We start from the raw sequence: 92,616 nt of genomic DNA on the forward strand, positions 1-92,616 counted from the left end.
TGATTGGTTAAGCCAATCACTCTTTGAAGTACTTTCAGTACTCAAATTATTGGAATTAACGTTGACATATTGTCATTCAGTTTTCAATGTTCATTTTGCATCACAAGAAATAATTATACACGCTTCATTTGGTGAAGTCAACAACTTTTTAAAATTAATTTTTGAAGTGTTTTGATGTTTTCAATATCTCTCGCTCACAAGATATAACTATACAGGCTATACAACCCTTTCTCAAGCATCAAAATTACACCAAAACACTTAATGTACCCTAATATGATTATTTCTCTACATATTCTTTTAAATCTTTATAGATTTTTTCTGCATCTGCGTATCCTTCTCTATATAAAGCATCTAATTTCCTTGGATCTTTCTCTACTCTATCTACTGCTAGTGTGTTAGTTGGTCTTATTACAAAGATATTTCCTTTATCTTCTTCCTCTTCAATCCAATCTAATGTTTTGTTGTAATGTTTATATCTTAATTCCATTAAATGATTAACTTTAGGATAAGCCTTCATTCTAAATACTTTAGAAAACCTACTAGGTGTTTTTCTATATCCTTTTGGTCTTGTTAATATAAGAACGTTTTTAGTATATCCTTCTTCAATAGATTTCTTAATAGGAATAGGATCAACAATACCACCATCTAAAAGCGTGTGTCCTTTATATTGAACAGGGTTAGCCATCAATGGTAGAGAACTTGTTGCTTCTAATGCAGTTAATAAACTACCCTTTGTATCATTTTTATCAAAGTAAACTGCTTCACCCGTTTCGCAATCTGTTGTAACAACTACGAACTTCTCTTCAGCTTGATCAAACTTTTCAAAATCAAACGGTTCTAAATAAGTTGGAATATAGTGATAGACAAAATCCATCCCAAATAATTCTTTCCTCTTTATATAGTTAGATAAAGAAAGATATCTTTTATCTTTAATGTATTTAGCTGTCACACGATGATTACGCCTAAACTGTCTAGAAATATAACTAGCAGCCATAGAAGCACCAGCAGAAACGCCGATGTTATATTCAAAATATATATCTTCTTTTATAAAAAAGTCTAAGACACCAGCTGTATACATACTTCTCATGCCGCCGCCTTCTAAGATTAAACCTGTGTCTTTTATCATATTTACACTCTTTTCTAATCATATAATTGAACAAAAGCAACCTGCTACATATTTGTAAACAGGTTGCAAAATAATTCTTTAAATTTCAGTTCTGCCAGTAATAGCTTTAGAAAGTGTCACTTCATCTGCATATTCTAAATCACCGCCGACCGGTAAACCGTGAGCTAATCTCGTTGTCTTTATGCCTATTGGTTTAACAAGCCTAGAAATATACATTGCAGTGGACTCGCCTTCTATATTAGGGTTTGTCGCTAAAATGATTTCCTTTACTTCATCACTTTTCAGACGCTCTAGCAATGATGGTATATTAATGTCCTCTGGTCCAATTCCTTCCATTGGAGATATCGCACCGTGAAGTACATGGTACATACCATTATACTCGCGCATTTTTTCCATCGCGATAACATCTTTAGAATCTTGAACAACACATATAACTGAGTGATCTCTTTGTTTGTCTTGGCATATTTGGCAAGGCGAAACATCTGTTATATGGCCACATGTTTCACAATATGTTAATTCTCGTTTTACATCAACAAGTGCTTTTGCAAACGGAACAACGTCATCTTCTTTCATATCTAATACATGAAACGCTAATCGCTGTGCAGTCTTTGGACCAATACCTGGCAATTTCATGAAACTATCAATCAATTTCGATATAGGTTCTGGATAAAACATCATTACATCATTCCAGGGATGTTAAGACCTTTTGTATGTTTACCTAAACGATCAGCAGTTACTTCATCAGCTTTAGTCAAAGCATCATTTGTTGCAGCTAAAACTAAGTCTTGTAACATTTCGATATCTTCAGGATCTACTACATCCTCTTTAATAACAACATCTAAGATTTCTTTGTGTCCTGAAACAACAACTGTAACCATTCCGCCACCAGCTGTTCCTTCAATTTTTTCTTCTTTTAATTTTTCTTGTTCTTCAGCCATTTTCTTTTGCATTTTTTGCATTTGTTTCATCATTTGTTGCATATTTCCGCCACCGCGCATAATTTTGTCCTCCTAATATCTATTATAATTATTATAGAAAATTAATTTTTGTCATATTTATTATACATACCTTTGAAGTCTATGTCATGTATTACTCATCTGTTACATGAACAGTATCTTCGCCGAATAATTCTTGAGCTTTCTTAACAATATCCGCTTCTTCTTTGTTCTCTTGTTCTGGTTCATTTTTAGTTTCGGTTGAATTTGCTTTCTTTGATTGAATATATTGTTGCCTTACTTGTAGCCATTGAGAATTAGGAACACCCACTACTTTAACTGTCTTATTCACTATTTCACAGACTATAGATTCGATATGTTCTCTTTTCTCATCGTTCTTATTTACGATTTCGCAATGAATGTCTTCATCAAATTTAACAAGCACGTGATCTTCACTTGCAGCTACTGGTTCTGAATTTAATAACAAGCTGACTAACGCTCGTTGATCTTTCTGCTTAACTGATTCAATAACTGCTTGCCATTTTTCTTTTAATAAATTCAAATCATCTCTATTTGCATGATCTAATACACGTTCAATTTGACGTATTGAGAATACATGTTTCGATTGTTTCCTTGCAACACCTTGTTTGTTTTCAACAGGTTTCGCTTTTGGTTGTACACCGTTTTGAGAGAGTTGCGTGATTTGAGCTTCTAATTGTTTAATTTTATTCTCTACATCGCTAGAAATATTTTGGTTAGGTTGCTCTTGTTGTGTTTCTTGTTGACGATTACGTGTAACCAGTTCTGTTAATTTCACAATCAATATTTCAATATGAACTTGTTGATTAATCGCAAAACGCATAGAAACAAGTGTATCATTTATACAATCAATCATTTTGTACATTGTATTTAAATCGATTTGGTTTAAAGCATGTTCTTCATCTTCTCGGTCAGTAGTCTTTGCTACAATAGCATCTCTAATAAAGTAAATCATATCATTAACAAGTCTATTAACTTCTTTACCACTAGATATAAACTCATGATATCTCATAAATGCTTGCTTGATATCTTTAGCAACGATATCTTGAAACAGAGCATTTAAAGCTGCTTTGTCCACACTGCCCGTAACATTCAACGCGTGTTCATGTGATAAATGACCGTCTCCAAAGGCAATCGCTTGATCCATAATACTTAAAGCATCTCTCATGCCACCTTCAGACACTTGAGCAATAAATGCTAATGCTTCCTGTTCATAAGTAATCTCTTGTTGATCAGCTACGAATGCAAGTCTATCTTCAATTTCTCCAGAATTGATTGCTTTAAAATCAAACCTTTGACATCTTGAAATAATAGTTGGTGGAATTTTGTGAGGTTCTGTTGTTGCTAATATAAAAATAGCATGACTAGGTGGTTCTTCAAGTGTTTTTAAAAGCGCATTAAAAGCTCCAGTAGTTAACATATGAACTTCATCAATAATATATACTTTGAACTTAGATTCGCTAGGTGCATACTTAACTTTATCTCTAATGTTACGAATTTCATCTACGCCATTATTACTCGCTGCGTCTATCTCAATAACATCTGAGTTAGTCCCTTGTGTGATACCTTTACAAATTGCACACTCATTGCAAGGTTCACCATTTGTATTTACTGTGCAGTTAATTGCTTTAGCAAATATTTTAGCAATACTTGTCTTTCCTGTTCCACGTGGGCCATTAAATAAATAAGCATGCGATTGCTTTCCTTTTTGGATAGCATTTCTTAATGTTTTCGTTACATGCTTTTGACCAACAACATCTGAAAATGATTGTGGTCGGTACATCCGATACAAAGCTTGATAATTCAAAATGGCACCTCCAAGTTTAATTCTTCATAACAACTATTATATCACGAATCAATATTTCTTCTTAATATAAATCATCGAAATTCTTCTGGAAAATGAACTATACCTCGTACTTCTTTGTTAGGATGGTCCCATAAATATTTGAACATAAAATCTTCGTTCTTAATTTCAAATGAAGGATAAATGTCAAATTCCGCTGCATTTCTATAACCTAGTTCGCGATAATATGTTTCATCTCCCATGACGACAACACCAATATAACCATTTTCATAAGCTCGATACTCTAAAGCTTCAATTAAAGCTTTACCAATCCCTTTATTTTGGACTTCTGGTAAAACTGATACTGCCGCTAAAGTTAGAACTGTATTACTATCTTCTTCTGAATCGACTGTTACTTCTGTCATCATCGCATGCCCTAGTATTTTTCCGCCTTCTGTCTTGGCAACTACTTCTAACTCGGCATTATAATGTGGAGATTTTCTAATTCTACCTATTAATTCATGTTCTTTCGCATTTACATAATCAGTATTTAAAAAAGCTTTTTTCACTACTTCTTTCGCTAATTCATATTCAGATTCTATAATCGTTCCGATATATAATTGCGTCATATATACTATATCCTCCTGATATAAGAAAAAGGGTGACCGAGGTCACCCTTTTTTGATTTATATATAATATGTTTAGTTGAATAAAAAATATACCGTGCACCTTTGCTTGGAACAAACATCACAAGCGTTACCTCAGTCGTTAGCTAAACTTCGGCAACCCTACGGCACATACAATGATCCACTTAATGCTGCTTCCTTCCGGACCTGACATGATTCATGGGTTTGTATTGCATAGGACCGACGTCTTCAGACACCACGTGCTGAGGGCAGACCTCACAATAATATGTCCGCGGCAAAGGAATTCAGTCTTGCTAAAGCGGATTTCAAGTACAGGGAACCGCTACCTCCCCACTTAGCACGGCACTTTATATAGTACAACAAAACCATTATACTTGGCAAGAAAAAACTATTGATCTATTACAGGTTTATTCAAAACCCTTCTAGAAAAATCGACAAATTTGAATTCTGTCGCAATATGTCTAGAGATATTATATTGAAATCTTTCAGCATTACTCAAATGAACAATACCTCTAACTGTAGCTGTATATAAAGGATCTAAATGTCCAAAATATCGTTCTTCTTTCTCTGTCATTTTTTCAAAAGTAATAGATTTATTTGAATAGCTTATTTCTACATTCATTTCATTTTCAATATATTGATAAATCGAATGAGACGCTACTTCTTTTGAAAGTTTGGGTATCACTTTGCAAACAAAGTAATCCTCATCCATGATATGAACTTTATTATTTTTTTGTCTTGTTCGAATTACGTGCCATAGCTTATCGTGATTATTCAATTCTAAAGCGTGTTGAACAATTGGCTCGTCTTCAGCATTGATAACTTCAAATACTTCAACTACCGTTTCATAGTCAAGACCTAGTCTATTATTAATTTCTTGGAAACTGATCATTTCAGATATTGGAAATTGAATAATTCCTTCATATATAACAACTGAACCTTTTCCACGTAACTTTTGTATATAACCTTTTTCTTGTAGAAGATTTAATGCTTTTCTTACTGTTTCTCTCGAAGTTGAATATATCTTTGTTAATTCATTTTCTGAAGGTAATTGTTGTAAGTGTGCATATTCACCATTTATAATTTTTTTACAAATTGACTGATAGATTTTCATATACTTATTCATTGTTTCACCTCTATACCTTCAAAACTTCATAGTTAAATGCTTTTTAAATTAACAACAAATGCATCAAAAGGCTCTAGCATATTGCCATTTAAATCATTATTAGCCACTATCAATTCGCCTTCCATATCAATATCCTCAGGTATTTCAACCTTATCATTTGTATAGTTAGCTACAATCAACCACTCTTCATTATCTAACTTTCTTTTGTAAATAAACAAGTCTGGATGATCCATATATAGTGGTTCTACATCTCCATACGTTATAATATCATGTTTATGACGAATATCAATTAACCGCTGATAAGTGTAGAAGATTGAATTCTTATCTTTAATCGCCGCTTCCACATTAATTTCTCTATAGTTATCCGGTATGCCTATCCAAGGCGTGCCTGTTGTAAAACCGGCATTTTCCTCATCTGTCCATTGAACAGGTGTACGTGAATTATCACGAGATTTTTGTCCAATAACTTTCATAATCGTATCTTCATCCAAGCCTTGATTCCTTAGACTACGATATGCGTTTAATGTTTCAATATCTCGATATTGATCGATTGATGTAAACTTAGGATCAGTCATACCTATCTCTTCACCTTGATAGATATAAGGTGTTCCTTGCAACATATGAAGTGATATAGCAAGCATTTTAGCTGATTTAACTCTGTTAGCTTCTGTTTCATCATTACCAAACCTTGTCACAACTCTCGGTTGATCATGATTACACCAGAAAATAGCGTTCCATCCATTACCTTTAGCAATATTAACTTGCCAATCCATCAGAATACGTTTTAATTCTATAAAATCAAATTTCATATCAGACCATTTCTCACCATTTTTATAATCTACTTTTAAATGATGGAAATTAAATACACTATTTAATTCTTGTCTTTCAGGGTTGGTGTATTTTATACAGTTCTCTATTGTAGTAGAAGACATTTCTCCTACAGTCATAATATCTTTATTTCCAAAAGTTTTTCGGTTCAATTCATGTAAATATTCATGAACTTTTGGCCCGTCCGTATAAAATTCTTTACCGATTTCCTCTGAATCTTCAAAAGCACCTTTAGAAATTAAGTTAATAACATCAAATCTAAAACCATCTACGCCGAAATCAATCCAATAATTTATCATTTCATAGATTTCTTCTTTCAATTGGTCATTTTCCCAATTTAAATCAGCTTGAGAGACGTCGAATAATCTTAAATAATAACTTTCAGTTTGTTCATCGTACTCCCAAGCGTTACCACCAAATTTAGATTCCCAGTTTGTTGGCGGCTCATCTTTAGTACCTTCTTTCCAAATATAATAATCTCTATACGGATTATCTTTAGACTTTCTAGATTCAACAAACCAATGATGTGACGTAGACGTATGATTAATCACAATATCCAGCATTACTTTAATGCCAAGTTTATGTGCTTCAGTAAGTAACTTTTCAATATCTTCTTTCGTACCAAAATCAGGATTGATTGCATAATAATCACTAATATCATATCCGTTATCATTCATTGGCGATTCATAAATAGGTGTTAACCATACATAATCTACACCTAACTTTTGTAAATAAGGCAATTTTTCGATAACCCCGTTTATATCCCCTTGACCATTGCCAGTCGTGTCGTTAAATGATTTCGGATATATTTGGTATACTACTGATTTTTTCCAATCTGAAACCGCCATGTTTATGAACTCCTTTATTTAATAATATTATTCTTGCACCATTTCTTTCGCTTGTTCTTTAGCAAATCTTGAGAATACCACTGTTAAAATAGCTGGTAACACCATAGCTATTAATGTAGCGATAATATATACACCCCAATATTCACGTGTTATAGAAATAATTGCCGGCACACCACCAACACCAACTTTTCCTAATACGCCGTTTGCGCCAATAAACGCACCTAGTAAACAAGATGAAACGATAGAGGCTATAAACGGGTATTTCAATGGTAAATTGACACCAAACATAGCTGGTTCAGTAACACCTAAGAAAGATGATATTCCTGAAGTCATTGCTAAACCTTGTTCTTTTGCCATTTTACGCTTTCTATAAATCAACCAAGCACCAAATGCCGCTGAACCTTGACAGATATTAGATATAGCTAAGATTGGCCATAAATAAGTACCGCCTATACTACTTCCCATCAGTTGGAAGTCTACTGCTAAGAACATATGATGTAAACCTGTAATAACAAGCGGAGCATAGAACAGACCATATACTGCGCCACCTAACCAACCTGCGCTATCAAATATTCCTTTAATACCATTCGTAATAAGTGTACCAAGTTCTAATGCTAAAGGTCCTATAATAATAAATGATAAGAATCCAGTTATTAATAAAGCGACCGGACCAACGACTAACATTTTGATTGAATCATGCACGCGTTTAGCTAAGAATTTTTCAATTACAGATAGTACCCATGTTGCTATTAATACCGGCAACACTTGACCTTGATAGTTCAATTGTTTAATTTCTAAACCAAACATATGCCATACTGGAATTTCATCTGATTTACCGCCACCAAGATCATATTGAGAAGCTAACTGAGGATGAACAAGTACAAGTCCTAATACTAATCCTAATATTGGACTACCTCCAAACACTCTCATAGCTGACCAACCAATAAGGGCAGGTAAGAAGATAAATGCTGTACTCGCAATAACGTTAATCATGTTTGCAAAATCAGCTAACCATGAATACTGGTCTACTAAAGATTTAGGACCAAATAAATCTTCAGCTGTTAACACATTATTTAACCCCATCAATAAACCTGCAGTAACGATTGCAGGTAAAATAGGAATAAATACATCACCGAGCAATTTAATTAATCTTTGCAAAGGATTCATTTTTTGTTCCGAAACTTTCTTCACTTCATCTTTAGAGCTTTCTCCAATTCCCGTTTCTTCTTGGAAAATTTTATAAGCTTCGTCAACTGTGCCTTGACCAATAACGATTTGAAATTGATTATTTGCTGCAAAAGACCCTTTCACTAAATCGATGTTGTCTAAAGCTTCTTTATTAACTTTACTTTCATCATTTAACACTAATCTTAAGCGGGTAACACAATGTGTGGCTGCATCTACGTTGTCTTTACCACCTATAGCATCAATAATCTGTTTCACTTCTTCTCTATTTACAGACATTGAACTCACTCCCCCTGTTTTTTATTACTTGAATTATAACTTGTATATACAAGTATGTAAAGGCTTTCAATTAATATTACTTTTATTCTGTAGTATGATTGAATAAAGGAGGTATAAATTATGTCATTTTTAACACATGAATATATGGAACACGATAACGTTTCATTAGAATTTGCTTCCGAGAATGAGACATTTTTAACAAATCACAACGAAAAGAAAATATTCGAATCAGCAAGTTTAATCAAAATTCCGATTATGATTTATATTTTTTCGAAGTTAAATAAAGAAGAAAGACAAGAAAATTTAAAAATAGAACATAAAGTGAGTGGGAGCGGAGTATTACAAACATTGGATATCCCGTACTTAAGCGTTAACGACCTTATTCAATTAATGATTGTCGTATCTGATAATACAGCAACAAATATATTAATTAATTACTTCGGCCAACAACATATCAATTTGTTTATACAACAAACTTTGAATTGTAAAAACACTGAATTAAACCGATTAATGATGGATGCTGAGGCGATAGACCAAGGTAAACAAAATTATACAACTTCTGAAGATATGATTAACATGCTTCGATATATCACTCAACATGCAAATGGAGATGATATGTTAGAAATTATGCGTCATCAACACTTAAATGATAAAGTTTCTATCTTTAAATCATTTTATGAAGATCAATTGATTTATTATTCAAAAACTGGAGAATACGACCATGTAGCAAACGATGTAGGCATTATACAATTTAAAGAAAAGTATTATTATTATAGTTTTCTTTCTAACACAGAAAATCCCGAAAAAGCGATAAAATTCTCTCACGATTTCGGGTCTTATATGATTCAATCTATATTAAAATGTTGATAGCCTAGCTGCTTTTACTAAGATTTTTTGATAATAACTACCTGTTAGTTTAACAATTTCAATACTTCTAGGTGTATGCGGTGCATGAATCATCATATCTTCACCCATGTAAATACCTACATGGGAAAGAAAACCTTTATCTTCAGGCTTACTGAAAAATAGTAAGTCTCCTGGCTTTAAAGAATGTTCATCTAAAGGAATATCCGTCATAGCTTCATATTGTTCATCTGCATCTCGAGGTATATTGAAATTCTGGCTTTTATACATGTGGAAACATAATCCAGAGCAGTCATAACCATAACTAGACATACCTCCCCATAAATAAGGTAAATCAATAAATAATTTAGCATTATCTATAACGCCTTGCATTGAACCTTGTTTAAATGCGCCAAATTCATCACTCAGTTCAATATCTTTGCCATCAATAAGTCCGATACCTTCTGGTGTCTCTACTTCGATAAATTGTTGATCTAATTTTAAGACAGGCAATACTGTATTAAATGATAAAATTTGTTTAGTTGTGAAATCTGTATTGAACAATGTAGTTTTTGGCACTTTGACGCGCATGCGCTGATTGGATGCTTTGATATTCATATCGCCTAGTTGGCTAGAAGGTATAAATCCTAGATAACCTTTATCATGTTGTTTGGATGGTTGTTCTAAACAGATAACATAACTCCATCCGTCTTGCTCTTCCAATACTTCAACCGCTTCACCATACAGTACCTGTGTGTCTATTCGACTGTCTTCAGTAAATGATAGTTTTTCTTCTAAATTAAGTTCCAACAACCATCGTTGGATATCAGCTGGGTACATAATACCATCACGATCTATATCTCGTGCTTTATCTGTATCTCTCCAAATTGTGCCAACGTTTACTCTGCAATACTTGATCATACACTCACCTTCTTAAGTAAAGATTTTCTATCAATTCCTAAACCATAACCTTTTGGCGCCGTCACTTTCGAACCATTATAAGCTATACCACCTACTACTTCACGATTAGAAACCATAAGAGGCGCATCGAAATCCACTCGTGTTACTTTATTGGCAGCTAAACTAAAGTGTAACGCTGCAGTTACTGAAACATGCGTTTCCATCATACAACCGACCATACAAGTAATATCATATTCGTTAGCTATTTCATGTATTTTACGCGCTTGATGAATGCCACCTGTTTTCATAAGTTTAATATTCCAGAGATTAATCGCTCCAACCTCAACTAATCGTTTAGCATCATGGACACTAAATAAGCTTTCATCTACCATTAGTGGAATTTGATAATCTTTTGTTAATTTACCTAATACTGAAAATTCATTTCTATTAACCGGCTGTTCTATACTTTCAATATTTAATGACGCTTCATCAAAATGTTTTAAAGCTTGTTCTGCTCCCTTTTCATTCCAAGCCTGATTAGCATCTACACTAAGCGTTGTATCTTTAGGTAAGGCAGCTCTTAAAGCTTTTAATCTATTTAAGTCTGTTTCAACACTATCTTTTCCGACTTTTATTTTTAAGTGAGTATATCCTTCTTGTATGTATCTAAAAGCATCTTTAACCATTTCATCTGCTTCATTTAAACTTACTGTATAACAAGTTTCTAATGATTTATTTCCCGGGTCATTATTTAAGTATTCATACAGAGGAGACTTCGCTTCTTGTGCAAGCAAATCATATAGAGCGATATCTATTGCTGCCTTTGCACTAGAGTTTCCTACTAAGGCTTCGTCCATTTCATCCAATAAACCAATAGATAATGGCCTATTGATCAGCAATGGTTTAAAAACCTCTTCTATAGCTGCTTCTATTCCACCTTTTGTATCTCCCGTAATAACATACGTTGGTACTGCTTCACCAACACCAACCATCTCTTTATGATTCGTTTCAATAAATACATAAATACTTTCTATAACATCAACAGTTCTAAGAGCTGTCTTAAAAGGCTTTTTCAAAGGCGTTTTATATCTATAGTATTTAATATCAGTAATAAACATACCCATCCCCCTTTGCATTAATAAACACCAGACTCAATTTGCAAAACCTTTTTATCTACATTTAATATTGCTTTAGTCCCAAATGGAATGCCAAAATGTGGTGTGCAATGGCCTATATCCACTTCATTTACAGTAGGCTTATTTAAACTGCCTATAAAATGCTGTAATACTTCTTCCATTTTTAATGATTTCTCTGGCTTTTTAGGTTTACTATTAGTAAATGGACCAATTATAAATCCAATTGCATCGTCTAGCTTTCCAGCAGATTTTAATTGTTGTAAAAAACCATCTACTTTATATGGTTCTTCTCCTACATCTTCTAAGAAAAGTATTTTATCCTTTGTATCAATTTCATAAGGTGTACCTATACTAGATACTAAAAGCGATAAACATCCCCCTACTATCTCTCCTTCTACACGACCACTCACAAATGGTTTAAATCTTAACTGTTCTACAGGGTAATTTAAATCTTTACCTTCAAACAATTGTTCAAAGCTATTAATGGAAATATCATGATAATTCTCTCCAATATCAGAAGAGATCATTGGCCCTTGAAATGTTACTAACCCAGTTTCTTGTCTAATGGCATTATGTAAGCAAGTTATATCACTATAGCCCCATATAATTTTTGGGTGTTTTTTAACAAGATTAAAATCAATTTGTTCAACAATACGCGGTGTTCCATATCCTCCACATGCACATATGATGCCCTTTACTTCATCATCCATTAACATATCATGCAAACTTTTTAGTCTTACTTCATCTGTTCCCGCTAGATGACCATAAGTATCATGTATATTTTCCGCTAATTTAAAATGAATATCATATCGCTCTTCCAAACGTCCCAAGCCAATTTTTAAATGTTCTTGGTTCGGAGGGCTTGCTAAAGCAACAACACCGATTGTATCTCCCTTTTTTAATCTCTTCGCTTTCATTAAAACACCCCTTTTTGTCAGAATATTCTTATATTATAACAAAATTATAAAACATTTGTACAAAACAAAAAGCACTACCTACAAAAGTAGGTAGTGCTTGTTTATATAATAGTCTTGGATATTTAATAATAATGGCGGAGGAAGAGGGATTCGAACCCCCGCGAGCCGTTAAGCCCCTGTCGGTTTTCAAGACCGATCCCTTCAGCCGGACTTGGGTATTCCTCCAAATAAGACAATATTTATCTTATACCAAGCCAAGACTGATGTCAATAATATTTCAATAATTTATATTGTAATTTTTTCCTTTAACGCCTTATCTACTGCTTTTGCTACTGCACGTCCTTCTTTAATTGCCCAAACAACTAAACTTTGACCTTTTCTAGCATCTCCTGCAACAAATATTTTATCTTGATTTGTTTTAAAGTCTCTTTCATTAGCTACGATTTTATTACGATCAGTATTCAAGTTAAATGAATGAGGAACTAAATGTTCTGTACCTTCAAATCCTATTGAAAGTAATACTAAATCTGCGGGCCAATGACGTTCTGTACCTTCTACTATAACCATACCGTCATCTGTTTCTTTTAATACTTGTGTATATAGACCTCTAATATTACCGTTTTCGTCTACATCATACCTCATTGTTTGAATACCATAAGCTCTCGGTTCAAATCCAAATTTTTCACGATATTCTTTATGCGCATAATCTAGTTTAAATATAGGCATTGGTAATGGCCACGCAGTGTTTTGTTCCATTTTATCAGTTAATCGTACATATTTATTAAATTGGACTACTGATTTACAATCATCTCTTAGTGCAGTTGCCACACAATCTGCACCAGTATCTCCCGCGCCAATTACAATCACATTTTTCCCTTTTGCCGTTATTGTTGGTTCTTCAATTTCTCCCATTTGTAGTTGTGTTTGTTCAGTTAAATATTCCATTGCGAAATGAATACCAAAACTCATACGTCCTTCTAATTGTAAGTCTCTACCTTTTTGAGCCCCTGTACAAACGATAATAGCATCATATTGCTCATTAAGTTCTTCTTTCGTGATGTCTTTCCCTACATTAATGTCGGTCTTAAAAACAATACCTGCTTCTTCCATCAATTTAATACGGCGCTCAATAACTGATTTATCCAATTTCATACTTGGAATACCATACATTAATAGTCCTCCTGGTCTATGATTACGTTCATATACCGTGACTTGATACCCTAATAAATTTAACTCTTCTGCTGCAGTTAAGCCTGCAGGTCCACTTCCGATAATAGCGACTTTTTCTTCTAAACGTGTATTTGGAACTTTCGGTTTAACGATCCCCATATCGTATGCTTCATCTATAATTGTACGTTCTATACCTTTAATCGCTACTGAATCATTATTTATTGCTAACACACAAGATGACTCACAAGGCGCTGGACAAACACGTCCGGTAAATTCAGGAAAGTTATTAGTTTCAGACAATCTTTCAAAAGCTTCTTCGAAATCTTTTCTATATACTAAGTCATTCCATTCCGGAATATAATTACCTATTGGACAACCTATCGTATCTCTCCCAAATGATGAACCTGTTTGACAAAAAGGCGTTCCACAGTCCATACAACGTGCGCCTTGTGTCGAAGCATCTTCTGTAGTAAATCTTTGTTGGAACGGTTCATATCCATTAATTCTATCTTTTAAAGATAACTCATCCAATTGCTTTTTAGGATACTTCATAAAACCTTTAAATTCACCCATATTATGCCCTCCTTCTTAATAAACAGAAGCTAATTCTTCTTCATCACCTATAGATTTACGATCATCAAAGAACGCATTTAACAGTGCATCTTCTTCATTTTCTAGTTTATACTGTGAAATTTTCTGCATCATCAATTTATAGTCTTTGGGAATGACTTTTACAACTTTCTCCGCGATTAAATCAAAATCTTCTAACATGATTTTCGCCTTTTTACTATCTGTATATTTAACATGATCCTCTAGCATTAATTTCAAATTAGTAATTTCACTTTTATCTTTTAACGTTTCAAATTCTAGCGTGTCAAGTGCGTTTGTTCTTTTAAATGCATCTATGTCAGATGGAGCAACGTAACACACGCCACCACTCATACCTTGACCGAAGTTACGTCCAACATCACCTAAAATCACGACACGTCCACCAGTCATGTATTCTAGACCATGGTCACCCACGCCTTCTACAACCACATTTACACCACTATTTCTAACGCAAAAACGTTCACCAGCTCGTCCATTAATGTATGCTGTACCGCTCGTTGCACCATAAAAACATACATTACCAACAATAATATTATTTTCTCTTGCTTCGTTTGGAGCCTTTAAAATAAGTTTAGCGCCTGATAACCCTTTTCCGAAATAGTCATTCGCATCGCCAGTATGATGTAAAGTCATACCTTTAGGCGTGAATGCACCATAACTTTGTCCTGCATGTTTAAACGTTTTGACATAAATCGTATCTTCTGGGAGTCCAGGTTCTCCATGTACTTCCGTAATATAACTACCAGTTATCACACCAACATTACGCTCAATATTTCTAATATTATAGCTTCCAACAAATTTCTCACCATAATCAATAGAAGCTTTAGCATCATCATAAAGTTTAGACAAATCAAAACCTTTATCAAGTTGGTGATCTTGATCCATAATGCGATGTTTATCTCCTTCGATAACAAATAGTAATGCCTCTAAATCTAGCTCTTTCGCTTTAGGGTGTGTGTAGTAGCGTTCCGAAACTTCTAATAAATCTGTTCGACCTACTAACTCATCCATAGACTTAAGGCCTAATGAAGCTAAAATTTCTCTTATTTCCTCGGCAATAAAATACATAAAGTTTACTATATGGTCTGCTTTTCCAGTAAATAGTTTTCTTAATTCTCCATTTTGTGTAGCAATCCCTACTGGACACGTATCTTTATGACAAACTCTCATCATAATACAGCCAAGGACTACTAACGGTGCCGTGGCGAAAGCAAATTCTTCAGCGCCTAATGCACATGCTAATGCAACATCGCGGCCAGTCATTAATTTTCCGTCTGTTTCTAATGTGACACGGGAACGTAAACCATTTAACATAAGTGTTTGATGTGTTTCCGATAAACCGATTTCCCATGGTAGACCTGCATGTTGAATACTTGTCTTAGGTGAAGCACCAGTACCGCCGTCATAGCCACTAATAACAATTTTATCTGCATGAGCTTTTGCTACACCTGCAGCAATTGTTCCTACACCTGATTTTGAAACAAGTTTCACACTAATATCTGATTTGCGATTTGCATTTTTTAAATCATGGATTAGCTGTGCTAAATCTTCAATTGAATAAATATCATGATGTGGCGGCGGTGATATTAATCCTACACCAGGCGTTGAACCACGAACTTCAGCTACCCAAGGATAAACTTTAGTGCCTGGCAATTGTCCGCCTTCACCTGGTTTAGCACCTTGCGCTACCTTAATTTGAATTTCTTTAGAATGTTGCAAGTAATCGCTTGTAACACCAAACCTACCAGATGCAACTTGTTTAATAGCACTCATATAATTTGTACCATCCGGTTTCACGATGTAACGCTCTGGATTTTCTCCACCTTCACCACTGTTACTACGACCACCAATACGGTTCATTGCTTCTGCTAATGTTTGATGTGCTTCTTCAGATATTGAACCAAAACTCATTGCCCCTGTTTTAAATCTTGTTACAATTTGATCTGCTGATTCTACTTCTTTTAAATCGATTGCTTTTTTCTCTTTGAATTCAAGCAAGTTTCTTAAATGAGTCATTCTTTCACTATCAGCCGCTTCTGAATATTCTTTAAACATCTTGTAATCATTTTCTCTACACGCATGTTGTAATAAATGAATAGTTTTAGGGTTAAAGGCATGATAGTCACCTTGTAGTCTCCATTGGAACGTACTTCCAGAATTTAAATATTTAATATTTTCAGATTGTCTCGCTTTATTTTCTTGGTCTATCGTTTCAATTGAAATCCCAGATAGTTTAGACGGTGTACCTGTAAAGTACTTATCGATCACATCTTGGCCTAAACCTATCGCTTCAAATATTTGAGCGCCTTGGTAACTTTGAACAGTCGAGATACCCATCTTAGCCATTACTTTAATCAATCCTGCTGACAACGTTTGACTATACGCATCGATATTCTGCTCTACAGTACCTGTTAGTCTACCCGTTTCTGTTAAGTCTTCTATTGTATACTGTGCTAAATATGGAACAACTGCATTAGCGCCATATCCAATTAAAGTAGCTAAATGATGGACTTCTCGACATTCACCTGAATATGCAATGATACTTGTATCAAGTCGCTGACCAGTTCTAATTAAACTTTGATGAATATGACTAACTGCTAATAACATCGGCATAGCAAATTGGTTTTCTAAATCATTTACCGACTCATCTTCTAGTACTATTATTTCTGCACCATTTGCTACAGCTTGTGAAACTTTATGCGATAGTTCGTCTAAAGCATCTTCAAGCGATGTTTCATATACCGTAGAAATAAATTTTGTCTGATAAGTACTATTTTGGATTTTTTGAAGTTGTGCTTTAGACAATACAGGATGATTTAGCTGTATACGTTTCGTATTATCTTGATGGGGTTCTAATAGATTACCTTCTTTGCCTAAATAAACCATTTCACTCGTTACAATTTTTTCTCGATATGAATCAATTGGTGGATTGGTAACTTGTGCGAAGTGTTGTTTAAAATAATTAAATAATGATTCAGGTTGTGTACTCAATACTGCAACTGGTGTATCAAATCCCATAGCACCAATCGGGTCTTTTCGCTCACTAACTAACTCCGTCATATATTTATTGATTTCTTCTTTTGTATAACCAAACCTTCTTTGTAATTGGAATAATTGATCTTGACTTGTTCTTGATGGTGTCGCTATGACGTCGTTAATATTTAAATCTTGTTGACGTACCCATTCTTCATAAGGATATTCGCTTGCTATTCTTTGTTTCAATTCGTTATTTTCAATAACTTTATTTTCTTTAAAATCAACAAGTAATAATTTTCCTGGGTTTAATTGACCTTTATATAGAACATGCTCTTCATCAACATCAATTACTCCAACTTCAGATGAGAAAATAATTTCATTTGAGTCAGTAATTGTGTATCGACCTGGTCTTAATCCATTTCTATCTGTTAATGCTCCTAATTTATCACCGTCACAAAAACTAATCATCGTTGGTCCGTCCCATGGTTCCATCAAATAACTGTAATATTCGTAGAAAGCTCTAATTTTAGGGTCTTGTGTTTCGTTGTATAACCATGGTTCAGGTATAAGTAACATAGCCGCTTGCTCTGGTGGGATACTTAAACTTAAAAATTCAAGCGCATTATCTACAATAGAAGAATCACTACCAGATTCGTCTAAAACTTCTCCAATTTTATCTTTAACATCTCCAAAAATCGTTTCTATTAATTTATCTTGGCGCGCTCTCATCCAATTCACATTACCTTTAATCGTATTGATTTCACCATTATGCATCAATAATCTATTAGGGTGAGCTCTTTTCCAACTCGGAAATGTATTCGTACTAAATCTTGAATGAACTGAACCGAATTTTGATTCATATGCATCATCTAATAAATCGACATATAATCCTTTAATTTGATCCGATCGCAACCAACCTTTATATACAATCGTTCTTCTAGATAAACTTGCAAAGTATAAATCTAAATTTTGCTCTTCACCATAACGTTCAATTTGTTTACGAGCAATAAATAACGAACGATCAAAATGTTCGCTCGTTTTATTTTCAACAAAAACTTGTTGTATTGCTGGCATTGTTTCTGCAACATGATCAGTTAATACAGAAGTATCTACTGGTACGTCTCGATACGTTATAACTTTTAAGCCTTCTTCTTCAAAGAAAGCATTGAACTTTTTTTCGTGAATACTACCCGCAATCTTTTCATCTGTAAAAAACATCCCTACTGCATAATGTTCTTCAGATGGTAATTTTAACTTTAGCTTCTGTTTAAAATAGAGGTGAGGGACTTCTGTCATAATACCAGCACCATCGCCAGTAATACCATCAGCGCCAACTCCACCTCTATGATCTAATCTGCAAAGCATTTCAATTGATTTCAGTACAATATCATGTGACCTTTTATTATCCATATTGGCGTAAAAACCAATTCCACAAGCATCATGCTCATCTGCTGAATCATATAGGCCAAGTCGTCTTCTATCTTTTTTTAATGACATACTACATCACCTCGAATTTAAAATTTCAGAATCTTCTCTAATTTATAGTTAACATCATACTTTAATGTGACTTATCTTAACAATATATAAAATAGATGAAATATATCTAAAAATTAGATAATATAAATTTAAGAGGTGGAAAGCGTGGAAATTAAACAGTTAATATATTTTAGAGAAGTCGCACAACGGGAACACATTTCAGAAGCTGCATTAGAATTAGAAATTGCTCAATCAGCTATTAGCAGACAAATTGCAAATTTAGAAAAAGAACTCAATACAGTTTTATTTTTAAGAGAAGGTAGAAATGTAAAATTAACTGAACGTGGTGAATTACTACTATCTTACGCGAATCAAATTTTAGATTTAGTAGAAGAAACTACTGAATTATTTATTCATCAAGACCAGACTGATAAGAGAGCTATTAGACTAGCTTATACTGAAAGCTATGTTGCACAAGCCTTACCTGCAATTATTAAATCGTTTGAACAAGAACATAATATAGAAATAAGACCGATGCTTATGACACCTATAGAAATTGAAGAAGCTCTAAACGCTCATCAAATAGACATCGCACTTTGTGAACTAACACCTAAAATGATGAATAATAAAAACACTATTAAAAACACTTTGTTTGAAGAAACTTATAATTTATATGTTCATAACAACAATGATTTATCTATGAACCCGAAACCACCATTGTCTCAACTCAGTCATCAATATATTTATTATTACAACACACTGCCGGATCAAATCGCACAACTTATAAGGAAGCATGCTTCACAAAAAGTATATCGAATTTCAAATCCAACTTTATTAAAACAAACACTACTAGCTGAGAAAGGTGTTTTAATTATCGCTGATTATTTAAGTGGTGGTATAGAGGATGAACACCTTGTTAAAATACCTCTTACGCACACAGAACTGAAAAGAACAATTTATATCGTCTATCAACAGAACAACCAACATGCGCAATTAAATGCATTCGTCAATTTTGCTCAGACTTTACTTCATAGACAAACGACTTATCATTAGGAGGTAATTAAATCAATGGACTTTATTAATAGAACAACCGAAGAGATTGCTCAGGACTTACTAGGGGTAAGACTGATTCATGAAACTGAAGACTTAACTTACACAGGTTATATTGTAGAAACAGAGGCATATGTAGGTATTCACGATCAAGCTGCACATTCCTTTAACGGGAAAAATACAAAGAGTGTCAAATCGCTATATTGTGAAGGTGGCACAATTTATGCTCATAGTATGCACAAACAGTTGCTCATCAACTTCGTTACACAAACTGAAGGTGAACCTCAAGGTGTGTTATTAAGAGCTATAGAACCTGAAAATGGCATAGAACAAATGGAAATCAACCGTAATCACAAGACGGGTGTGGAACTTACAAATGGACCTGGGAAATTCACACAAGCTATGCAAATATCTAAATCACTAGATGGCACAAAAATTGGAGCGGGCAGTCTTAAAATCGATACGATGAATCGAAAGTACCCTAAAAACATCGATACATCTGCTCGCATTGGCGTACCTAACAAAGGTGAATGGACAGAAAAACATTTAAGATTTACTGTTGCGGGGCATCCTTATATTTCGAGAGCGAGAAAGCGTGATACATTACCAATAGAACAAACATGGAAATAGTTTGAATTCACATTTTTTCATACGTATACTATACGTTATTCAATACAAATTAAAAGTGATGGTGCAATGATATGAAACAGCAATTCAAAACGAGTTTAAAGAAACCTTTCAATATAGCGATATTAGCTTTCATCGTATTATTAATAGGGGCTTTAATCTTCACAAAATATAACGCGCAATTTTATAAGACACCTATTGGCCACATCACAAATATTACGGATCAAAAAAGTAAAAATACAGTTGACCAAAATAAAAACAAAGATATCGTACATACCGAAAACATAAAATTAAAAATTGTTAATGGAAAATATAAAGGCAAAACATTAACCGTACCTCATAAATACACAGACTCACTTACTGACTCTGAAAAGTACCGTAAAGGTGATGAAGTTCTCATCTCATACACTGGTGAAGAAAGCTCTGCAATTATTAAAGGCTTAAAACGAGATACGTCTGTCGTGTTTATGACCGGATTATTTTTATTCACTTTACTCATGGTTGGTAGAAAATCTGGCCTTTATTCAATTATCTCGTTGTTTATAAATGTATCTGTCATTTTAATAATGATTAATTATTTCATGAAAAATGATAATCAGCATTTCTTTATTTTAATGGCTATAACCGTTATTTTTTCTACTATCATTTCGTTACTTTTAGTCAGTGGTTTTTCAAAAAAGACATTCGTTGCAATTCTTTCAACATTGCTCGGCACTTTTATCAGTATAGGAATTTCTCAACTGATTATGACTTTAACAAACAGCAATGGCATCAAATATGAAACGATGAGCTTTTTAACAATTCAACCAACACAAATATTCTTAGCTTCCATCTTAATCGGTTCTTTAGGAGCCGTTATGGATGTTGCCATCACACTCACAAGTTCGTTATATGAAATAAAGGCGCAACATCCTACAATATCTATGAAGCGGTTAAAGCAATCTGGTATCAATATAGGTAAAGATATTATGGGTACAATGACCAACATACTATTCTTTGCATATTTATCCGGAAGTATCCCAATGGTTATACTTTATTTTAAAAACAACAATACTGTAACGTATACACTATCGATGAATTGGTCCCTTGAAATTTCAAGAGCTTTGATGGGCGGGATAGGTATTGTCATCACGATTCCTATTACGATTTTTATCGTGATGTTATTTATGCAGAGAGAGGAGGCTAAATAATGGATACTACTTTCATTTTAGCTGTTATCCTTCTCATTTTAATGATTTTAGTTGGAGGCAAAACAGGATTCCGTTCATTTATAACATTATTCTTAAACATATTCACATTATTTATCGCAATATTACTTATTATCTATAAAGCACCAATCTTTATCGTGCTTATCATCTTTTGTTTATTAATAGCATGCATCAATTTGTTCTATATCAATGAATATAATACAAAAACACAATCAGCATTTTTAGCTACAATAATAACAACGCTCATTCTCATAGGATTAATATACTTTATTGTAGATATATCTATGTTGCAAGGTTTCACAGAAGAAGAACAAGATGAAACTTATATCTTTTCGATGAATATCGGTATTAACTATGCACAATTAATGGTCTTTACCATCGTTTTAGCTGTAATTGCAGCTGTAATAGATTTAACAATTTCTATCAGTTCTCCTATGTACGAGCTATATGAAGCACAACCAAATATATCTTTAAAACAACTCTTTAAATCTGGACTTACTATAGGTAGAGATATATTATCAACAACAACAAACACAATATATTTTGCTTATATAGGCGGACAAATTACATTGTTCTTTTGGTTTGGAAAATTAAATTATACATTTGGAGAAATTATAAACGCTAAAATATTTGCAGCTGAAATCATTTCAATATTATTAGGTGGTATAGCAGTCAGTATCGCTATTCCTATAACGTCTATCATCACAGTACAATTAATAAAAAGACGCAATAAATTAAATGAACATTAGAGTATGTAAAAAAGTTCGAAAATAAACTCCTTACTCAAAATAATGGGAGTGGGACTAGGGTTGGAAAAAGCTTGATATAAGCGCATTTTCAATCCAGTCAGCTACTGCCATTATAATAAAAGAGGCTGAGACAAGTATTTATGTCCCAGCCTCATTTTTTATAAAACTTTCGATTTTGTTCGTTCTCAAGAACATTTATCTTCTGAATTCTTTTCTAATTAAATAGGCTCTAAATTTGATTCAATTTCTTCTCTCTTAGACTCTAAGAAATTTGGTAAATCTAATTTTTCTCCTAGTTGATCAATATCATCGTATGGGACACCCGGTCCTTCTGTAGCAAATTCAATTAATATATGTGAATGTCTGTAGTACAAGCTTTTGAAGAAATCTCTATCTATTATGCCGGAATGTACGACATTCTTACTATCTAATAGCTCTTTTACTTTCTTTAACTCTTCTTCATCCGCGACTGATAAAGCAAGGTGGTGAATACTACCTTTACCCGGTTTTCCTCTTTTTCCTTGTTCTTCAACTAGTACGATATCACTATACAATCCTTCTTGATCTCTTGTATAAAGCAATTCACTTTCGGAATCAGCGACATCAAAGTTTAAATCATTTTCCAAGAAGTTTTTCATATCAGTAACTTGGTCCATTTTAAATTCTATTGGCCCCATGCCCATAATCTGGTGTTCTTTCGGAACATCTGAATAACTATTATTACGCCAATCTTGAGGCGTCCTTCTATCACCGTTCGGTAACAATACCATTTCTAGACCTTCATGGTCACGAAAATGCAGTGCCATAAGCCCATTGTAAATGCCAATCGCATCATGGTCGACGTCCATTTCTTCAAAGCGCTCTTTCCAATAACTTAAACTTTCTTCACTAGGTACAAGCAATCCTATTCTAGATATACTATTCGTACCTTTGTAAGTTTGACCCATCGACTTTAACTCAAAAAATGTTAATGACGTTCCAGGTGTGCCAACTTCATCTCCATAAAATAAATGGTACATAGATGTATCATCTTGATTGACTGTCTTTAAATACAATCGTAAACCAAGTTTGTTTACATAGAAATCTTTATTTAACTTCGCATCTTTCGTTAACATTGAAATATGATGATGCCTTAATATTTCTACCATAATTGTACCTCCTATATATTTAAGTACATTATAACTGTTTCATTATCCATGCACAAAAATACAACTCACTTTATACACCGTTCGCAGTGGACTCAGTGAGAGGGTAGTCTTAATATGCATATTTTTCGAAAAATCATTTTTTTAAATGTATGATTAAAAAATAAGGAGAGATGCGTCATGACAAGTGAACAGAAAAAGAGATCAATTTCTTTGTTATTAGCTGGTTTTATTATTTTTTCCAGTTTATATGTAACTCAACCGATATTTAATGGCTTAAGTCACTATTTTGATGTTTCGTTATCTGATGTGAGCTTAACACTTTCTATTTCTACTTTTATGCTAGGTGTCGGATTAGTTATCGTTCCAATGTTAAACAACATTGAAAAAAAACGTATGATGTCTATCTCTGTATTATTAGTGAGTATACTTTCTTTGATTAGTGTATTTGTTAAGCAATTTGAAGTTTTCTTAGTGATTCGAGGATTAATGGGTTTAGTACTTAGTGGCGTTCCTTCTACTGCCATGGCATATATTGCTGATGAAGTTCATAAAGACCGTGTAAGTAAGGTTATGGGTTTATATGTTGCAGGCACAACGTTTGGTGGTATGTCTGGACGTGTCGTTGTCGGTATTTTAACTGATCTATTCAATTGGCAAATTGCAATTGGTGCATTAAGCGTAATTAATTTAATTTTTGCTATTTTGATGGTCTCTTTATTACCTGTATCAAAAGTCCAAACTCCGAACTGGATTTCCCCTAAACAACATTTGCTTAAATACATTAAATTATTAAAAATTCCAGCAGTTTTAAAAACAATGTCATTATCATTTTTATTAATGGGTACATTCGTGACAATTTACAGTTATATTACTGTTAGATTTGAACAACCTCCATTCTCTTTAAGCGAATCCACTATTGCTTTTATATTTATACTTTATTTAATTGGTACATATAGCTCTATCAATTTCGGTAAATTAAGTATTAAACTTGGTGTTAAAAAAGCTTACGCACTTGCCATTACCATTATGATTGTAGGAATTGCCTTAACATTCATCACATACTTACCTATTGATATTGTAGGTTTAGCAGCAATGACATTTGGATTCTTTGGTGCACATTCTATTCAAAGTAGTTATATAGCGACACTTACAGAATCAAGCAAATCTCATGCGTCTACATTATATTTACTAGGATACTATGTAGGCTCAAGTTTATTAACAATATTAGGCGGTTATATCTATGTACATTTAGAATGGTTAGGCATTGGTATATTGTCACTACTCTTAACCTTTATAGCTGTGTTCATTAGCCGTTCTCTATTTAGAGATAGCACAACTTAAATAATTTATTAATACAAAAAAAGTAAAGACATCTACAGTGTGTAAATGTCTTTACTCTTTTTTTATTGTTAACACTTTTTGCTTTATGCTAAACCTAGCTTTTCTAGTCCAAGTTCTTCTACTGTTAGACCTTCTTCAAAGAATTCTCTTTCTAGAATTGTTGATGCAATAGCGATAATTGCATCTATATTAGGTGTCTCTACGCCGATAACTTTCCCTAAACTTGACCAAAGTACTAATCCGTATGCAATATCTTCTGTAAGATAGCGATTGTCTACTGAATTTGGTCCATGTATTTGAGAAAAGACAGGACTGTCATTAAATAATTTATTAAGAGGGACGTTTTCGTCTTCTATTGATAAATAACCTCTTTCAATACGAGCACCTTTAGCAGTATTTAACTCAAACCCTAATTTTCTTCCGAGTGCCAATCTTTCTAATTCTACAGCATGAAGTAATTTTAACGTATGAGGTGTAATACCTTCTGAATACAATGAGAAATCTTTTGAGTAATCTATTCGACCAACGTTTAATAAAGTTGGTCCAGGATGTACTTCTGGGTTACCGTTTTCTAGGTTTGTTTTCCATAAACTTTCTTCTTTAACAACATAAGGGTATAACTTCTCTACTAATTTAAAGCTTTCATTTAAATAAGTTTTATAATATGTTGAAAAGTGAACTTTTTTCACATTTAAAGATAAGTTTACTTCTGCAGTATCATAATTAACACGCGTAGCATACGTTAATGTGTTAACTTCAGCAAATTGTGGTCTAAAATCAATATGCTTAGATTCTAATACATTAATAAACCTAATAGATCCCATTGCTGCTGCCATATTAAAGAGTATTAATTGATTCTCTTTAACAAAAGGCGCCATCGTTTTAGCATAATGTTCTATAAATGATGATGGTATAATCATTTGAATTAATTCTGCATCTTTCAATACATATTCAATATCATCACTAATATTCGTGAATTTTATAAACTTACTATCGCCTTCATTATTAAATTCAAATCCACCTTTTTCAAAAGCTTTATCAAATTTATTTATAGACTGATTTCGGCAATATAATTTAACCTCGTGACCTTTATCTATCATATCTAAAGCAGCTGTTACTGCACCATTACCTGAGCCAACAATTGCAATTTTCATTTTTAAAACTCCTTTCTTTTAGCATCATAAATAATTGCTTATTTTATAAATGCCCAAGAAATTTTAACATAATGATTACAATTATTAACTAAAAACGTTTAAAAATTTTATTTTTCATTTAATTCTTTCGTTGATACACGCTCTATAACACCAGTTATAACGTTAATGATGGTATCAATATCTTTATCTTCAATAACTAATGGAGGTGCCAAACGAATAATATTTCCTTGCGTTTCTTTACATAAAACACCTTGTTGATTAATTTCTGATACTATTTCTTGTGCATTTTCATTGAGTTCTATTCCCATAAATAAACCACGGCCCCTTACTTCTTTAATAATTGGACTTTTAATTTCTTGGAGACCCTTTAATAATTTATCTCCTAATTCTACAGAGCGCTCTGGTAGAGACTCATCGATTAACACATCTAATGATGCTATTGAAACCGCGCAAGCTAATGGATTACCACCAAAAGTCGATCCATGTGTTCCAGGTGTCAGAACTTGCATAATATCATCATTAGCAGCTATTGCTGATATTGGATAAAAGCCACCACCTAAAGCTTTTCCGAGTAATATTATATCCGCTTCAACGTCTTCCCACTCAATTGCTAACATCTTACCAGTTCTGCCTAATCCGACTTGAATTTCATCAGCTATTAATAATATATTATGTTCATCACATAATTCTTTAACTTCTTTAATAAAGTTCTTTGGTGGAATATTGACGCCACCTTCACCTTGTATTGGTTCTAATATAATAGCTGCAGTTTGAGATGTGATTTTAGAAGATAAATCCTCAATGTTTCCAAATTCACTATATTTTATATTGCCAGCTAGCTCACCAAACCCTTCTTTATATTGATCATTTGATGATAAAGATAATGAGCCTATTGTTCTACCATGAAAGTTACCTTCCATTGCTATAATTTCAGCATCATGCGCATTTAAACCTTTCACATCTTGTGACCATTTTGTCGCAACTTTAATCGCTGTTTCTACCGCTTCAGTTCCAGTATTCATCGGCAAGACTTTATTTTTATTCGTCAGTTTGCATACTTTTTCTTCCCAAACGCCTAAATTATCACTATATAAAGCTCTTGAAGTCATCGTAATCTTTTGGCTTTGTTCCAAGAATGCTTGAATGATTTTTGGATGACAATGTCCTTGATTTAATACAGAGAAACCTGACACACAATCAATATATGTATTACCTTCTGAATCTTTAACATATGCACCTTTACCTTCTGTCAAAACAATATTTAAAGGGCTATAGTTATTCGGGCTATACTTTTCAGTTAGTTCAATATAATTATTCATTTAACATCCACCTTCATAATAAATATTCTATATTTCGTATTATTATTCATATATGATACATATTATCGGAGAATAAGTCAAAACAAAAAGAGAAGTTTTTCACTTCTCTTTTAATAATTTAATCTATTTAATTTAATAAGTCTTTGATTGCTTCATCAATTTCTGGATATTTAAATGGAAAACGCATCTCCAATAATTTCTTAGGAAATACTCTTTGTACATCTAATATCATTGTCGATTGTTCACCTAAGACCGCCCTTAAAGCAAATTTTGGTCCTGGCAAGAAATGCGGTCTATTTATAGTTTGAGCAATTGTTTTTCCTAACACTTTTTGACGCACAGGGTTTGGACTACAAATATTATACACACCTTGTTTATCTTTATTATTAATTAAAGTTGTTATGGCCTCTTTTAAGTCTTCAAGATGTATCCAGCTCATCCACTGTTCTCCTGAACCTAAAGAACCGCCAACAAAGAATTTATAAGGCTTAACCATTGTAGTCAAAGCTCCTCCCTTATTAGAAAGAATGATACCAAATCTACCGATAACGACTCTTGTTCCTAATTCTTTAAATAATAATGCTGTTTCTTCCCATCTTTCAACGACTGTAGATAAGAAGTCATGAGATAAGAATTGATCATATTCGTCATAAGATACAACTTTGGAAGGTGGATAATAACCAACTGCGCTCGCGTTAAATAATACTTCTGGTGCATAGTCTTGTGCCTCAAAAAATTTAAACAAACGATTCGTTGATTCTATACGGCTATTCATAATAGTTTCTTTAGAATCCTCTGTCCAACGGTTCATTAAACTAGCTCCGGCTAAATTGATTACAACATCTATTTTCGGTATTGCTTTTTCCCAATTTTCTTTCGACCAATTAATATAATATAAAGATGTATTGTTAGAATCTCTATCACTTCTCGTTAGAACATAGACCTCATCGTTATTTGCCAAATAATAATCAACTAGTTCACTTCCTACTAAACCTGTGCCACCTGTTATGAGTATTCTTTTCATTTTATCCCTACTTTAATTTAAGTTGTTTTATTTGTTCATCTATAATGGTACTATACCCTTAAATCAAAAAATGACCCATAATAAATAAACGACAAGGAGTAGTTATCATGCATATAAGAAAAGCAACGATTGATGACTTAAATATAATTGTAAAACTAAGAAAACAACAATTAATAGATGAAGGCTCAAACCCCATTATAGATATTGATCATGATTTAGAAACATTTTTTACAAATGTCATAACAGACGAATCTCTTTATCAGCTTTTAGCAGTCGAAAATGAAGAAGTAATTGCTACGGGCGCAATTATTTATTATCCATTTCCTCCTTCATACATAAACCAATCAGGAGAACGTGCATACGTAACTAATATATACACACATCCTAACTTTAGAGGTCATGGCATCGCACAACAAATTATTTCTTTACTCATTAAAGATGCTGAAGCGCGTGACATTAAAAAAATATTTTTAGCTGCTTCTCCTTTAGGTAAACCCGTTTATAAAAAATTAGGATTTGAAGAAGCACCTGAATGGATGGAAATAAATTATGATTTATAAAATAACGTTAACTAATTAATTTTAAACCGATTGTACTCGCTAGTATGATTCCGATAAATAAAATTCTTTTTATATTTTTGGATTCACCGTAGAATATAATTCCTAATAGTGCACCACCGACAGCACCAATGCCTGTCCAAACAGCATAACTCGTACTCATCGAAATACTTTTCATTGCGATTGTTAAACAAATAAAGCTTAAGCCAAAGAATAACATGAGACCTAATAAAGATTTAACGTTATTTCTTTTTGAGTAAATATTAATGAAGAGTACGCCTAACATTTCAAATAAACCTGCCATAATTAATATTAACCAAGCCATTTTAACTTTCCTCCCCTTCTGGTGTAACTAATTTAAGACCTACTACACCGATAATAAGTGTGATGATTAAAATGATTTTGCCAATAACGACTGGCTGTCCGAAAAATACAAAATCAACAATTGTGACACCCGTAGCACCTAAACCAACATAAACTGCATACGATGTTCCAACAGGTAATGCTTTTGAAGCTGTTATTAATAAATAGAAACTAATTACAATAGCTATTAAAGTAACAATCCATTCTAATACGTTACTTGAATGTGTTAAACCAACTACCCAGACCACCTCAAATACTGCACCAATGATAATTTTTAACCAATTCATTATGATTCCTCCTCAAATTAAAAAGCCCGGGAAACTTATATTAAAAATAAGTCTCCCAGGCTTTTATCCTTCCGTGTCACAAGCATTAACTTGTGGCTTTCTCTCGGTCCAGGCTAACATTGTGTTACGGAACCCTAGAAAGCTTTATTAAATTAATTTGAATTATAGCAAATAGATTTTGACTGGTCAATGAAAGTATAATTCGTATCACAAATTAACAAATAACAACACAAATCATATATAATATATATAACAGACTATGATTTAAAGTAATTGAGGTGAAATCATTGAATCATACAGGATATCGTATTAAACAAAGAAGGGAAGAACTTGGATTTACGACATATAAATTAGCTAAACTAGCTGATGTAAACCAGTCTACAATTTCTCGTTATGAAACGGGACAGACTTCTAAACTAACGCCAAAAATGGTCGAAAAATTAGCTATCGCTCTTTCAACAACACCTGCGTATATCATGGGGTGGGTCAATGTCCCTGAAGCTTATGAAGACGAAGAAGACTCCATGCTCATTAATGAATCTATACAATTATTAAGATCTTTAAGTAAAGAGAAGAAAAGAGAAGTTTATCATTTAATAAAAGATATTTCTTCAAAATAATTTATAATGATTTTATAAAAATAAGCATATCACTTTTATCTAAAATATTAGTTAAGTGATATGCTTGTTTATTTTGAATTGGGAATTATGTCCTAAGTGCTTCTAAAATATTTGATTAATCTATTTGAATAGAACCCACATCGCTCGTAATTTTCACTAAATTATCTCCAGATCCTACTTTTTTATTTTTCAATTCTGGTTGATTGATTTTAGCATTACCGACGTCTTGTTCGATATCTAAAAATGTATTCTTTGGTGCTTCATTATATATTAGTTTAATAGCACCTGTGTCTGTCTTAATATTAAGTGGTTTATCAGCTGGTACACCATTCATTTTAATTGTTCCTGTGTCTGCTTCTAATTTGCCACTTTCAAAATCTATATTATGCGTTGAAATTTTTCCAGTATCTGAATCCACTTTTAAATTTCCCAATTGTGAATTTGAAATATCTATCATACCTGTATCTACTTTAAATGTTGAAGTTTGAGATTTAATATCTTTAACGCTTAATTTCCCTGTATCTGTTTTTACATTTAAGCTATTTAATTCTTCTGGTACTGTAACTTCAATTTGTGTATGCATGTTTTTAAATAAATCAAAATTTATTATGTCAAATTGATTTTTAACATTAATATCTAAAGTATCGCCTCTAACCTTTGAGCTTACTTGGAAATCATCTTTGCTTCCAACTGATTTCACTTTAAATTGGTTACCTTTTTTAATTTTTACGGCTGCATCTTTTCCATTTACTTTGATATTCTTTATCTCACTTTGGTAAGTTTCATTAATAAGCGTTTCTTCACTCATGTTCTTTGCTGATTTTTGACCTTCTATTAACGTCATAGTGCCAAATACTATAAACAAAATTAATCCAGCACCAAATAATATCCATAATGTTTTCTTCATGATTTAGCACTTCCTTTAACGATAGAAATATTCCATCTTAAATATTTTACAAACAATTTATACGACCATTTCGTTAATAAATAAGTGACTGTAAATATCATTAAACCTAAACCAAAACTAGTTATGACGACATAAACGTCAATTGATTGTATTGCATCAAATCCATTGTAAAGCCCTTTTACAATCAACATTGCTGGTGTAATTAATAAAGATAATGTTGTCACGATAAAACTAAATAAAATAGAAATAATAATGACAAATGGAATTAAAATAACAAAGAAATTTAATATTCCTAGTCCCATCACAGATATAATGGCTTGCCATACGTTACCCACTTTATTATTTGTTTCTGCTCTATCAAGTGCTAATGTCGCATTGAGCTCTTTAGCAATTTCTTTAGGATGTCCTAGCTCTTTAGCAATCATATCTTCAGTTTGTCCGTCTTCGATACCACTAATAAAATGAAGTTAAAGAAGAAATTAAATTAAGACAATCTTTAAAACAAGCCCTTAAAGATTATTTCGAAAAAAATAATCAGTCCTATTACTTCGGTGGTAAAGGTTCTCAAGACGGAGAATACATCAACACTGAAGATGGAATATTTCTACATATTGATCCTTCTACTTTAGAAGAATGGAAATCTACTCAAGATATCGAAAAAATCCTCAACATAAAGTGACATAAAGGAGTGGGACAGAAATTTCGTTTTATTAAAAAAATTTCGTAGTCCCATTCTATAATATTATTCTAATTTATGTATTCTTTTAGATAATAACCATATAAACCTTCACCATCTTTAGAAAGTACATGCTCGTATCCTTTTAATCCTTTTCTTTCTGTCTTCCATCCTTGTTCCTTATAGAATAACTGACCTTCTTTACTTGTTTCAATAGCACTGATTGGATCATCTTCAGTCTGAAGGCCATAGTCATTTTCACCAACAATCCAAGTTAATGGAAATGTTCCTGATACTATTTCATCTTTTTTTACATGATTTGCTATACCTTCTGTTTTCGGCGAACCCCCGCCACCAAATAGAACCGCTCCTCCTTCTTTAACGTTTAACATTGGTAATTGATCAATTAACCAATAAGTTGTCATTTCTGAACCACCTGAAAAACTTCCAATCCATAAATGATCATGATTGGGTATAGAAGAGATAAGTTCTATTAAATATTTTGAGTTTTCTTCGCCCTTCTTCCACCAAATATAGTCATCGGCTGGTGTTTTAGGAACAATTAAAGTTAAATTCTTATCTTTAGCTACCTTCTTAACGCCAAGTTTTCCACCTAGATACAACTCTGAATCAGGATGACTTAATTCATAAGCACCGTCACCATGCAACCAAACTAATACACCTTTAGGGTTTGAAACAGGATAAATCATATATTCACCCTCAATTCCATCTTTTGAAGTATAGTGATGTATTTTATTGTCTCTATCAAATTTTAAATTAACAAAAAAATATATAGCAGCCCCTATTACAATAAATGCAACTAGTGCTAAAAGTAACTTCTTTATAACGTTTCACTCCCTGCAAAATTCACCTATCCAAATATGATATTAACTTTATATTACATATATTTGTTAAAAAATTCCATAACAAACAAAGCAATTCATAAAATAAGTTTTTCTAAATCTGATTTACTTTGAGCCCTTTAAAACGATGTATATTATGTATATAATTATATACATAAATATATAATTGGATGGAGAGAGAAATTGATATGGAACAATTTAAACATTATTTACTTAAATTCAAATGGCTTATTATTGCAATTATAGCTATTATTATTGTGGCAACTATTATTACATTAGTCGTTAAAAATAAAGCGATAGATGTAAAAGGAGACGTAGATGTAGAATTTTCTGGGTATGATAAAAGTGGGAATGCTACACTAACTGAAGGCTCAGAAGAAAAGATTGAACGTAAACTTTTAGTTCAATCGCTAAAACAAAGCAAATTTAAAAATAAAGAAGTCATTGATATGATAAAGAATGGTGATGAAGATGATATAGACCCTATGAACTTCAATAACGAAGAACAAAAGAAACTTGAAAAAGCAGAGAAAATATACGATAGCGTTGAGCTCGATACATATAATGATAGTAATTTATCTAATGGTGATAAAACGACAGTAAAATTATCTGTAAAAAAGGGTATTTCAGATGATTACAAACTTAAAGTGAAAGAATTCAAAAAATCATTCAAAGCAAAAGGCCTTAAAAAACCTAAAACTGTAACAACTAAAGACATATTCTCTAATATTGAAACGAAATTTACTGGTTTAAACAACTCTGGAAAATTAAACTTAATTACTAAAGATGATAAAAGTGATGGTTATGATATTAGCTCATATAATTTTACCGTCCCTAACAACGGCAACTTGAAAAATGGTGATAAAATAAATTTAGAACTACCAAAAGAATTAATAAGTAATATACAAGACAGTGGTTCAAAAACATTTAAAGGATCAAAAACATATCAAGTTGAAGTTAAAGATTTACCAGATGTTGATGATATAGATAACATTAATGACATTATCGACAAAACAAAAACACAAATTAAAGAAGACAACAAAAGTACGAAATACAATAAGAAATCAACAGAAATATTAAGTAGCTATTACAAAATTGGATCTGAAGAAGATGAGTATAGCTTCGGTTATGAAGAAGATGATAACGAATCAGAAAAAGTAACACCAACATCTACGTTAGAACCGGACAAATATACAATACTTACTACAGCCAAAATAACAGACCATGACAAATATTCAGATGATACGACAAGATATAAAGGTTACGGCTATAAAAATTACACACTAGAAGGCAAACGCCTCATCAAAGATGAATCCACAACAGAAGTTATGAATAACTTCACAAATGAAAAACAAGAAGACCTTATAAACGAATTAAAGAGCGAAAATTTCGTGAAAGTTGAAACTAAGAAATAGAAAATAGACCCTAAAAATTCAGGAGTAAAGCTGAATTTTTAGGGTTTTTTATTTAGTTATAAAGATAATTTAAACAAAAGGATTTCCATATTTATCATTGTATTTATAAAAGCCATTTCTATACATATAAATCTTTTTTTCGATATTATTCGGGCTAGCAAATTCTATTAATTCTAATACTAATTCTGTAAATTCAATAGGAGCTGTACCATTTGCAGTAACTAATTTTCCATCTTTCACTGCTTGTTCTTCTATAAAATTATCCTTAGAATTATATTCATTATAATCTTCCCATAAATAAACGGTATTTCCAGTATGTCTTGAGTCATTTAAGAAACCATGTTTCGCTAAGTAATCAACAGCACCACATATAGCTCCCACAGGAATACCTTTATTAAATGTTTCTTGCACAAACTTTAATAGTTTATGATTGTCATTGTCCCAAGAATTAGCACCAATCATTATTAAAAGATCATAATTTTTAGGTTCGTCACCAATTATATAATCAATTAAAACAGTAAAACCTCCTAAAGAAACTACCTTCTCTTCAATTGAAATCGTATTAACAGACCAAGATTCACTTTGATTTAAAGTCGAAGACAAATAACTACCTTCCCAATCAGCAAAACCATCTAACAAAAGAAACAATGCTTTTTTCATAATTGAAAACTCCTTTTATTTTACTGTTTCAATCATACAAAATTTAAGGGATAAAATAAATTATTAGATGAATAATTAAATTTATAATTTCCTAGGAAATAGTGATTTATCTAAATTAGTCGATGTTTTTATTTTTCGTTGATGGAAATAATGTATTTGTAATTGTATGCTTTACATAGTAGGAGAAGTGATTCCGTGGTCTCGAAATTAACTGCACATGAAAATGTAGTTCTATACCTATCATATAGCATTGATGATTAAACAGAGAGGAGTTTCTTTATGATTAATTATGGTATTGTAGGAACAGGTTATTTTGGAGCTGATTTAGCACGCTCCATTAATAAAATTGAAGATGCTAAAGTAATTGCAGTATTTGATCCAAATCATGCAGAGGAAATAGCTGAAGAATTAGAAGCTGAAACGTGTTCAAGTCTCGATGATTTAGTAGCTCGCAATGACATCGATTGTGTTATTGTCGCATCTCCAAGTTATCTTCATCGTGAACCAGTTATTAAAGCTGCTGAAAATGGTAAACATGTTTTTTGCGAAAAACCAATAGCTTTAAATTTTGAAGATTGTAGAGCTATGGTAGATGCCTGTGAAAAAAATAATGTTATCTTCATGGCAGGACATATTATGAATTTCTTTAATGGCGTTCATTATGCAAAAGAACTAGTTACACAAGGCAAAATTGGAAAAGTATTATATTGTCATGCTACTCGTACAGGTTGGGAAGAACAACAATCAAAAGTTTCTTGGAAAAAATACGTTCTCAATCAGGCGGCCATTTATATCATCATATTCACGAATTAGACTGTATCCAGTTTATTATGGGAGGTCTACCACAGAAAGCTACAATGGTTGGCGGAAATGTTTATCATAAAGGCGATAATTTCGGTGATGAAGATGATATGTTAATTATTAATTTAGAGTATGACGATAATCAATATGCTTTATTAGAATATGGAAATGCCTTTCGTTGGGGAGAACACTACGTCCTTATCGAAGGAACAAAAGGAGCTATCAAACTTGACCTTTATAATACTGGTGGCACACTAAGAATAAAAGGTGAAAAAGAATCACACTTTTTAGTACATGAAACGCAACAAGAAGACGATGAAAGAACTAACATTTACACAGGTCGTGGTATGGATGGTGCGATTGCTTATGGTAAACCAGGCGTCAGATGTCCATTATGGCTTCAAACATGTATTGATAAAGAAATGTCTTATCTTCACAACGTTCTTAAAGGAGGAGATGTAACAGAAGAATATGTTAACCTTCTTAACGGTGTTGCAGCCCTAGAATCAATAGCAACTGCAGATGCATGCACACTTTCATTAAAAGAAGACCGCAAAGTTTCACTTGATGAAATTACGAATTAAGATAAAACCCTCCTGTCAAATCAACATTTGACAGGAGGGTTTATTAAGGGAAAGGATCATCCCATATTCTATTGAATTTTTATTCCCACTCGATCGTACTTGGGGGCTTAGATGTTATGTCATAGACTACTCTGTTTACGTGGTCTACTTCATTAACGATACGGCTTGATATTTTTTGTAATACTTCCCAGTCTATTCTTGCGAAGTCACTCGTCATTCCATCTATTGAAGTTACAGCACGAATGCCTACTGTGTAGTCATATGTGCGGTAATCTCCCATAACGCCTACTGAACGAATGTCTGGTAATACTGTGAAGTATTGCCAAATTTCTCTTTCTAGACCTTCTTCACGTACGACTTCTCTTAGGATCGCATCTGATTCTCTAACGATTTCTAATTTGTCTTCTGTGATTTCTCCTAATACACGGATACCTAACCCTGGTCCTGGGAATGGTTGACGCCATACAAGGTGTTCTGGGATGCCTAATTCAATTCCTAATGCGCGCACTTCATCTTTGAATAGTGTATTGATTGGTTCGATTAATTGGAACTGCATGTCTTCTGGTAATCCACCAACGTTATGGTGTGATTTAATTGTTTGTGCAGTTTTCGTACCTGATTCAATAATGTCTGTGTAAAGTGTACCTTGTGCTAAGTAGTCTACACCTTCTAATTTAGAAGCTTCATCATCGAATACGTACACAAATTCGTTACCAATGATTTTACGTTTTTGTTCTGGATCTGAAACGCCATCTAATTTTTTCATAAAACGATCTCTAGCATCTACTCTGATGATGTTCATATTGAAGCCTTCACCAAAGTTCTCCATAACCATGTCGCCTTCTCCTTTTCTAAGAAGTCCATGGTCTACGAAAATACATGTAAGTTGATCACCGATTGCTTTATGTAGCAAGACAGCTACTACTGAAGAGTCTACTCCGCCACTCATTGCACATAGTACTTTACGGTCTCCAACTTGTTCTCTAATTTTTTCGGTTTCAATATCTACGAAGTTTTCCATTGTCCAGTTCCCTGTACATTCACAAACACGACGAATGAAGTTTCTTAATAAATCATTTCCGTATTCTGTATGTCTTACTTCTGGATGGAATTGAACACCATATAGCTTTCTTGATTTATCTTCTATAGCTGCATTTTGACAACTTGGGCTATCTGCAATGATTTCGAAGTTTTCAGGTATATCAATAACTTTATCACTGTGACTCATCCATACAGTTTGGCTATTAGGCAAGCTAAAGAATAAATCGTCATCTGATTTTACGTTTAATGTCGCTTTACCATATTCACGTTCACTTGCTCTTTCAACTGAACCGCCCAGTAATTTTGTCATTAATTGCATACCATAACAAATACCTAGAACTGGAATACCTAATTCAAAAATTTCAGGATTTACTGTGAAAGATCCTTCTTCATATACTGAATTCGGGCCTCCAGAAAGGATAATTCCTTTAGGATTCATTTTTTTAATTTCTTCCATTGAGATTTCATGGTCGTGTAATTCACTATATACGCCCATTTCTCTTATACGGCGTGTAATCAATTGATTATATTGACTACCAAAATCTAATACAAGAATTAATTCTTGCTCAAAAGCCATTTCCATAATAGTCCTGCTCCTTTAATTAAAATGAATAGTTTGGTGCTTCTTTAGTTATATGAACATCATGTGGATGTGATTCTTTAAGTCCTGCGCCAGTCATTCTAATAAACTGAGCTTCTTCTCTTAGTTCTTCTAAGTTAGCAGAACCAGTATAACCCATTCCGCTCTTAATACCACCAGTTAGTTGATAAATTGTATCTTGTAAAGGTCCTTTGAAATCAATTCTACCTTCAATACCTTCTGGAACGAATTTTTTAGCTGTAGTATCTTCTTGGAAGTAACGGTCTTTAGAACCTTGTTCCATAGCACCAAGTGATCCCATACCACGATATACTTTATATTGACGACCTTGGAAGATTTCAGTTTGTCCTGGGCTTTCTTCAGTACCTGCAAGAAGACTACCTAGCATTACTGCGTTACCGCCTGCTGCTAATGCTTTAGCAATGTCTCCTGAGAACTTAATACCGCCATCTGCAATGATAGCTTTACCATGTTTACGTGCTTCAGTAGCACATTCATAAATAGCTGTAATTTGAGGAACACCTACACCAGCTACAACACGTGTCGTACAAATTGAACCTGGTCCAATTCCAACTTTAACAACGTCTGCTCCCGCTTCATACAATGCCTTAGTACCTTCTTGAGTTGCTACATTACCTGCTATAATCGTTACATCAGGATATGTTTCACTTATGTTTTTAACAACTTCTAATACACCTTTAGAGTGTCCGTGCGCTGTATCTATAACTAAAGCATCTGCTCCCGCTTCGACTAGTTTTTGTGCACGTATAGGTGTATCTTTAGCAATACCTAACGCTGCTGCTACTAATAAACGACCTGCACTATCTTTTGCAGCATATGGGAACTCAATCACTTTCTCGATATCTTTAATTGTAATTAAGCCTTTTAGACTACCGTCTTCAGAAATTAATGGAAGTTTTTCTATTTTATATTTTTGTAAGATTTCTCCTGCTTGTTCTAAGTTTGTATCTACTGGAGCTGTAATTAAATCTTCTTTTGTCATAACGTCTGAAATTTTAATTGAGAAATTCTCTATAAATCTTAAATCACGATTCGTAAGGATACCAACAAGTTTCATATCTTGTTCGTTATTTACAATAGGTACACCAGAAATACGATATTTACTCATTAATGCTTCAGCTGCATATACTTGCTCTTCAGGTGTTAAGTAAAATGGATTTGTAATAACACCATTTTCTGAGCGCTTAACTTTTTGAACTTCATCAGCTTGTTGTTCAATAGACATATTTTTATGAACAACACCTAAACCACCTTGTCTAGCCATAGCTATAGCCATTTTAGCTTCAGTTACTGTATCCATACCTGCTGAAATAATTGGAATGTTCAATTTAATGTTCTTAGATAATTTCACACTTAAATCAACATCACTAGGTAATATTTCTGACTTAGCTGGTACAAGTAATACATCATCAAACGTTAATCCTTCTTTTTGAAATTTATTTTCCCACATGAATATAACCTCCATTAATTTATTTTCATTTTCATTATTTCATATTTTCACTGGTTTGTTGATTGTTTAACCCATTAAAACATAAATTTAATATAATAGCTGCAAATGTCCCTAAAACAATACCATTTTGAGTTAACCATGCATATTGTTCACCGAATGTTTCTAATGCCTGTGGTACTGCGGTAATACCTGCGCCTATCCCAACTGATACTGCAATCACAAGTAAATTGTTCTGTTTGTTGAAATCTATGCCACCTAGCATTTTCACGCCGTATGCCATAACCATTCCAAACATTGCGATCATTGCACCACCTAACACTGGGAAAGGAATCATACTTGCTAACGCACCTAACTTTGGAATAGAACCACATATAATGAGTAGTGCAACCATCATATACATGATTTGATTCTTCTTAGCTCCAGATAGAGAAACTAAGCCAACGTTTTGAGAGTAGGCTGTATATGGAAACGCGTTAAATATAGCACCTATTACAATAGCTATACCTTCTGCACGATAACCTTTAGATAAATCTTTTCTAGAAATAGGTTGTTTTGTAATTTCACTAAGTGCATGATATACACCTGTGGATTCAATCAAACTGACGATTGCGATAATGACAAAGACTATTGTTGTTCCAAACTCAAATTCGAAACCACTAAATCTAAATGGACGTGGTAGTTCTAACCAATTTGACTTATGTAACTCTGAAGTATCTACCAATCCGTAAAATGATGCAACTGCTGTTCCGATTAATAAACCTAATAAAATAGCAATTGATTTAATAAATCCTTTAGACAATCGTTGAATCAGTAAAATGATAACGAGTGTGAATACACCTAAAAATATATTTTTACTATCTCCATAGTTTTTTTCGCCTTCCCCGCCAGCTAAGTAATTCATTGCAACAGGCATAAGTGTTATTCCTATAATCGTTACAACACTACCCGTAACAACTGGTGGGAATAATTTTACTAAATATGAAAAGAATGGAGACATTATAATAACAATAATACCTGATAAGAATATTGAACCATATAACACACTAATTCCGTGTGTGTTTCCGACAAGTATCATGGGTGCAACAGCGGTAAATGTACAACCTAAGACGACCGGCAGTCCAATACCAATTCCTTTATATACTTGTAGAAATGTTGCTACACCACACATAAATATGTCTATTGCTACTAAATACGCTACTTCTTCGGGCGTGAAATCTAATGCTGAACCTACAATAATAGGCACCATAATTGCGCCAGCGTACATTGCTAATAAATGTTGGACACTTAGTATGAAATTTCTCATCTTATTCGTCCACCAATTTGACTTTGTTACCTGCTAAAGATGCAACTTGGCACAATGATAAGACGTCTAATCCTTCTGATTGTAATTTTTCTCTTCCCGGTTGAAAACTCTTTTCTATTACAATTCCAACTCCAGTAGTAGTTGCATTTGCAGATTGAACTAATCGGTGTAAGCCTAATGATGCTTCACCATTCGCTAGAAAGTCATCAATAATCAATACATGATCATCTTCATCTAAAAATTGTTTCGAAATAACAACTGTACTTGTTGTATTCTTTGTGAACGAATGAATATCTGTGTGATAAAATTCATTTGTCATTGTAGAAGGTTTTGCTTTTTTGGCAAATAAACAAGGCACATCTAAATGTAGAGAAGCCATAATAGCTGGCGCAATACCTGAAGCTTCAATCGTTAACACTTTTGTTATTTTTTTCTCTTTAAAATGATCGACAATTGCTTGTCCTACTTCGTACATAAGTTTTGCATCAATTTGGTGATTTAAAAATGAATCAACTTTAAGTATCTTTTCATCAATAACTACACCATCTTCTTTAACCCTATTCTGTAGTGTCCTCACACTACTCGCCTCCTCATTTAGATTAAAAAAAACACACCTTAATCCTAAAATATAGGTAAGATGAGTAAAAAATAATATAAAACCACACAAAATTGATAGTCTGGTTCCAGAGTTATTCGTTTACTCATAGTCGCATCGTTTAAGGCAATGCGGTAGAAACTTCTAAAGCCATATTCTTCAGATTATATGAGTTTTTAGTAATAAATTATTCATTGATAATAACAAAATATCAGTATTTTTACAATAGGAAAAACCTTATTATCACGGGATTTAAACACATTTTAAATAGACAGAATAATTAAAATAATGAGAATTTTTACCCTGTTTTGTTTGATTATCTCATAGAAGGGTATTTGTGAATTATATTGTATTTATGAAAACAATATTAAATTAATCTATAAACATCATAAGAGTATTCACTGATTGATGGTTTTTGCACATTACAAATTTATGGAGGTTTTAAGTATGGGTAAAATCGAAAAGTTTAATACGGAAAGTGAATTACTACAACGAATAGACCAATTGAAAGCAGATGGATTAGGAGAACGTGACTTACAAGTTATAACTGAAAATCGATTAGAAGATAACTCACTAGAATATACAGACGTAAAAGTAAAGAATTCTCGAGGATCATTTAGTGATAAACTCACTGCATTATTCTCAGGTGAAAGCGCAGAAGAAAGAGTACTTACAGGTATCAATGTTCCTGACGAAAATGTAGATGAGTATAAAAATGCTCTGAATGATGGAAAAATATTATTGTATATCGACAATGATAATACTGAAGAAACTGAGAACTTTGATTCTAGCCATCCGAAAGATTCACAATTAGGCAACGAACATTACGATGACACTAAACCTTTCTCAAAAGAAGATAGTAATAGCGGTGTTTCAGCTGGAACAGGTGCTGGTATCGGAGCTGGAGCTGTTTCTGCAAATTCATCAAAAGATGTAAACAATGAATCAGACGATTTACAAGATGATAAAGATACCAATCGCTATGGTAACAGTATAGATGAAGAAAATGAAGCACATGATGATGTTGATGATCATTCTACAGCTTCTACTCTTGCAGGCACTACTGGTTTAGGTGCAGCAGGTTATGCAGCGAACCAATCAGAGCAAAATGAAAATGAAACATTATCTAGTGATAACGAAAGAGATTTAGAAGAACTTAAAAATCGTAATAATAATGATTCAAAACCACCATATGGTGAAGCTGATAATGTAAAAGATCAAAGAGATTTAACACGTGAAGATGAATCAGAGTTCACTAGAGTTCACGATGATAGTGTTGAAACTGAGCGTTCATCTTTAAATGATGAAAGAGAAAATTTAAATGCTCAAGACGCTAATGAGGATTTAACACGACAGTCTGACTTAACTTCTAATGAAAACAGAAACGCTGCTGATAGTACAAATACTACGGCAGATGATGAAGAAGCTGTTAGACTACATGAAGAGCGAGTGAACGTCGACAAAGAAAACGTTGAAACTGGTGAAGCTTCAGTTGATAAACATGTAGTTGAGGAAACTGAAGAGTTCGATGTACCTGTAGAAAAAGAAGAAGTTACTATCGAGCGTCGACCAGTAAATGAAAAAGTAGATAGCGACTTTGAATCAAACGAGGATGATTCTATTCACGTACCATTACATGAAGAACGTGTGAATGTTGATAAAGAAAACGTAGTGTCTGAAGAAATTGTAATCAAGAAAAACAAAGTACAAGACACAGAACACGTTTCAGAAAATGTAAGACGAGAAGAAGCAGATATTAATAATCCTACTGATGATGATAAACAATAAAACATCATTAATATTAAAAGGGTCCGGGGCATAAATAATTGTCCCGGGCTCTATTTTACGTATATAAAATATAAGAAAACACTGTATAAGCATTTTTAGTGTGATATGTTATAATATGACTAAATCTTGAGTCGAGGGGTTTATTAACATGAATTTTGAAGTTGTCACATCAATAGATGATCCATTGTTTAAAAAAGCATTAGATATGTATGAGGAAATTTTCAAAGTAGAAATCAGAGAAGATCGTCATGTGTTCATACATTCATTAACATCTGAATATATCAAAAATCATTATATATTTTTAGTTGGTCTTAAAGATGATATGGTTGTTAGCCTATCAACTGGTCATTATGAACCAACTACTAACTCTGCATTCATTAATTATTTAATGACCCACCCAGAACACCGAAATCGACGTGTAGGTGCACAAACTTTAGAAAAAATCGAAGAAGAATTACACAAGTGTGGTCAAGAAGTACATGGTAGAGATGCTAACATGATTATGCTTGAGTCATTCGGTGAAGAATCATATGATTCTGAAGAAGGAAAAGAACAAGCTATTATGCGCAAAAACTTTTTCAATAGACATGGTTATGAAATTTTGCAAAACATATCATATATTCAACCAAATCCTCAAAAATCTTTACCACCTTCACCAATCAATTTATTTGTTAAACAATACTTACCGCTTCAAAAAGACGTTATTATGCCAAGTATACGTTCATGTTATATTAATAAATATATACACGGTAACGAAAATGACAGAGAATTTGTATATGAACTATTAGATTCAATGGGGTTATAAAATTACAGGCTGCGACATAAATAAATGTCTCAGCCTGTTTTATCATATTGGCAGTAGCTGACTGGTATGAAAACACGATTATATCAAGCTTTTTTCATATCTAGTCATCCTTGCCGGGGTGGGGATACAAAATCTTTTTAACAAAATGAGATGCCTCTCCCGCTCCCTGATTTTTATTTTTCTGTATATCTCTTTATAAGGTCTTGAGCTTTTTCTCTCTTAGCTCCCTCGGGATTTGTACCACACCACAAATTCATATAATCAGGATTGTCTTCTTTTTTAGACTTCCCTCTCATAGGCTGTGTTAATATATTTTGAATTGGATAAGGACAAATCGCTCTTTCAAATGTTTCAGCATAGACAATATAAGCATTTCTTATTCCATTAGCATAGCGACCACTAAAAGTATTTGTTAAAACAATATCTTTAGTAGTAGCTCGCAATATACTCTCTTTATGGATGTTAGGCACTCCGCTTTCTTCTGTTGTTAAAAATGCTGTACCTAACTGTACAGCCGTAGCGCCTTTTTGAAGGAAAAATTGTGAACGTTCAGGGTTTGTTATTCCGCCTGCTACTATTAGAGGTAAATCTATAGATTCCTTTGCAAGATTAAATAATTGCTCTGTTGTAAGCAGGTCATCTGGTAATGACTGTTTAAAGGAGCCTCTATGCCCGCCTGCTTCCTTTCCTTGTAAAACAATTCCATCTACACCAACCTTCACTAAATCTAGTGCTTCCTCCAACTCAGTGGCTGTTCCTAATACTAATATTTTATGCCTGTGCAACTTGCTGACAAGCGCTTCTGTTGGTTTGCCAAATGTAAAACTCGCAACTTCTACTTCTTTATCAATAATGACATCTATCATTTCGTCGAATTGATTTGTAATCTTTACTTCTTTAATTGGTTCATATTGAAGTTCTTCTTCTATTGGTTTCAATATTGCATTCATTCGATCAACTTTGTCTTGATTAATTTCAGGAAATTCTGGGATAAATAAATTCACGCCAAACGGTTTATCAGTCATTTTTCGTATCTTATCAATATCGTCTGATAATGATTCTGGATTCATATAACCTGCCCCTATTTGACCTAATCCACCTGCGTTACAAACTTCAGAAACCAGCTTAGGTGTCGTTACACCACCAGCCATTCCTGCTAGAAATATTGGTTCTGACACGCCTAATTCATTCAATAGCATAGTTCTATTCATATCATTACCCCTTTCAAAATAACCATAAGCTGATTGCTTTATTTTTGTCATTATTTAGTTCATTATAATGTCATCTTACTAAAAGGAGTATCAAAATGTCACAATCAAAACTTACATTGACAGAAATTATAAAGAAAAGAAAATCAGTTAAGGAATTCGACCCTAACTTTAAAATACCTAGAGAAGAAATTGAAGAAATGATTGAGCTAGCTACAGAAGCACCTTCATCAATCAATTTACAACCTTGGAGATTTGTTATTATAGATTCAGAAGAAACTAAACAAAAATTAGATAGCCTTGTACAATTCAACCAAAGACAACTTCACTCTTCAAGTGCTATTATTCTCATATTAGCTGACTTAAAACATGCTGATTACGTTAGTGAAATTTATGAGAAAAACGTAGAACTTGGATACATGGATGAAAACTCTAAAGATTATTTCATTGAAACAATTTCTAATTTAATAAGCGGTGCAGATGAAAGCTACTTCAAAGAACAAGGTTTAATGGATGTAAACCTGGCTTCTATGCAACTTATGCTTATTGCTACTGATCATGGTTATGATACTAACCCAATTGGTGGTTTCGACAAAACGGCTTTACTTGAAGCTTTAAATATCGATACTTCACGATATGTACCTGCTCATTTACTTGCTATCGGTAAAGGCGCTAAAGCTCCGCATGAGTCAAGTAGATTACCAGTAGAAAGTATCATAGCATGGAACGACGAAAGTGATGGTACAGTTGGGAAATAATTGTTAAATTATTTAAATATGGACTAGTCTTCGTAAATAAAAACATCATTAATGAGATATTAATTCAAATCAAACCCTAAAAGTTAGATAAAATTCTAATTTTTAGGGTATTTTTTATATTGCTTTATTACTTAATAGAGTGTAGAATTTATTGCGCTAAGACTTTTTTACATGAACGCTTTAACGCTTTAAAGTATTTTATATATAAAGGAAGGTTTATTATGAAAAATTTATCACAATGGTCTTCTAATATTGGATTTATATTAGCAAGTGCGGGATCAGCTATTGGATTAGGTGCTGTATGGAAATTCCCATACATGGCTGGAACTTATGGCGGGGGTGCATTTTTATTCATCTTCATCATATTTACACTACTAGTTGGTTTACCACTACTATTAAGTGAGTTTATATTAGGACGATATGGAAAGACTTACTCAACAAATATATTCAAGAAAGTTTCTGGTAAGTCTTCTTTCAATTTAATCGGTTGGCTTGGTAATTTAACCGTGTTTGTATTATTTTCTTTCTATAGTGTTATCGGCGGTTGGATTATTTTATATATTATTAGGACGTTATTGGATAGCGTTGGTTTAACGCATTCCAACGAATACGGAAATATCTTTAATGATTATATTTCAAATCCACTCTTCGCATTAGCAAGTCAATTTGCGTTTATATTTATCACCGTTATTATTGTTAGTAAAGGTGTAGAAAAAGGCATAGAAAAAGCATCAAAAATCATGATGCCACTATTGTTTTTATCATTTTTAATCATTATCATTCGATCTGTAACTTTAGACGGCGCTTTAGAGGGTATCCAATATTTCCTTACTCCTAAAATAGCTGATTTAAGCTCTGAAGGTGTGTTATATGCTCTTGGTCAATCCTTCTTTGCCTTATCACTAGGTACATGCGGAATGATGACATACGCTTCATACTTAGACAGAAAAACGAATATCGTTAAAAGTGCTAATGCAATTGTATGGATGAACATCGGTGTATCAATAGCAGCAGGACTAGCAATATTCCCAGCTATTTTTGCTTTTGGTCTAGAACCCAACCAAGGTCCTGGATTATTGTTCATCATATTACCACAAGTTTTTGATCAAATGTTTTTAGGTTCATTATTCTATTTATTATTCTTATTATTGTTCTTGTTCGCAGCAATTACATCATCAATATCATTGCTCGAATTAAATATATCAAACATCACAAAAAACAATAATGATTATAGAAAGAAATGGGCTTATATTATTGGCGGGCTTGTGTTTATTTTTGGGATACCTTCCGCTTTATCAAATGGATTGTTGCAAAACTTAACATTTGGTGTCGGTACATTCTTTGATAACATGGATTATTTAGTAGCTAACATTTTAATGCCTATCGGAGCTTTCGGTGTCACAATATTTGTTGGTCACATTTTTGATAAAACTACTATTATGAAAGAGTTGAATATGCAAGATAGTAAAAAAGGACGACTCTTCGTTAACACTTGGTATTTCTTAGTTAGATTTGTTTTACCAATTATTATCATCGCAGTATTCATCGGACAATTATTATAGGATGAACATATTAAAATCAATAGATAGTCATTTTTAGGAACTAAAATGTGTAATTGTCACGATTTTATAAAAAATAAGCATCTCACTTTCAAACTGAAATAATCAGTTAAGTGAGATGCTTTTTATTTTAAAGTATTCCTATCCATTTCCAATAAGTCATACTCATTATAACTATTAATATATAACCGATGACGGTAATTGGTACACCTGTTTTAATAAAATCTTTTACTGTGAATGTCTCTGTACCATATGCGAGCATATTTTGTGGTGAACTCACTGGTAATAAGAAACCAAAACTAATAACAAATTGCTGGATTAATACGAAACCAATCGACTGATCTCCTAAATCTAGCGTTTGTGTTAAAGCGATAAATACAGGAATCAGTGCTGAAGAAAGACTCGTTGCACTCGCAAACCCTAGATGTATAAGAATATTAAATAGTGATATTAAAGCAATGATTGCAATTAAAGGCATATGATTTAATCCCATCAAACCGAATGTTTTATCACTTAACCATTGTGCTGCTGTTGTTTCTAATAAAACAGTTCCTAAAGATATTCCTATACCAAATACAATAACAGTTCCCCAAGGGATTTTCTTTTCGACATCTTCCCAAGTAAATACTCCTATTTTAGGTGTAAGCATTATTGCTAAAGCGATGATTGTAATGGAAGATGAGTCTATAGGATGCAGTAATTTTTCTGTAGACCAGAATAATAGTAATAAAACGGAAATAGTGATGAGTCGCCATTCTCTTGCTGAAATAGGGCCTAGTTCTTTTAATTGTTTTTTAACTAATTCTGTCCCACCTTCGATTTCCTTTTCTTCAGGTTTAATAATTGTAATCATCACAAAGTATAAGACAACTGACATTATAATAGACCATGGTGCTGCATATAAAAACCATTCGCCCCATAGATTTATTAATAAATCCGATTGCGACTATATTCTGTGCTGCTGCAGTCTTTATACCAATATTCCATATTGATACTGAATGGACTGCCGTTATAATCAGTAAAGCAGCTAGCTTACTGTTTTTAGACGTATTGAATGCTGCAATCATACCTAATAGTATAGGTACGACTGCGCCTGCTCGTGCCGTAGCTGAAGGAACAAAGAATGCCAATATTATTGAAACAACTATAGCTCCAATAACAATTCTATTAGTCTTATTTCCTACAACTGACAGAACTTGCAATGCTAAACGTTTATGCAAGTTTGTCACTTGCATGGCTGTTGCGAGAAAAAGCGCTGCAGCAACAAGCGCAACTGCAGATCCTGAAAATCCGCTTAAGGCCATTTTTAAAGCATTACTCGTTCCTAATAAAGCATCTCCTTCAACAGCTTTACCATCCACCGCGGGATTACCTAATGAATCAGCTAAATCTTGAACTGGACTAAAACCAGTTAATAATACAATAAGACCAACAATCATTACAGCTGATACTGGATATGTAACTGCTTCTGTAACCCACATAATGACGGCAAAAGCTAATATTGCCAGTGCGCACTTAGCCATAATAGGTAAATCGTTAGGTGTTGGTAATAATAATATTGTGATTAGTACAATAAAACTAATGATAATCCAAATTGGTTTAAAAGCTTTTTTCTCTGCATTTTTTGACATCGACAACAGCTCCAATTTATTGTTTATTATTCTATTTTCCTAAATAGTAACATATTTCTTATTGGGATATAACGAATTATTTAACTAATACTTGAACTTTATCACAAATACATGTAATGTATTAAGGGAAGCGTGACGGTTGTCTGTCGGCAGACAACCCGACCTATAGAAAACACTGTTATATAAAGGATGAGGCATAGAAATGTTAACAAAAGAATTCTCAGCTAAGGTTGGTCTTAGCGAAAAGCAAGTTAGAAAAATTGTACAGCACTTAGAAGATAGAGGTTATCAGCTTTCTAAGACGGAATATCGTGGAAGAGAAGCTACAGATTTCCAAGAAGAAGATATTGAATTATTCCAAGAAATTGCTGAAAAAGTGAAAGAAACTAACAGTTATGATCAAGCTTTTGAAACTTTAGAAAAAGAAAAAGATTTCTTACAAGTTCTTGTGAAAGATGAACCTACTCAACAAACGCCTGAACTTCAACAATTAATTGATGAATTAAGAACTGAAGTACAACATATGCGTAGAGAAAGACAAATGTTAGGCGAAATGCTACAACAAGTACATATTACACAACAAAAATTAGAACAAACTTTAGCTTTACAAGCGCCACAAGAAACTCAAAATAGTGAGCCAACTGAGAATACTAACGTAGCGGAGAAAGAAACTACTCAAACTGAAACTTCTCCTAAAGAAGAAGTTGAAGCGACTACAACTCAATCTGTTAAAACTGAAGATATAGATGAGACACCTTCTAAAGTAACTGTAGCTGCTTCAGAAGCATCAAAAGAAAACAACGAACAAGATGACGATAATAAGCAAGCTTCAGCAGAAACTAAATCTGAGCAATCTGAAGAAGTTAAAGCAGAAACTACAGAAACTGCTAAAGAGCCTTCAGAAAAAGAAGAAGTTAAAGAAGAAGCTAAAGATGACAAAGAAGAGTCTACTACTTCTGAAACTTCAAACGATGAAACAGTTGTACCACTTACAGCAGAAAGCAATCAATCAGAAGAATCTCCAAAAGAAGAACCAAAGAAAAAAGGTTTCTTCCAAAGATTATTCAATATATAATATTTTAAAAACCTAGAAGACATATATCTTCTGGGTTTTTTGTTCCAAAATTTACTAAATCATTTTGACTTATGTTAAGTTTTTGTAAATTTATGGGCTTTTATTGTAAATCAAATTTCCACTTTGATATATTAAAAGCTAATCATACACAGATAAATACGATTAGGGGTGCTCCATTAAGTGGAAACATTATATTTTGAAAACATAAAGTACAATGACTTGATAATAAACAATAATCAAACTGTTAAAATTCTTAAAGACAATATCGACTTCTATATTCATTTGAATTTAAAAGAAAACGACGAACAATTAATTATTTTCTCTAACGGTGCTATCGATCCTAATAAAAGTAAGCCACCAGTTTTTATGAGACATTCATGGCACGAAGACTTTAATGCAAGTTGTATTTTTATTGATGATAGAACTGTTCATAATAATAACTTGAGAATCGGTTGGGGTGTTGGCAGCGAAGATAGACATTATTTAATGGATTATAGTGATATTGCCCAAATGATTGCAAATACGCTAAGTATCCAACCTGAAAACACCTATTATTATGGTTCATCAGCAGGAGGTTTTATGTCCATGTATCTTGCCACGTTACATAAAGATACTAAAGCCATTGTTAACAATCCTCAATGTTATGTTGATAAATATGATCAAACCAATGTAAATAAGCTTTATACATCTATATTTCCTGACTATTCAACAGAAGAAATCAAGAAGAAATATGCTATTAGGTTATCTATTACTAGTTTGTTTAGACAAAAAAACTATGTTCCAGAAATCTATTATGTACAAAATAGGTTATGCTCATCAGATATGAAAAATCAGTTTAATCCTTTTTGTAATATGTTGGACAGATATGATATAGATAGTTCTAATATAAAATTTATCCTCTACAACAATTTAAAATCAGGTCACGCTCCCCTTCAACGAGCCGGAACAATAACGCTTGTAAATCGAATAATTGAAGGAAATCAAATGACGTAAGAGTAGAGATGAAAAAGCTTAATATACGCGCATTTGTATTCTAATTAGCTACTGCCAATATAAAGAATCAGGCTAGGACATTTATTTATGTCCTAGCCTGTTTTTATGTCTTTTTAACTTGATTTTTATTCTATGTCGTTTATCCTAAATATAATTACTATAAAGGAAAGCGAGGATATCTATGATGGCTTACTCAACTTCCGAAATCTCTGAAGCCTTAAATACAATAAACGCTACTATTACAAATTGCGAAAAGATGCTCGGTAAATTTGATGAAAATACATCTCAACACTCGCTTTTAATTAACAGAATACAAGCTTTGAAAACTTCTAAAGGTGTCATAACATCAACTGAGTATTACGATAAAATCCAGCTAGAAGAAGCTTTACCACCGATAGAATCTATTATCAACAAATCATCTAAAGCACAAATCAAACACAATAAAGAAAGCTCGACATACAAACGATTACAAAAGCATATACACGCAATGAAGATTGCTCAATTTTTTATATATGCAGATTTAAAAAATAAATAGGTTAATTTTTGTAAATTTTATGTTAACCTATACGAGTACTGTAAAAAAATCGATAAATTCTTAAAGTAGAGGAAAAAATTATGAAATTCACAAAAGAAGAATGGCGTAACACAGATTTCAAATTAAACATGGATGTCAGTCATTTAAACTTAGATGAAATCATCAGCTTAAATGATAATTTAACTACTACAGAAATAGACGAAGTATATTTGCCGTTAATTAACTTTTTGACAAACAAAGTTAAATTTCACAAAGACTACTCACAGAACATCAATACAAAATTACTCAACAAAAATAATACACCACCATTTATAATTGGTGTCTCAGGTGGCGTATCAGTAGGTAAAAGTACCGTTTCAAGACTACTCTTACACCTACTCCAAGAATATAATCCTGATTGGAAAGTCGACCTTATCACAACAGATGGGTATATTATGCCCAAACAAGAACTGATTGATAAAGACTTACTTTCTAAAAAAGGATTCCCTGAAAGTTATGATACAAAAATACTTATTGATCACTTAAAACAAATAAAAGAAAATGAACCAAATATACCAACATACACATATTCACATATCACATATGACAGACTTAAAGAACAATATCATTACGTTGATTGTCCCGATATCCTTATAATCGAAGGCGTAAACATATTCCAAGTGAATCCACACGAAGAAGAACTTGTAAGCGACTATATCGACTATAAAATCTATTTAGACTCAACAATAGATAACATGAAAAAATGGTATCTCAATCGCTTCTTATTACTACAAGAAGAAGCCTTCCAAAAACCAGATTCTCATTTCTACAGATACCGTGATTTACCTAAAGAAGAAGCAATCAAAATTGCTACAGAAATTTGGGAAGATATAAACGAAGTGAACTTAATAAAAAATATTTTACCAACTAAAAACAGATCAGATCTCGTATTGTATAAGAGTGAAAATCATGTAATTGAAAACTTGAGATTTAATAAATTTTAGATAAGTAAATTAAAATATTATATATTTCTAATATCGGAGGTTGCAAATGTATATATATCCCAATTCACAAACCATTAAGTACTGGGAAGAACATTACTTTAACAATTTTGATTTATTTTTCGTTACTTCATTACCAATTAAATATGAGCCGATCTTAATAACCTCTAAAGAAAAATTCAAAGAGAGTAGTTTGTTTAACATTAAAACAAATAATTTATACGAAATATGGAACTTATATGAGTATAAATATGTGATTCAAGCATACGCTGGATGGTTTGAATCCTTAAGCAATGCTACTCAGAACACTCTTATAGACGAACAACAAAAAATTAATAACCCACTTTTTATTAATAACAAATTAATTACATCTTTCAAATGGAAAACAATGAATTCTGATACTAAAAAAGAATTTTTTAATACAAAAATTCATGATTATCAAGACAATAAATCTGATGAAATACATATAAAACTACCAGAGCATATAGAATCTTTAGTTGATACATTCCCCTTATATCAGGGCTCGAATTGTTTATCAACAGTATTATATGCGATTACTAAATCTAGAAATATTTTAAATCAATGGATAAAAGGAGATTCATTTTTACATACTCTTAGACAACTAGGCTATGTAAGAACTGATAATTCTAGTACTGTAGGAGATGTAGTAATTTACTTTTCTGAGCAAGCAGTCGTCCATGCTGCTTATCAAATTGAAAATAATTTTTACTTAAATAAAAACGGCCAAACTATATTTAATCCATATAAAATCATAAGCAAACAGGAGCTTGAATACAATTGGGGGAAATATGACAAATATATCTACCGGCAAAAATAAATATACTTTTATCCAACTAAAAAGCCATATTTACCAACTTTCACAAGAGGTCCTTCCGTCTTATATATTTTTGTGTAATAGCTATGGAATTTACTATTAAGTTTCTTTCCCATTATTATAGGGTATCGAATAGTTATAATTTTGTGGTATTAGTTTAAAAATACCACGAAATAAAAGTCTCAAAATGGTATTTATAGATTAGGTGATTAATATGCAAATATTTAGAGTAAGTCCGAATCATGAAGTCAGTGCAAAATATCTAGACAATAGACGCTTATCTAAACAGATACTGGAGCTATATCAAATTATTAGAGTATGCTTGGCTCATATGGAACTAATTGAAGGAAACACAAAGTATATACACCATCCAATTGTTCAACATGTTTATAATGATGGTAATCCTTATATTATAGATACTTTCCAATTGTTAAAAGAGATGAATAAAGAACATATTCGTAGAGGTGGAAAAAGATCAGAGTCATTTAAACAAGATTTATCAAATTTAGCACTAATCATTGATAAAAATCGTAGTCATTTTTCTGATGAAAACTTACCTCCTATTTACGTCTATGGTAATGATAAAATATACGGAGATACAGCTTACGAAGAATATATTAAATTATTATATTATAAATGGCAAAATGACAAGATACCGGCAAGATGCAACTGTTTGATTATTGTTTAGGAGAATTATTATGAATGATTTAATTACAGGTAGGAGAGGTGTGGTTAATCATCATGAAAAATAATAAAAACAGTGAATTATTATGGGCTAAGCATAAATATGAAGTCATGTGGCACAGTCAAAAATACTATTTAAGCATTCGAGAAATGCTAAAATCACCTGTCACTTTAGACGAAATAGAAAGTGAAATAAATAAAGCTAAACAGATTACGCCAACTAAAGGTTCTATAATAAACACGTATGACCATATGTGGGGATACTTCAAGAAAATCTCAGATAAAGAAGAAAAAACAACGTATTTATTATTAAAAGATCAATTTCTTAACGACAATATAGAACCAAAAGAATTACTTCATTTCATAAAGCTTTTAAGCGAAAAATACCAAACCAACTATATTCTAAATTCGACTATTATTAGTGAATTAGAAATATAGTGTTATAATTTATTATTATTCTACTTCTTCTCAATATCTTTAAAGTAAGTTTTAAGAAATATTTCTTCAAGTTTTGATTCAATTGTCAATCGTGTTCTTTCACATTGGTTGTTAAACTTTAATCTGAAATATAAAGTTTTAAACATATCAGTTATATTTTTTTGAGCTCTATAATATTTTACTCCAGTATAGTCTAATTGATTTAATTTAACTTGAATATCATTTATCCAGTTACTTAAATCTATATCAGAGAACCCTGTTTCTAATAATGATTCAATTATGAATACTTGCCTCTCATCTTCATCATCAATATATGGTAGAGAATCTTTTGTTAACTTGAAGAGATTATTACTAATCAAATTCATAACCATACTGTTATAATTCTTTAAATAAAAATCAGATTTTATACAAGCAACTATTAAATCCGACCCATGTGCAATACTATGCGCCCATCCTTTATTGTGTATATAACCTCTAATATCTTGCTCTTTTTCATAATAAAAAATCGCTGCATTAAAAATTTCATTGTAAGTATCTCGTTCAAAAGTTTTACTTTTAATATCATTTTCTACTATAGAAGCAAGTATTAAAGAACTAAAACTTCTTAAAAATACACTATCAGAATCATCATTACCCAAGTTTATATTTAAATTTCTCAAGCTCATATACAATATTTTATCTATTTGAATATCAGTTAATTTATTATTTAAAATTAATAAACAAATTATTTCAGTAGTCTTTTCACGAATATCAGAATCTGTGTTGCCTACATTATTCATTAATTCACTTAGCACTGAATCTGAAATGTTCTCATGTAACAAATTACTTTCAAATAATTTTAATACCTCTTTTATATCCAATTCTCATCCCCTCCCGACAAAATAATTATATATTATATAGCTTTATAAATCCATTATATTATAATATTTATAAAGGATGCGCTCTTATTTTAGATATAAAATTATCTAAGAGTTATCTTAATAATAGAAAAATGCCTTATTGGCAATCGAGATAGAATAAGGCATAGTGATTATAAAGCAACAGTAGCCATATATTACGGATAAAATGGCAAAAGATATGATGAATAAATTAGAAGGGATAGGGAGTTAAAAAAGAATGGATAATAAGAAACCTAAATCTACCGATGGTCTCATGAGACACATTAGAAATAATAAGGATATTGAAATCAATGGTAGTAAACAAAAAAGACAATTACGGAACATTGGGTATTTTCATGGGTACAAAGGTTATAGTTTTTTTCAGGAAAAAGACAATGGGCTATACCTAAACAATTTTAGTGAAGTAGTTGCACTTTATGAGTTTGATTCAAATGTCAAAACTTTATTTTACAAACATGTTATGTTCGCTGAAACTGCTATTAAAAATCGTTTGTTAGAAATCATTCATGTTCATTCAGGAACTGAACTAGAAAAACTATTTGATAATGTCTTGACTGATTATAAAAAACATACAGTACGCTCAGCTAAATATAAAGAGAAATTCAAACAAACAATGAAACTTAGAAATGATATATATGAAAAAATCCATTCCAGTTTTAGTACAAAACCTTTTATAAATCATTTTATTTATAATGATAGACCTGTGCCTCTTTATGCTGTTTTCGAATTATTCACTTTAGGAAATTTGGTCTTTTTTACTAGGTGTATGAATTCAACCTTAAAAATACAAATAATAACCGACTTAGGTCTATACCATTCATCTTTTGATAAAAATGATCAATTAATAGGGGACTTAATTGACTGTTTAAAAGGGCTTAGAAATGCTATAGCACATAATGGAGTTCTTTTTGATTGTAGATTCAAAGAAAGCAATGTAGGAAAGCAGCTAACTGAATATTTTAATATAAAAATGAATGTGAAAGATATCCATTTCAATAGAATTGTTGATTATTTAGCTGTAATAGTTTTAATCATTTCCTCTCTAGGCTATAACAAAACTGAATTAAGAAAAGTAGTTAAATCATTTGAATTGCATCTTAATGAATTAAGACAAAATCTAAATGTAAGTACATACGACAAAGTCATCGGTACTGACGTTCGGAGTAAGCTAAAACAAATCAATCAATATATAAATAATTTTTCTTGATATATATGTAATAAAGAGATATAATTATAAACAAATAGCGGTACACATCTGCGGAGTGTACTTGAGGTTAACTGTTGCGACGGTTGCCTCTTTTTTTATGCTTAAAATATCAACTTTCTCACACATTGCCCTTTTTTCTGCCCTTTTTTCCATAAATTCAAACACAAAAATAACCCTCTAGCCTGATTGCTAGAGGGTTTTGTATACATTAAATATTATTGTTCTTCTTTAACGTATGGTAATAAAGCCATGTGACGTGAACGTTTAATAGCTATTGTAAGCATACGTTGGTATTTCGCTGAAGTACCTGTTACACGACGTGGTAAGATTTTACCTCTTTCTGAAATAAATTTCTTAAGTAAATCTGTATCTTTGTAGTCGATATGTGTAATACCATTTGCTGTGAAATAGCAAACTTTTTTACGACGACGACCACCTCTTCTTGGTCCACCTGCCATGATTGTGTTCCTCCCTTCTCGTTAAGTTTATATATAAACGTTTAAATCAACTGTTTAGAACGGCAAATCATCATCACTGATATCAATTGGTCCATTAGCATTTGCAAATGGGTTACTTGATTGTTGATTATTATTTGACTGTTGTTGATTTGAAGGTGCTTTTTGGCCTTGTTGGTTACCGCCAAAGTCTTGTCCATAGTTTTGGAATTCGTTATTATTTTTCTGGTTGTATGATTGGTTATCATTACCTGATTGACGTTGGTTTGCGCCTTTAGGTTCAAGGAATTGAACGCTATCACAAACAACTTCAGTTACATAAACACGACGACCTTCTTGGTTCTCGTAGCTACGAGATTGTAAACGACCTTCAACACCTGCAAGACTACCTTTAGATAAGTAATTGTTTACATTCTCTGCGGGACGTCTAAAAACGACACAGTTGATAAAGTCAGCTTCTCTTTCACCTTGCTGATTCGTAAAAGTACGATTAATAGCTAAAGTAAAAGTAGCAACTTGAACGCCTGAGGGTGTTACTCTGTATTCCGGATCTTTAGTTAACCGACCGACTAATACAACACGATTAATCATTTAATCTCCCCCATATCTTAAAAATTAAAATTATTTTTCATCTTCGCGTACGACAATGTGACGAATGATATCGCCAGTGATTTTTGATAAACGATCAAATTCATTGATTGCTTCATCATTTTCAGCCTTAATTCTAACGATATTGTAGAAACCTTCTGCGAAGTCTTGGATTTCATAAGCTAAACGACGTTTACCCCAATCCTTTTCTTCGATGATTTCTGAACCGTTTGAAGATAAAACGCCTTTGAAACGCTCAACTAAAGCTTTTCTAGCTTCGTCTTCGATATTTGGACGTACTACGTACATTACTTCATATGTTCTCATCAATTTACACCTCCTTGTGGTCTATGCGGCTTAATATCTTTTGTATTAAGCAAGGAATAATTTTCATTACTCACAATCAAGAATTATAGCACACAGCATTACTTTTTACAATCATTTTTTACACGTTAAATCTGAAGTGAACGACGTCTCCGTCTTTCATTAAATAGTCTTTACCTTCAAGTCTTACTTTGCCCGCTTCTTTAGCTCCAACCATTCCATTATTACTTAATAAGTCATCATAACTTACTGTTTCTGCCCTAATAAATCCTCTTTCGAAGTCTGTATGAATAATTCCAGCACATTGTGGGGCTGTCATACCTTCTATAAATGTCCAAGCTCTTACTTCTTGTTCACCTGCTGTAAAGTATGTTGCTAATCCTAATAGGTTATATGAAGCTCGTATTAATTTATCTAGACCTGCTTCTTCTACACCTAAATCTTCTAAGAACATTTCACGGTCTTCATCATCTAATGTTGCAAGTTCTTCTTCTATTTTCGCTGAAATAACAATAACTTCTGACCCTTCATTATCTGCGTATTCTTTGATTTGTTTCACATATTCATTGTCTTCAGGATTTGCTACTTCATCTTCAGCTACGTTTGCTACATATAACATAGGTTTTGCTGTTAATAAGCTTAAGTGTTTTAAAATAGTTTTTTCTTCGGCTGTAAACTCTATGCTTCTTACTGGTTCATTATTTTCTAATGTTTCTTTAATTTTTGCTAATAATTTTTCTTCGGCAACAGCTTCTTTATCTTTTTGTTTCGCCATTTTCGCGACTCTTTCATAGCGTTTTTCTACTGACTCTAAGTCAGCTAACACTAATTCCATATTAATAACTTCTATGTCATCGATTGGGTCTACTTTACCTGAAACGTGCGTAACATTTTCATCTTCAAATGCACGTACAACTTGACATACAGCATCTACTTCACGGATGTGTGATAAGAATTTATTCCCTAATCCTTCACCTTTAGAAGCACCTTTAACGATACCTGCTATATCTGTAAATTCAAAAGCAGTTGGTACTGTTTTCTTTGGTTTAACTAATTTAGTTAATTCTTGTAAACGATGATCCGGCACCTCTACGATACCAACGTTTGGATCAATTGTAGCGAAAGGATAGTTTGCCGCTAATGCTCCCGCCTTTGTTATTGCGTTAAATAATGTAGATTTCCCAACGTTTGGTAAACCTACGATACCAGCTGTTAATGCCATTTTATTCACCTTGTCCTTTTTCTAATATTTTTTTGATTTTTTTATCAAATTCTTGCCTTGGTAACATTATACTACGTGAACAACCTTCACATTTAATTCTAACGTCTGCTCCCAATCTTATGATTTTAAATCTATTGACGCCACATGCATGTTGTTTTTTCATTTCTACAATATCATTTAAGTCATATGATTTTATCATGAAACAGCCTCCATTTTAGATATTTATTGAATATTATTTGGATTATATGAAACCATAGTTGGTATTGGTGATTGTATGCCTTCTTTATCGAAGAATGATTTTATTTCTCTTCTTAAAATACGTGCACCTGTACCATGTGCGTTTGGTTCTGTTTCTCCTGCAATTTTTATAGTAGCTTCACCTGCTGTTACAGTTTCTACTCCTAATATTTCAGGTTCATTAACAAAAATTGCATATTTTTCTTTTATAGTTGGTAAAAACACTTCTAATTTTTGTTCTACTTTATCTAGATTTTCTTTAATAGAAACAGGTATTTCTACAATAGCCATACCATTGTGAATTGAGAAGTTTACTATTTCGTTCATAGTTCCATTTGGTAAGATTGTTAAATCTCCTTCAAAGGATAAGATTCTTGTTGATCGCATACCAATAGATTGTACAGTACCTTCTGCTACTGTTGTCCCAGTCGTATTAATTTTTACATAATCTCCGACGTCAAATTGATTTTCAAATATAATAAAGAATCCTGTTATGACATCTTTTACTAATGCTTGTGCACCAAAACCGATTGCTAAACCGACTACTCCAGCTCCGGCAATGATACTTTCTACTCTAATCCCTAAATTACTTAAGATAGTTGTAGCAACAATAAACCAAACTACGTATGAAACTACATTCTGTAATAAGTTTACCATTGTTTTTGCACGTTTGTTAGACTTCCCTACCCGCTTCGTTCCATATTTAGTAGTGAAGAATTTTTCTATTAATTTATGCAATATTTTAATGATTATAAACGCGAGTATAATATAAAATAAGCCAATAAATATCTGTTCTATCCATTTCTGCCAATTGTCAGGGTTCATAAATGGATCAATTAATTTATGGATGATGTTGTTTATTTTTTTCAATTTTGCACCTCTTTACTGTTCTAACAATAATTCTATTATTCTTTTATACTCAGATTCTGAATTGAATTCAAGTGATATCTTGCCAGACTTTTTCGTTTTATGAATATCAATATTAGTTCCAAATTTTTCTTTTAATTGATACTCATGTTTCATAATAAATTGCGGCTTATTTTGATGAGCTTTACTTTTTGGTTTTCCTTTTTCATTTAAGAGTTTCACATGCTCTTCCAACGCCCTAACACTCATATGTTCTTTGATGACTTTTTTGGCGACCTCAACAATGTTATGTTCTTTTTCTAAACCTAGTAGCGTTCTTCCATGTGCACTAGATAACTGATCTTCATTAATCATATTTTTAACACTTGGTGGCAGATTAAGTAGCCTTAAGACATTTGCGATGTATGATCGTGACTTACCTAATCTATCAGCAACTTGCTGTTGTCTCAAGTTTAATTCTTCCATCATCGTCGCATAACTTTTCGCTTCTTCTAAAGGTTTTAAATTTTCTCGTTGCAGATTTTCGATAATGGCTAATTCTAGCATTTCTTCATCTGTTAAGCCTTTAATAATTGCTGGGACAGTCTGCTTACCGGCTAATTGACTAGCCCGAAAACGCCTTTCACCTACAACAATATCGTACCCTTTAATCGTTTCTCTGACGACGATAGGTTGTAACACACCATGCTGTGAAATGGATTGGGTTAAATCTTGTAATGCTACTTCATCAAAAAACTGTCGTGGTTGATAAGGATTTCTTCTTAATTTATCTAATGGAATTTCAATAATTTGATCACTACTATGGTTATAAGAAATTTTTTGAGTTAATTCATAATTTCTTTCTTTCATTTCATCACCGCGTCTATCCTTTAATTTGTTTCACGTAAAACATGCACACTAAATTATAACAATTTTAAACACCTTATGCACAAAAGAAAAATTAACGGATAAATTAAAATATTCAGAAAAGTTGTTGACAAAAAAATAAGCGCATAGTAATGTGTAATATATCAACAACGAAATAATAATTAAAAGCACGATAAAAAGGAAAGTAAATCTTAGCACTGCAATTAACAGAGAGTTCCTATTTGCTGAAAGGGAATATTGAAAGAAAGATTGAAAATGGCCTTGGAGTGGTGACATCGATATTGAGGTGTCAACGGGATCGCCCGTTATAGCGATACAGTATTAAAATCTCTTATATTGATGGCGTACTGGAAATTTTTTGTACTATTCCTTTTCTGCCACTGTATATTTTATTAAGAGATGGCGTACTTATAGAGGTGATGTCAGCAATGTCATTACAAACAAAGGTGGTACCGCGAGCTAAGCTTTCGTCCTTTACATCCGAATCATTTCGGGTTTAAAGGACGGAAGCTTTTTTTATTTTTATATTTAATTAGGGAGGAAGGCAATTATGAAATCTACTCAACTCGCTCAAATTTCATTAACAAAAGATCGAACGGGAGCAACAACAAATCCAATTTATCTTTCTACAGCTTATCAACACGAAAAATTAGGTTGTTCTACTGGATTTGATTATACAAGAACTAAAAACCCAACTCGCTCACAATTTGAAGAAGCTTTTGCAAAACTTGAAGGTGGAAAATACTCATTTGCAACTTCAAGTGGTATGGCTAGCATTCAATTGATTTGTAACTTATTTAAACCAAATGATGAAATACTTGTTTCTTTTGATTTATATGGTGGCACATTTAGACTTTTTGAATTTTATGAGAAACAATACAATATTAAATTTAAATACATCGATTTTTCAAATATTGATGAAGTAAATGCTTCTTTAACTGAAAATACTAGAGCATTCTTTATCGAACCAATATCAAACCCGTTAATGTTCTCGGTTGATTTAGATCCATTGTATGCAATAGCCCAAGAACATAACATTTTAACAATCATTGATAATACATTTTTAACACCGTATCTATCAACTCCATTAAAAGATGGTGCAGATATCGTTTTACATTCTGCTACTAAATATATAAGCGGACACAATGATGTATTAGCAGGTGTTGTAACAGTAACAGATGATAACTTAGGTGAATTACTCGGACAATTTCACAATATGATCGGCGCTACACTTTCACCGTTCGATAGTTATTTACTAGTACGTGGTTTGAAAACCTTACATCTAAGATTAGACCGTGCTACAGAAAACGCTCGAAAATTAGCTGAGTCACTTCAATCAGTAAACAGCATAGAAGAAGTTCTTTATTCAGGAAGAACAGGCATGTTAAGCATCAGATTGAAACAAGACTATAGCGTAGATCGATTTTTACAAAATATAGATTTATGTATTTTTGCTGAAAGCCTAGGTGGTACAGAAACGTTCATCACTTTCCCGTATACGCAAACGCATGTCGATATGGCTGATGAAGAAAAAGACAAACGTGGCATTGATGAATACTTACTTCGTCTATCAATAGGAATTGAAGATTACGAAGACATCTACCAAGACATACTTCAAGCTCTGAAAAAATCAAAAAAAGAAGGAGTGTCATTATGAGCTATTCAAAAGAAACTTCATTAATTTTAGACTCAACTCGCGGACATGAACATTTATCAAGTAACCAACCATTATATTATTCATCAACATTTCACCAACATACACTAGGTGAAAATCAAGAATTTGATTATGCAAGAAGTGGAAATCCAAATAGAAAGTTGCTAGAAGAAAAATTAGCTAAATTAGAAGACGGTCAGTATGGATTTGCTTTTAGTTCAGGAATTGCAGCTATCACTGCAGTGTTTCTCACATTAGAACCTGGAGACCATGTTATTTTGCCGGATGATGTATACGGCGGTACTTTTAGACTAACCGAACAAATTCTTAAAAAATTTAAAATCGAATTTACAACAGTTGACCAGACTGATTTAAACCAAGTTGAAAACGCAGTTCAACCTAATACAAAGCTCATCTACGTTGAAACACCTTCCAATCCACTATTTAAAGTGACAGATATTGATGGAGTTGGACAGATAGCACGACGTAACGATGCACTATTGGCAGTTGATAACACATTTATGACACCACTTGGACAGTCACCTCTTAAATTAGGCGCTGACATCGTTGTTCACTCTGCTACTAAGTTTTTAGGCGGCCATAGTGATTTGATTGCAGGAGCAGTTGTCGTGAATGATCCTAAATTAAAAGAAGATATTTATCTCATTCAAAATGGAACAGGATCAGGTCTAAGTGTGTACGATTCATGGACACTTGCGAAGCATTTAAAAACATTACCAATTCGATTTAAACAAAGTGTTCATAATGCTGAACAAATATATAGATATTTAATAACAAATGAAGCGATTGAAACTGTTTATTATCCAATTACTAATGACACACACCTAAGACAAGCTAAAAATGGTGGTGCTGTTATTGGATTTAGACTTAAAGACGAGTCAAAAGCACAGTCATTTGTAGATCATCTCAATATTCCACTTGTTTCAGTTAGTTTAGGTGGTGTCGAAACGATACTTTCTCATCCTGCTACAATGAGTCACGCTGCAATACCAGAAGAAATTAGAGCAGAGCGTGGTATTACTAACGGTTTGTTCAGACTCTCAGTCGGATTAGAAGATGTCAAAGAATTGATTACAGATATCGATTGGGCATTAAAGGAGGCTATATATGAAGATGAAAGAGGCGTTGAAGAATCGTATCTTAATAGCTGACGGAGCAATGGGTACAATCCTTTATTCAGAAGGATTAGATACTTGTCCAGAAAGCTATAACTTAACACATCCAAAAAAGATAGAAAAAATACATCGCTCCTATATAGAAGCAGGAGCTGATGTTATTCAAACCAACACATACGGTGCTAACTTTGAAAAATTGCAAATATATAATTTAGAGCACCGCGTCAAAGATATACACAAAGAAGCAGTACGCATCGCTAAAAGAGCAAGCAATGAAGACACATTCATACTAGGAACTGTTGGTGGTTTTCGAAACATAAGAAAAAGTGACTTATCCATTGAGTCCATTCAATACCATACAGAAATACAAATTGAGACTTTAGTAAATGAAGGTGTGGATGGCATACTTTTTGAAACATATTACGACTTAGAAGAATTACTCGCTGTATTAAAAGATACTAGAGCAAAATATGACTTACCGATTATAGCTCAATTAACAGCAAGCAACACGAATTTCTTAAGAAATAGTACACCTATACCAGATGCTTTGCAGTCTTTACTCGATGCAGGAGCAGATATTGTTGGACTGAATTGTCACCATGGACCTTATCATATGATTCAAACTTATAAACATATTGATATTCCTAAAGATGCATATCTTTCATGTTATCCAAACGCAAGCTTACTTGATTTAGAAGAAAATGAACTTAAGTATAGCAATAACGCTGAATACTTTTCAAAATCTGCTAAAGAACTTGTAAATCAAGGGGTCCGCCTTATCGGTGGTTGCTGTGGTACTACGCCAGAACACATTAAGAAAATCAAAGAAGTCGTAAAAGATTTAAAGCCTGTACATCATAAAAATGTAATACCGATAGAAACAAAGAAATATCAAAAACAAGATAAACAAGAACCTAGCATTACCGAACTCGTTAGCCAAAAACCTACCGTTATCGTTGAATTAGATACACCAAAGCATCTAGATACAGACAATTTTTTCAAAGGTGTTAAAGCTTTAGAAGATGCTGAAGTAGAAGCGATAACACTTGCTGATAATTCTTTAGCTAGCGTTAGAATTTCTAACATTGCTGCAGCAAGTATTATTAAACAAAACTATAAAATTAGACCCCTCGTACACTTAGCTTGTCGAGATAGAAACTTAATCGGTCTACAATCTCATTTAATGGGGCTATCGCTTTTAGGAATTAATGATATTTTAGCAATCACAGGAGACCCTTCTAAAGTAGGGAATTTCCCAGGTGCAACAAGCGTATTCGATGTTAATTCAAATGGTTTAGCAGAAATTATACAACAGTTTAATCAAGGTATTAACGCAGACGGAGCATCGCTAAGAAGGAATTCAAATTTCTCAGTAGCTGGAGCATTTAATCCAAACGTTCGAAGATTAGAACCAGCAGTGAAACGACTAGAGAAAAAACTAGATTCAGGCATTGAATATTTTATTACTCAACCTGTTTATGAACCTGAAAAAATAAAAGAAATATACGAAGCAACTAAACATCTAGATGCACCAATATTTATAGGAGTGATGCCAATAACCAACTATAATAACGCACTGTTTTTACACAACGAAGTACCCGGTATCAAATTATCTGAAGGTGTTCTTAATGCCTTTGAAAAAGTCAAACATGATAAAGAGGCAACTAGAGCACTTAGCATAAGTTTAAGTAAAGAATTAATCGACACGATTCACCAATATTTTAATGGTCTGTATTTAGTCACACCATTTTTAAAATATGATATTACAGTTGAACTTGCACAGTATTCAAAATCCATAACTGGTACACAATCTAAGGAGGCAATATTATGACAATTAAAACAGCAAATTTAGGATTCCCAAGACTAGGTAAGAAAAGAGAATGGAAAAAGGCAATTGAAAGTTATTGGTCAAATAAAATAGACAAAACTGAACTTAATCAAACATTACAAGATTTACACAAAGAAATTTTAACAATCCAACAAAATCATCATGTTGATCAAATACCTGTTGGTGACTTTTCACTTTACGACCATGTTTTAGATACATCATTATTATTTAATATCATTCCAGAACGTTTTCAAGGTCGCGAAGTAGATGATGATTTACTATTTGATATTGCTAGAGGTAACAAAGAGCATGTAGCTAGTGCTTTAATTAAATGGTTTAATACTAACTATCACTACATCGTTCCTGAATGGGATAATGTAACACCTCAATTAAATCGTAATGTATTACTAGATAAATTTAATTTTTCAAAAGAATTAGGTGTAAATACTCATCCAGTTATTTTAGGACCTATCACTTACGTTGCACTTTCAAAAGGCGGAAACCAAACTTTTGATGAGAAAGTCAGAACATTACTACCTTTATATAAAGAAGTATTCCAAACGTTAACAGAAGCTGGTGCTGAATATATACAAGTAGATGAACCTATTCTTGTTACAGATAAAGCTAATGAATTACAAGTGATCACAGAAGAAGCATATGCCTTCTTTAATAAAGAAGCTGCTTCAACTAATATCGTATTACAAACATACTTTGAACGCGTTGATTTGAATTTCGTTGGTAAATTACCTGTATACGGATTTGGGTTAGACTTCGTTCATGATAATGGTTATAACTTAAAACAAATCCAAGACGGACTATTCCCTAAAGAAAAAGCTTTATTTGCTGGAATTGTAGACGGTCGAAACGTTTGGTCAGCTAATATTGAAGAAAAGAAATCATTGATTGAAACTTTACAATCTTATACTGACGAACTTGTTATTCAACCTTCATCTTCTTTATTACACGTACCAGTTACATTAGAAGAAGAAACTTTAGATGATTCAATACGCGATGGTTTAAGTTTCGCTACAGAAAAATTAGATGAATTATACGCATTAAAACAATTATTTAATGAACAAGATGATACTTTATATAACCAATTAAAAGAACAATTTGAACGTTTTGAAGGTCAATCATTCAAACAATTAGAATATGATTATGAAGCTGTTAAATCAGAGCGTGCAACACCATTTAAAGAGAGAAAAGTATTACAAGATCAATTATTAAATTTACCTGACCTACCTACAACTACGATTGGTTCTTTCCCACAATCTAGGGAAGTAAGAAAATATCGTGCTGACTGGAAGAACAATAGAATTACTGATGCACAGTATCAAGAGTTCCTTGAAAATGAAATTAAACGTTGGATTGAAATTCAAGAAGATATTGGCTTAGACGTACTTGTTCATGGTGAATTCGAACGTAATGATATGGTTGAATTCTTTGGTGAAAAGTTAAATGGCTTCTTAGTAACTAAGTTTGGATGGGTTCAATCTTATGGATCACGTGCTGTAAAACCACCAATCATATACGGTGATGTTAAATGGACAGCTCCATTAACAGTTGATGAAACATTATATGCACAAAGTTTAACGGATAAACCAGTTAAAGGTATGCTTACTGGGCCTGTTACAATTTTAAACTGGTCATTTGAGCGTGTTGATATTCCAAGACGTGAAGTACAAGACCAAATCGCGCTTGCTATTAACGAGGAAGTACTAGCACTTGAAGACGCAGGTATTAAAATTATACAAGTTGATGAACCAGCATTACGAGAAGGCTTACCGCTTCGTTCAGAATATCATGAAGATTATTTAGATAAAGCAGTACATTCATTTAAATTATCAACATCATCTGTTCAAGACTCAACGCAAATTCATACGCATATGTGCTATTCTCAGTTCGGACAAATCATTCATGCTATTAAATCACTAGATGCGGATGTTATTTCAATAGAAACTTCTAGAAGTCACGGTGATTTAATTCAAGATTTCGAAGACATCACATATGATTTAGGTATTGGTTTAGGCGTTTATGATATTCATAGCCCGCGTATTCCAACAGAAGAAGAAATTACAGTTGCTATCAATAGAGCACTTAAAGAAATTGATCGTTCATTATTCTGGGTTAACCCAGATTGTGGTCTAAAAACAAGAAAAGAAGACGAAGTTAAAGAAGCTTTAAATGTGCTTGTTCGTTCAGTTGAAAAGCTACGTCAAGATAACACAGTCAAACAACCAAATTAATCAAAATAAGAGGTGATGTTATGTCATATCCATTGTGGGAATCACTGAGCCAACTAAAGAAATATAAATGGGTCGATTTAACGCATACTTTTGATTCTGAATCTCCACATTTTTCATCATTTGAAAATGCTGAAACGAAAACTTTATATCAAGTGAAAGATGATGGATTCTTTGCTCAATCTTGGCAATTTGCAACACAATATGGCACACATATAGATGCCCCTATTCATTTTGTAGAACATAAACGTTATCTACATGAATTAGGTTTACAAGAAACGGTCTTACCTTTAATAGTACTAGACTTCTCAAAAGAAGTTGAACAAGATGCAGACTTTAGATTAACAAAAGAACATATCCTTAAATGGGAAGCTGAGAATGGTCAAATTGAACAAGATACATTTGTCGCTTTTAGAAGTGATTGGTCTAAACGTTGGCCAGATAAAGAACAATTTGAAAATAGAGATGCAGATGGAAACGAGCATCTACCAGGTTGGTCATTAGATGCCTTGAAATATTTATTCGAAGAAAGAAAAATAAAATCAATAGGACATGAAACGTTCGATACAGATGCTTCTATTGATATCCGTAAACATAACGACATCGTAGGTGAACGTTATGTGCTCGGTTTAGATACATTCCAGATAGAACTGTTAACCGGATTAGATGAACTACCAACACGTGGTTCAGTCATTTTAGCCATTAGTCCAAAACCTAAAAATGCCCCCGGATTCCCTGTCCGAGCATTTGCTATTAGCCCAAGTTAATAGCACACTGCCATATAGTATTTTTGAGCGAGTATTATATGGCAGCCCCTTACCTATATTAAATAAATACGTAACAAAAAAGCAGAACCTTTCGGTGGAGATCGAAAGGTTCTGCTTTTATATTAATATTTAGGTGCTGTTGGTGATAAAATTTGATGATCAATTTCAAATTCTGTTTCACTATTTTTACGATATATATAATAGAAATACATCGTCCATAGTATCGTTAAGCCAGCTGATAACCAATAACTAAGCGATAAATCTATACCTAAACCAATTGGCTGACTTAAAATATATGTGAATATATTCCACGTCATAAAGAGTGCCGGTATTAAAGCTACATAGAAGTTCTTATTAGATAACAATAGATACATCGTACCAATCCATAACGCCACAGTTGCAGTTGTTTGGTTAGCCCACGAGAAGTATCTCCATAAAATTGTGAAATCTACTGTAGTTAGAATAAAACTAATCACAAACATTGGAATTGCTATTGCGAATCGTTTCCAAACTTGCTTTTGACCGAAGTTGAAATAATCAGCAAGAATCATTCTTGCACTTCTAAACGACGTATCACCACTCGTAATTGGCAATACAATAACCCCTAATATTGCAAGCGTGCCAAATACTGAGCCTAGTAACATAGTAGATGCTTCACTCACTACAAGAGCCGCTTCCCCTTTTGCTAGTACTTCTTGAAGTCCACCATAACCACCGAATAAACTCATAGCAGCAGCAGCCCAAATCATAGCAATAATTCCTTCTGCAATCATCATGCCATAGAATATCATACGACCATTCTTTTCACGATTTGTCGTTCTAGAAATGATTGGAGATTGAGTAGCATGGAAACCTGATAAAGCCCCACAAGTAATCGTAAAGAATAATAATGGGAATATAGGCGCTGAATCAGGATGCATATTCTTCAACGTTAATTCAGGAATTTCTGCACCAGTCATCAACAATCTAATGAAAATACCAACAGCTGAAATCATTAAAATAAAACCAAATATCGGATATACTTTACCAATAATTTTATCAATCGGTAAAACTGTTGATAAGAAATAATATAAGAAAATCACAAATATAATAATACCTAAAGCTATTCTACCGTCCATTAACGAATGTAAAAGTAACGCCGGACTCGTAACAAAAACTGTCCCTGTAAGTAATAACAATAACAATGTAAACACGTTTACAAGGTGTTTCATAACATTACCTAAAAATTTACCCGCCAATTCAGGTAAATGGGCCCCTTTATTACGTATAGAAATCATACCTGTTAAATAATCGTGCACTGCCCCTGCAAAAATTGATCCAAGAACAATCCATAAAAACGCAACTGGACCATATAAAGCACCCATAATAGGTCCAAATATCGGTCCAACACCTGCTATATTCAACAATTGTATTAATGAGTTCTTATTCGTCGACATAGGAACATAATCAATATTATCACGTTGGTCATGAGCAGGAGTCGGACGCTCCTCTTTAACACCAAACATTTTTTCAATATATTTACCATATGTAAAATACCCTATAATTAACAAAGCAATTGATACTAAAAATGTTATCATGCAAAATCCCCCTTTTGTTTGCAAACGCTTTCAAATCAAAGTATAAATTATATATTAGTAAAAAACAATACTTAAAAATAATTAATCACTACTTATACGATTGGATAAGTAATAATAAAAAACTACCACCAAAATAATAAATAATTTGGTGGTAGTCATAATTCATATATTATATTTAAGAATTTCTTTTATAAACTTTAATCGTAATTTCATAAAAGTCTTTATGTTCTTCATCTATACGTTTTACTTTGATGCCTTCTTTTTCAACATTTTTAATACTTTGTCCAAGTGCATCAATTGCTTCAGTTATATCTTGTTCAAATTGAAATTGTTTAGCTTTTACTTTTTCAGATCCTCGTATTTTTTTCACACGATCTTCAGTTTGCTTAACATTTAAATTTTGTGACTGAATAGCCGTTAAGACATCTTGTTGTTCTTCATCTTCTAATCCCAACAAAGCTCTTGCATGTCTTTCAGTAATTTCACCTTTTTGTAATGATATGACGATGGGCTCTGATAGTTTTAACAATCTTAATTTGTTCGCTATAAATGATTGGCTTTTCCCCATGCTTACAGCTAAGTCTTGTTGTGTTATTCCTTCTAAATCAAGTAATTTTCTATAAGCCTCTGCTTCTTCTATAGCTGAAAGATTTTCACGTTGAATATTCTCTATAAGTGCCACAGCTGCAGTTTCTTTATCATTTAAGGGCTTTATGATGGCTTCAGTTTCAGGTAGATCGTTATGTTTAATTGCGCGAAATCTGCGTTCACCTGCAATAATTTCATACATACCTTCTTCTATTGGACGAACTACAATTGGTTGTAACAATCCATGTTCTTTAATAGACTGCGCTAATTCCTTTATCTTTGACTCATCAAAAACTTTTCTCGGTTGATAACGGTTAGGCACAATTTTTTCTGTTGAAATTATCGCGACGTTGCCTTCATTTCTTGCTTCTTCTATGTGTTCTAATTCTTTGTCTTTAAGTCCAAATAATTTAGAAAAAGGTTTTTTCATTTCAATCTACCCACTTTCATTCTTACGTATTTCCCAGGAAATTATTTTGTTAAAGGTTCTTTATTAGGTGTTCCTGGTTTTCTTGGATATTTCTTAGGTGTTTGTTTAAATTTATCAATCGCAATTATTTGTCTTGTGCTTTCTTCTAATGGAAGTTTAAATTCATAAACTTTATTTAATTTTCCACCTAACACTGAAATTGCAAACTGTGCATCATCTAATTCTTCATCGCCTTGAGAACCTTTTAATGCAACAAACTGCCCGCCTTTTTTAACTAGTGGTAAACACAACTCACTCAATACAGATAATCTTGCTACAGCGCGTGCCGTTACTAAATCAAAGCTTTCACGGTATTGTCCTTTGCCAAACGTTTCTGCTCTATCATGTACAAAATTCACTTTATCTATTTCAAGTTTATTAGCTAATTCATTTAAAAACTTAATACGTTTATTTAAGCTATCTACAATCGTTATTTGTAAGTGTGGATATATAATTTTAAGTGGAATACTTGGAAAACCGGCTCCAGCTCCTACATCACAAATAGATTCGATTTCATTAAAATCTACATAAAAAGCAGGTGTCACAGAATCAAAAAAGTGCTTTAAATACACTTCTTCTTTTTCTGTTACTGCTGTTAAGTTAATTTTTTCATTCCACTCAACTAACATTTCAAAATATGTCTCAAATTGTTTTAATTGTTGATCAGTAAGTGTAATACCTGAATCTTTTAATAAGTTGATAAAAGTTTGTTCGTTCATTTTAGTCCACCTTCTGGATTTTACCTTGTTCAATATAAACAAGTAAGATAGATATATCTGCTGGGTTAACACCTGAAATACGAGATGCTTGTGCAATATCTAACGGGTTAACTTCTTTAAGTTTTTCTCTTGCTTCAGAAGCTAAACTATTGATTGCATCATAGTCTATATTCAGAGGTATTTTTTTGTCTTCCATACGTTTAACTTTCTCAACTTGAGCTAATGATTTTTGAATGTAACCTTCATATTTCGTTTGAATTTCAACTTGTTCTTGGATGTCTTCATTAACTGGAGAAGTTGCTTGTAAGATTTCCATGATAGCATTGTAATCCATTTCTGGTCTACGTAATAAATCTAAAGCTAATATACCATCTTTAAGTGCTGAACCTCCACGGCTTTCAATAACACTTTGTGTATGTTCATTCGGCTTAATACGAATAGATTGTAATCTCTCTTGTTCAGCTTTGATACTTTCACGTTTTTGATTGAATTTAGCATAACGTTCTTCTGAAATCATACCAATTTCGTAACCAATATCTGTTAATCTTAAATCGGCATTATCATGTCTCAACAATAAACGGTGTTCAGCACGTGATGTTAATAGACGATATGGTTCATTTGTGCCTTTTGTTATTAAGTCATCAATCAATACACCGATATAAGCATCAGAACGACGTAATACAACATCTTCTTTACCTAATACTTTTCCTGCCGCATTAATACCAGCCATTAAACCTTGACCAGCCGCTTCTTCATAACCAGAAGTTCCGTTAATTTGACCTGCAGTAAATAAGTTTTTAACTAATTTAGTTTCTAATGTCGGCCATAATTGTGTAGGTACAATTGCATCATATTCAATAGCATAACCGGCTCTCATCATATCTGCTTTTTCAAGTCCCGGTATTGTTTCTAACATTTTACGTTGTACTTCTTCAGGTAAGCTTGTAGATAAACCTTGTACATAAACTTCTTGAGTTTTACGACCTTCAGGCTCTAAGAACAATTGGTGTCTTGGTTTATCGTTAAATCTTACGAATTTATCTTCAATTGAAGGACAGTATCTTGGGCCAGTACCTTTTATCATGCCTGAATACATTGCTGATAGATGTAAATTGTCATCAATCACTTTATGTGTTTGTTCATTCGTATAAGTTAACCAACATGGTAATTGGTCTAAAATATATTCTGTCGTTTCATAACTAAATGCTCTACCTACATCATCACCTGGTTGAATTTCAGTCTTACTGTAATCAATTGTGCCACCATTAACACGAGGTGGTGTTCCAGTTTTGAAACGAACTATGTCGAAACCTAAATCTCTTAAATGGTCTGCTAATGTGATTGAAGGCATTTGATGGTTTGGACCACTTGAATATTTTAAGTTACCTAAAATAATTTCACCACGTAAAAATGTACCAGTTGTTAATACAACAGAATCAGCTAGATATTGAGTGCCGATAACCATTTCCACGCCTTTTACTACATCATCTTCTATAATTAAACGTTCTACCATACCTTGCATAATATCAAGGTTAGGCTCATCTTCTAATACACGTTTCATTTCTTCTTGGTATAATACTTTATCTGCTTGAGCACGTAATGCGCGTACTGCTGGACCTTTACCAGTGTTTAACATACGCATTTGGATGTGTGTTTTATCAATTGTCTTAGCCATTTGTCCACCAAGTGCATCAATTTCTCTTACAACTATACCTTTTGCTGGACCACCAACTGATGGGTTACATGGCATAAACGCTACACTATCTAAGTTAATTGTAAGCATTAAAGTTTTTGCGCCACGTCTCGCTGAAGCTAATCCTGCTTCTACACCAGCGTGTCCTGCTCCGACAACAATAACATCATATTTTTGTGTCAAAATTTTTCCTCCTTTTATTTTCCTAAACAGAATTGGCTAAACAATTGGTCAATAAGTGATTCACTTGCTTCTTCACCTATAACTTCACCTAGCAATTCCCAAGTTTTGATTAAATCAATTTGTACTATATCTATTGGAATGCCTTCTTCAGCTGAATGAATTGCGTCATTAATTGAAGACTTCGCGTCTTTTAACAGTGCAATATGTCTTGAATTAGATACATAAGTCATGTCTTGTGACTGAACTTGTCCACCAAAGAATAATTCTGATATCTTTTGTTCTAACTCTTCAATACCTTGTTGTTCTACCATCGATGTCTGTACGATAGGATGGTCACCTATCATCTCTTTCAGCTCATCCATATCAAGGTGCTGTTCTAAATCTGTTTTATTTATAATAACTATGAAGTCTTCATTTTTAATAGCTTCAAACAATTGGTAATCACTTTCTGTCAGTGATTCATTATAATTTAATACGAACAATATTAAATCTGCTTCTGACAAAGCTTTCCTTGATCTTTCAACGCCAATTTTTTCTACGATATCTTCTGTTTCTCTAATACCTGCTGTATCCACTAATCGTAAAGGCACACCACGAACATTAACATATTCTTCTAATACGTCTCTAGTCGTCCCTGCTACTTCTGTAACGATTGCTTTATTATCTTGAATTAAATTATTAAGCATTGAGCTCTTACCAACGTTTGGTTTACCTACTATTACTGTAGACAAGCCTTCTCTCATAATTTTCCCTTGTTGACCTGTCTTCAATAATTTATCGATTTCTTGCTCTATGTTAGCAGCTTCTTTTAATAGAAATTGAGATGTTGCTTCTTCTACGTCATCATACTCAGGGTAGTCTATATTAACTTCAACTTGTGCTAGTATTTCTAGTATAGATTGCCTTAGCCCTTTTATAAGTTCACTTAGACGCCCTTCCATCTGCCCTAAGGCTACCTTGGATGCGCGTTCCGTCTTAGAACGTATGAAATCCATCACTGCTTCTGCTTGTGATAAGTCAATACGACCATGTAAGAAAGCTCTCTTTGTAAATTCACCCGGATCCGCCATTCTTGCTCCATTTGATAACGTTAATTCAAGTACACGATTAACAGTTACTAGACCACCGTGACAATTAATTTCTACGATATCTTCTCTTGTAAAAGTCTTAGGCGCTCTCATAACAGCCGCCATTACTTCTTCAACAATTTCGCCACTGTCAGGATCCAAAATATGTCCGTAATTAATCGTATGTGAATCGACTTCTGATAATTGTTTTTTCCCTTTATATATACTATCAGCGATACTTATCGCATCCGGACCACTTAAACGTACAATTGCGATTGCGCCTTCACCCATAGGCGTAGAGATACTTGTAATTGTATCTAGTTCCATTATTTTTCTCCTCCACCATTCATGCTATTCATTCTTTTGATTGTAAATGGTTTTGTAACAATTTTCGAATATATTGTTCGAAAAAATGCGGAGCGAGATAACTCACTCCGACCATTATCATTTATTCTTGATGACTAAATATCGATGAGGTTCTCTTCCTTCAGAGTATGTTTCGATATCTTCAACTTTACTTAATGCCTGATGCATTATCTTTCTTTCGAAGTTATACATTGGTTCTAACTTAACTGGTCTTTTCGTTTGTTTAGCTTTTTTAGCCATATTTATAGCTAGCTGCTCTAATGTTTCTTTACGTTTCGCTCGATAAGATTCAATATCTAATATTAACGTGTAATATCCTTTAATATATTGATGCATATAATTTTGTCCGACAGTTTGTAAGGCATTTAACACTTGCCCTCTTTTACCTATTATATAGGAAGCTTGATCAGACGACATATCGATATACAATGTATTAGATTTAATTTTATAAGACCCTTCTACATTAATATTCATTTCTTTAATGATATTCAATATATACTCTAATGTTTGGTCTGCGATGTCATTTAACGCGTTTTTCTTCTCATTCTGAGAATGATTGGAATTATCTTCTGATACGGTATTTTCATTATCTTCTGTTATATTGTTGCTTTCTGTATCTTCATCTAGATCTTGCGTTTGTTGTTCATTTTGTTGATTTCGATTTCTTAAATCTTCTATTGAATTAAACTCTTTTAATTCTGGATCAATAATCGTTAATTCAATACGAGCATCTTGCTTCATAAAACCAAAAATGCCTTTTTTACCTTCATTTATTACATCGATTCTTACTTGTTGCTCTTGAACATTTAAATCTTTTAAACCTTGTTGTAGTGCTTGTTCTACTGATTGTCCTTCATAGTTTGATTTAAGCATACTGCAACCTCCTAGTAATTATTAAAATACTTAGGGAATACGTTTATTAAAAACTTTAGCAATCTTCAACACGTGCTCTAAACTCTTCTTTGTTTCGAGTACTTCCAAGTCTACTGCCTGGTTACGAGCAATAACAATGATGTCTTTCGGAATGATATTTTCTTTATGAACTTTAAAACACTCTCTAATTGACCTTTTTATTCTATTTCTAGTAACAGCATTACCTAATTTTTTTGAGACGCTGATGCCAAGTCTAAAGTGTTCACAATCATTTTCTGAAGTATAAATAACAAACTGACGATTAGCAACTGACTTACCTTTTTTATATATTCTTTGAAAATCACTATTTTTCTTTATACGATAAGCCTTTTCCACAAACATCCACTCCACAATACATCACTTAATTATTGTTTATTATACAAAACAATTTCATCAATTAAAACAAAAAAAAGACCACTGCTCTTCAGTGATCTTAAGCTGATAATACTTTTCTACCTTTACGACGACGGCGAGCTAATACTTTACGGCCGTTTTTTGAGCTCATGCGAGCGCGGAAGCCATGAACTTTACTGTGTTTACGTTTATTTGGTTGATACGTACGTTTTACCATTTAAGAACACCTCCATTATTTATTCTTAACATCTAATTAAATAGTAGTTAATTGCTTGTATGATATTCATTTATATATATCAGAAGATTAATTTCAAAATTATTTATACCATACACGTGAAATGTCACAATTTCAATAACTACTAAACTATAACAAAATGATTTTTAAAAATCAAGCAGAATTTTAAAATGTGAAAAATAATAGTTATCCACTTATCCACAGTGAATATTAATCATTTTGTGGATAATTATTAAAATTTATTTTTTATTCACAACATAATCTAACAATTCCTCACATATTCACAGGCATTTGACAACTCCTTTTGTTTAAAAGTATAATTGTGTGGATAAGTTATACAAACCGTTGATATTACTATCATTCTTAGTTTGATTCTTGCATGTAAAGATTGTGGACAAGGGAATTGGAATAAATAGTTATCCACCGTTTGTGAGTAAGTTGTGGATAATTATTCACAACTTGTGGATTTCTTTATTAACAATTCAATTTTATGTGTATAACTCAATAAAAATTTTAGAAAGAGGACTTTTATGAATTCAAAAGAAGAAATTTGGGAACAGGTATTAGCAATTGCCGAAGATCAAATCGCTTCTGCTGGTTATAATACTTGGTTTAAAGGAACTTACCTACATCAAATTGATAGTAATCGTGCAATAGTTGTAGCACAAAGTCCTTTTGTAGCTGAGTGGTTAACCAATAAATATCATGAACATGTCATAGATTTTATCTATAATGTCATAGGCGACAGAGTTCAAGTTAAATTTATATCAGAAGACGATCTTGAAAGTGAAGATTTTACTGAACAACCTGCAAAAAGTAAGACAATTGAAGAAAATGAAGAAGTAACAAATAGCCAATTAAATAGTAATAACACTTTTGATACATTTGTTATCGGTCCAGGAAATCAATTTCCACACGCCGCTTCATTAGCTGTAGCTGAGGAACCTGCAAACGCCTATAACCCTCTATTTATATATGGTGGTGTTGGCCTAGGCAAAACACATTTAATGCACGCTATTGGTCACTATGTATTAGAACAAAATCCAAACGCTAATGTTCTTTATACATCTAGTGAAAAATTCACAAATGAATTTATCAAATCTATCAGAAAAAATGATACAGAAAGCTTCAGAGATAAATATCGTAATATCGATGTACTATTAATAGACGATATTCAATTCATTCAAAAGAAAGAACAAACACAAGAAGAATTTTTCCATACTTTTAATGATTTACATCAAAACAAAAAGCAAATTGTTATTTCTAGTGATAGACCACCAAAAGAAATTCCAACATTAGAAGATCGCTTAAGAACTCGATTTGAATGGGGTTTAATTGTAGATATTACACCGCCTGACTTTGAAACGAGAATGGCAATTTTACAGAAGAAAATTGAAGAAGAAAACCTTGATTTACCAGTTGAAGCTCTTACTTATATAGCGAATTCTATTCAATCGAACATTCGTGAATTAGAAGGTGCTTTAACAAGAGTCTTGGCTTATTCTAAATTAAGAAACAAACCGATTAATACTGATTTAGTTGCTGAAGCACTAAAAGACATCATCTCGACACCTAGATCGACTAAGATTACGATTCAAGATATTCAACAAGTTGTCGGAAAAATGTATAACGTGCGTATCGAAGACTTTTCAGCCAAAAAACGTACTAAATCTATCGCATATCCTAGACAAATTGCAATGTATCTTTCAAGAGAGCTTACTGATTTCTCATTACCTAAAATTGGTGAAGAATTCGGAGGAAGAGATCACACTACAGTGATTCATGCTCATGAAAAAATTAGAAATGATATAGAAAATAATCCAGAACTAAAGACTGATTTAGAACAACTAGAAAAACAAATACGTGGATAATGTGGATAAGTTGTTCACATCCATACACAGTTTATCAACATGTGAATAACTTTTATATCGCATTTTAAAGCAGGTTATCCACCAATCCACAGCCCCTATTACTATTACTACGAATTTAAAAGATATATAATTAATATATAACGACTGGAAGGAGTTTATAAGTTATGAAATTTACAATTCAACGAGATTACTTTCTTAATCAATTGAATGATACATTAAAAGCCATTTCACCAAGAACAACATTACCAATACTTACAGGAATTAAAATTGATGCAACAGATAAAGGTATTATATTAACAGGATCAGATTCTGAAATATCAATTGAAATTACAATTCAAGAAAATATTGATGGTGAAAAAATAGTAGACATAGAAGAAAAAGGTTCTGTAGTACTTCCAGGACGTTTCTTTGTTGATATCGTTAAGAAATTACCAGGTAAAACAGTAAATCTATCAACAAATGATCAATTCAAAACATTAATCACTTCAGGTCATTCTGAATTTAATGTTAGTGGATTAGACCCAGATCAATACCCGTTATTACCACAAGTATCAGAAGATGATGCCATTAAATTACCAATTAAAGTACTAAAAAATATTATTGCTCAAACAAACTTTGCTGTGTCCACGTCAGAAACACGTCCAGTGTTAACAGGTGTAAACTGGTTGATACAAGACAAAGAACTTATCTGTACTGCAACAGATTCACACAGACTTGCATTAAGAAAGCTTAAACTAGAAGATGAAGACATAGAAGATAAAAATGTTATCATTCCAGGTAAAGCATTATCTGAATTGAACAAGATTGTTTCGGATTCAGAAGAAGATATCAACATATTCTTTGCTAGTAACCAAGTGTTATTTAAAGTTGGACACATTAACTTTATTTCAAGATTACTAGAAGGTAACTATCCTGATACAACAAGATTATTCCCTGAAAATTATGAAACAAAATTAGGTGTGAATAATAGCGAATTCTATCATGCAATTGATCGTGCATCACTATTAGCACGTGAAGGTGGAAACAATGTTATTAAACTATCTACAGACGTTAACAAATTAGAATTATCTTCTACATCTCCAGAAATTGGTACTGTAAAAGAAGAAGTTACTACTGAAGAAGTTGAAGGGGAATCTTTAAAAATTTCCTTTAACTCTAAATATATGATGGATGCATTAAAAGCAATTGATAACGATGATGTACACGTAGAATTCTTTGGAACAATGAGACCATTCATACTTAAACCAAAAGATGACGAGTCAGTTATTCAATTGATTTTACCAATCAGAACATATTAATTATATTTAGTTATAGCTTGAGGAATCCTTTATTAATAGGGGGTTCCTCATTTTTTTATAATAGATGTCAAGTTCACTTGACACACTAAAAAAATTGATTTATTGTAAAGTTAACTTGACAGGAAGTGATTAATTGAAAAACAGGGTTTATGAATTTAGAACTGAAAGAAAAATGACTCAAAGTGAATTATCTCGATTAGTCAATGTGTCGAGACAAACAATTAATTCAATTGAACGTTATAAATTCAATCCAACTTTAGTGTTGGCACATAAACTTTCACAAGTGTTTAACGTAACGATTGATGAATTATTCATCTTTGAAGATGACGAGAATATCTCACAAGCGGATATTAAATCTAGTAAAAAGGAGTAAACTTATGACATTAATTATCGAAAATGTATCTAAGAAGTTTAATGACTTTAATGCAGTGCAAGATGTCAGTTTAGAAGTACCGAAAGGAACAATGTATGGCTTTTTAGGTGGGAATGGTGCTGGTAAAACAACTACTTTCCGCATGATTTTAGGCTTACTACCTAAAACAACTGGGGTTGTGAAATTTAATGATAAACCGATTGATTACAAAATGACTAATAAAATCGGCTATTTACCAGAAGAAAGAGGCTTGCATCCAAAATTAAAAGTATTTGAAGAAATTAGATATTTAGCAGAATTAAAAGGCATGAATAAAAAAGACATTGATCAAGAACTTGATTATTGGCTAAAAAGATTTGATGCATTTGAAAATAAAGATAGAAAAATAGACGCTCTATCTAAAGGTAATCAACAAAAAGTACAACTTATAGCAGCTATCATACATAAACCTGAGTTGCTTATATTAGACGAACCATTTAGTGGTTTAGACCCAGTAAACGTTGAATTATTAAAATCAGCTGTTAAAGAATTAAAAGAACGCGGCACAACGATTATATTCAGCTCACACAGAATGGAACATGTTGAAGAACTTTGTGATTATATATGTATTATGAGTAAAGGAAAAGCAGTTGTTTCTGGTTCTCTTGATAAAGTGAAAGATGACTTTGGCAAAAAAGATATATACATTGAGGGGAATCATGATTTTTCATTCTTAAAAGATTTCGAGGGAATTGAAGCATTTGAGAATACGAAAAAAGGCGTTAAAATCAGAATTACTGATGAAAGATATGCTGAAGAAATATATAATCAAGCAATTAAACTTGGTTATCTTAAACGATTCCAAGTTGCTGAGCCATCTCTGAATGATATCTTTATAGCTAAGGTTGGTGATCAACATGAATAAGTTTTGGCCTACATTTAATTTAACGTACTTACAAAAAGTAAAAAGTAAATCATTTATTATTATGACTGCATTATTTATGCTATTAATCTTTGCATTAAGTAATGTGGATAAAATTGTCGATTTCTTTGATAATAGTTCCAAAACAGTTGCAATTCAAACAGATAACGAAATGATTTATAAAGGGTTAGAAAAACAATATAAACAAGATGATGATGTAGAAAAAGTTGAAAAAGTATCACTGGAAAAAGGAAAAAAAGGTGTGGAAGATGATAAATACGACCGCCTTATTCAAGTTGAAATAAAAAATGAAAAATTAAATGGCACAATTTATGAAAAAGGTTCAGTTGATGAAAATGAGAAAATGACTTTACAAACAACATTAAGTCAAATGCAATCATCGTTAACTGCTCAAAAATTAGATTTATCAGAGAAAGACTTACAGGCACTTGATACGCCAAGTGATGTACAAACTAAAGAAATTAAGTCAAAAGATGACGAAAAACAATCAAGTGATGTTAAACCGAAAGTACAAGCTTTAAATATAGCTATCGTTTACATCATCCTATTCTTATCATTTTTCATTACGTTGAATTATGCGAATCAAATCGGTACAGAAATTGCTACTGAGAAGACTACTAGAGTTATCGAGATGATTGTGACGAGCGTTAAACCATCTATTCATGTCGCAGCTAAAATATTATCTGTGATAGCAGTAGCTTTTACACAAATATTCTTTATTATTTTAGCCATTGTAATTAGCATATTTGCTTTTGATTTAAAAGGCTTATTTGATGCAGTCGGTGTGGAATTTGGTCCTGAGACTACAAGAATCATCGTATATGGGCTTGTTTTCTTAATTATAGGGGTAATTACCTATATTACTTTAGCGGCTATTCTAGGGGCTTTAACGAGCCGTATAGAAGATTTAGCACAATCGATGATGCCAGTAACATTTATTTCTTTAGCTGGTTTTTATATTGCTATGTTTAGTATTGGAACTCCAGATACTATGCTTGTTAAGATAACAAGCTTCGTACCACTGTTATCGCCAATGGTTATGTTGCTTAGAACAATTTCTGACACTACGCCAGAGTGGCATATATTATTAGGTATTCTTATTTCAATTGTAACTTGTATCCTTTTATTAATATTCGCTGCAAAAACTTATCGAGGCAGTGTGTTAACTTATGATAAAGGACTTATTAAAAACTTTAAAAATGCATTAAACATGACTAAAAATTAATTCATTATAAAAAGTGCTATACATTTGTCACAAAACCTTAATGTTTTTTTACAGAAGCGTGTAGAATTTATGTAAGCGATAGTATAAAATTTATATTATCATTAAAAGAGATTGAGGGATTAAAATGGCAAACAAAAATAGTAATAGCAATATTATATTTCTTATGATTGCAATTCTAATTATAGTTGCGGGTATTGTTATGCTTGTCGTGTTCGGTGGAAGCGGAGATGACAAAGAAAAAGATAGTCTCTTCGAAAGAACAGTTAAAGCTAAAGATTTATCTAAAGACACAAAAAATAATCCAACCCATAAAAAGGGTGATGCCAAAGTGCAAATTGTAGAGTTTGGAGATTACAAATGTCCAGCATGTAAAGCATTTGAAACAAATTTTATGGATAAAATTGAAAAAGATTATATTGATAAAGGCGAAGTAGAATATAGATTTGTTAATGCACCGTTCCATGGTGAAGGTTCTGAACTTGGCGCAGCTTCAGCACATGCTGTGAATAAAGTTGCACCTTATGCATACTGGAACTACCACAGAGCTTTATTTGAAGCGCAACCTGACGATCACGATATGCAAGGTGATGATGAATGGTTAACACAATCTGTAGTGAAAAAAGCCGTCAATGGATTAGATATTGATAAAGATAAAAAAGAACAAATTATGAAATTAGTTAAAGATCGTAATTCAGAATCATACAAACAAATGAATAGTGATGCAGATTTAACGAAAAAATATGATGTCGACATAACACCGACAGTTGTTGTTGATGGTAAAGTATTATCAGATCCAATGGATTATGACAAAATTTCTGAAGCTATAGATAAAGCTATCGAAAAGAAAAATAAATCAAATTAGGTGGTCAATTTGAAACAACAATACGGACTTTTTATTTCCTGGGTAATAGCTTTAGTTGCAACTTTAGGTAGCTTATATTTCAGTGAAATACGTGGTTTTATACCTTGTACGCTATGCTGGTATCAACGTATATGCATGTACCCATTGGTGTTAATTACAGGTATTGGCTCATTTCAAAATGATTATTCTGTTAAAAAAATTGCATTATCAATTTCTTTAATTGGACTATGTATTTCGACATGGCATTATTTAGAACAAAAAGTACCTGGCTTTGCAGAAATCAAACCATGTACCCAAGGTGTACCTTGCTCATCTGAATATATAAATGTCTTTGGATTTATTACAATTCCATTTTTAGCAGGTCTTGCATTTTTATTGGTTAGTTTGATATTAATTTTTACTAAAAAAGATAAAACAATATAATACTAAGGCTGTCCCATTGTCTTTTGACTTTGTGGATAGCCTTTTTATTTTAAATATTAGCGTATTGTTTTTTCTTTTATATTTTAATTTTTTATAGATTTATTTTTGATTTAATGAATTGTACCTAAAAACATGATTTTTTAGTGAAAAAAAGGTATAATATAGAGATGACTAATTAAGATTGGAGTGAAGATAATGGTACAAGATATCTCAGTTGAAGACGAAATTACTTTAGGGCAATTCCTAAAAAATGAAGGCGTCATTGGAACGGGTGGTCAAGCTAAATGGTTCCTCCAAGATGAAGAAGTACTGATTAATGGCGAACGTGAGACACGTCGTGGAAAGAAATTACATGATGGTGACTTAATTGAAATTCCTTCTGAAGGTCAATTTCGCATCAATCATCTAAGTGAATAGATATGATATTAAGAGAACTTAATTTAACCCATTATAGAAATTATAACAAGTGTACACTTCAATTTAATCCAAATGTTAATATTTTGATTGGCGAAAATGCCCAAGGTAAGACAAATTTATTAGAATCAATCTATACTTTAGCGTTAGCAAAAAGCCATAGAACATCGAATGATAAAGAACTCATACAGTTTGGGGAAGAGTATGGTAAAATAGAAGGTGAACTTAGTTATCGTCATGGAAAAATGCCAATTTCTTTAATCATCACAAAGAAAGGCAAAAAGGCGAAAGTCAATCATCTAGAACAAAGTAGATTAACGCAATATATTGGTCACTTAAATGTGGTACTGTTTGCACCAGAAGATTTGAATATAGTTAAAGGTAGTCCGCAAATTAGACGGCGTTTTATAGATATGGAACTCGGTCAGATGTCTGCGGTTTATTTAAGTCATTTATCAAATTATCAAAGATTACTTAAACAGAAAAACCATTACCTTAAACAATTGCAAATTGGCAAAATGAAAGATCGTACAATGCTTGAAGTATTTAACGAACAATTTTCAGAAGAAGCTGCAAACGTCACATTGAAGCGGGCGCATTTTATAAGTGAGTTAGAGAAGATTGCTGCAGTAATTCACAAAGGAATTACAAGTCAAAACGAAGAACTAAAGGTTCAATATGAACCTAATATTAAACTTGCTGAAACGCATCATAATCAACAAGATTTGAAAGATGCTTTTTGTAAATTATTAAATGAATCTATGGATAAAGAAATAGAGCGTGGAAGTGCTAGATATGGTCCACATCGAGATGATATCAGTTTTCATGTTAACGATATGAATGTTCAAACTTATGGCTCACAAGGACAACAACGTACGACTGCATTATCTATCAAGCTAGCTGAAATAGAATTGATTAATCAAGTAGTTGGTGAATATCCAATTTTATTATTAGACGATGTATTGAGTGAACTTGATGATAAACGACAAACTCATTTATTAAGTACGATCCAAGAAAAGGTCCAAACTTTTGTAACGACTACGTCCGTAGATGGTATAGAACATGAAATCATGAAAGATGCCAAGGTATTTAACGTATCTAAAGGCAATATTATTGAGTAGATGAAAGTGAAGGTGGAAATACGTGTCAGAACAAAATAACGAAGTAAGTTATGGTGCAGATCAGATACAAGTATTAGAAGGCTTAGAGGCAGTCCGTAAACGCCCTGGTATGTATATTGGTTCTACAGCATCAAGAGGTTTACATCATCTTGTATGGGAAATCGTTGATAACAGTATCGACGAAGCTTTAGCAGGTTATGCTGATCATATAGAACTTATAATAGAAAAGGATAACTGGGTTAAAGTAACAGATAACGGTAGAGGTATTCCAGTAGATATTCAAGAGAAAATGGGACGACCTGCTGTTGAAGTTATATTAACAGTATTGCATGCTGGTGGTAAATTTGGCGGTGGCGGATACAAAGTATCTGGTGGACTACACGGCGTGGGTTCATCTGTCGTAAACGCACTATCTTCTCAACTAGAAGTTTACGTACACCTTAATAACAAAATATATCATCAAGCATATAAAAGAGGTATTCCTCAATTCGACTTAAAAGTTATTGGTGAAACAGATTACACTGGTACGGCAATTCGCTTTAAAGCAGATGAAGAAATTTTCACAGAAACAACTGAATATGAATACGACATTCTACAAAAACGTATTCGTGAGTTAGCCTTTTTAAATAAAGGTATACAAATTTCGATTAGAGACGAAAGAGACGATGAAAATATACTCGAAGATTCTTATTACTACGAAGGTGGTATTAAGTCTTACGTTGAATTATTAAATAAATCAAAAGAAGTTTTATTTGATGATCCAATTTACATTCATGATACTAAAGAGGATGTAGAAGTCGAAATCTCAATTCAATATAATAGCGGTTTTGCGACTAACTTACTGACTTATGCTAACAACATCCACACTTATGAAGGTGGTACGCATGAAGATGGATTTAAACGAGCATTAACAAGAGTGATTAATAGTTATGGTACTAAGAATAAACTTCTTAAAGATGGAGAAGAAAAGCTTTCAGGTGAAGACGTTCGAGAAGGTCTTACTGCTGTTGTTTCTATCAAGCATAGTGACCCACAATTCGAAGGTCAAACAAAAACAAAACTAGGTAACTCTGAAGTGCGTCAAATTGTTGATAAACTATTCTCAGAGCTATTTGAAAGATTTTTACTTGAAAATCCAAATGTAGCTAGAATCATTGTAGATAAAGGTATTATGGCGTCAAGAGCTCGTCTAGCAGCGAAAAAAGCAAGAGAAGTAACAAGACGTAAATCAGCATTAGAAGTTTCAAGTCTACCAGGTAAACTTGCAGACTGTTCAAGTAAAAAACCAGATGAATGTGAATTATACATCGTTGAGGGTGACTCTGCCGGTGGGTCTGCTAAATTAGGTCGTGACTCTAGAACACAAGCTATTTTACCTTTACGTGGTAAAATCTTGAACGTTGAAAAAGCACGTCTTGATAAAATACTTGGAAATAATGAAATACGCTCTATGATTACTGGACTAGGTACTGGTATTGGTGGAGAATTTGATATTAGTAAAGCTAGATATCATAAATTAGTTATCATGACTGATGCTGACGTAGATGGTGCGCATATTAGAACATTGTTATTAACGTTCTTCTATAGATTCATGAGACCGTTAATTGAAGCGGGATATGTTTATATTGCACAACCACCTTTATATAAAGTAGAACAAGGTAAAAAGAAATATTACGTATTTAACGATAGAGAATTAGATAAATTAAAAGAAGAGTTAAGCTCAACACCTAAACTGTCTATAGCACGTTATAAAGGTCTTGGAGAAATGAATGCAGATCAATTGTGGGAAACAACAATGAATCCTGAAAATCGTTCAATGCTTCAAGTAACACTAACAGATGCGATAGAAGCTGACGAAACGTTTGAAATGCTTATGGGAGATATTGTTGAGTTTCGTCGTCAATTTATTGAAGAAAATGCTGAATACGCAACGTTAGATATTTAAAGCACAATTTACGATTTAAGGAGGATATAATTAATGGCTGAAACACCTCAATCAAGAGTGAGTGAACGTAACATCAGTAGAGAAATGAAAGAGTCATTTTTAGATTATGCAATGAGTGTTATTGTATCTCGTGCTCTACCTGATGTTAGAGATGGCTTAAAACCTGTTCATAGACGTATATTGTATGGTATGAACGATCAAGGTATGACCTCAGACAAACCATATAAAAAATCTGCACGTATCGTTGGTGACGTAATGGGTAAATATCACCCACACGGTGACTCATCTATTTATGAAGCAATGGTACGTATGGCGCAAGACTTCAGTTATCGTTATCCATTAGTAGATGGTCAAGGTAACTTTGGTTCAATGGACGGTGACGGTGCTGCTGCAATGCGTTATACAGAAGCACGTATGGCTAAAATAACAAGTGAATTATTAAGAGATATTAATAAAGATACAATTGATTTCCAAGATAACTATGATGGTAATGAGAGAGAGCCGGTAGTCTTACCAGCTAGATTCCCTAACTTGTTAGTGAATGGTACATCAGGTATTGCAGTTGGTATGGCTACAAATATTCCACCGCATAACTTGAACGAAGTAATAGACGGCGTTCTTGCGCTAAGTCATAATCCAGAAATTACAACAAATGAATTAATGGATATCGTTCAAGGTCCTGACTTCCCAACTGCTGGTTTAATTATGGGTAGAAGCGGAATAAGACGTGCTTACGAAACAGGCCGTGGCTCAGTTTTAATGAGAGCTCGTGCTGAAATTGATGTAATGAAAAACGGTAAAGAACGCATTATTGTTACAGAAGTTCCTTACCAAGTAAATAAAGCAAGATTGATTGAAAAAATTGCAGAATTAGCACGCGATAAAAAAATCGAAGGCATTACAGAATTAAGAGATGAAACAAGCTTAAAAGTTGGTCTTCGTATTGTTATTGAAGTTAGAAAAGATGCTAATGCGAATGTTATATTAAATAACTTATATAAACAAACACCATTACAAACTTCATTCGGTGTAAACATGATTGCACTTGTTAACGGTAAACCTAAACTATTAGGCTTACGTTCTGTAATATATCATTATTTAGAACACCAAAAAGAAGTTGTAACTAGACGTACGAAATATAACTTGAAAAAAGCTCAAGATAGAGCGCATATTCTCGAAGGTTTACGTATTGCATTAGATCATATTGATGAAATTATTAAATTGATTCGTGAATCTCAAAGCGATGCAGAAGCAATGGAAGGCTTGCAAAATCGTTTCAAATTATCTGAACGACAAGCACAAGCCATTCTAGATATGCGTCTACGTCGATTAACAGGATTAGAGCGCGGTAAGATTGAAAGTGAATATCAAGATTTACTAAAACTTATCGAAGAACTTAAAGAAATCTTAAATGACGAAGAAAAATTACTAGAAATTATTAGAGAAGAAATCATTGAGATTAAAGAAAAATATGGTGATGAAAGACGTACTGAAATAACTGCTGCAGGCCTTGATCAAATTGAAGATGAAGACTTAATACCTGAAGAACAGATTGTTATTTCATTAAGTCATAACAACTATATTAAACGATTACCTGTATCCACTTATCGCTCTCAAAATAGAGGTGGACGTGGTGTACAAGGAATGAATACAATCGAAGATGATTTCGTTAGCCAGTTAGTAACTTCAAGTACACATGATAATGTATTATTCTTTACGAATAAAGGTCGTGTCTACAAGCTAAAAGGCTATGAAATTCCTGAAATGTCTAGACAGTCTAAAGGCTTACCAATCGTCAATGCTTTAGAAATTGATAAAGATGAAAAAATCAGTACAATGATAGCAGTTAAAGATCTATCTAGTGAAGAAGACTTCCTAGTATTTGCTACGAAAAAAGGTACTGTAAAACGTTCTAAACTATCGAATTTCTCTCGTATTAACAAAAACGGTAAGATTGCGATTAACTTTAAAGAAGACGACGAGTTGATTGCGGTTAGACTAACGGATGGTACGAAAGAGATTATTATCGGAACGAAACATGCTTCATTAATCCGATTTGATGAAACGAAACTACGCCCATTAGGTAGAACTGCTGCAGGCGTTAGAGGTATTTCATTAAGAGAAAATGATGAAGTAATTGGATTAGACGTTACCGACGAAGAAGAACAAGATGAGATTTTAATCGTCACTGAAAATGGTTATGGTAAACGTACTGCTGCTGACCAATATCGAATTTCTAACAGAGGTGGTAAAGGTATTAAGACTGCCACTTTAACAGAGAAAAACGGTAGTCTAGTATGTATTACGACTGTGACAGGTGACGAAGACTTAATGATTGTCACAAATTCAGGTGTCATTATTAGGTTACATGTCGCTGATATTTCTCAAAATGGTCGTAGCGCTCAAGGTGTTAGATTAATTCGTCTAGGTGAAAACCAACAAGTTGCAACAGTTGCAAAAGTTGAACCAGATGAAAATGAAATAGCAGAGTCTCCAATTGAAGGTGTACTAGAAGAAACTTTAGATACACCAGCAACAGAGAATACAAATGAAAAAGAAGAACTAAGAGAAGACTTCATGGATCGTGTAAACGAAGATATTGAAAAACAAGACGATGAAGACGACGAAGAATAATAAATAAATTACTCCCTCCTAATAGTCACTATTATTATAGTGAAGTTTTAGGAGGGAGTATTTTTTATATGTTTTATTCTGTTTCGAATGATTTCATAGCATAAGGAATTTCATCTATAAGTTTAGATGGTGGGACGATGTACATATCTTTAGAAAGTTTTTCACCTATATAGCTATGCATATAAGTAGCATTGATAACCGCTTCTTCTAAATCAAACTGTCCTACAAAACTTGTTATCATCCCTGCTAAAGTATCACCCATACCACCAGTTGCCATAGCAGGTGTACCTATAGATAATTTATATTCATGATCTTTAAAGTATAATTCCGTACCATGTTGTTTCAAGACGACAGTAGCATTTAATGCTTTGACTGCTTCTTTATTTCTCTCATAAGTTTGTTCTTCGATTGGTATATTACTGAGTCTTTCCCATTCTTTTTGATGGGGCGTAAAGATAATTTCACATTCTGGTAAAGTATGATTTAATTTACTCAATATCGTAATAGCATCACCATCAATAATTAACGTTTGATGAGGCTGAATATTTTGGAATAAAAACGTTAAAGTATTATTGCCTTTAAAATCTAAGCCGAGTCCAGGTCCAATCAAAATACAATCTGATTGTTCTATTAATTTAGAGAGTTTTTTCAAGTCAGTTATATCTGAAACCATTGCTTCAGGACAACGTGAATGTAAAGCAGCAAAGTTTGATGAATGTGTAGAAACTGTAATTAAACCACTTCCACTAAATACACAAGCTCTTGCAGCTAACATAATAGCGCCACCTAAATTAGCATTTCCACCAATTAATAAAATCCTACCATAATCGCCTTTGTGAGATTCCTGCTCTCTTTTTGGAATTGTAACAGACGAAATTGTTTTCATAATTAACCCACCTTCAATTAATTGTACGATTTATTATGCCACTTTAATTATGAATTTAACAGTATATTCTATTAAATTTAACATTATGATACTAGTATAACCAAAAGAAACAAACTAAATTTCTATAAAAAAAGCGATATAAGCAACGTAATTGATAATAATTTGATCTAAAATATTTGTAGATTTATCATTAACAATTAAGTAGAGAATAATCAAATAATTTTTGAATATCGACAATTGATTTTTTGGAATTGACCTCTATATAAATGGGAATTTATTTAGAATTATAGCTATTTTAGACATCAATAAACAAGTGTGCTTCAATATATTTTTTAAAACATGAATCTGTGTATGATTTTATAATATAACATAGTATTTTTTATTAATATGAGGAGATACTACTTCTCCCCTTGATAATTTAATTTTTCGCTCTTTCAAATCAATATTTATAATAGAATGTGAGATGTTTGTAAGTGTATTTTTATAGTTTTAATTCTGCACTTATTCTTTCGACATAATTAGTTTATACTAATATTTAATAAATAAAATGAATTGGTATACTAATATCTATAATATTGAGTAATGATATAGAGGTGAACTAATTTGGAAATTCGTCAATTTAATTATTTTATGACAGTTACTAAATTAGGAAGTTTTACACAAGATTCAGAAGAATTACGTATTTCACAATCTGCATTAAGTAAAACAATTATGTCATTTGAAATAGAATTAGAATTAGGAATGGAATTAATGTGCTTCCTATATTGTGGGAAATAGTTATTATAGTTAAAAAAGAAAGCATCGTTTTTATGCAACTCAAGCATTTATTGACTACATTTTATAAAACGGCTAGTAATTACTTATAAATCTTAATTATAGACCTTATAATATATATTTAACTAATAAATTAAATGATAGTATAGTATTTATTGTTCAGAAATAAATATTGTAAATGAAAAATAATATGTGGAGGCTTAAATAATGGAAAGTAATAGATGTCAACAAGGTATAAGTAAATTAATGGAATTTACAACAACAACTGGATCAATGCATTTAAAAATAACTGAAGATATGAAAGACATCACACCAGATGTATCAAAATATATAATAGAATTTGCATATGGTGATATTTATTCAAATAAGGGATTAACGAACTAAGAACGTGTCTTAGTATCAATATCTTCTCTTATTAGACAAGGTGCAGGGCCACAATTAGAATTACATATAAATACAGCATTAACTTCTGGAGTTACAGTAGAAGAAATTATAGAAACAATTACTCAGTTAATACCTACCATATACTGTTTTTCCACGTGTGTTAAATGTACTAACTATGGCTCAAAAAGTATTTTCTTATAAAAATATTACTATAGATGCTTCTAAGGTAGAGTAATTATGAAAATATAATATTACAATACATTAAATATTTTTAATGGTAATTTAATAAAAACTCTATTTCTAGGCTATTAATATCTTATATTTAATAGAGATAAACAAGCAGTCTAGTATTTCTTAATATTATATAAAATTATTTAATCAATATATTTTGAAAAATGAGTAAGTATTACTAAGTTTATTTGAAGTTATTTAAATAATTGTATTGATAAAAATCAGGGAATTAAAATATTAATACATTTTTAAAGAAATTATAGAAGATAATCATATTGATCTTAAAATGAAAAAATACTTTTTAGCAATTTAACTTATAT

The 92,616-nt window shown here is 32.5% G+C and carries 83 protein-coding genes, 1 tRNA gene, 1 other RNA gene, 3 pseudogenes, 2 riboswitches and 1 other annotated feature; of the genes and pseudogenes, 40 read left to right on the plus strand and 48 right to left on the minus strand.

The window, feature by feature from the left end; all coding sequences use genetic code 11:
* Positions 1-277: 277 nt before the first annotated feature.
* From CD135_RS00005 to treP, 9 genes are all read right to left on the minus strand, one after another.
* Positions 278-1,126, minus strand: coding sequence for a patatin-like phospholipase family protein (locus CD135_RS00005; protein WP_017000884.1), 849 nt, complete (start codon positions 1,124-1,126; stop codon positions 278-280).
* A 78-nt stretch (positions 1,127-1,204) separates the two neighbouring features.
* A complete protein-coding gene (gene recR, locus CD135_RS00010; protein WP_026023728.1) occupies positions 1,205-1,801 on the minus strand; it encodes a recombination mediator RecR in 597 nt (198 codons plus the stop codon).
* Between the two features lie 2 nt (positions 1,802-1,803).
* Positions 1,804-2,124: a YbaB/EbfC family nucleoid-associated protein gene (locus tag CD135_RS00015; protein ID WP_017000882.1), complete on the minus strand. Its 321-nt coding sequence runs from the start codon at positions 2,122-2,124 to the stop codon at positions 1,804-1,806.
* Positions 2,125-2,215: 91 nt separating this feature from the next.
* Positions 2,216-3,907: a DNA polymerase III subunit gamma/tau gene (gene dnaX / locus CD135_RS00020; protein ID WP_103268534.1), complete on the minus strand. Its 1,692-nt coding sequence runs from the start codon at positions 3,905-3,907 to the stop codon at positions 2,216-2,218.
* Positions 3,908-3,978: 71 nt separating this feature from the next.
* On the minus strand, positions 3,979-4,512 hold the full coding sequence (locus CD135_RS00025; RefSeq protein WP_103268535.1) for a GNAT family N-acetyltransferase: 534 nt from the start codon (positions 4,510-4,512) through the stop codon (positions 3,979-3,981).
* A 92-nt stretch (positions 4,513-4,604) separates the two neighbouring features.
* An RNA gene (gene ffs, locus CD135_RS00030) (signal recognition particle sRNA large type) lies at positions 4,605-4,873 on the minus strand.
* 45 nt (positions 4,874-4,918) lie between these two features.
* Entirely contained in the window at positions 4,919-5,656 is a 738-nt protein-coding gene (gene treR / locus CD135_RS00035) for a trehalose operon repressor (RefSeq protein ID WP_017000879.1), read from the minus strand.
* Between the two features lie 32 nt (positions 5,657-5,688).
* Positions 5,689-7,332 (minus strand): alpha,alpha-phosphotrehalase, encoded by a 1,644-nt coding sequence (gene treC, locus CD135_RS00040; RefSeq protein ID WP_103268536.1) that lies wholly within the window; start codon positions 7,330-7,332, stop codon positions 5,689-5,691.
* Positions 7,333-7,359: 27 nt separating this feature from the next.
* Positions 7,360-8,796, minus strand: coding sequence for a PTS system trehalose-specific EIIBC component (treP, locus tag CD135_RS00045; RefSeq protein WP_103268537.1), 1,437 nt, complete (start codon positions 8,794-8,796; stop codon positions 7,360-7,362).
* A 120-nt stretch (positions 8,797-8,916) separates the two neighbouring features.
* On the opposite strand from treP, the gene CD135_RS00050 reads away from it, so the two are divergent.
* A complete protein-coding gene (locus CD135_RS00050; RefSeq protein ID WP_103268538.1) occupies positions 8,917-9,663 on the plus strand; it encodes a serine hydrolase in 747 nt (248 codons plus the stop codon).
* Here the strand turns inward: CD135_RS00050 and CD135_RS00055 are convergent.
* The 6 genes from CD135_RS00055 to gltB form a co-directional block, all read right to left on the minus strand.
* A complete protein-coding gene (locus tag CD135_RS00055; RefSeq protein ID WP_017000875.1) occupies positions 9,652-10,560 on the minus strand; it encodes a C40 family peptidase in 909 nt (302 codons plus the stop codon). The genes CD135_RS00050 and CD135_RS00055 overlap by 12 nt on opposite strands.
* A complete protein-coding gene (locus CD135_RS00060; protein ID WP_103268539.1) occupies positions 10,557-11,657 on the minus strand; it encodes a dipeptide epimerase in 1,101 nt (366 codons plus the stop codon). The genes CD135_RS00055 and CD135_RS00060 overlap by 4 nt, the downstream gene beginning before the upstream one ends.
* Before the next feature lie 17 nt (positions 11,658-11,674).
* Positions 11,675-12,592 carry a S66 peptidase family protein gene (locus CD135_RS00065; RefSeq protein WP_103268540.1) on the minus strand — a complete coding sequence of 306 codons (918 nt, stop codon included), beginning with the start codon at positions 12,590-12,592 and terminating at the stop codon, positions 11,675-11,677.
* A gap of 132 nt (positions 12,593-12,724) precedes the next feature.
* Positions 12,725-12,817: transfer RNA gene (locus tag CD135_RS00070), tRNA-Ser, on the minus strand.
* Between the two features lie 60 nt (positions 12,818-12,877).
* Positions 12,878-14,335: a glutamate synthase subunit beta gene (locus CD135_RS00075; protein ID WP_064211300.1), complete on the minus strand. Its 1,458-nt coding sequence runs from the start codon at positions 14,333-14,335 to the stop codon at positions 12,878-12,880.
* A gap of 15 nt (positions 14,336-14,350) precedes the next feature.
* Complete coding sequence (gene gltB, locus CD135_RS00080) at positions 14,351-18,844, minus strand: glutamate synthase large subunit (RefSeq protein ID WP_103268541.1); 4,494 nt, start codon at positions 18,842-18,844, stop codon at positions 14,351-14,353.
* A gap of 144 nt (positions 18,845-18,988) precedes the next feature.
* Here gltB and gltC point away from each other — a divergent pair, with 144 nt between their 5' ends.
* The 4 genes from gltC (at position 18,989) to CD135_RS00100 (ending at position 22,457) form a co-directional block, all read left to right on the plus strand.
* Entirely contained in the window at positions 18,989-19,876 is an 888-nt protein-coding gene (gene gltC, locus CD135_RS00085; protein ID WP_103268542.1) for a glutamate biosynthesis transcriptional regulator GltC, read from the plus strand.
* Between the two features lie 15 nt (positions 19,877-19,891).
* The gene (locus tag CD135_RS00090) at positions 19,892-20,503 is read left to right on the plus strand and encodes a DNA-3-methyladenine glycosylase (protein WP_064204267.1); all 612 of its coding nucleotides are present in this window, start codon (positions 19,892-19,894) and stop codon (positions 20,501-20,503) included.
* Between the two features lie 71 nt (positions 20,504-20,574).
* On the plus strand, positions 20,575-21,690 hold the full coding sequence (locus CD135_RS00095) for a YibE/F family protein (RefSeq protein WP_017000868.1): 1,116 nt from the start codon (positions 20,575-20,577) through the stop codon (positions 21,688-21,690).
* Positions 21,690-22,457 carry a YibE/F family protein gene (locus CD135_RS00100; RefSeq protein ID WP_017000867.1) on the plus strand — a complete coding sequence of 256 codons (768 nt, stop codon included), beginning with the start codon at positions 21,690-21,692 and terminating at the stop codon, positions 22,455-22,457. Before CD135_RS00095 ends, CD135_RS00100 begins: the two co-directional genes overlap by 1 nt.
* Positions 22,458-22,675: 218 nt before the next feature.
* On the opposite strand, the gene CD135_RS00105 is transcribed toward CD135_RS00100, so the two are convergent.
* Positions 22,676-23,605, minus strand: a complete 930-nt coding sequence (locus tag CD135_RS00105; RefSeq protein ID WP_103268543.1) for a VOC family protein — start codon at positions 23,603-23,605, stop codon at positions 22,676-22,678.
* A 177-nt stretch (positions 23,606-23,782) separates the two neighbouring features.
* Here CD135_RS00105 and CD135_RS00110 point away from each other — a divergent pair, with 177 nt between their 5' ends.
* Positions 23,783-24,946 (plus strand): MFS transporter, encoded by a 1,164-nt coding sequence (locus tag CD135_RS00110; RefSeq protein ID WP_103268544.1) that lies wholly within the window; start codon positions 23,783-23,785, stop codon positions 24,944-24,946.
* 83 nt (positions 24,947-25,029) lie between these two features.
* Here CD135_RS00110 and CD135_RS00115 read toward each other — a convergent pair whose 3' ends face one another.
* The 3 genes from CD135_RS00115 to CD135_RS00125 all read right to left on the minus strand — a co-directional run bounded on the left by CD135_RS00115 (position 25,030) and on the right by CD135_RS00125 (position 28,443).
* On the minus strand, positions 25,030-26,100 hold the full coding sequence (locus CD135_RS00115; protein ID WP_103268545.1) for an NAD/NADP-dependent octopine/nopaline dehydrogenase family protein: 1,071 nt from the start codon (positions 26,098-26,100) through the stop codon (positions 25,030-25,032).
* Between the two features lie 107 nt (positions 26,101-26,207).
* Positions 26,208-27,419 carry an ornithine--oxo-acid transaminase gene (gene rocD, locus CD135_RS00120; RefSeq protein ID WP_016999242.1) on the minus strand — a complete coding sequence of 404 codons (1,212 nt, stop codon included), beginning with the start codon at positions 27,417-27,419 and terminating at the stop codon, positions 26,208-26,210.
* 127 nt (positions 27,420-27,546) lie between these two features.
* Positions 27,547-28,443 (minus strand): TIGR01777 family oxidoreductase, encoded by an 897-nt coding sequence (locus tag CD135_RS00125; RefSeq protein WP_103268546.1) that lies wholly within the window; start codon positions 28,441-28,443, stop codon positions 27,547-27,549.
* 107 nt (positions 28,444-28,550) lie between these two features.
* Between CD135_RS00125 and CD135_RS00130 the strand changes: the two genes are divergently transcribed.
* Entirely contained in the window at positions 28,551-29,003 is a 453-nt protein-coding gene (locus CD135_RS00130; protein WP_103268547.1) for a GNAT family N-acetyltransferase, read from the plus strand.
* A gap of 7 nt (positions 29,004-29,010) precedes the next feature.
* Here the strand turns inward: CD135_RS00130 and CD135_RS00135 are convergent, their stop codons facing one another.
* On the minus strand, positions 29,011-29,325 hold the full coding sequence (locus CD135_RS00135) for a DMT family transporter (protein WP_016999239.1): 315 nt from the start codon (positions 29,323-29,325) through the stop codon (positions 29,011-29,013).
* Between the two features lies 1 nt (position 29,326).
* A complete protein-coding gene (locus tag CD135_RS00140; protein ID WP_016999238.1) occupies positions 29,327-29,650 on the minus strand; it encodes a DMT family transporter in 324 nt (107 codons plus the stop codon).
* Positions 29,651-29,700: 50 nt separating this feature from the next.
* A riboswitch (guanidine-I (ykkC/yxkD leader) is annotated at positions 29,701-29,799 on the minus strand.
* 129 nt (positions 29,800-29,928) lie between these two features.
* Between CD135_RS00140 and CD135_RS00145 the strand changes: the two genes are divergently transcribed.
* Positions 29,929-30,270 carry a helix-turn-helix domain-containing protein gene (locus CD135_RS00145; protein WP_231051521.1) on the plus strand — a complete coding sequence of 114 codons (342 nt, stop codon included), beginning with the start codon at positions 29,929-29,931 and terminating at the stop codon, positions 30,268-30,270.
* 115 nt (positions 30,271-30,385) lie between these two features.
* On the opposite strand, the gene CD135_RS00150 is transcribed toward CD135_RS00145, so the two are convergent.
* The 3 genes from CD135_RS00150 to CD135_RS00160 all read right to left on the minus strand — a co-directional run bounded on the left by CD135_RS00150 (position 30,386) and on the right by CD135_RS00160 (position 32,563).
* On the minus strand, positions 30,386-31,177 hold the full coding sequence (locus CD135_RS00150) for a DUF4097 family beta strand repeat-containing protein (RefSeq protein ID WP_064211293.1): 792 nt from the start codon (positions 31,175-31,177) through the stop codon (positions 30,386-30,388).
* Positions 31,174-31,602, minus strand: coding sequence for a DUF1700 domain-containing protein (locus CD135_RS00155; protein ID WP_103268548.1), 429 nt, complete (start codon positions 31,600-31,602; stop codon positions 31,174-31,176). Before CD135_RS00155 ends, CD135_RS00150 begins: the two co-directional genes overlap by 4 nt.
* A 322-nt stretch (positions 31,603-31,924) precedes the next feature.
* Complete coding sequence (locus tag CD135_RS00160) at positions 31,925-32,563, minus strand: hypothetical protein (protein ID WP_103268549.1); 639 nt, start codon at positions 32,561-32,563, stop codon at positions 31,925-31,927.
* A gap of 341 nt (positions 32,564-32,904) precedes the next feature.
* Here CD135_RS00160 and CD135_RS00165 point away from each other — a divergent pair, with 341 nt between their 5' ends.
* Positions 32,905-34,131 (plus strand): hypothetical protein, encoded by a 1,227-nt coding sequence (locus CD135_RS00165; protein ID WP_103268550.1) that lies wholly within the window; start codon positions 32,905-32,907, stop codon positions 34,129-34,131.
* Between the two features lie 69 nt (positions 34,132-34,200).
* On the opposite strand, the gene CD135_RS00170 is transcribed toward CD135_RS00165, so the two are convergent.
* Positions 34,201-34,791, minus strand: coding sequence for a type 1 glutamine amidotransferase family protein (locus CD135_RS00170; RefSeq protein ID WP_016999224.1), 591 nt, complete (start codon positions 34,789-34,791; stop codon positions 34,201-34,203).
* A 279-nt stretch (positions 34,792-35,070) separates the two neighbouring features.
* Here CD135_RS00170 and CD135_RS00175 point away from each other — a divergent pair.
* Positions 35,071-36,176, plus strand: a pseudogene (locus tag CD135_RS00175) (Gfo/Idh/MocA family protein).
* A 79-nt stretch (positions 36,177-36,255) separates the two neighbouring features.
* On the opposite strand, the gene guaA reads toward CD135_RS00175, so the two are convergent.
* The 4 genes from guaA to xpt are packed head-to-tail and all read right to left on the minus strand — an operon-like array spanning position 36,256 to position 41,169.
* Positions 36,256-37,800 (minus strand): glutamine-hydrolyzing GMP synthase, encoded by a 1,545-nt coding sequence (guaA, locus tag CD135_RS00180; RefSeq protein WP_103268551.1) that lies wholly within the window; start codon positions 37,798-37,800, stop codon positions 36,256-36,258.
* 19 nt (positions 37,801-37,819) lie between these two features.
* Positions 37,820-39,289 carry an IMP dehydrogenase gene (gene guaB / locus CD135_RS00185; RefSeq protein WP_016999221.1) on the minus strand — a complete coding sequence of 490 codons (1,470 nt, stop codon included), beginning with the start codon at positions 39,287-39,289 and terminating at the stop codon, positions 37,820-37,822.
* 34 nt (positions 39,290-39,323) lie between these two features.
* A complete protein-coding gene (locus CD135_RS00190; RefSeq protein ID WP_064204283.1) occupies positions 39,324-40,592 on the minus strand; it encodes a nucleobase:cation symporter-2 family protein in 1,269 nt (422 codons plus the stop codon).
* A 1-nt stretch (position 40,593) separates the two neighbouring features.
* Positions 40,594-41,169: a xanthine phosphoribosyltransferase gene (gene xpt / locus CD135_RS00195; protein WP_070044839.1), complete on the minus strand. Its 576-nt coding sequence runs from the start codon at positions 41,167-41,169 to the stop codon at positions 40,594-40,596.
* A 107-nt stretch (positions 41,170-41,276) separates the two neighbouring features.
* Positions 41,277-41,379, minus strand: a riboswitch (purine riboswitch).
* Between the two features lie 255 nt (positions 41,380-41,634).
* Here xpt and CD135_RS00200 point away from each other — a divergent pair.
* Positions 41,635-42,975 (plus strand): YsnF/AvaK domain-containing protein, encoded by a 1,341-nt coding sequence (locus CD135_RS00200; RefSeq protein WP_103268552.1) that lies wholly within the window; start codon positions 41,635-41,637, stop codon positions 42,973-42,975.
* A 148-nt stretch (positions 42,976-43,123) separates the two neighbouring features.
* Entirely contained in the window at positions 43,124-43,780 is a 657-nt protein-coding gene (locus CD135_RS00205; RefSeq protein WP_016999218.1) for a GNAT family N-acetyltransferase, read from the plus strand.
* 173 nt (positions 43,781-43,953) lie between these two features.
* On the opposite strand, the gene CD135_RS00210 is transcribed toward CD135_RS00205, so the two are convergent.
* Positions 43,954-44,991: an NAD(P)H-dependent flavin oxidoreductase gene (locus CD135_RS00210; protein ID WP_016999217.1), complete on the minus strand. Its 1,038-nt coding sequence runs from the start codon at positions 44,989-44,991 to the stop codon at positions 43,954-43,956.
* 95 nt (positions 44,992-45,086) lie between these two features.
* On the opposite strand from CD135_RS00210, the gene CD135_RS00215 reads away from it, so the two are divergent.
* Positions 45,087-45,746, plus strand: a complete 660-nt coding sequence (locus tag CD135_RS00215) for a nitroreductase family protein (protein ID WP_070044836.1) — start codon at positions 45,087-45,089, stop codon at positions 45,744-45,746.
* 221 nt (positions 45,747-45,967) lie between these two features.
* Positions 45,968-47,308: a sodium-dependent transporter gene (locus CD135_RS00220; protein WP_016999215.1), complete on the plus strand. Its 1,341-nt coding sequence runs from the start codon at positions 45,968-45,970 to the stop codon at positions 47,306-47,308.
* Between the two features lie 127 nt (positions 47,309-47,435).
* On the opposite strand, the pseudogene CD135_RS00225 reads toward CD135_RS00220, so the two are convergent.
* A pseudogene (locus CD135_RS00225) lies at positions 47,436-48,936 on the minus strand (DASS family sodium-coupled anion symporter).
* A 202-nt stretch (positions 48,937-49,138) separates the two neighbouring features.
* On the opposite strand from CD135_RS00225, the gene CD135_RS00230 reads away from it, so the two are divergent.
* The 7 genes from CD135_RS00230 (at position 49,139) to CD135_RS00260 (ending at position 54,476) form a co-directional block, all read left to right on the plus strand.
* Positions 49,139-50,011, plus strand: a complete 873-nt coding sequence (locus tag CD135_RS00230) for a hypothetical protein (protein ID WP_103268553.1) — start codon at positions 49,139-49,141, stop codon at positions 50,009-50,011.
* A gap of 180 nt (positions 50,012-50,191) precedes the next feature.
* Positions 50,192-51,004: an alpha/beta hydrolase gene (locus CD135_RS00235; protein WP_103268554.1), complete on the plus strand. Its 813-nt coding sequence runs from the start codon at positions 50,192-50,194 to the stop codon at positions 51,002-51,004.
* A gap of 181 nt (positions 51,005-51,185) precedes the next feature.
* Positions 51,186-51,539, plus strand: coding sequence for a hypothetical protein (locus CD135_RS00240; RefSeq protein WP_070044831.1), 354 nt, complete (start codon positions 51,186-51,188; stop codon positions 51,537-51,539).
* 80 nt (positions 51,540-51,619) lie between these two features.
* The gene (gene coaA, locus CD135_RS00245) at positions 51,620-52,522 is read left to right on the plus strand and encodes a type I pantothenate kinase (protein WP_016999210.1); all 903 of its coding nucleotides are present in this window, start codon (positions 51,620-51,622) and stop codon (positions 52,520-52,522) included.
* A gap of 46 nt (positions 52,523-52,568) precedes the next feature.
* A complete protein-coding gene (locus CD135_RS00250) occupies positions 52,569-53,357 on the plus strand; it encodes a hypothetical protein (protein WP_103268555.1) in 789 nt (262 codons plus the stop codon).
* A gap of 211 nt (positions 53,358-53,568) precedes the next feature.
* Positions 53,569-54,042, plus strand: a complete 474-nt coding sequence (locus CD135_RS00255) for a pyrimidine dimer DNA glycosylase/endonuclease V (protein ID WP_103268556.1) — start codon at positions 53,569-53,571, stop codon at positions 54,040-54,042.
* A 53-nt stretch (positions 54,043-54,095) separates the two neighbouring features.
* Positions 54,096-54,476, plus strand: a complete 381-nt coding sequence (locus CD135_RS00260; RefSeq protein ID WP_167543695.1) for a DUF1722 domain-containing protein — start codon at positions 54,096-54,098, stop codon at positions 54,474-54,476.
* 20 nt (positions 54,477-54,496) lie between these two features.
* Here the strand turns inward: CD135_RS00260 and CD135_RS00265 are convergent, their stop codons facing one another.
* Positions 54,497-55,336, minus strand: coding sequence for a DUF2785 domain-containing protein (locus CD135_RS00265; protein WP_064204289.1), 840 nt, complete (start codon positions 55,334-55,336; stop codon positions 54,497-54,499).
* Positions 55,337-55,592: 256 nt separating this feature from the next.
* On the opposite strand from CD135_RS00265, the gene CD135_RS00270 reads away from it, so the two are divergent.
* Positions 55,593-56,582, plus strand: a complete 990-nt coding sequence (locus tag CD135_RS00270) for an Abi family protein (RefSeq protein WP_103268558.1) — start codon at positions 55,593-55,595, stop codon at positions 56,580-56,582.
* Between the two features lie 215 nt (positions 56,583-56,797).
* Here CD135_RS00270 and rpsR read toward each other — a convergent pair whose 3' ends face one another.
* From rpsR to CD135_RS00305, 7 genes are all read right to left on the minus strand, one after another.
* Positions 56,798-57,040, minus strand: coding sequence for a 30S ribosomal protein S18 (gene rpsR, locus CD135_RS00275; RefSeq protein WP_016999205.1), 243 nt, complete (start codon positions 57,038-57,040; stop codon positions 56,798-56,800).
* Positions 57,041-57,094: 54 nt separating this feature from the next.
* On the minus strand, positions 57,095-57,628 hold the full coding sequence (gene ssb, locus CD135_RS00280) for a single-stranded DNA-binding protein (RefSeq protein WP_016999204.1): 534 nt from the start codon (positions 57,626-57,628) through the stop codon (positions 57,095-57,097).
* Between the two features lie 30 nt (positions 57,629-57,658).
* Positions 57,659-57,952: a 30S ribosomal protein S6 gene (rpsF, locus tag CD135_RS00285; RefSeq protein WP_016999203.1), complete on the minus strand. Its 294-nt coding sequence runs from the start codon at positions 57,950-57,952 to the stop codon at positions 57,659-57,661.
* A gap of 118 nt (positions 57,953-58,070) precedes the next feature.
* Positions 58,071-59,171 (minus strand): redox-regulated ATPase YchF, encoded by a 1,101-nt coding sequence (ychF, locus tag CD135_RS00290; protein ID WP_103268559.1) that lies wholly within the window; start codon positions 59,169-59,171, stop codon positions 58,071-58,073.
* A 1-nt stretch (position 59,172) separates the two neighbouring features.
* Complete coding sequence (locus CD135_RS00295) at positions 59,173-59,370, minus strand: DUF951 domain-containing protein (RefSeq protein ID WP_016999201.1); 198 nt, start codon at positions 59,368-59,370, stop codon at positions 59,173-59,175.
* 23 nt (positions 59,371-59,393) lie between these two features.
* Positions 59,394-60,278, minus strand: coding sequence for a mechanosensitive ion channel family protein (locus CD135_RS00300; RefSeq protein WP_103268560.1), 885 nt, complete (start codon positions 60,276-60,278; stop codon positions 59,394-59,396).
* Positions 60,279-60,290: 12 nt separating this feature from the next.
* Entirely contained in the window at positions 60,291-61,124 is an 834-nt protein-coding gene (locus CD135_RS00305) for a ParB/RepB/Spo0J family partition protein (protein ID WP_103268561.1), read from the minus strand.
* Positions 61,125-61,305: 181 nt separating this feature from the next.
* Positions 61,306-61,620: a binding site (T-box leader), on the plus strand.
* Positions 61,621-61,692: 72 nt separating this feature from the next.
* On the opposite strand from CD135_RS00305, the gene CD135_RS00310 reads away from it, so the two are divergent.
* Genes CD135_RS00310 through CD135_RS00330 form a run of 5 tightly spaced genes read left to right on the plus strand, consistent with a single transcriptional unit; the run spans position 61,693 to position 68,770 of the window.
* Positions 61,693-62,799, plus strand: a complete 1,107-nt coding sequence (locus CD135_RS00310; protein ID WP_103268562.1) for a PLP-dependent transferase — start codon at positions 61,693-61,695, stop codon at positions 62,797-62,799.
* Entirely contained in the window at positions 62,796-63,968 is a 1,173-nt protein-coding gene (gene metC, locus CD135_RS00315; protein WP_103268563.1) for a cystathionine beta-lyase MetC, read from the plus strand. Before CD135_RS00310 ends, metC begins: the two co-directional genes overlap by 4 nt.
* Positions 63,925-65,763, plus strand: a complete 1,839-nt coding sequence (locus CD135_RS00320; RefSeq protein ID WP_103268564.1) for a bifunctional homocysteine S-methyltransferase/methylenetetrahydrofolate reductase — start codon at positions 63,925-63,927, stop codon at positions 65,761-65,763. The genes metC and CD135_RS00320 overlap by 44 nt, the downstream gene beginning before the upstream one ends.
* Positions 65,757-68,006 (plus strand): 5-methyltetrahydropteroyltriglutamate--homocysteine S-methyltransferase, encoded by a 2,250-nt coding sequence (gene metE, locus CD135_RS00325; protein WP_103268565.1) that lies wholly within the window; start codon positions 65,757-65,759, stop codon positions 68,004-68,006. Before CD135_RS00320 ends, metE begins: the two co-directional genes overlap by 7 nt.
* Positions 68,007-68,026: 20 nt before the next feature.
* The gene (locus CD135_RS00330) at positions 68,027-68,770 is read left to right on the plus strand and encodes a cyclase family protein (RefSeq protein ID WP_103268566.1); all 744 of its coding nucleotides are present in this window, start codon (positions 68,027-68,029) and stop codon (positions 68,768-68,770) included.
* A gap of 122 nt (positions 68,771-68,892) precedes the next feature.
* Here the strand turns inward: CD135_RS00330 and CD135_RS00335 are convergent, their stop codons facing one another.
* The 8 genes from CD135_RS00335 to rpmH all read right to left on the minus strand — a co-directional run bounded on the left by CD135_RS00335 (position 68,893) and on the right by rpmH (position 76,915).
* Entirely contained in the window at positions 68,893-70,347 is a 1,455-nt protein-coding gene (locus CD135_RS00335; RefSeq protein WP_064211265.1) for a carbon starvation CstA family protein, read from the minus strand.
* A 175-nt stretch (positions 70,348-70,522) separates the two neighbouring features.
* Entirely contained in the window at positions 70,523-71,365 is an 843-nt protein-coding gene (gene noc, locus CD135_RS00340; protein ID WP_064204293.1) for a nucleoid occlusion protein, read from the minus strand.
* Positions 71,366-71,406: 41 nt separating this feature from the next.
* The gene (gene rsmG / locus CD135_RS00345) at positions 71,407-72,123 is read right to left on the minus strand and encodes a 16S rRNA (guanine(527)-N(7))-methyltransferase RsmG (protein ID WP_103268567.1); all 717 of its coding nucleotides are present in this window, start codon (positions 72,121-72,123) and stop codon (positions 71,407-71,409) included.
* A 1-nt stretch (position 72,124) separates the two neighbouring features.
* A complete protein-coding gene (gene mnmG, locus CD135_RS00350; RefSeq protein ID WP_103268568.1) occupies positions 72,125-73,999 on the minus strand; it encodes a tRNA uridine-5-carboxymethylaminomethyl(34) synthesis enzyme MnmG in 1,875 nt (624 codons plus the stop codon).
* 14 nt (positions 74,000-74,013) lie between these two features.
* On the minus strand, positions 74,014-75,393 hold the full coding sequence (mnmE, locus tag CD135_RS00355; protein ID WP_103268569.1) for a tRNA uridine-5-carboxymethylaminomethyl(34) synthesis GTPase MnmE: 1,380 nt from the start codon (positions 75,391-75,393) through the stop codon (positions 74,014-74,016).
* A 117-nt stretch (positions 75,394-75,510) separates the two neighbouring features.
* Complete coding sequence (gene jag / locus CD135_RS00360; RefSeq protein ID WP_103268570.1) at positions 75,511-76,305, minus strand: RNA-binding cell elongation regulator Jag/EloR; 795 nt, start codon at positions 76,303-76,305, stop codon at positions 75,511-75,513.
* Between the two features lie 30 nt (positions 76,306-76,335).
* The gene (rnpA, locus tag CD135_RS00365; protein WP_016999187.1) at positions 76,336-76,680 is read right to left on the minus strand and encodes a ribonuclease P protein component; all 345 of its coding nucleotides are present in this window, start codon (positions 76,678-76,680) and stop codon (positions 76,336-76,338) included.
* A gap of 97 nt (positions 76,681-76,777) precedes the next feature.
* Positions 76,778-76,915 (minus strand): 50S ribosomal protein L34, encoded by a 138-nt coding sequence (gene rpmH / locus CD135_RS00370; RefSeq protein WP_016999186.1) that lies wholly within the window; start codon positions 76,913-76,915, stop codon positions 76,778-76,780.
* Between the two features lie 548 nt (positions 76,916-77,463).
* Between rpmH and dnaA the strand changes: the two genes are divergently transcribed.
* The 11 genes from dnaA to gyrA all read left to right on the plus strand — a co-directional run bounded on the left by dnaA (position 77,464) and on the right by gyrA (position 90,021).
* A complete protein-coding gene (gene dnaA / locus CD135_RS00375; protein ID WP_016999185.1) occupies positions 77,464-78,804 on the plus strand; it encodes a chromosomal replication initiator protein DnaA in 1,341 nt (446 codons plus the stop codon).
* 164 nt (positions 78,805-78,968) lie between these two features.
* Positions 78,969-80,102 (plus strand): DNA polymerase III subunit beta, encoded by a 1,134-nt coding sequence (dnaN, locus tag CD135_RS00380; RefSeq protein WP_103268571.1) that lies wholly within the window; start codon positions 78,969-78,971, stop codon positions 80,100-80,102.
* Between the two features lie 133 nt (positions 80,103-80,235).
* A complete protein-coding gene (locus CD135_RS00385) occupies positions 80,236-80,475 on the plus strand; it encodes a helix-turn-helix transcriptional regulator (RefSeq protein ID WP_103268572.1) in 240 nt (79 codons plus the stop codon).
* Between the two features lie 4 nt (positions 80,476-80,479).
* Entirely contained in the window at positions 80,480-81,379 is a 900-nt protein-coding gene (locus CD135_RS00390) for an ABC transporter ATP-binding protein (RefSeq protein ID WP_103268573.1), read from the plus strand.
* The gene (locus CD135_RS00395; protein WP_103268574.1) at positions 81,372-82,622 is read left to right on the plus strand and encodes an ABC transporter permease; all 1,251 of its coding nucleotides are present in this window, start codon (positions 81,372-81,374) and stop codon (positions 82,620-82,622) included. Before CD135_RS00390 ends, CD135_RS00395 begins: the two co-directional genes overlap by 8 nt.
* 124 nt (positions 82,623-82,746) lie before the next feature.
* Positions 82,747-83,484: a DsbA family protein gene (locus CD135_RS00400; RefSeq protein WP_103268575.1), complete on the plus strand. Its 738-nt coding sequence runs from the start codon at positions 82,747-82,749 to the stop codon at positions 83,482-83,484.
* A gap of 9 nt (positions 83,485-83,493) precedes the next feature.
* On the plus strand, positions 83,494-83,907 hold the full coding sequence (locus tag CD135_RS00405; RefSeq protein WP_064204299.1) for a disulfide oxidoreductase: 414 nt from the start codon (positions 83,494-83,496) through the stop codon (positions 83,905-83,907).
* A 195-nt stretch (positions 83,908-84,102) separates the two neighbouring features.
* On the plus strand, positions 84,103-84,324 hold the full coding sequence (gene yaaA / locus CD135_RS00410) for a S4 domain-containing protein YaaA (RefSeq protein ID WP_016999178.1): 222 nt from the start codon (positions 84,103-84,105) through the stop codon (positions 84,322-84,324).
* A gap of 2 nt (positions 84,325-84,326) precedes the next feature.
* On the plus strand, positions 84,327-85,442 hold the full coding sequence (gene recF, locus CD135_RS00415; RefSeq protein WP_103268576.1) for a DNA replication/repair protein RecF: 1,116 nt from the start codon (positions 84,327-84,329) through the stop codon (positions 85,440-85,442).
* A gap of 22 nt (positions 85,443-85,464) precedes the next feature.
* Positions 85,465-87,387: a DNA topoisomerase (ATP-hydrolyzing) subunit B gene (gene gyrB / locus CD135_RS00420; RefSeq protein ID WP_103268577.1), complete on the plus strand. Its 1,923-nt coding sequence runs from the start codon at positions 85,465-85,467 to the stop codon at positions 87,385-87,387.
* A 33-nt stretch (positions 87,388-87,420) separates the two neighbouring features.
* Positions 87,421-90,021 carry a DNA gyrase subunit A gene (gene gyrA / locus CD135_RS00425; RefSeq protein ID WP_103268578.1) on the plus strand — a complete coding sequence of 867 codons (2,601 nt, stop codon included), beginning with the start codon at positions 87,421-87,423 and terminating at the stop codon, positions 90,019-90,021.
* Positions 90,022-90,094: 73 nt separating this feature from the next.
* On the opposite strand, the gene CD135_RS00430 is transcribed toward gyrA, so the two are convergent.
* A complete protein-coding gene (locus tag CD135_RS00430; RefSeq protein ID WP_064204303.1) occupies positions 90,095-90,907 on the minus strand; it encodes an NAD(P)H-hydrate dehydratase in 813 nt (270 codons plus the stop codon).
* A 603-nt stretch (positions 90,908-91,510) separates the two neighbouring features.
* Between CD135_RS00430 and CD135_RS00435 the strand changes: the two genes are divergently transcribed.
* Together CD135_RS00435 and CD135_RS00440 are read left to right on the plus strand one after the other, a co-directional pair.
* Positions 91,511-91,684: a LysR family transcriptional regulator gene (locus tag CD135_RS00435; RefSeq protein ID WP_103268579.1), complete on the plus strand. Its 174-nt coding sequence runs from the start codon at positions 91,511-91,513 to the stop codon at positions 91,682-91,684.
* A 204-nt stretch (positions 91,685-91,888) separates the two neighbouring features.
* Positions 91,889-92,300, plus strand: a pseudogene (locus tag CD135_RS00440) (carboxymuconolactone decarboxylase family protein).
* Positions 92,301-92,616 lie beyond the last annotated feature (316 nt).

Origin of the sequence: Mammaliicoccus lentus (assembly GCF_002902755.1) — a bacterium.
In the GTDB taxonomy this organism is placed as follows: domain Bacteria; phylum Bacillota; class Bacilli; order Staphylococcales; family Staphylococcaceae; genus Mammaliicoccus; species Mammaliicoccus lentus.

Excerpts from the sequence above, each read along its gene's own strand:
- coaA (WP_016999210.1), top strand. The coding sequence starts at position 51,620 with ATGAAATTCACAAAAGAAGAATGGCGTAACACAGATTTCAAATTAAAC.
- CD135_RS00065 (WP_103268540.1), bottom strand. The coding sequence starts at position 12,592 with ATGAAAGCGAAGAGATTAAAAAAGGGAGATACAATCGGTGTTGTTGCT.
- CD135_RS00270 (WP_103268558.1), top strand. The coding sequence starts at position 55,593 with ATGGATAATAAGAAACCTAAATCTACCGATGGTCTCATGAGACACATT.
- yaaA (WP_016999178.1), top strand. The coding sequence starts at position 84,103 with ATGGTACAAGATATCTCAGTTGAAGACGAAATTACTTTAGGGCAATTC.
- CD135_RS00220 (WP_016999215.1), top strand. The coding sequence starts at position 45,968 with ATGAAAAATTTATCACAATGGTCTTCTAATATTGGATTTATATTAGCA.
- CD135_RS00050 (WP_103268538.1), top strand. The coding sequence starts at position 8,917 with ATGTCATTTTTAACACATGAATATATGGAACACGATAACGTTTCATTA.
- CD135_RS00430 (WP_064204303.1), bottom strand. The coding sequence starts at position 90,907 with ATGAAAACAATTTCGTCTGTTACAATTCCAAAAAGAGAGCAGGAATCT.
- jag (WP_103268570.1), bottom strand. The coding sequence starts at position 76,305 with ATGCTTAAATCAAACTATGAAGGACAATCAGTAGAACAAGCACTACAA.
- CD135_RS00090 (WP_064204267.1), top strand. The coding sequence starts at position 19,892 with ATGGACTTTATTAATAGAACAACCGAAGAGATTGCTCAGGACTTACTA.
- gyrA (WP_103268578.1), top strand. The coding sequence starts at position 87,421 with ATGGCTGAAACACCTCAATCAAGAGTGAGTGAACGTAACATCAGTAGA.
- CD135_RS00200 (WP_103268552.1), top strand. The coding sequence starts at position 41,635 with ATGGGTAAAATCGAAAAGTTTAATACGGAAAGTGAATTACTACAACGA.
- CD135_RS00135 (WP_016999239.1), bottom strand. The coding sequence starts at position 29,325 with ATGGCTTGGTTAATATTAATTATGGCAGGTTTATTTGAAATGTTAGGC.
- CD135_RS00400 (WP_103268575.1), top strand. The coding sequence starts at position 82,747 with ATGGCAAACAAAAATAGTAATAGCAATATTATATTTCTTATGATTGCA.
- rsmG (WP_103268567.1), bottom strand. The coding sequence starts at position 72,123 with ATGAACGAACAAACTTTTATCAACTTATTAAAAGATTCAGGTATTACA.
- CD135_RS00100 (WP_017000867.1), top strand. The coding sequence starts at position 21,690 with ATGGATACTACTTTCATTTTAGCTGTTATCCTTCTCATTTTAATGATT.
- CD135_RS00110 (WP_103268544.1), top strand. The coding sequence starts at position 23,783 with ATGACAAGTGAACAGAAAAAGAGATCAATTTCTTTGTTATTAGCTGGT.
- CD135_RS00295 (WP_016999201.1), bottom strand. The coding sequence starts at position 59,370 with ATGATAAAATCATATGACTTAAATGATATTGTAGAAATGAAAAAACAA.
- CD135_RS00190 (WP_064204283.1), bottom strand. The coding sequence starts at position 40,592 with ATGAGAAATTTCATACTAAGTGTCCAACATTTATTAGCAATGTACGCT.
- CD135_RS00210 (WP_016999217.1), bottom strand. The coding sequence starts at position 44,991 with ATGAATAGAACTATGCTATTGAATGAATTAGGCGTGTCAGAACCAATA.
- CD135_RS00055 (WP_017000875.1), bottom strand. The coding sequence starts at position 10,560 with ATGATCAAGTATTGCAGAGTAAACGTTGGCACAATTTGGAGAGATACA.
- CD135_RS00005 (WP_017000884.1), bottom strand. The coding sequence starts at position 1,126 with ATGATAAAAGACACAGGTTTAATCTTAGAAGGCGGCGGCATGAGAAGT.
- dnaN (WP_103268571.1), top strand. The coding sequence starts at position 78,969 with ATGAAATTTACAATTCAACGAGATTACTTTCTTAATCAATTGAATGAT.
- CD135_RS00150 (WP_064211293.1), bottom strand. The coding sequence starts at position 31,177 with ATGAAGAAAACATTATGGATATTATTTGGTGCTGGATTAATTTTGTTT.
- rpmH (WP_016999186.1), bottom strand. The coding sequence starts at position 76,915 with ATGGTAAAACGTACGTATCAACCAAATAAACGTAAACACAGTAAAGTT.
- dnaA (WP_016999185.1), top strand. The coding sequence starts at position 77,464 with ATGAATTCAAAAGAAGAAATTTGGGAACAGGTATTAGCAATTGCCGAA.
- mnmE (WP_103268569.1), bottom strand. The coding sequence starts at position 75,393 with ATGGAACTAGATACAATTACAAGTATCTCTACGCCTATGGGTGAAGGC.
- ssb (WP_016999204.1), bottom strand. The coding sequence starts at position 57,628 with ATGATTAATCGTGTTGTATTAGTCGGTCGGTTAACTAAAGATCCGGAA.
- recF (WP_103268576.1), top strand. The coding sequence starts at position 84,327 with ATGATATTAAGAGAACTTAATTTAACCCATTATAGAAATTATAACAAG.
- CD135_RS00335 (WP_064211265.1), bottom strand. The coding sequence starts at position 70,347 with ATGATAACATTTTTAGTATCAATTGCTTTGTTAATTATAGGGTATTTT.
- CD135_RS00115 (WP_103268545.1), bottom strand. The coding sequence starts at position 26,100 with ATGAAAATTGCAATTGTTGGCTCAGGTAATGGTGCAGTAACAGCTGCT.
- CD135_RS00165 (WP_103268550.1), top strand. The coding sequence starts at position 32,905 with ATGGAACAATTTAAACATTATTTACTTAAATTCAAATGGCTTATTATT.
- CD135_RS00060 (WP_103268539.1), bottom strand. The coding sequence starts at position 11,657 with ATGTTTATTACTGATATTAAATACTATAGATATAAAACGCCTTTGAAA.
- recR (WP_026023728.1), bottom strand. The coding sequence starts at position 1,801 with ATGTTTTATCCAGAACCTATATCGAAATTGATTGATAGTTTCATGAAA.
- treR (WP_017000879.1), bottom strand. The coding sequence starts at position 5,656 with ATGAATAAGTATATGAAAATCTATCAGTCAATTTGTAAAAAAATTATA.
- CD135_RS00015 (WP_017000882.1), bottom strand. The coding sequence starts at position 2,124 with ATGCGCGGTGGCGGAAATATGCAACAAATGATGAAACAAATGCAAAAA.
- CD135_RS00395 (WP_103268574.1), top strand. The coding sequence starts at position 81,372 with ATGAATAAGTTTTGGCCTACATTTAATTTAACGTACTTACAAAAAGTA.
- gltB (WP_103268541.1), bottom strand. The coding sequence starts at position 18,844 with ATGTCATTAAAAAAAGATAGAAGACGACTTGGCCTATATGATTCAGCA.
- CD135_RS00160 (WP_103268549.1), bottom strand. The coding sequence starts at position 32,563 with ATGATTTATCCTGTTTCAAACCCTAAAGGTGTATTAGTTTGGTTGCAT.
- CD135_RS00105 (WP_103268543.1), bottom strand. The coding sequence starts at position 23,605 with ATGGTAGAAATATTAAGGCATCATCATATTTCAATGTTAACGAAAGAT.
- treC (WP_103268536.1), bottom strand. The coding sequence starts at position 7,332 with ATGGCGGTTTCAGATTGGAAAAAATCAGTAGTATACCAAATATATCCG.
- rocD (WP_016999242.1), bottom strand. The coding sequence starts at position 27,419 with ATGAATAATTATATTGAACTAACTGAAAAGTATAGCCCGAATAACTAT.
- CD135_RS00320 (WP_103268564.1), top strand. The coding sequence starts at position 63,925 with ATGAAGATGAAAGAGGCGTTGAAGAATCGTATCTTAATAGCTGACGGA.
- CD135_RS00330 (WP_103268566.1), top strand. The coding sequence starts at position 68,027 with ATGTCATATCCATTGTGGGAATCACTGAGCCAACTAAAGAAATATAAA.
- CD135_RS00205 (WP_016999218.1), top strand. The coding sequence starts at position 43,124 with ATGAATTTTGAAGTTGTCACATCAATAGATGATCCATTGTTTAAAAAA.
- CD135_RS00140 (WP_016999238.1), bottom strand. The coding sequence starts at position 29,650 with ATGAATTGGTTAAAAATTATCATTGGTGCAGTATTTGAGGTGGTCTGG.
- metC (WP_103268563.1), top strand. The coding sequence starts at position 62,796 with ATGAGCTATTCAAAAGAAACTTCATTAATTTTAGACTCAACTCGCGGA.
- CD135_RS00255 (WP_103268556.1), top strand. The coding sequence starts at position 53,569 with ATGCAAATATTTAGAGTAAGTCCGAATCATGAAGTCAGTGCAAAATAT.
- CD135_RS00095 (WP_017000868.1), top strand. The coding sequence starts at position 20,575 with ATGAAACAGCAATTCAAAACGAGTTTAAAGAAACCTTTCAATATAGCG.
- CD135_RS00230 (WP_103268553.1), top strand. The coding sequence starts at position 49,139 with ATGTTAACAAAAGAATTCTCAGCTAAGGTTGGTCTTAGCGAAAAGCAA.
- CD135_RS00240 (WP_070044831.1), top strand. The coding sequence starts at position 51,186 with ATGATGGCTTACTCAACTTCCGAAATCTCTGAAGCCTTAAATACAATA.
- CD135_RS00155 (WP_103268548.1), bottom strand. The coding sequence starts at position 31,602 with ATGATTGCTAAAGAGCTAGGACATCCTAAAGAAATTGCTAAAGAGCTC.
- CD135_RS00250 (WP_103268555.1), top strand. The coding sequence starts at position 52,569 with ATGTATATATATCCCAATTCACAAACCATTAAGTACTGGGAAGAACAT.
- CD135_RS00130 (WP_103268547.1), top strand. The coding sequence starts at position 28,551 with ATGCATATAAGAAAAGCAACGATTGATGACTTAAATATAATTGTAAAA.
- CD135_RS00025 (WP_103268535.1), bottom strand. The coding sequence starts at position 4,512 with ATGACGCAATTATATATCGGAACGATTATAGAATCTGAATATGAATTA.
- CD135_RS00390 (WP_103268573.1), top strand. The coding sequence starts at position 80,480 with ATGACATTAATTATCGAAAATGTATCTAAGAAGTTTAATGACTTTAAT.
- rpsR (WP_016999205.1), bottom strand. The coding sequence starts at position 57,040 with ATGGCAGGTGGACCAAGAAGAGGTGGTCGTCGTCGTAAAAAAGTTTGC.
- CD135_RS00215 (WP_070044836.1), top strand. The coding sequence starts at position 45,087 with ATGTCACAATCAAAACTTACATTGACAGAAATTATAAAGAAAAGAAAA.
- CD135_RS00305 (WP_103268561.1), bottom strand. The coding sequence starts at position 61,124 with ATGAAAGAAAGAAATTATGAATTAACTCAAAAAATTTCTTATAACCAT.
- CD135_RS00260 (WP_167543695.1), top strand. The coding sequence starts at position 54,096 with ATGAAAAATAATAAAAACAGTGAATTATTATGGGCTAAGCATAAATAT.
- ychF (WP_103268559.1), bottom strand. The coding sequence starts at position 59,171 with ATGGCATTAACAGCTGGTATCGTAGGTTTACCAAACGTTGGGAAATCT.
- CD135_RS00310 (WP_103268562.1), top strand. The coding sequence starts at position 61,693 with ATGAAATCTACTCAACTCGCTCAAATTTCATTAACAAAAGATCGAACG.
- noc (WP_064204293.1), bottom strand. The coding sequence starts at position 71,365 with ATGAAAAAACCTTTTTCTAAATTATTTGGACTTAAAGACAAAGAATTA.
- rpsF (WP_016999203.1), bottom strand. The coding sequence starts at position 57,952 with ATGAGAACATATGAAGTAATGTACGTAGTACGTCCAAATATCGAAGAC.
- guaB (WP_016999221.1), bottom strand. The coding sequence starts at position 39,289 with ATGTGGGAAAATAAATTTCAAAAAGAAGGATTAACGTTTGATGATGTA.
- CD135_RS00075 (WP_064211300.1), bottom strand. The coding sequence starts at position 14,335 with ATGGGTGAATTTAAAGGTTTTATGAAGTATCCTAAAAAGCAATTGGAT.
- guaA (WP_103268551.1), bottom strand. The coding sequence starts at position 37,800 with ATGGAAATGGCTTTTGAGCAAGAATTAATTCTTGTATTAGATTTTGGT.
- CD135_RS00125 (WP_103268546.1), bottom strand. The coding sequence starts at position 28,443 with ATGAAAAGAATACTCATAACAGGTGGCACAGGTTTAGTAGGAAGTGAA.
- CD135_RS00170 (WP_016999224.1), bottom strand. The coding sequence starts at position 34,791 with ATGAAAAAAGCATTGTTTCTTTTGTTAGATGGTTTTGCTGATTGGGAA.
- treP (WP_103268537.1), bottom strand. The coding sequence starts at position 8,796 with ATGTCTGTAAATAGAGAAGAAGTGAAACAGATTATTGATGCTATAGGT.